We start from the raw sequence: 115343 nt of genomic DNA, 5'->3' as shown, positions 1-115343 counted from the left end.
GGCGCTGGCGGCCGTCGACACCGCGCTGTGGGACCGCAACGCCCGCGTGGCCGGCCTGCCGCTGTGGCGGCTGGCCGGCGGCGCCAAGCCCTGCGTGCCGGTCTACACGACCGAAGGCGGCTGGCTGCACCTGGAGCCCGCGCAATTGGTCGAGCAGACCCTGGCGGCGCGCGAGGAAGGCTTTCAGGGCGCCAAGATCAAGGTTGGCAAGCCGCGGCTGGCGCAGGACATGCAACGCCTGGGCGCCGTGCGCGCGGCCGTCGGCGACGACTTCGAGCTGATGGTCGACGCCAACCAGAGCTTCACGCTGGCCGAGGCGATCCGGCGTGCGCACGGCTACGCCACGCTCGACCTCGCATGGTTCGAGGAGCCGATGCCGGCCGAGCACGTGGCCGCCCATGCGCAATTGCTGGCCAGCACCAGCGTGCCGGTGGCGGTCGGCGAGTCGATGTACCACCCGGCGCAGTTCGCCGAGTACCTGCGCCAGGGCGCCTGCTCGATCGTCCAGGCCGACGTCGCGCGCGTTGGCGGCATCACGCCGTGGCTCAAGATCGCGCACCTGGCCGAAGCGCACGGCATCGCGATCTGCCCGCATTTCCTGATGGAGCTGCACGTCAGCCTGTGCGCCGCCGTGCCCAACTCGCGCTGGGTGGAATACATCCCGCAACTCGACGACCTGACGAGCAGCCGCCTGCTCATCCAGGATGGCTGCGCCCAAGCACCGCAAACCCCTGGCCTGGGCATCGAATGGGATGCGTCGCAACTGAAGGCACGGCGCAAGTTCGATCCGATCGTCGTCACCCGCTCTTGAAGCGCGCTCAACCATGTCACCCAACCCGCAAGCCGCCCCCTCCGATTCGAACAGCGAGCGCCTGTGCCGCTGCTACACCGGCGTCGTCCACGACGTCATGCGAGCGATGGGGCAGTCCAACTTCACACTGCCGCCGGAGATCCGGCCCATCATTCCCGAGGCCGCGATCGCCGGCCCCGCCTTCACCATCGACGGCGAGGTGCGGCCCGGCGCCGATGCCCACGAAACGCTGCTCGCGTGGACCGGCCTGCTGTCGCAATGTCCGGCCGGCCACATCTGGAGCGCGCAACCCAACGACCGCATCGTGGCCCACATGGGCGAGCTGTCGGCGGAGACGCTGAAGAACAAGGGTGTGCTCGGCTGCGTCGTGGACGGTTTCGTGCGCGACACGAATTTCCTGCTCGACATCGGCTTTCAGTCCTGGTGCCGCGGCTTCACCCCGCGCGACGTGGTCGGCCATTGGCTGCCGCGGGCGACCGGCATCGACATCCGCATCGGCGAGGTCGTGATCGAACCCGGCGACTATCTGGTCGGCGACCGCGACGGCATGATCCGCGTGCCCAAGGCGCTGCTTTCGGACGTGCTCGAGCAGTCCGAAGCCGCCATGGCCACCGAAAGCAAGGTGCGCCGCGCCATTCTCGACGGCGTCGACCCGCAGCAGGCCTATCTTCGCTACGGCAAGTTCTGAGAGGCGTCACCACCATGACAACCATCGACCCCCGGCTTCTCCAAATCGACCCGTCCGACAACATCCTGGTCGCGCGCGCACGCCTGGCCGCCGGCGAGGCGATCGAGATCGGCGCCGCGCGCGTCACGCTGGCTTCCGATCTGCCGATCGGCCACAAGCTGGCCGGCCGCCGCATCGCGGCGGGCGAAAAGATCCTGAAATACGGCGCGCCCATCGGGTCGGCAACCGCCGACATCGCACCCGGCGAGCATGTTCATGTGCACAACATGAAAAGCGAATACACGCCGACGTACCACCTGGGCGACGCCAAGACAAACCAGCACTGACATCCGAAGGAACACCATGAGCACGATGACGGGTTATTTGAGGAAGGACGGCCGCAAAGGCATTCGCAATGTCGCCATCGTGGCCTACCTGGTCGAATGCGCGCACCACGTCGCGCGCGAAATCGCGCAATCGTTTCACGACCGCGACGTGCAGGTGATCGGCTTTCCGGGCTGCTTTCCCAACAAGTACGCGCAGCAGATGATGGAGCGGCTGGCCACCCACCCCAACGTCGGCGCGGTGCTGCTGGTGTCGCTGGGCTGCGAAAGCTTCAACCGCTACGCGCTGGCACAAGCGGTTCGCGACAGCGGCCGTCCGGTGCACACGATCACGATCCAGGAAACGGGCGGAACCCGTTCATCGATTGCCGCGGGGCGCCAATGGATTGAAGAACAGCTGCCAGCACTGGCGGCCGTCCCCAGGGTGCCGATGGCGTTGTCCGAACTCGTGATCGGAACCATCTGCGGCGGCTCCGACGGCACTTCGGGCATCACCGGCAACCCGGCCGCCGGCCGCGCCTTCGACCAGTTCGTCAGCGAAGGTGCCGCCTGCATCTTCGAGGAGACCGGCGAGCTGATCGGCTGCGAACACATCATGGCCGCACGCGCCGTGACGCCTGAGCTGGGCGTGGAGCTCGAGGCCTCGGTCGCCAAGGCGGCGCGCTACTACGCGACGCTGGGCTATGGCTCGTTCGCCGCGGGCAACGCCGATGGCGGGCTGTCGACGATCGAGGAAAAATCGATGGGTGCCTACGCCAAGTCGGGCGCGTCGCCGATCTCGGGCCTCATCAAGCCCGGCGACGTGCCCCCGCACGGCGGGCTGTTCCTGCTCGACGTGGTGCCCGACGGCGAGGTGCGCTTCGGTTTTCCCAACATCAGCGACAACGCCGAAATCGCCGAATTGATCGCGTGCGGCAGCCATGCCGTGCTGTTCGTCACCGGCCGCGGATCGGTGGTTGGCTCGCCGATCTCGCCGGTCGTCAAGATCTGCGCGAATCCGGAGACCTATCGCCGGATGTCCGAAGACATGGACGTCAACGCCGGCGCCATCCTCGAAGGCAAGGCAACGCTGGACGAGGTGGGTCGGCAGATCCACGACCTGGTCGTCTCGCTGGCGGACGGTAAGCGCACGGTTTCGGAAGAACTGGGCCACCAGGAATTCATTCTGACCTACAAGACCTTCGAGCCGATCGGTCCAGCCTGCATGCCCGCAAACTGATGCCCTCGCCCAGGCGCGCCGGCCGGAATCGATCAAACCCATGAAGATCAGGTCGCTCCAGATCCGGGCCGCGCGGCTCGCCCGCGAGGTCGCCGGAGCGGACCAGTTGCAGGGCGCCAGGCGCCCGCGCGGCATCGAGTTTTTGGTCTACACGATCGCGACCGAATGCGGCCGCAGCGCGTCGATGTTCGGCTTTGCCGGCGCCAGCGCCATCGGGTCTGCGCACCTGGCGGCCTCGCTCGGGCCCTTTCTCGCCGGGCGTGACGTGCACGACCGCGAGTTGCTGTGGCACGACTTCCGCGTCCAGGACCGCTTCTGGAGTCTGCTTCCGATCTACATCTACGGCCCGATCGATGCCTGCCTGTGGCTGCTCGCCGCCGAGGCCGCGCAACTGCCGCTGTACAAGTACATCGGCGCCTGCCGCGACCGCGTGCCGGTCTACGTCAGCTCGATGTTCCATCAAGGCGCCGAAGCCTACGTCGCGGAAGCGCTGGCGGTGCAGGCGGCGGGCTATGCGGCCTACAAGCTCCATCCGCCGGGCAAGTCGGTCGACGAAGACCTCGACATTCACGCCGCCGTGCGCCAGGCCGTTGGCGCGCGCTATCCGCTGATGAGCGATCCCGTCGCGCGCCTGACGTTGCCCCAGGCCTTGCGTTACGGCCGCAGGCTCGAGGAGCTGGACTACCTCTGGCTCGAGGAGCCGATGGCCGATGAGAACATCACGGCGCTGCGCGAGCTGACGCGCCAGCTGGACATCGCCGTCGTGGGCACCGAGGTGATCGCCAAACACCCGTACAGCGTGGCCGACTGCATCGCCACCCAGGTCGTCGACGCCGTCCGCGCCGACGTGAGCTGGTCGGGCGGCATCACGGCCGTGCTCAAGACCGCGCATCTGGCCGAAGCGTTCAACGTGAACTGCGAGTTGCACTCGACCATCCTGCACCCGCTCGAGCTGGTCAACCTTCACCTGTGCGCGGCGATCCAGAACTGCAGCTACCTCGAGCTGCTCTGGCCCGTCGAGGATTTTGCGTTCGGCCTGAAGGGCGGGCTCCCGATCGCAGCCGGCGTGGCGACCCTCCCCGACGCTCCCGGCCTGGGCCGGGAACTCGACTGGGACCTGATCGACGACGCGACCACGCTGGTCATTTGACCGCCTCGCGCGCCCAGGTTTGGATCGTGCCGGGCCTTCGGCGGCCGTGCAGGTGGGCTGATCGACAGCCCTACCCCAGCAACGCCTGCCGCGTGATCAGCAGCACCTGATCGTCGCCCGCGCTGGTGGGCAGCCAGAACACCGGCAGGTGCGCAAAGGCGGCCTCGAAGTGCTCGCGCTCGTTGCCGATCTCCAGCACCAGCACGGCGTCTTCGCTCATGCGCTCGGGGGCATCGCGCAGCAGGCGGCGGATGAAGTCCATGCCATCGGGGCCGCCGGCCAGGGCCAGCGGGGGCTCGGCGCGGTATTCCGGCGGCAGGCGCGCCATGCTTTGCGCGTTGACGTAAGGCGGGTTGCACAGGATCAGGTCCCAGGGGCCGGGGCAGGCGGTGAGGCCGTCGGACTCGATCAGTTGCACGCGCTCCTGCAGGCCGTGCTTTTCGACGTTGATGCGCGCCACGGCCAGGGCGTCGGGCGAGAGGTCGGCGCCGGTTACGGCCACCTCGGGCCAGGCCATGGCGGCCAGGCAGGCCAGGCTGCCGTTGCCGGTGCACAGGTCCAGCACGCGGCGCGTGCGGTCGCTCAGCCAGGGGTCGATGCCGCCGTCGGCCAACAGTTCGGCGATGAAGCTGCGCGGCACGATGGCGCGCTCGTCCACGTAGAACGGCACGCCGGCCAGCCAGGCCTCGCGCGTGAGGTAGGCGGCGGGCTTGCGAGTGGCGATGCGTTCATCAAAAAGTGTAGCTACCTGGGCTTGAATGGCGGGGGCTACGGCCTGATTTTTTATGGAACCGGGCTCGTCGCCCAGCAGACTGTCCAGCGGCAGGCCCAGGCGCCACAGCACCAGCCAGGCGGCCTCGTCGTGGGCGTTGGTGGTGCCGTGGCCGAAAGCCACGCCGGCGGCCGCCAACTGCGCGGCGCCGCGAGCAATGAGCTGGCCGACGGTGGTGGTGGGAGGCGGCGGTGCGTTCATGACATCGACAAGACAAATGTTGGATTCTGATGGAAGCGCCGCGGCGCGTGCTTGCCCTACACTTGCCGGCCAACGCTCCCGCCCCACCCGCCCGGCATGTCCACCGTCTTCAACTTCACCTTCGTGCCCTGGTTCCGCTCGGTCGCGCCCTACATCCACATGCACCGCGGCAAGACCTTCGTGGTGGGGCTGGTGGGTGAGGCGATCGCGGCGGGCAAGCTGGCGGCCATTGCCACCGACCTGGCGCTGATCCAGAGCATGGGCGTCAAGCTGGTGCTGGTGCACGGCTTTCGCCCGCAGATCAACGAGCAGCTGGCCACCAAGGGCCACGCGCCGCAGTACTCGCACGGCCAGCGCATCACCGACGCGGTGGCGCTGGACTGCGCGCAGGAGGCCGCCGGGCAGCTGCGCTTCGAGATCGAGGCCGCCTTCAGCCAGGGGCTGCCCAACACGCCGATGGCGGGCTCCACGGTGCGCGTCATCTCGGGCAACTTCATCACCGCGCGGCCGCTGGGCATCATCGACGGGGTGGACTTCAAGAGCACGGGCGTGGTGCGCAAGGTGGACGTGGCGGGCATCCGCCGCTCGCTGGACGGCGGGGCCATGGTGCTGCTGTCGCCGTTCGGCTTTTCACCCACGGGCGAGGCTTTCAACCTGGCGATGGAGGAAGTGGCCACCTCGGTGGCCACCGCGCTGCAGGCCGACAAGCTGCTGTTTCTGACCGAAACGCCCGGCCTGCGCATGCGCCCCGGCGAGCCCGAGTCGGACGACAACCCGATCGACACCGAAATCCCGCTGGCCCAGGCGCGCGCCCTGCTGGCGCGCCTGCCCAAGCCCGACAAGCCCACCGACGAGGGCTTTTACCTGCGCCACTGCGTCAGCGCCTGCGAGCACGGCGTGGAGCGCAGCCACATCCTGCCCTACGCCCGCGACGGCGCGCTGCTGCTGGAGATTTACGTGCACGACGGCATCGGCACCATGGTGGTGGACGAAAAGCTGGAGAGCCTGCGCGAGGCCGACTCGGACGACGTGGGCGGCATCCTGCAGCTGATCGAGCCGTTCGAGAAGGACGGCACCCTGGTCAAGCGCAGCCGCACCGACATCGAGCGCGACATCGGCAACTACACGGTGCTGGAGCACGACGGCGTGATCTTTGCCTGCGCCGCGCTCTACCCCTACCCCGACGCCGGCACGGCCGAGATGGCCGCGCTCACCGTCTCGCCGCAAAGCCAGGGCCAGGGCGACGGCGAGAAGGTCCTGAAGCGCGTGGAGCAGCGCGCCCGCCTGATGGGCCTGAAAAGCATCTTCGTGCTGACCACGCGCACCATGCACTGGTTCATCAAGCGCGGCTTTCAGCCGGTGGACCCGGACTGGCTGCCCGACGCGCGCAAGCGCAAGTACAACTGGGACCGGCGCAGCCAGGTGCTGGTCAAGGAACTCTGAAATCCATAGCTGCTTGCGCAGATGGTATGCGGGCTGGAGGCTTTTTTGATTCATAAAATCCTCCGTCCGGTACTGGCGACCGCTCCATGAGCGCCCCGCTCGACCCTCCCGGCACCGAGGCCTTCGACCTGCTGGCCACCATGGTGGCGCTGGTGCGCCCCGATGGCCGCTGCGAGGCGGTCAACTCGGCGCTGGAAAACGCCCTGTGCCAGTCGCGCCGCAAGCTGGTGCAGGGCCAGGCGCCCGACTGGCTCGTCGATCCGGCGCCGCTGCACGACGCGCTGCAGCGCGCGGGCCAGATGATCGTCAGCCGCTTCGAGGCCACGCTGCGCGGCCCCGCGCCGGGCGCGCGCGAGGTGCCGGTGCACGTCATCGTCAGCCCGCTGGAGCGCGGCGGCGCGGGCGCCCGCGTGCTGCTGGAGATGATCGAGATCGAACAGCAGGCGCGCCAGGACCGCGAGGAGCGCACGCACCGGCTGGCGCGCGAGCAGAAGGAGCTGCTGCGCAACCTGGCGCACGAGGTCAAGAACCCGCTGGGCGGCATCCGCGGCGCGGCGCAGCTGCTGGCCATGGAGGCGTCCTCGCGCGGGTTTGTGGGCAGCGCCGAGTACACCGACGTCATCATCCACGAGGCCGACCGCCTGCAGGCGTTGGTCGACCGGCTGCTGGCGCCGCACCAGCACGCGCCGATGTTCGCCGAGGTCAACATCCACGAGATCTGCGAGCGCGTGCGCGCGGTGGTGCTGGCCGAGTTTCCCCGCGGGCTGGACATCCGGCGTGACTACGACGCCTCGCTGCCCGAGCTGCGCGGCGACCGCGAGCGGCTGATCCAGGCGCTGCTGAACGTGGTGCGCAACGCCGCGCAGGCGCTGGGCGCGCGCATCGCCGCCGGCGACGCGGTCATCACGCTGCGCACGCGCGTGGCGCGCCAGCGCACGCTGGGCCAGCGGCGCTTTCGGCTGGCCATCGAGCTGCAGGTGCAGGACAACGGCCCCGGCGTGCCGCCCGAGCTGCGCGAGCGCATCTTCCAGCCCCTGGTGTCGGGGCGCGAGGGCGGCACCGGGCTGGGGCTGGCGCTGGCACAAACCTTGCTGCAGCAGCACGAGGGCACGATCGAATACGAGAGCGCGCCCGGGGCGACGCGGTTCAGGCTGCTGATCCCCGTGCGCTGAAGGACCAGACATGAAACCCATCTGGGTCATCGACGACGACCAATCCATCCGCTTCGTGCTGCAGCGCGCGCTGGAGCGCGAGCAGTTGCCGGTGCGCCTGTTCACCGACCCGCGCGAGCTGCTGGCCGCGCTGGACGCCGGCGACACGCCGCAGGTGCTGGTCAGCGACATCCGCATGCCCGGCGGCAGTGGCATCGAGCTGCTGGCCGAGGTCAAGCGCCGCCAGCCGGCGCTGCCGGTCATCATCATGACGGCCTACACCGACCTGGACAGCGCCGTCGGCGCGTTCCAGGGCGGCGCCTTCGAATACCTGCCCAAGCCCTTCGACGTGGCACGGGCGGTCGAGCTGGTGCGCCGCGCCATCGGCGAGAGCCGGCGCGAGGACGTGGCCGAGGCCGGCACGCTGGCCATGCCGCAGATGCTGGGCCAGGCACCGGCCATGCAGGAGGTGTTTCGCGCCATCGGCCGGCTGGGCCAAAGCCAGGCCACGGTGCTGGTCACCGGCGCCAGCGGCACCGGCAAGGAGCTGGTGGCGCTGGCCCTGCACCGCCACAGCCGGCGTGCGGGCGGCCCCTTCGTGGCCATCAACACCGCGGCCGTGCCCCGGGACCTGCTGGAAAGCGAGCTGTTCGGCCACGAGAGGGGCGCCTTCACCGGCGCGCAGGCCATGCGGCGCGGGCGCTTCGAGCAGGCCGCCGGCGGCACGCTGTTTCTGGACGAGATCGGCGACATGCCGCTGGAGCTGCAGACGCGCCTGCTGCGCGTACTCAGCGACGGGCAGTTCTACCGCGTGGGCGGCCACCAGCCGCTGCGGGTGGATGCGCGCATCATCGCCGCCACGCACCAGGACCTGGAAGAGCGCGTGCGCCAGGGCAGCTTTCGCGAAGACCTGTACCACCGCCTGAACGTCATCCGCCTGCGCCTGCCGCCGCTGCGCGAGCGCCGCGAGGACATCCCCGAGCTGGCGCGCTTTTTTCTGGCCCGCAGCGCCCACGAGCTGGGCGTGGAAGCCAAGCGCATCGCCGACGCCGCGCTGGCACGGCTGACGAATTTCGACTTTCCGGGCAACGTGCGCCAGCTCGAGAACCTGTGCCGCTGGCTCACGGTGATGGCGCCCACGCAGGTCATCCAGCCCGAAGACCTGCCGGCCGACCTGTTCGGCACCGCAGCGCCTCCCGCAGTGCCGACGCGCGCCGAAAGCCCGATCACCCCATCCGCCGTGGCCGCCAGCGATGACGCCGCCGACGCGCCCGCCGACTGGGCCGCCGCCCTCGCCCACGAGGCGCGCGCGCGCCTGCAGGCCGGCGAGCCCGAGGTCTGGAAGCGCCTGGCCGACCGCTTCGAGGGCGAGCTGCTGCGCACCGCCCTGGCCCTCACAAACGGCCGCCGCGCCGAGGCGGCGCAAAAGCTCGGCATCGGGCGCAACACCATCACCCGCAAGATGCAGGAGCTGGGGCTGGACGACTGACGCTCCGCGCCATGCACGCAAACGTGCATGGCACGCCCATCGGCCTGCACGCATGTGGTGCAAAGGGGCGACATACCCGGCGGCGCACCCGCCTGAAAGGCACTGGCACGTCTTTTGCTTGATGTGATGAAACCGAATTCATCACACCAGGAAAGAGCATGCCCCGACCTCTGCCCTCCTCGATCCCGCATCTGTTGGCCACCAGCATGCTGGGCGCCAGTTTCGGTGCCTGGGCGCAGGCCAGCGATGCGCCCCCGGCAGCCGCCCCGCCCGAGCACAGCCTGAGCTTCAACGTCGGGCTGGCCAGCGACTACCGCTATCGCGGCATCTCGCAAAGCCGGCTCGATCCCGCCGTCAGCGCGGGGGTCGACTACAGCCACGCCAGCGGCCTGTATGTTGGCACCTGGCTGTCCTCCGTCCGCTGGATCAAGGACAGCGGCGGCAACGCCCCGGCCGAGTGGGACCTGTACGGCGGCTACAAGGGCAGCGCCGGCCCGGTGGCCTACGACGTGGGCCTGCTGCGCTACCAGTACCCCAACGCCCAGCTGGCCGTCAGCCCCAACACCACCGAAATCTACGGCGCGCTGACCTATGGCGTGGCGACGCTGAAGTACTCGCACGCGCTGACCAACCTGTTCGGGGTGGCCGACAGCAAGGGCAGCGGCTATCTCGACCTGAGCGCCAGCTTCGATCTGGGCGACGGCTGGTCCGTGGTGCCCCACGTCGGCCGCCAATGGGTGCGCCACAACGGCGCGCTGGCCTACACCGACTACGCCGTCACGCTGAACAAGGACTTCGGCCAGGGCTTGTCGGCCAGCGCCGCCCTGATCGGCACCAACGCCGACCGGGCGCTGTACGCCACGCCGGCGGGGCGCTTCACCGGCCGCACCGCGCTGGTCGTCGGCCTGAAATACACGTTTTGATCAAAAACCACGTCCAGCCCGCATGCAAAGAGCGCAAGTAGCTATCAAAAAGGAAGCATCATGAAATGGGTCACCACCATCATCAAACCCTTCAAGCTCGAGGAGGTGCGCGAGGCGCTGGCCGCGCTCGGCGTGGCGGGCCTCACGGTCACCGAGGTCAAGGGTTTTGGCCGCCAGAAGGGCCACACCGAGCTGTACCGCGGCGCCGAGTACGTGGTCGACTTTCTGCCCAAGATCAAGATCGAGACCGCCGTCACCGACGACGAGCTGGAGCGCGTGATCGAGGCCATCGAGCAAAGCGCCCGCACCGGCAAGATCGGCGACGGCAAGATCTTCGTCACCCCGCTCGAGCAGGCCATCCGCATCCGCACCGGCGAGACCGGCCCCGAAGCCCTTTGATGGCGCGCCCCAGGAGCCCAAGACCATGAAACGCACTGCCCTCCTCCTGCTGGCGTTGCTGCTGGCCGCCCCGGCCTTTGCCGCCGACGCTCCCGCGCCCGCCCTCAACAGCGGCGACACCGCCTGGATGCTGACCTCCACCCTGCTGGTGATCCTGATGACCATCCCCGGCCTGGCGCTGTTCTACGGTGGCCTGGCGCGCAGCAAGAACATGCTGAGCGTGCTGGTGCAGGTGTTCGTCATCTTCTCGCTCGTCACCCTGCTGTGGGCCGTGTACGGCTACAGCCTGGCCTTCAGCGGCGAGGGCAACTTCGTCGGCGGCCTGGACAAGCTGTTCCTCAGGGGCGTCACGCCCGACACCTTCGGCGCGCTGCCCACCATCCCCGAATACGTGTTCCTGGCTTTTCAGGGCACCTTCGCGGCCATCACCGTCGCACTGACGGTGGGCGCCTTTGCCGAGCGCGCGCGCTTTGCGGCCGTGCTGCTGTTTGCGGTGCTGTGGTTCACCCTCAGCTACGTGCCCATCGCCCACATGGTGTGGGGCGGCGGCCTGCTGGCCAAGGACGGCGCGCTGGACTTTGCCGGCGGCACCGTGGTGCACATCAACGCCGGCATCGCGGGCCTGGTGGGCGCGTACATGGTGGGCAAGCGCATCGGCTTCGGCCGCGAATCGATGGCGCCGCACAGCCTGACGCTGACCATGGTCGGCGCCTCGCTGCTGTGGGTGGGCTGGTTCGGCTTCAACGCCGGCTCGGCGGGCGCGGCCAACGGCCAGGCCGGCCTGGCCTTCGTCACCACCGTGCTGGCCACGGCGGCGGCCACGCTGTCGTGGAGCGCCGCCGAAGCGCTGCACAAGGGCAAGGCCTCGATGCTGGGCGCGGCCTCGGGCGCCGTCGCCGGCCTGGTGGCAGTCACGCCGGCCGCTGGCTTCGTCGGCCCCATGGGCGCCATCGTCATCGGCGCGGTGGCCGGCGTGGTGTGCCTGTGGGGCGTGGGCGGCCTCAAGCGCATGCTGAAGGTGGACGATGCGTTCGACGTGTTCGGCGTGCACGGCGTGGGCGGCATCGTCGGCGCGCTGCTGACCGGCGTGTTTGCCGCGCCCGGCCTGGGCGGCACGCAGGGCGCCGACTTTGCCATGGCGCACCAGGTGTGGGTGCAAACCAAGAGCGTGCTGATGACCGTGGCGTGGTCGGGCGTGACGGCCTTCATCGCCTTCAAGGTGGCTGACCTGGCGCTGGGCCTGCGCGTCAGCGAGGAAGACGAACGCCAGGGCCTGGACATCGCCAGCCACGGCGAGACGGCCTACGTGCGCTGATCCGGAGTGGGGAAAACCGCGGCTCGACGAAAGCCGCGGCCGCGCTACATTCAAGTCTCTCGAAATCAAGCACAAGGAGACGCCTCGATGCCCAACCCCCGCCCCCTCACCCGTCGCCACATCGCCCAGGCCGGCCTGGGCCTGCTGGCCGCCAGCGCCCTGGGCGCGCGCGCCCAGGGCGCGTGGCCGACCAGGCCGGTGCGCATCGTCGTCGGCTTTTCGGCCGGCGGCACCACCGACGTGGTGGCGCGCCTGATGGCCAAGGAGCTGACCGAGGCGCTGGGCCAGACCTTCGTGGTCGAGAACAAGGCCGGCGGCGGCAGCAACATCGCCACCGACCTGGTGCGCGTGGCCGAGCCCGACGGCTACACCCTGCTGATGATGGCCGTCACCAGCACCATCAACCAGACGCTGTACAAGAACATCAAGTTCAACCTGGACCGCGACTTCGACGGCGTGGCCCTGTGCGCCAAGATGCCCAACATCCTGGTGGTCAACCCCAGCGTGCCGGCCAGGACCGTGCCCGAGTTCATCGCCTGGCTGAAGACGCAGGGCGACAAGGTGTCCTACGCCTCCTCCGGCAGCGGCACCTCGATCCACATGGCGGGCGAGCTGTTCAAGGTGCGCACCGGCACCCACGCGGTGCACGTGCCCTACAAGGGCAGCGCGCCGGCGCTGACCGACCTGATGGGCGGGCAGGTGCAGTACATGTTCGACAACATGATCTCGTCCTGGCCCCACGTGCAAAACGGCAAGCTGCGCGCGCTGGCCGTCACCACCAAGAAGCGCTCGGCCTCGGCGCCCGACGTGCCGACGATGGAAGAAAGCGGCGTGGCCCCGTTCGACGTCACCTCCTGGTTCGGCCTGGTCGCGCCCAAGGGCACGCCCAAGGCGGTGCTGGACAAGGTGAACCAGGTGGTCAACGCCGCCTTCGACAAGCCCGAGATCGTGCAGGCCTACGCCAAGCTGGGCGCCGTGTCCGAGAAGAACAGCCCGCGCGACTTCAGCCGCTTCATCCACGACGAGGTGAACAACTGGGCGCCGGTGGTCAAGGCCTCGGGGGCGCAGGTGGATTGAGCCGCACCCGCTGCGACGACGGCCTGCGGCATGAACCCCATATGCCCAGGCCTATAGGGCCGCCCGCGTGGCGCCACACAATGCATGCATGACCACGACCTGCGCGCTGGACGACTGTCTGCAACGCCTGCCCCAGGCAGACGGCGTGCTGGTGCAGGTGGCCGAAACGAAGGGCTCGGCTCCGCGCGAGCCGGGCGCCTGGATGGTGGTGTGGCCTGACGCCCTGACGGGCACCATCGGCGGCGGCAACCTGGAGTTCGACGCCGTGGCCCAGGCCCGGGCCATGCTGCGGGGGCAGGCTGGCGCCCCCGCCCATGGTGAGATGCGGCGCTTTGCGCTGGGTCCCAGCCTGGGCCAGTGCTGCGGCGGCATCGTGATGCTGCGCTTCGAGCGCGTGGGAGCGGCCGACGCCCCGGCGCTGCGCCGGCGCCTGAGCCTGAACCTGGCACCGCTGGCCTTGTTCGGCGGCGGCCACGTGGGCCATGCCCTGGTGCGCGTGCTGTGCACCCTGCCCTACGCCGTGCGCTGGATCGACAGCCGCGACGAGGTGTTTCCGCCCGCCCTGCCGGCCCAGGTGCGCACCGAGCACAGCGACCCCATCCAGGCCGCGGTGCGCGAGCTGGCGCCCGACAGCCGCGTGCTGATCATGAGCTTCAGCCACGCCGAGGACCTGGACATCGTCATCGCCTGCCTGCAGCGCCTGCGCGAGCGCGACGACCTGCCCTACATCGGCCTGATCGGCAGCAAGACCAAGTGGGCCACCTTTCGCCACCGCCTGTCGGCGCGCGGCTTCAGCGAGGCCGAGCAGGCGCGCGTCACCTGCCCGATCGGCATTCCCGGCATCACCGGCAAGGAGCCGGAGGTCATTGCCGTCGCCACGGCGGCGCAGCTGCTGCTGCAGGCGCCGCCTGCGACCAGCACCACGTCCTGAGCGCGCCGGCGCGCCCTGTCGCTGGACCGGCTCGGGTTAACCCGCGTGTTATACGGCCTGCAACATACCGAGTATGAGAGGGTGGGTATCCACCTTGCAGCCAGACGCCGCATCATTGCGGCATCGGCACCCACGCCCCTTGGGCGCCCGCGCCACCGAACGAGAGACCCGTCATGACCGAACACACGCCCGCTCCCGCCATCCGCTTCTACCACCGTGGCGCCGTGGTCACGGTGACGGGCGAGCCCACCACGCGCACGGTGCTGGACTGGCTGCGCGAGCGCCAGCATGCCACCGGCACCAAGGAGGGCTGCAACGAGGGGGACTGCGGCGCCTGCACCGTGGTGCTGGGCGAGCTGGACGCACAGGGCCAGCTGCAGCTGGCCAGTGTCAACGCCTGCATCCAGTTTTTGCCCACGCTGGACGGCAAGGCGCTGTTCACGGTGGAAGACCTGCAGGGCATGGCTCATCCAACCGACGACACCGAGCTGCACCCCGTGCAGCAGGCCATGGTGGAGTGCCACGGCTCGCAATGCGGCTTTTGCACCCCCGGCTTCGTGATGTCGATGTGGTCCAGCTACGAGGCGCACCAGCAGGCCGGCACGCGCCCGTCGCGCCAGCAGCTGGCCGATGACTTGTCGGGCAACCTGTGCCGCTGCACCGGCTACCGCCCCATCCTGGACGCCGGCCAGCGCATGTTCGACCTGCCGGCGGTGCGGTTCGACCGCGCCGCCGTGACGCAGGCGCTGCAGGGCCTGCGGGCGGCCCCCGCCGCGCTCGACTACGCCGCCGCCACCGTCACGCCACAGGGCGAGCGGCTCGACCACTTCCACGCCCCGCGCAGCGCCGACGAGCTGGCCGCCCTGCGCCTGGCCAAGCCGCAGGCGCGCCTGCTGGCCGGCTCGACCGACGTGGGCCTGTGGGTCAACAAGCAGTTCCGCGACGTGGGCGATCTGATCTACACCGGCCGGGTGGCGGACCTGCAGTGCGTCGAGGAGCGCGAAGGCGAGCTGTGGATCGGCGCCGCTGCCTCGCTGGAAGACGCCTGGCGTGCCCTGGTGCGGCGCGCGCCCCAGCTCACCGACGTGTGGCTGCGCTTTGCCTCGCCGCCCATCCGCCACGCCGGCACCCTGGGTGGCAACGTGGCCAACGGCTCGCCCATCGGCGATTCGCCCCCCATCCTGATGGCGCTGGACGCGCAAATCGAGCTGCGCCGGGGCAGCGCGGTGCGCCGCCTGCCGTTGACCGACTTTTACCTGGACTACATGAAGAACGCCCTGCAGGAGGGCGAGTTCGTGCAGGCCGTGGCCGTGCCGCTGGCGGCCTTCAGTCGCCAGGTGCGCGGCTACAAGATCAGCAAGCGCTTCGACTGCGACATCTCGGCGCTGTGCGCGGGCATGGCCATCGAGCTGGCGGGCGGCGCGGTCAAGAGCATCCGCCTGGCCTATGGCGGCATGGCCGGCATCGTCAAGTGCGCCGCGCAGGCCGAGGCCGCCATCCTCGGCCAGCCCTGGACGCAGGCCACCGTGCGCGCCGCCCAGCAGGCCATGAAGCAGGACTTCTCGCCCCTGACCGACATGCGCGCCAGCGACGGCTACCGCCTGCAGGTGGCGCAGAACCTGATCGAACGCCTGTGGCTGGAAACCCGCCTTGAGGCGCCGCTGGCGCCCAGCGACACCAGCGTGTTCAGCGTCATGCCGCATGCCGTCGTTTGAGGAAATCGCCATGAACAAACTCGTTGCCGATCATCTGCTGCGCCCCGCCGAGCCCTTTGCCGACTACCACGCCAACCAGCGGCAGCGGCTGGACATCGCCGGCGAAGGCCGCGCGCAGGACGCCGGCGCGCGCGTGGGCATCAGCCTGCCGCACGAATCGGCCGTGCTGCACGTCACCGGCAGCGCCACCTACGCCGACGACATTCCCGAGCTGGCGGGCACGCTGCATTGCGCGCTGGGCACCTCGCCCGTGGCCGCCGGGCGCCTGCTGGGGATCGACCTGGACGCGGTGCGCGCCATGCCCGGCGTGGTGCGGGTCATCACCGCCGAGGATATCCCCGGCGTCAACGACTGCGGCTCGGCCGTGCCGGACGACCCCATCCTGTGCGACGGCGACATCCGCTTCCTGGGCCAGCCGGTGTTTGCCGTCATCGCCCACACGCGCGATGCGGCCCGCCGCGCCGCCGCGCTGGCCAAGAAGGTGCTGCGCGTCGAGGCCGCCGAGCCCGTGCTGACACCGCGCCAGGCTCACGCCAAGGGCCAGTACGTGGTGCCTCCCATGCACCTGCTGCGCAGCACCAGCGGCCGGGACGAGGCCGGCATCCGCGCCGCTATCGCGGCCGCGCCGCACCGCCTGACGGGCGAGCTGGACGTGGGCGGGCAGGAGCAGTTCTACCTGGAAGGCCAGATCAGCTACGCCATCCCCAGGGAAGGCCGCGGCATGCACGTGCACTGCTCCACCCAGCACCCCAGCGAGATGCAGCACCTGGTGGCCCACGCGCTGGGCGTATCCAGCAACGCGGTGCTGGTCGAGTGCCGGCGCATGGGCGGCGGCTTTGGCGGCAAGGAGTCGCAATCGGCCCAGTTCGCCTGCATCGCCGCCGTGGCTGCCCGCCTGTTGAACCGCCCGGTCAAGCTGCGGCTGGACCGCGACGACGACTTTCTCATCACCGGCCGCCGCCACGGTTTCTGGTACGAGTACGACGTGGGCTACGACGACGCGGGCCGCATCCTGGGCGTGACGCTGCAGATGGTGTCGCACTGCGGCCACTCGGCCGACCTGTCGGCGCCGGTGATGACGCGCGCCATCTGCCACTTCGACAACGCCTACTGGCTGCCCGAGGTGGCCATGCACGGCTACTGCGGCAAGACCCATACGCAAAGCAACACCGCGTTTCGCGGCTTCGGCGGCCCGCAGGGGGCCATTGCCATCGAAACCATCCTGGACAGCATCGCCCGCACGCTGGGGCGCGACGCGCTGGCGGTGCGGCGCGCCAACTTCTACGGCCGGGACAAGTGCAACGTCACGCCCTACCTGCAGCCGGTGCGCGACAACGTCATCCACGAACTGGTCGAGCAGCTGGAGGCCAGCAGCGACTACCAAGCCCGCCGCGCCGCCGTGGCCCAGTACAACGCCGACAGCCCCGTGCTCAAGCGCGGCCTGGCGCTCACCCCGATCAAGTTCGGCATCAGCTTCAACGTCAAGCACTTCAACCAGGCCGGCGCGCTGGTGCACATCTACACCGACGGTTCCATCCTGGTCAACCATGGCGGCACCGAAATGGGCCAGGGCCTGAACACCAAGGTGGCGCAGGTGGTGGCGCACGAGCTGGGCGTGGGCTTTGGCCGCGTGCGCTGCACGGCGACCGACACCAGCAAGGTGGCCAACACCTCGGCCACGGCGGCCTCCACCGGGGCCGATTTAAACGGCAAGGCCGCGCAGGACGCCGCGCGCCAGCTGCGCGAGCGCCTGGCCGCCTGCGTGGCCGCGCGCCATGGCGGCCAGGCCAGCGAGGTGCGCTTTGCCAACGACCAGGTGCACGTGGGCGGCAAGACGCTGGCCTTCAACACCGTCATTTCCGAGGCCTACCTGGACCGCGTGCAGCTGTGGTCCGACGGCTTCTACGCCACGCCCGGCCTGTCGTGGGACAAGGACCGGATGCAGGGGCACCCCTTCTACTATTTCGCCTACGGCGCCGCCGTGAGCGAGGTGGTGGTGGACACGCTGACCGGCGAGTGGAAGCTGCTGCGCGCCGACGTGCTGCACGATGCGGGCCGCTCGCTCAACCCGGCGGTGGACATCGGCCAGGTCGAGGGCGCCTTCATCCAGGGCATGGGCTGGCTGACCACCGAGGAGCTGGTGTGGCACCCCAAGACCGGGCTGCTCACCACGCACGCGCCCAGCACCTACAAGATCCCGACCGCCAACGACTGCCCGCCGGTGTTCAACGTGAAGCTGTTCGACGGCCCCAACGTGGAGGACTCGATCCATCGCAGCAAGGCCGTGGGCGAGCCGCCGCTGCTGCTGCCCTTCTCGGTGTTCTTCGCCATCCGCGACGCCATCTCGGCCGCGGGCGGGCACCGGGTCGATCCGCCGCTGTCGGCGCCCGCCACCAGCGAAGCCATCCTGCGCGCGCTGGGCGCCGTCCGGCAGTCCGTCTAAAGGCTCCCTGCCTTCACCCAGGCACGGCATGACATGACTGCACCTCCACCCGGCCCTTCGGGCGGCGATGCCGGCCCCGGCGGCATGGCCAGCGCGGTTTCCGAACGCCAGCTGTTCGACCGCATCGACTTGCACCTGATCCGAGTGCTGCACACCGTGCTGACCGAGCGCAGCGTCTCGCGCGCCGCGCTGCGCCTGGGCATGCATCAGCCGGCGGTGTCGGCGGCGCTCAAGCGCCTGCGCGAGCTGGCGGGCGATCCGCTGCTGGTGCGCCACGGCGCCCACATGGCGCCCACCGACGCCGGGCGCCGCATGGTCGAGCCGGCGGCCCACATCCTGCGCGCGGCCGAGTCGCTGTTCACCGAGGCGCGCCACTTCGACCCGCGCACCAGCACCGCCACCTTCCGCATCGCGGCCAGCGACTACCTGGACCCCTCCTTCCTGCCGCGCCTGGTGGCCGACGTCAAGCACCAGGCGCCGCTCACGCGCATCGAGATCCACGCCCTCACGCGCGAAAGCGACTACCGCGCCCAGCTGGCGCAGGGCGACATCGACCTGGTGATCGGCAACTGGCTGCAGCCGCCCGATGACCTGCACCTGGCGCGCCTGTTCAGCGACGAGGTGGTGTGCCTGGTCAGCCGCGACCATCCGGCGGTGCGCCGCGGCTGGGACGAGTCCGACTGGCTGCAGGCCGAACACATCGCCCCCATGCCCATGCACCCCGGCGCGCGCGGCATCATCGACCAGATCCTGGACGGCCAGGGCCTGCAGCGCAACATCGCCGCGCGCTGCGCCTACTTCAGCCTGGTGGCCGAGATGGTGGCCGGCACCCTGCTGGTGCTGACCACCGGCCGCCAGTACTGCGAGCGCGTGGCCGCCCAGCTGCCGCTGGTCATCCTGCCCTGCCCCATCGCCATGCCGCCGCTGCTGTACTACCAGCTGTGGCATCCGCGCAGCCACCAGTCCAGCAGCGCGCGCTGGCTGCGCGACCGCACCAAGGACGTGGTCGCCAGCCTGGCGCACGGCCACGCCCCTGGGCCTTCCCCCCAACTCTGATTCCCAAGCCCCAACCGGAGGAGACAACCCCATGAGCTGGACCGAACGCGTGTTCAAACTGCAAGACCACGGAACCACGGTGCGCACCGAAATCATCGCCGGCGTCACCACGTTCCTGACCATGGCCTACATCATCTTCGTCAACCCCGCGATCCTGGGTGACGCGGGCATGCCCAAGGACTCGGTGTTCGTGGCCACCTGCCTGATCGCCGCGCTGGGCACGGCGGTGATGGCGCTGTACGCCAACTACCCCATCGCGCTGGCGCCCGGCATGGGCCTGAACGCCTACTTCGCTTACACCGTGGTGCTGGGCATGGGCTTCAAGTGGCAGGCCGCGCTGGGCGCGGTGTTCATCTCGGGCTGCCTGTTCATGGCGGTCACCCTGTTCGGCCTGCGAGGACTGATCATCAAGGGCATCCCGCAGTCCCTGCGCAACGCCATCACGGTGGGCATCGGCCTGTTCCTGGCGCTGATCGCGCTCAAGAGCGCCGGCATCGTCGCGCCCTCCAAGGCCACCTACATCACGCTGGGCGACCTGCACTCGGCGCCGGTGGTGCTGGCCTCGCTGGGCTTTCTGCTGATCGTCGCGCTGGACAAGTTCCGCGTGCCGGGCGCCATCCTGATCGGCATCATCGCCGTCACCATCGCCTCCTTCTTCGTCGGCGGCAACCAGTTCCACGGCATCTTCGACACGCCGCCCTCGATCGAGCCGACCTTGTTCAAGCTCGACATCAAGTCGGCCATCTCGCACGGCTTTCTGAACGTGGTGCTGGTGTTCTTCCTGGTCGAGCTGTTCGACGCCACCGGCACCCTGATGGGCGTGGCCAAGCGCGCGGGCCTGCTGGTGCCCGGCCGCATGGAGCGCCTGAACAAGTCGCTGCTGGCCGACAGCGTGGCCATCTTCGCCGGCTCGCTGCTGGGCACCTCCAGCACCACCGCCTACGTCGAGAGCGCCGCCGGCGTGCAGGCGGGCGGCCGCACCGGCCTGACGGCCCTCACCGTGTCGGTGCTGTTCCTGGCGGCGTTGTTCATCGCCCCGCTGGCCGGCGCCGTGCCGGCCTACGCCACGGCGCCGGCGCTGTTCTTCGTCGCCTGCCTGATGCTGCGCGAGCTGACCGAGCTGGACTGGGACGACTCCACCGAGGTGGTGCCGGCGGCCATCACCGCGCTGATGATGCCCTTCACCTACTCCATCGCCAACGGCCTGGCCTTCGGCTTCATCAGCTACGCCGGCATCAAGCTGCTGACGGGCCGCGCCCGCGAGGCGCACTGGATGGTGTGGATCATCGCCGCCATCTTCCTGTTCAAGTTCGTCTACGTCGGCGGGGATTGACGCCATGCAGGCCTACCGCGCGCAGCTGCTGCGCTTTGATGCCCAGGGCCAGGCGCTGTACGACAGCGACGGCCTGCTGGTGGTCGACGGCGACGCCAGCGGCGTGCGACGGGTGCTCGACGCCGGCCCCTACCGGACGCTGGCCGGGCGCCACCCGCAGGTGCCCATCACGCACTGGCCCGAACGCATCGTCGCGCCCGGCTTCATCGACATGCACGTGCACTACGCGCAGACCGACATCATCGGCGCGCCGGCGGCGGGCCTGCTGCCCTGGCTGGAGAACTACACCTTCCCCGCCGAGTCGCGCTTCGTCGATCCGCAGTACGCGGCCGAGGTGGCCGGCGTGTTCTTCGACGAGCTGCTGCGCAACGGGGTGACCACCGCCGTGGTCTTTCCCACTTCGCACCCCGCGTCCACCGACGCCTTCTTCGCACGCGCCGAGCACCACGGCCTGCGCATGATCGGCGGCAAGGTCATGCAGGACCGCCACTCGCCCGACGGCGTGCGCGACGAGACCGAGCAAAGCCTGATCGACACCGAGGCGCTGATCCAGCGCTGGCACGGCAAAGGCCGCCTGGGCTACGCCATCACCCCGCGCTTCGCCCCCACCAGCAGCGAGGCGCAGCTGCGCGGCGCCGGCGAGCTGGCCGCCAGGTACCCCGACACCTGGATCCACTCGCACGTGGCCGAAAACCGCGACGAGGTGAAATGGGTGCGCGAGCTGTACCCGCAATCGCGCTCGTACCTGGGCGTGTACCAGGACTTCGGCCTGATGCGCCGGCGCGCCGTGTACGCGCACTGCATTTACCTGGACGACACCGACCGCCGGCTGATGCACGACACGCAAACGGCCGCCGCCGTCAGCCCCACCAGCAATCTGTTTCTGGGCAGCGGCTTCTTCGACTTCGAGGCCGCCCTGAAGCTGGGCGTGCCGCACGGCCTGGCCAGCGACGTGGGCGGCGGCACCAGCTTTTGCCCCTTCCACACCATGCTGGCGGCCTATTACGTGGGCCGCGAAGGCCAGAGCAAGCCGGGCCTGAGCCTGAGCCCCGCCCAGCTGTGGTGGATGCACACCGGCGCCGCCGCGCGCGCGCTGGGGCTGGAGGGCGTGATCGGCACCCTGCAGCCGGGCACCGAGGCCGACTTCGTGGTGCTCAACCCCAAGGCCACGCCCCTGCTGGCGCGCAAGACCGCGCGCGCGCAAAACCTGGACGAGCTGCTGTTCTCGCTGATCGTGCTGGGCGACGACCGCGTGGTCGAGAAGGTGGTGGTGGCCTGAAGGCGCGCCCTCAACGGCGGGCGTGGTACGGGCAGGTGCGCGCCAGGGTCGCCAGGACCACCACGATCCCGGCCACGAAAAACACGAAGGACCAGTTGGCCAAGCTGCCGCCCAGGAAGGTCCAGTCCACCGCGCTGCAGTCGCCGCTGCCGCGGAAGATCATCGGGATGACGCGCTGCAGCGGAAACGACTCGATCATGCCGTACAGGTCGCGCCCGCAGGTGGCCACCTCGGGCGGATACCACTGCAGCCAGCTCTGGCGCGCGGCGGTAAAGGCCCCGAAACCCGCCACCAGCACCGCCAGCAGGCCCCACACCCGCCGGGCCACGGGCTTGTCCGACAGGGCCGCCAGCGCGCAGAACACGGCAGCGATGATCAGGCAATACCGTTGCACGATGCACATCGGGCAGGGCACGAGCCCCACCACGTTCTGCAGGTACAGGATGCCGAAGGCCAGCATGGCGATGCTGATGACGGCCAGGGCCGCGAACACGCGGCGGGGGCGGGAAAACAGGGTCTGGATCACGGTGAATGGGGCTTGGTTGCTCGCGCCCGATGCGCGCATCACACGGAGTCGCCCGCACGGCCGGAGGTTCCCGGCCCGTGCAGGGCCATTTTCGAAAGCTATATTTTCAATAGCTGATTGCGCTTGTCCACCGGGGGCAAGAGCCCGATTTTATTCAAATCACGCCTGATGCTGGCGCACCCAGGCGACGAAGGCGTCGACGAACTTCTGCACATGCTCGCGGCTGGCCGCGCCGATGGCGCCGTTGTCCACCAGGCCGTCCTTCCACTGGATGTACATCTCCGGCTGGCCAATCTCGGGCATAGCCAGAAACGACAGCACGCTGCGCAGGTGCGCCTGTGCCACGGCGGTGCCCACAGCGCCGGTCGACACACCACACACCGCCGCCGGCTTGCCGGCCCACTTGCTCTGGCCCCAGGGGCGCGAGGCCAGGTCGATGGCGTTCTTGAGCACGCCGGGGATCGAGCGGTTGTACTCGGGCGTGACGAACAGCACGCCGTTGCACGCCGCAATCTCGCTGCGCAGGCGCTGCACGGGCGCGGCCGGCGGCTGGCTGTCGCTGTCCTGGTCGTACAGCGGCAGATCGTCGATGCGCACGAAATGCGCCTTCACGTCGGCCGGAAACTGCCTGACCAGCGCCTGGGCAAACTGGCGGTTGAACGAATCCTTGCGCAGGCTGCCGACGACGATGGCGATGTTGAGTTGGTTCACGTTTTACTCCGGATGAAGAACAGTCAAAGGTGTAATCATCGCTTTTTTCGCGTGGCCGCGCGCGATGGACGATGGAGCTTGGCAGCCACCCGAACAATCGGGCACTCGCTGGAACGCTTCAAAGCGACCACGACTTCGCCATGCTGGGCCTTTGCGAAAAAACCTCGTACCACTGCGCCATCGGATGGTGGCGCGCCCGCCAGCCGACGTCGGGAAAGCGCAGGTCCAGATACCACAGCGCGCAAGCGATGGCGAGGGCGCCCAGGTCCACACGGCCGGCCAGCAGTTCGGGGCGACGATCCAGGTAAGCCAGCGAGGTCTCGACCTTGTCGAGCTGGGCGGCGCGCCAGTCGGGCCACTTGCGCTCGTCGGGCCGCGCCACGTCCTCGTAGCGGGCAAGCAGCGCCGCGTCCAGCATGCCGTCGCCGAGCGACTGCAGCGTCAGGGTCTGCCAGCGCTCGGGCCCTGGCGCGGGGATCAGCGTGCCGCCAGCGAGGTGGTTCAGGTACTCGCAGATCACGCGGCTGTCGTAGAGCACCTGGCCGTCGTCGGTGAAGAAGGTCGGCACCTTGCCCAACGGGTTGCTGGCGATGATTTCCTTGTCGCGCTGCACCGGATGGGCGTTGGAAGGCAGCAGCTGCACCCGGTCGCCGAGGCCCAGTTCATGCGCCGTCACGAGGCACTTGCGGACGTAGGGGGAAAAGGGAGAAAAGAGAATCTTCATGATACTGCCACCTGTGGGGAAGAGGTGTTGCTGGAGCGCTCGCGCGCGATGTGCTGGCCAGCCACCCAGCCGAAGGTGAGCGCGGGACCGAGTGTGATGCCGGGTGCCGGGTACTGACCGCCCATCACCGACTGCATGTCGTTGCCGGTCACGTACAGGCCCCGGATGGGCCGGCCGCTGGCATCGAGCGCCTGCGCCTGCGCGTTGCAGCGGATGCCGCAGGCCGTGCCGATGTCGCCGGCGTAGACCTTGACGGCGTAGAACGGCGCCTTGCGCAGCGGCCCCAGGCAGGGGTTGGGGCGGTGGTCCGCATCGCCCAGGTAGCGGTTGTATTCGGTGCTGCCCTTGCCGAACTCCGGGTCCTCGCCCGTGGCGCCGTAGCAGTCGAAGCGGGCTGCCGATTCACGCAGCCCTACGGCGTCGATCTGCAGTTGCGCGGCCAGCGCCTCCAGCGAGTCGGCGCGGTGCAGGTAGCCGGCGCGCACCAGGTGCTCGCGCGGCCGGCCGCCCGGCAGCGCCAGGCCCAGGCCCCAGCGCTCTATGAAGTCACTGTCGCACACCAAGCAGGCCGGGATGGTGGGCACCGTTTCGTTCGATCGGTACATGGCCAGCACGAATTCGTGGTACGAGGTGGCCTCGTTGACGAAGCGGCGTCCGGCGGCGTTCACCGCCATCAGGCCCGGCTTGGCGCGGTCCCACACCAGGTGCGGGTAGCGCACCTGCGTGCCGTCGGGCCGCTGCAGCAGCGACACTGGCGCCCAGAAGGCGGGGCCGAAGTAGCCGCTGCCCAGGGCCGCGCCGGCGGCCTGCGCGATGCCGATGCCTTCGCCGGCGTTGCCGACGGGGGACATGGACCAGGGGCCGGTCGGATGCGGATAGAGCTGTTCGCGCAGTGCCGCATTCCACGGAAAGCCGCCGGTGGCGATCACCACGGCCTGGCGCGCGCGCACCCAGGCCGGCCGGCCTTCATGCTCGATGCAGGCGCCCGTCACGCGGCCGTCCTCCACCTGCAGCGTCTTCAGTGGTGCGTTCAGCCAGTAGTCGATGCCGCGCTCCAGTACCGACATGAACAGCCGCCCGGCCAGCGCATTGCCCAGCACCAGCCGCGTGCCGCGGTGGTAGCCGCGCAGCCGGTCGCCGAAGTAGCGCAGCACCAGCTTCATGCCCTCCTTCCAGGAAGCGAAGGACTTCGTCGCCGCCAGCAGGTGCTTGGCGTCGGTCAGCGTGACCATCATGCCGCCGAGCACCACGAACTCGGGCAGCGGATCCCGCAGCTCGCGGAAGTGCCGGCCGAGCAGCCGGCCGTCGAAAGCCAGCGGGTCCAGCGAGCGGCCGCCGAGCGCGGCGCCCTCGCGGTCGGGGTAGTAGTCGGGCGAGTAGGTGCGCGCGGCCAGCTTCACCTGCGTGTGTTGCTCCAGCGCGTCGATGGCGGGCCCGCAGGCTTCGAGAAAGGCGCGCTGCATCTCGGCCGGCGCCGCGTCGCCCACCGTGTTGCGCATGTAGGTCCACACCTTGTCGAAGCTGTCGGGATGGCCGGCGCCTTCGCTCTGGCGGTTCATCGGCGCCCAGACGGCGCCACCGGACACGGCGGTCGAGCCACCGACGCGGTCGGTCTTCTCCACCAGCAGCACCGAGCAGCCGCCCAGGTGCGCGCTCAGCGCGGCCGCCATGCCGCCGGCGCCGGCGCCCACCACCAGCACGTCGACCTCCCGCTCCCACGTCACTGTGCTCATGCGCCCGATCCTCCCAGCGACTTGCCGCCGTCGACGAAGAGCACCTGCCCGGTGATGAAGCCCATTTGCGGCGACACCAGGAAGGCCACCGCCTGCGCGATGTCCTCCGGCCGGCCGGCCTTGCCCGTCGGCTGCAGCGCGAGCTGCGCGGCCAGACGCTCGGGCGTCAGCGCGCGCAGGATGGGCGTGTCGATCAGCCCTGGCGCGATGGCGTTGACCAGGATGCCGCGCGGCGCCAGCTCCATCGCGCTGGCGCGCGTGTAGCCCACGAGGGCAGCCTTGGAAGCGACGTAGTGCGGGTGGTTGCGCGCGCCCAGGTAGGCGCGCGAGGCGATGTTGACGATCCGGCCGCCGTCGGGCATCCGGCGCGCCACCTCCTGGGAGAGCGTCGCCGCGGCGATCAGGTTCACTTCGTAGGCGCGGCGGAAGTCCTCGCTCGTCGCCTCCATGAAGCGGCGTTCGTCGAAAACGCCGGCGTTGTTGACCAGCGCGCTGATCGGCGGCAGCGCCTGCACCAGCGCGCGCACGGCGGCCTCGTCGGTGAGGTCCAGCACGCGAGCCTGCACGTCGAGGCCGGCCGCGCGCAGGCGAGTCTCCTCGCGCGCGGCCTGCTCGGCCGCGCGGTCGACCATCACCACCGAGAAGCCGTCACGCGCCAGCTTCTCCACCGTGGCCAGCCCCATGCCGCTGGCGCCGCCCGTCACGAGGGCGACCGGTTTGCCGTTGCTGCTGCTCATGTCCGATCCCATCTATGCGGAGAGAAAACCACCGTCCACCGGCAGCACCACGCCGTTGACGTAGCTGGCCAGGGATGAGGCGAGGAACACCACGGGTCCGACGATTTCGTCGGGCTCGCCGCCGCGCTTCATCGGCACGCGGCTCATGTACCAGTCGGTGCCGCCAGGCACCTGCAGCTGCGGCGTCACCATGTCGGTGAGCATCAGCCCCGGCGCCACCGCGTTGGCGCGCACGCCATGCGGCGCCAGATCGCGCGCCAGCGCCTGCGTGAAGGAGCGCACTGCGCCCTTCGACGCGATGTAGCCGGCCGACGAGATGCCGCTGACGAAGGCGACGATCGACGACAGGTTGACGATGCAGCCGTGCGACTGCTTGAGCGCCGGCACGAAGGCGTGCGTGACGTTGAACAGGCCCTGCAGGTTGACCTGGATCAGCCGGTCCCAGGTCTCGGCCGCGTGCGGGTCGTCGATGCGGGCGCGCGCCGAGATGCCGGCGTTGTTCACCAGCACGTCGATGGGGCCGAGCCGCTGCGTGAGCGAATCGGCCAGGGCTACCACGGCGGCGCGGTCGGTCACGTCGATCGATTCGGCCCAGGCGGTACCGCCGGCGCCGCGCACCTCGCCTGCAATGGCCTGCGCGCGGGCCGGGTCGATGTCGGCCACGATCACGCGCGCGCCCTGGCGGGCGAAGCCGCGCGCCATGGCCGAGCCCAGGCCGCCGCCGCCGCCCGTGATGAGGGCGAGCTTGTCCTTCAGAAGATCCATGGGGAGCGTTCCTTCATGCTGCCGCGGTGTCTTCACACGCCCAGGTAGGCACGCCGCACCGCGGGGTCGTTCATCAATTGGTCCGACGGACCTTCGAGCCTCATTTCGCCGTTCTCCAGGATGTAGGCGTAGCGGGCTACCCGCAGCGCCAGGCGCACGTCCTGCTCAACCACCAGGATGGTCAGACCCTGCTCCCGATTCAGACGCTGGATGGTCTCGAATATCTGCTCGACCAGCAGCGGCGACAGGCCCATGGAGGGCTCGTCCAGCAGGATCATGCGCGGGCGCGCCATCAGCGCGCGGCCGATGGCCAGCATCTGCTGCTCGCCGCCCGACAGCGTCGAGGCCTTCTGCTCGCTGCGTTCCTTGAGCCGCGGAAAGATCTCGAACACGCGCTCGAAGTCCTGCGCGACCTCGCCGCGCGAGCGGCGCAGGAACGCGCCCAGCTCCAGGTTCTCGCGTACGCTCATGTCCTTGAAGACCTCGCGGCCCTCGGGCACCTGCACCAACCCGCGCCGCACGATCTCGTCCGAGGGGCAGCGGCGGATCGGCTCGCCGTCGAAGAAGATCTCGCCCGCGGAGGGTTCGATCAGGTGCGACACCACGTTGAGCGTGGTGCTCTTGCCGGCGCCGTTGCTGCCCAGCAGTGCCACGATCGCGCCGCGCTCGACCTTCAGCGACACATCGTGTAAGGCCTGGATGGCGCCGTAGGATGCGCCGACGCCGCGCAACTCCAACATGGGTTCACTCATGGGCGGCTCCCTTGCCGAGATAGGCCTGGATCACTTTGGGATCATGGCTCACCTCGGTGGGCGTACCTTCCGAAATCTTCTCGCCGAAGGACATGACGGTCACGCGATCCGAAATCGCCATCACCAGCTGCATCACGTGCTCCACCAGCAGCACGGTGATGCCGTCGCTGCGGGCCAGCTCGGTCAGCAAGCGGTCCAGGCTCTCGATGTCGCGGTTGCGCAGGCCGGCGGCCGGCTCGTCCAGCAGCAGCAGGCGCGGCTTCAGCGCCAGCGCACGGGCCAGCTCCAGCAGCTTCTGATGGCCGAAGTCCAGTTCGCGGGCGGTGGTGTCGCGGTCGTGGGTGAGACCCACGCGCTCGATCAGGCTGTTCACCAGATCGCGCGTGGCCGCGTCGGGCCGGCGCAGCAGGCGGCCCAGCGGGTTGGCGCTGTGCGAGTAGCAGCCCAGCAGCACGTTCTCGTACACGCTGAGCTCGCCGAACAGCTCCAGGTTCTGGAAGGTGCGGGCCACGCCGAGGCCGGCCATCCGGTTCGGCCGGGCGTGGCTCACATCCACGCCGTCCAGCACGATGCTGCCTGCGGTGGGCTGGTAGTAGCGCGAGATGCAGTTGAAGGTGGTCGATTTGCCCGCGCCGTTGGGTCCGATCAGCGCGTGGATGGTGCCGCGCTGCACCTGGAAGGACAGGTTGTTCACGGCCGTCAGCCCACCGAAGCGCACCGTGATGCCGCGCACGTCGAGGAAGGGCGCGGCGCTCATGCGGAACCTTCCTGCCGTGCATGGATAGCCGGCGCCTTCGCCACCCGTTTCTTAGATCCAGCAAACAGGCCGCGCGGCTTGAACATCATGAAGCCCAGCAGGATGACGCCGTAAAGAATCTCCTGGATCGACAGCGCCTGGCGCAGCAACTCGGAGATGATGCCGAAGACCATGGCGCCGGCCACCGCGCCGCGCACCGAGCCGATGCCGCCGACCACCACCATCGTCAGGATCAGGATGGTGGTCTGGAAGCCCAGGCTCTCCGGGTGGATGAAGGAGATGAACAGGGTGTACATGCCGCCCGCGATGCCGGCGAAGGCTGCGGAGACGGCGAAGGCCGCCTGCTTCATGGCGCGCGCGTTGATGCCCATCGCCATGGCGGCGACGTCGCTCTCGCGCACGGCGCGCAGCGCGGAGCCGAACTGCGAGCGCGACAGCCACACCGTCACCCACAGCATCAGCGCCGCGATGGCGATGACGAAGGGATAGGCCTGCAGGTCGTTGGTCAGCGTCAGCCCGAACAGCTGCGCCGGCTGCATGCGCATGCCGTTGGAGCCGTTGGTGACCGACTCCCAGTTCAGGAACACCCACTGCATGGCCTCGCCGAAGGCGAAGGTGGCCAGCGCCAGGTAGATGTCGCGCATGCGCAACGCCAGGAAGCCGATCACGTAGCCCAGCACCGCCGACAGCAGGCCGCCGGCCAGGATCGAGACGACGAAGGGCGGGTGCCATGTCGTGTTGATGAGCCCGGCCGTGTAGATGCCGATGCCATAGAAGGCCGTGTGCGCCAGGGCGAACTGGCCGGCCTCGCCAATGACCACGTGCAGGCCCAGCGCGAGCACGACGAAGACCATCAGCAGGTTGACCACGTACAGCACGTAGCCCGTCACGGTGAACGGGAGCACGCACAGCACGGCCAGCAGCACGAGCAGCGCCAGATGATCCGCAGAAAAGCGCTTGCTCATACCTTCTTCACCTGCGTCTTTCCGCCCAGCAGACCCTGCGGCCGCACGATCAGCGTCACCAGGATCGCCAGGAAGGGTGCCACCACGATGGCGTTGGTGGAGATGAACAGGCCCACCATGTTCTCGACCACGCCGATCAGCAGGCCGCCGACCACGGCGCCGGGCAGGCTGGTGAAGCCACCCACGATGGCCGCCGCGTAGGCCAGGATGGCGATGTGCGCGATGTCGGGCGTGACCAGCACCTTGGGCGTGATGAGCAGCGCCGCGATGGCCGAGATCAGTCCGGCCAGCGCCCACACCATCATGCGGATGCGCGACAGGCGGATACCGACGATCTGCGCCGCGCGCGGGTTCATGCCGACGGCGCGCATCGCCTTGCCGATGCGTGTGTGGGTGAACATGAGGTAGATGAGCACCATCACCACGACGGCGACGACGAAGATCGCGATGTCCAGCTGGGTCAGGGCCGCGTCGCCAATCATCACCGTGTCGCTGGAGAACAGCGAGGGCAGCGAGCGCGGCGTGTCGCCCAGGCCGGTCTGCCGCACCAGGCCCTTGAGCACGTAGGCCAGGCCCAGCGTGGCGATCACGAGCTGCACGCCGACGCCGCGCGAGCCGGTCACGCGCTCCATCACGACACGCTGGAACAGCGCGCCGCCCAGCGCCATGACCGCCAGCGTGAGTGGGATCACCACCGCGTAGGGCAGATGCGCCAGCAGCAGCAGGCTCAGCGCCACGTAGCCGGCCATCATCAGCATCTCGCCCTGCGCGAAGTTGGGCACGTCGGTGGTCTTGAACACCGCCACGATGGCGAGCGCGAGCAGCGCATACACGCTGCCCGTCACCAGCCCCGACAGCAGGCCCTGCTGCAGGAACAGCCAGATTTCGTCAAGGCTCATGCGCTCACTTGGGCTGGTAGGTCCAGGCGCTGGCGTAGCTGCCCGGCACCCGAGTCTTGTTCTCGCCGTCGAACTTCAGGTAGATGGCCGCCTTCTGCGCCGCGTGGTCGGTGGGCGTGAAGGCGATCGGGCCAGCCATCACCTTGGAGTCGAAGTTGAGCTTCGACATCGCGTCGAGGAATTTCTCGCGCGTGGGCTGCGGGCCTGCGGCCTTGAGCGCGTTGACCACCGCCATCGCCGAGGGAATGCCGTAGGGCATGTAAGTCTGCGGGTAGCCCGGCTTGGCGGCCAAGTCCGGGTAGTACTGCTTGTACATATCGTAGACCCACTTGAGCTGCTCGCCGCCGGGCACGTCGAGCATGACCTCCTGCAGGTAGACGTTCTTGAACGCGTCCTTGTTGCCGACGTTCTCGACGAGCTGCTTCAGGTCGGCCGTGCCGTTGACGGCGATGACGATCGGCTTGTTCCAGCCCAGCTCGTGCGCCTTCTTGACCAGCAGGCTCACCGGACGGGCGTAGGTGGTGATCAGCAGCACGTCCGGGTTGGCGGCACGAATCTTCAGCATCGGCGCGGTGACGTCGGTGATGTTCGGGTTGATCGACTGCACCTGCAGCGTCGCACCGACCTTCTTGGCCTGGAATTCGGCGGCTTCCAGGTTCCATCCTCCGTAGGCGTCGTCATGGTTGATGTAGCCGATCTTCTTGGCCTTCAGGTGCTCGACGGCGAACTGGACCATCGAGCCGCCGACGGCGCGCTGCGAGATGGAGAAGGCGCCGTAGATGTACTTGGAGGGCGGGTACAGCGCGCCATCGCCCGAGGCGTTGAGCATGACCAGTGGGATCTTCTCGCGCTCCACGTACTCGCGGGCACCGACCACCGGGCCCGAGCAGGAGCCGCCGTTGAGCAGGAAGACCTTGTCCTGCTCGGTGAGCTTCTTCACCGCGGCCAGCAGATCATTGGCGTTGCAGCGGTCGTCCTCCAGGACGATCTCGATCTTGCGGCCGTTGATGCCGCCTTCCTTGTTGACCTTGTCGTAGTACATCTTCGCCGCGTTGACGACGTCGAAGCCGTAGGCCATCGAGTTGCCCGACAGCGGGCTGAACATGCCGATCTTGATGCTCTTGTCGGTCAGTCCGGGTTCGCTCTGGGCGGCAGCGGCCAGTGCGGTGGCGGCTGCTACGGCGGCGAGGGTGGTCTTGATGAGGGTTTTCAAGGGGATCTCCTTTGGTCGCGGTCGAAATCGTTGCGGGATCGCCGGGCTCACAGATCACTGGAGGTGGCCGATGCGGCCGCGTCTTCCTTTTGGAAGCCGGGGCGGGGGACGAGGCCGAGCCAGTTCTGGGTGAGGGCGCCGTCCACCAGGATGTCCTGGCCGCTGATGTAGCCGGCGCGCTCGCTGGCCAGGAAAAGTACGGCGCCGGCGATGTCGGCCGGCGTGCTGATGCGGCCCAGCGGCACCATGCGCTCGCGCTGGCGGCGCACGGCGTCCTGCGTGTAGATGCCCTCGCTCATGGGCGTGCGGACCATCGCGGGGCTTACCACGTTGCTGCGGATGCCGTGCTCGCCCAGTTCGGCCGCGAGCAGCTGCGACAGCATCTTCACGCCGGCCTTGCTGACGCTGTAGGCGCCGCTGTAGGGCTGCGGGATGGCGCCCGAGATCGAGGCGATGTGGACCATCGCCCCGCCGCCGCGCTCGCGCATCTGCCGGCCGAAGACCTGCGCGCACAGCAGGTAGCCGGTAAGGTTGACCGACAGCAGCCGGTTCCACTTGTCCACGGCGATGTCCATCAGCGCATCGGCGTACAGCGACGCGGCGTTGTTGACCAGCACCGCGGCCGGCCCCCAGGTGTTGCGAACCGCCTCGGCCGCCGCGTGAACGCTGTTCGCATCCGTGACGTCGCAAGCCAGAACCATCGTCCTGTCGGCGCCATCAGCGACCGCCGCGGCCCGGGCTCGATCCAAGTCGAGCAAGGCAACCCGCGCGCCGGACGCCAGGAGTTGTCGCACCACTTCGGCTCCAATCCCGCCGCCCGCACCCGTCACGACGCAGACAAGATTCTCAAAGCCTAGCCAGCTACCGCTCGCCGCGTGCGAGACGTCGTTCATGCAGTGTTCTCCGTCCAAGTAAATGACCTTGGCCATGAATTATGTATACATGCAAGCTTAAAAAATCATGGTATTTACCCTTAAAAAGGTATATTTGAACATTCATGTATACATGAAACCATGCTCAAATAAGCAGCGCAATGAAGACCTTGACTCAGGACGTGACGGAAACGCTCCGCGATTGGATACTTCACGGACAACTCAAGCCCGCCATGCGGCTCGAGGAGTTGCCACTGGCGGAGCAACTGAGCGTGTCACGGACACCGATCCGCGCGGCGCTGGCGACTCTCGCCAGCGAAGGGCTGCTCACCCACCAGCCGAAGCGGGGCTACCTGGTGCGGGGCTTCGACCTTGATGTGATTGCTGCGGCCTACGAGGTGCGGTCGGTGCTGGAAGGCCTCGCCTGCCGCAGCGCCGCGACGCACGGGCTGACCGATGCACAAATCCGGTCCCTGCAATCCCTGCTGGCCATCGGCGACCGGATCCTCGGCAAGGGATATCTCGACTCCGTGGATCATGAGCCGTACCAGCAGATGAACGTGGAAATCCACGATCTTCTTCTGGAGGCTTCCGGGAACCCTTGGGTGACGCGATTTGCCGAGCAGGCGCAGACCATTCCGTTTGCATCCGATCACATTGTTCTCTGGGACGATCATCCGATCATCCTGAGATCCCATGGAGACCACCATCGCATCGTGGAGGCCGTGGTCGCGCGCGACAGCACGCGCGCAGAGCAGTTGATGCGCGAACACGTCTACTATGCCGGCCTCATCTTCCGGCGCAACTACCAGAAGCTGCTGGACGCAGGCGATTCCGTCCCCGGAGTGCAGCCCCTGCCGTCCCACGGTGCGCCGCAGGACGCCGATGTCACAAACGACGCAAGTCTTCCGATACCACGCAGAATGCGCAGGCCATAAGTCCATGTCCAACTCAGCCGTTCCGCCACCCTCGGCGCACTTTCCTCCCGATGCAGGCGAGAACGCCGCGCCCGCCAAGCGCCAGCGCCGCATCCAGTCCATCGAGGTTGGCATGCGCGTGCTGCAGGCGCTGACCGAGCAGCGCCGCCCCTTGCCGCTGAAGGACCTGGCCCAGCTGGCCGACATGCCGCCGGGCCAGGCGCATCCGTACCTGGTCAGCTTCATGGCGGCGGGCATGGTCAAGCAGAGCCCGCTCACCGGCCACTACGAGCTGGGCCCGGCGGCGCTGCAGATGGGCCTGGCGGCGCTGCAGCAGCTCGACCCGCTGACCGAGGCCAGCCAGGAGGCCGCGCTGCTGTGCGACCAGGCCGACCTGAGCGTGGCGCTGTGCGTGTGGGGCCACCTGGGCCCCACCGTGGTGCGGCTGGACGAGCCGCGCTACCCGCTGCACGTCAACCTGCGCGTGGGCACGGTGATGTCGGTGTTCAACACCATCACCGGGCGCGTGTTTGCCGCCTACCTGCCCGAGAAGATGGTGCGCTCGATGCTGGAGGACGAGCACCGCCGCGTGGTGGGCGGCGCGTCCGGCGCCTTCGACAGCGCCGAGGTGCGGCAGATGCTGGCCGACATCCGCGCCGCCGGCATGGGGCGCGGGCTGTCCACGCCGCAGCCGGGCGTCAACACGCTCAGCGCACCGGTGTTCGACGCCCACGGCAAGATCGCGCTGGTGATCACCGTGTTCGGTCCGCAGGGCCAGTTCGACGCCGACATTGACGGCCCTGCGGGGCGCTTGCTGCGCGCCCATGCCGACGCCGTCTCCCACCGGCTGGGCTTCAACCCGGCCAAGTCTTGAATTAAACATTGTCGAATCAATTGACATACAACTAATTTCAGAAGACAATGCGGCCATCCCGAACCCGATGGAGACCGCCATGTCCGACAAGAAATTCGCCTCCCACGCCGACCTCGAAGAAAAGCAGATCAGCTGGGACAAGCTGAGTGACAACGCCTACGCCTACACCGCCGAGGGCGATCCGAACACCGGCGTCATCATCGGCGACGACGGCTGCATGATCATCGACGCCACCGCCACGCCCGTGGCCGCGCAGGGCGTGATCAAGAAGATCCGCGAGATCACCGACAAGCCGATCAAGTACGTGGTGCTGACCCACTACCACGCGGTGCGCGTGCTGGGCGCCAGCGGCTACAAAAGCGAAGGCCTGGAGCAAATCATCGCCAGCCAGGACACCTGGGACCTGATCGTCGAGCGCGGCCAGCAGGACATGGATTCGGAGATCGGCCGCTTTCCGCGCCTGTTCCAGGCGGTGGAGAGCGTGCCCGGCCTGACCTGGCCCACGCTCACCTTCCAGGGCGAGATGACGCTGTGGCTGGGCAAGCTGGAGGTCAAGATCCAGCAGATCGGCCGCGGCCACACCAAGGGCGACACCATCGTCCACCTGCCGGCGCAAAAAATCTGCTTCTCGGGTGACCTGGTCGAGGCCGATGCGGCCTGCTACACCGGCGACGCCTACCTGGCCGACTGGCCGCAAACGCTGGACCGGCTGGCCGCGATGAAGTTCGACAAGCTGGTGCCCGGCCGCGGCCCCACCCTGATGACGCCCGAGCAGGTGCAAAAAGGCCTGGCCTACACGCGTGACTTCACCGCCACGCTCTACAAGAGCGCGCAGGAGGCCGTGGCCCAGGGGATGGATCTGAAGGCCACGATGGCCCACACCCGCAAGGCGATGGACCCCAAGTTCGCCCAGGTCTTCATCTACGAGCACTGCCTGCCCTTCGACGTGACGCGCGCGCACGACGAGGCCAGCGGCATCCGCGACCCGCGCATCTGGACGGCCGAGCGCGACCAGCAGATGTGGCACGCGCTGCAACAGGACTGAAATACAAAACACCGGACGCAGAGAACGCAGAGGAGTCGCAGAGGGCGCAGAAGGAAAACCCAATTTTTTGGGCCATTCTTTTTCGTCCTCTGCGTCATTTTTGCGTCCTCTGCGTCCGGATGTTGGCTGTTCGGATAACGCGGAGACAACATGCAAAAAACCTTCACCTACACCAAGTTCGACTTCGTGCGCCCACCCGAGCTGGAGCGCGGCCAGGCCGGCCACTACCCGGTGGTCGTCATCGGCGCCGGCCCGGTGGGCCTGTCGGCCGCCATCGACCTGGCGCAGCAGGGCCAGCGCGTGCTGCTGCTGGACAACGACGACACCGTCTCCTTCGGCTCGCGCGCCGTGTGCTACGCCAAGCGCGCGCTGGAGGTGCTGGACCGCATGGGCTGCGGCGATCGGTTCGTCGACAAGGGCATCAGCTGGGACGTGGGCCGCACCTTCCTGCACGAGGGCGAGGTGTTCAGCTTCAACCTTCGCCCCGAGCCAGACCACCACCGCCCCGGCATGATCAACCTGCAGCAGTATTACCTGGAGCAGTACCTGATCGAGCGCGCGCGCCAGCTGCCCAACCTGGAGATCCGCTTCAAGAACGAGGTGATCTCGGTGGTGCCCGGTCAGGAGCAGGCCACGGTGCGCGTCGAAACGCCCGCAGGCCCCTACTCGCTCACAACCGACTGGCTGATCGTCGCCGACGGCGCCAGCAGCAAGGTGCGCTCGATGCTGGGGCTGGACATCGAGGGCAAGATCTTCATGGACCGCTTTCTCATCGCCGACGTGGTGATGAAGGCCGACTACCCCACCGAGCGCTGGTTCTGGTTCGACCCACCCTTTCACCGCAACCAGAGCGTGCTGCTGCACCGCCAGGCCGACAACGTCTGGCGCATCGACTTCCAGCTCGGCTGGGACGCCGACCCGGTGGAGGAGAAAAAGCCCGAGAACGTGATCCCGCGCATCAAGGCCATGCTGGGCGACGAGCGCGAGTTCGAGCTGGAATGGGTCAGCGTCTACACCTTCCAGTGCCGGCGCATGAACCGCTTCAACCACGGCCGCGTGCTGTTCGTCGGCGACGCGGCGCACCAGGTCTCGCCCTTCGGCGCGCGCGGCGCCAACAGCGGCATCCAGGACACCGACAACCTGGTGTGGAAGCTGAAGCTGGTGATGGACGGCAAGGCCCCGGCCACGCTGCTGGACACCTACAGCGAGGAGCGCGGCCATGCGGCCGACGAGAACATCCTCAACTCCACCCGCTCCACCGACTTCATCACGCCCAAGAGCGCCGTCAGCAAGACCTTCCGCAACGCCGTGCTGGAGCTGGCCGAGCACCACCCCTTCGCCCGCGCGCTGGTCAACTCGGGCCGCCTGTCGGTGCCCAGCTGGCTCGCCGACTCCAGTCTGAACACGCCCGACGAGAGCGCGTTTGCCGGCCGCATGATCCCCGGCGCCCCCATGGACGACGCGCCGCTGGCCGATGGCAGCTGGCTGCTGCAGCACCTGGGCAACCGCTTTCAGGCCCTGCACTATGTGGAGGACGCCGGCGCGCTGGACGCCGCCACGGCCAAGGCCCTCGGCGAGCTGGCGTTCAAGGGCATCGCCGTCGAGCCCATCGTCGTCGCCCAAAAGGGCCAGGCGCCCGCCGGCCTCAAGACCCTGATCGACGCCAAGGGCCGCGCGGCCGAGCGCTACGACCTGAAGCCCGGCACCACCTACCTGGCGCGCCCCGACCAGCACGTGGCCGCCCGCTGGCGCCAGCTTGACGCCACCAAGCTGCAAAGCGCCCTGGCCCGCGCCACCGGCAACGCCTGACAAGGAGACACCCCATGCCCCTGAACACCCAGCCCAACTTCAGCGAAGCCGGCCAGCGCTACTTCCAGGCCTACACGCCCGGCGACGACTTCTACCAGTTGCTGATCGACACGCACCGCGACCTGAGCGACGAACAGAGCGCGCGGCTCAACGCGCGCCTGATCCTGCTGCTGTCCAACCACATCGGCGACATCGCCGTGCTGCGCGAGGCCATGCAGCTGGCCCGCGACGGCATCTGAGCCGCCACTCCACCCCATTCTCACAACCAGGAAACCGCCATGGCCAACCTCAACGGCGTGCACCACGTCGCCTACCGCTGCAAGAACGCCAAGCAAACCGTCGAGTGGTATCAAAAATACCTGGACGCCCGCTTCATCCTCGCCATCGCCGAGAACGAGGTGCCCTCCACCAAGGAGCCGGACCCGTACATGCACATCTTCATCGACATCGGCGGCGGCAACATCCTGGCCTTTTTCGAGCTGCCCACCAAGGCCGACATGATCGCGCCCTCGGACGCCAACACCCCCGCGTGGACGCAGCACCTGGCGCTGAAGACCGACTCCATCGACACCATGCTGAAGGTCAAGGCCCGCATGCAGGCCGACGGCATCGAGGTCATCGGCCCCACCGACCACACCATCTTCAAGTCCATCTACTTCCGCGACCCCTCCGGCCACCGCCTGGAGCTGGCCGTCGACACCGCCACGCCCGAGATGGACCAGGCGCTCGACCGCGTCAAGTGGGACATGCTAAGCGAATGGGACCGCACCAAGAAGGCGCCCACCCACGCGCGCTGGATGCACGACGGCAGCGGCCGCGTGGGGTGACTGCTCCGCTCGTGGGTTCCGGTCCCAGTTGAGGCGGGTATGCTTTGACCGATACGAGACCGACCCATGAGCACAGACCTTCCCCCGGCCACCTCCACCCGCCACGACCAGCACGGCCAATGGCCGCAGGCCGAGTCGGTGGACGACTTTCGCCACAACCTGGCCGCCGTGCACGCGCGCATCGCGGCGGCCTGCCGGCGCGCCGGGCGCGACCCGGCCAGCGTGCGCCTGCTGCCCGTCAGCAAGACCAAGCCCGAGGCCGTGCTGCGCCAGGCCTACGCCGCGGGCTGCCGCATGCTGGGCGAGAACAAGCCGCAGGAGGCCCATCGCAAATGGGAGGCCATGGCCGACCTGGCCGACCTGCGCTGGTCGGTCATCGGCCACCTGCAGACCAACAAGGCCAAGTTGGTGGCGCAGTGCGCCAGCGAATTCCAGGCGCTGGACAGCCTGCGCGTGGCCGAGGCGCTGGAGCGGCGCCTGCAGGCCGAAGGGCGCGCGCTGGACGTGTTCGTGCAGGTCAACACCTCGGGCGAGGCCAGCAAGTACGGCCTGCATCCCGACGACGTGGCCGCCTTCCTGCGCGCGCTGCCGGCGTTTTCGGCGCTGCGCGTGCGCGGGCTGATGACGCTGGCGCTGTTCTCGGCCGAGGCCCAGCGCGTGCGCGAATGCTTCGTGCTGCTGCGCGGCCTGCGCGAGCGGCTGCGCCAGGATGCCCCCGCCGGCATCGACTTGAGCGAGCTGTCGATGGGCATGTCCGGCGACTACGAGATCGCCATCGAGGAAGGCGCCACCGTCGTGCGCGTCGGCCAGGCCATCTTCGGCGCGCGGCCCATGCCCGACTCGCACTACTGGCCGTCGGCCGCCGAGGGCGAGGCCAAGGCGGGCGAGGCGCCTTGACCGGGCCGTCCTCACGGGCTGGGTGAAGCCCGCCCGCCGCTCAAACCTTCCCCAGCGCCTGCTCCAGATCGGCCAGCAGGTCGTCGATGTGCTCGATGCCCACCGACAGGCGCACCATGCCTTCGGACACGCCCGCCTTGGCCAGCTCCCCGGCGTCGAGCTGGCGGTGTGTGGTACTGGCCGGGTGGCAGGCCAGCGACTTGGTGTCGCCGATGTTGACCAGGCGCAGGAACAGGCCCAGCGCGTCCTGAAAGCGCGCGCCGGCGGCGCGGCCGTCGGCGGCCTTCAGGGTGAAGCTGACGATGCCCGAGGCGCGCCCGCCCATCAGGCGCCGCACCACGGCGTGGTCGGGGTGATCGGGCAGGCCGGCGTAGTTGACCGCCGCCACCTTGGGGTGCTTTTGCAGGTACCTGGCAATGGCCAGCGCGTTGTCGCAGGTGCGGTCCATGCGCAGCGGCAGGGTCTGGATGCCCTGCAGCAGCAAGAAGGCGTTCATCGGGCTGATGGCGCCGCCCAGGTTGCGCAGCGGTACCACGCGCGCGCGGCCGATGTAGGCCGCCGCGCCCAGCGCCTCGGTGTAGACCACGCCGTGGTAGCTCACGTCGGGCTCGTTCAGGCGCGCAAAGCGCTGCTTGTGCTCGGCCCACGGGAACTTGCCCGAATCGACGATGACGCCGCCCATGCTGTTGCCGTGGCCGCCGATGTACTTGGTGGCGGCGTGCACCACGATGTCGGCGCCGTGCTCGAACGGGCGGCACAGGTAGGGGCTGGGCACCGTGTTGTCGACGATCAGCGGCACGCCGTGCGCGTGCGCCACCTGGGCCAGCGCGGCCAGGTCGGTGACGTTGCCCAGCGGGTTGCCGATGGATTCGCAGAACACCGCCTTGGTGCGCGCGTCGATCAGCTTGCCGAACGAGGCCGGGTCGCGGTAGTCGGCAAAGCGCACCTCCACGCCCATCTGCGGCAGGGTGTGGGCAAACAGGTTGTAGGTGCCGCCGTACAGCGTGGCGGTGGAGACGATGTTGTCGCCCGCGCTGGCGATGGTCTGGATGGCGTAGTGGATCGCCGTCATGCCCGAGGCCAGCGCCAGCGCGCCGACGCCGCCCTCGAGCGCGGCCAGGCGCTGCTCCAGCACGGCGGTGGTCGGGTTCATGATGCGGGTGTAGATGTTGCCCGGCACCTTCAAATCGAACAGGTCGGCCCCGTGCTGCGTGTCGTCGAAGGCGTAGGACACGGTCTGGTAGATCGGCACCGCCACCGACTTGGTGGTGGGGTCGGGCGTGTAGCCGGCGTGCACGGACTGGGTCTCGAACTTCCACGAATCGCTCATCGAATGCTCCTTGAAGATGCTTGAACTATCAAATCAATAGCTGCTTGCTCTTGATTGGCGCCGGCCAAAGCCCCAAATGGCTTGAAACGCCGGCGGCGGGCGCACGGGCCGCAGTCTAGTCCCGCCCGCGGGCCAGGCGCGGCCCCGCTCAGACACTTTGCGCATGAGCTTATGGGCGCAGCGCCACGTTGTTCAGCTTGTCCAGCCGCTCGGGCCACGTACCCGTCTGCGCGCCCTGGCGCAGGATGCGCGCCCAGGCCATCCAGGCGTCCCACTGCACGCGCTTGTCCCAGGCGTTGCCCCAGGCGCTGTAGCACTGCAGGGCGCCGGTGGCGGCGGCCTCGGCCTCGGCGTGGCGGCCGGCGATCAGGTACAGCTGGGCCAGCACCATCTGCGGCTCGCCCACCCAGGGGTTCAGGCGCGCGGCGTGCTCCAGCGCGGCAACGGCGCCGTCCATCTGCACCAGCGGCTGGCTCTGCGCGATGACCGACCAGTACAGCGACGCCGCGGCGGCCTCGTCGCCCGCGGCCAGCGTGCGCGTGCAGTGCTCGAACACCGGGGGCATGGGCAGCAGGCCTTTCAGCCCGGGGTGCTGCAGCGCGGCGCCCAGCTGGCTGATGTGGGCGTAGATGCGGCTGGGCGGGCGCATGGGGCCGGGCCACAGCGCGGCCATCCAGTGCGCGGCCTGCGGCAGCCTGGGCACGTCGGGAAAGCCGCTGTAGATGTCCTCCTGCCAGGCAAACCACTGCTCGCAGGTGTCGGCCATGCTGACGACGATGAAGGCGGCCACCACGTCGGCCGGCAGGTGGTGCTCGTCCACCTGCACGCTGCCGTCGGGCGCGATGCGCCCGGCCAGCACCTGGCGCACGAACTGCGCGCGCGAGGCGGTGCAAAACAGGTACACCAGGTGCTCGGCGCGCTCGCCCACGGCCTCGCGCAGGCGCGCGCGCTCGCGCGCCGGGTCGAACTTGACCAGGTCGACGAAGGCGTTGCCGTACACGCTGTGCAGCAGGCCCAGCAGGCGCACGTCGCGCGGCTGCTGCCACAGCGCCAGCGTGCGCGCCACGCCCACCAGGTGGTGGCGGAAGGTGCCGGCCTTGTGCCAGTCCTGCCCCACGCCGCGCGCCAGCACGATGGGCAGCACGGGCGCCAGGTCGGCGTCGTGGGCCAGCCATTCGTCGTCCAGCAGCGCGAGGGCGCGGGCGTGCAGGTCGGGGGCGAGCGGGGCGAAGGAGACGGCTGGGGTCATGGCGGCGGAAGGTGCGATGGGCTTGGGCGCAGTATCGGCCAAATCGGGCCCACGGCCACGCCGCGCGCGCAGGCAGCCGATAATCCAGGGCTTCACTCGCACCGCAACACGGCAAGGAAATCGGGATATGGCACGCATGGTCCACTGCATCAAGCTCGGCACCGAGGCCGAGGGCCTGGACTTTCCGCCCTACCCCGGCGAGCTGGGCAAGCGCCTGTGGGCCAGCGTCAGCAAGCAGGCCTGGGCCGACTGGCTCAAGCACCAGACCATGCTGGTCAACGAGAACCGCCTGAACCTGGCCGACGCCAACGCGCGCGCCTACCTGCGCCAGCAGATGGAGGCGCACTTCTTCGGCGACGGCGCCGAGCAGGCCGCGGGCTACGTGGCGCCCAAGGTTTGAGGGCCAGGTTTCAGGCCCAATCAGCCCCTGCAGCCGGCATCGCATCTGCGCAAGCAGCTTCTGATTTCATAGCTGACCGGATGCCGCCCTCCCCCGTCCACTGGCGCGACGACGGCACGCCCACCAGCCCGCGCTTCGGCGACATCTACCGCAGCCACGACGACGCGGGCGACGGCGGCCTGGCGCAGGCGCGGCACGTCTTTCTGCACGGCTGCGGCCTGCTGGCCGATGCCGGGCAAGCCGCGGCCTGGGCCGGCGCGCCGCGCTGGGCGGTGCTGGAAACCGGCTTCGGCCTGGGCCTGAACTTCCTGGCCACCTGGCAGGCCTGGCGCAGCGACCCGCGGCGGCCCGCGTGCCTGTTCTACAGCGCCGTCGAAGCCTGGGTGTGCAAGGCGGGCGACCTGGTCCGCAGCGCCGCGCCCTTTGCCGAGCTGGCGCCGCTGGCCGCCGAGCTGGCCGCCCAGTGGCACGGCCTGCTGCCCGGCGTGCACCGCCTGAGCCTGGACGGCGAGCGCGTGCAGCTGACCCTGGCCGTGGGCGCGGTGCAGCCCATGCTGGCCGAGCTGAGCGGCGCGCACGACAGCCTTTACCTGGACGGCTTCAGCCCCGAGCGCAACCCCGACATGTGGAGCGAGGCCACGCTGGCCGCCGCCGCCCGGCTGCTGCGGCCGGGCGCGCGGGCCGCCACCTGGTGCGTGGCCGGCCCGGTGCGCCAGCACCTGGCCGCCTGCGGCTTCGAGCTGGAGCGCGTGCCCGGCCTGCCGCCCAAGCGCCAGGCCCTGCGCGCGCGCTACGCCCCGCGCTGGGCGCCACGCACGAACACGCGCGCCGACGCCGAGCCGGGCTGGAACCAGCCGCCCGCGCGCTGCGCCGTCGTCGGCGGCGGCCTGGTGGGGGCCGCGGTGGCCTTCGGCCTGGCGCAGCGCGGCTGGCGCGTCGACGTGCTCGACGCCGCGCCCCAGCCCGCCGCCGGCGCCAGCGCGCTGCCGGCGGGCGTGGTGGCGCCGCACGTGTCGCCCGACGACCGGCCGCTGTCGCAGCTCACGCGCGCCGGCGTGCGTGCCACGCTCGCGCGCGCCGCGGGCCTGCTGCGCGCGGGCCGCGACTTTGCCGCCACCGGCGTGCTGGAGCGCCACGAACCCGGCAAGCGCCGCCGGCCTGCCGCCTGGCAGGCCCCCGACCTGCCCGATGCCGCCCAGGCCGAAAGCCTGGCCGGCGAGCACCCGCTGACCCGCGCCCAGGCCCAGGCCGCCCAGGTGCCGCTGGACGAAGCCCACCCGGCGCTGTGGCATGCGCGCGCCGGCTGGGTCCGGCCCGCCGCCCTGGTGCGCGCCATGCTGGGCGCGCCGGGCATCGCATGGCACGGCGGCCGCGCGGTGGCGCGCGTCGACCGGGCCGCCGGCCGCTGGTGCCTGCGCGATGCGCGTGGCGCCACGCTGGCCGAGGCCGAGCTGGTGGTCGTCGCCGCCGGCTTCGACTCACTGGCGCTGCTGGATGACGCCCTGCCCCTGCACGCGCTGCGCGGCCAGGTGGCATCCGGCCCCATGCCCGGCGGCGGCGCCGACGCGGCGCTGCCGCCCTTTCCGGTCAATGGCCACGGCAGCCTGGTCGCCCACCTGCCGGGCGACGCGGGGCCGCGCTGGGTCACCGGCTCCACCTTCGAGCGCGCCAAGGCCACGCCCGAGGTGCAGGCCGAAGACCACGCCGCCAACCTGCAGCGCCTGTCCGACCTGCTGCCGCACGCCGGCGCCGCGCTGGCCGCGCAGTGGCGCGACGGCCGCGCCCAGGCCTGGGCGGGCGTGCGCGCCACCCTGCCCGACCGGCTGCCGGCGGTGGGCGCCTGGCGCTGGCGGGCCAACGACAATTTCGAGCCGAATCGGGCTGCAGCCCCCGCCGAACAAGCCGAGGCAGCTATCGATTCGATATCCGACGAGCCGCTGCCGATCCACCTGTGCACCGGCCTGGGCGCGCGCGGCCTGACGCTGGCCGTGCTTGCCGGCGAGCTGCTGGTCGCCACCCTGCACGGCGAGCCGCTGCCCGTGGCCCGCTCGCTGGCGCGGCGGCTGCGCGCGCGCCGCTTTCAACCCCTGGCCAGCAAGGCACCATGACCCGCCGCACCACCCCGCTCACCTGGCACCACCTGCTTCTGATCCTGGCCGTGGTGGCCGTGTGGGGCACCAACTTCGTCATCATCAAGTTCGCGCTGGCGCACCTGCCGCCGCTGCTGCTGGCCGCGCTGCGCTTTGCGCTGGCGGCCTTTCCGCTGGTGCTGCTGGTGCGCCGCCCGGCCGCGTCCTGGGGCAACCTGGCGCTGTACGGGCTGGCCATCGGCGTGGGACAGTTCGCCCTGCTGTTCTACGGCATGCAGCGCGACATCACGCCGGGCCTGGCCTCGCTGGTGGTGCAGGCGCAGGTGTTCTTCACCGTGGGGCTGGCGGTGCTGATCGACAAGGAGCGGCTGCGGCCCTACCAGTGGGTGGCGGCGCTGATCGCGCTCACCGGCATCGTCATCATCGCCAGCCACACCGACGGCCACACCACGCTGGCGGGCCTGCTGCTGACGCTGGGCGCGGCCTTCTTCTGGGCGCTGGGCAACGTGGCCAGCCGCGCCGCCGGGCCGGTCGACGTGCTGGCCTACGTGGCCTGGTCCAGCCTGTTCGCCGTGCCGCCGCTGCTGCTGCTCAGCTGGGCGCTGGAAGGCTGGCCGCGCATCGCCAGCGGGCTGGCGCAGGCCGACGCGGCCACCTGGGCGGCAGTCGTCTGGCAGTCGCTGGGCAACACCATCTTCGGCTACGGCGTGTGGGCCTGGCTGCTGGCGCGCTACCCGGCGGCCACGGTGGCGCCGTTCTCGATCCTGGTGCCGGTGTTCGGCATCGGCGCCTCGGCCCTGCTGATGGGCGAGGCGCTGCCGCCCTGGAAGCTGCTGGCCGCCGGCCTGGTGATGGCCGGGCTGGCGCTGAACCTGCTGTGGCCGCGCCTGGTAGCGGCGGCGCGCGGGTAACTCGCGCAGGTAACTTTCAAGAGCCCCGATAGGTCGAGAAGCTCCAGGGGCTGACCAGCAGCGGCACGTGGTAGTGCTGGTCGACGTGGGCGATGCCGAAGTCCAGCGGCACCACGTCCAGAAACGGCGGCTGGGGCAAGGCCACCCCGCGCGCCCTGAAGTAGTCGGCCACCTCGAAGCTCAGCCGGTAGGTGCCCACCCGCAGGCTGGCGTTGTCGTACAGCGGGCCGTCGGGGTTGCGGCCGTCGCCGTTGAGGCGAAAGCGCTTGACCAGCCGGGGCTGGCCGCCCTGCATCTCGTACAGGCTGACCTGCATGCCGGCGGCCGGCGTGCCGTGCATGGTATCCAGGACGTGCGTGCTCAAACCCATGAGCTTGCTCCTTCAAAAAATTGTGCACGGCAGTGTATACAATTTTGAAATGGGCGTCTATCATTGACGGCACCATGCAAGCCACCAGCACCGACCAGATCGTCCTGGCGCTCACTGGCGCCATCGTCGAGCACCGCCTGCAGCCCGGCGCCCGGCTGGTGGAGCAGTCGCTGGCCGACCACTTCGGCGTCTCGCGCACGCTGGTGCGCCAGGCGCTGTTCCTGCTGTCGCAAAAGCGCCTGGTCACGCTGGCGCCGGCGCGCGGCGCCTTCGTCGCCAGCCCGTCGGCGGCCGAGGCGCGGCAGGTGTTTGCCGTGCGCCGCATGCTGGAGGTGGAGCTCACGCGCGCCTTCGTGCGCGCCGCCACGCCCGAGCGCATCCAGGCGCTGCGCGAGCACGTGGCGCGCGAGCAGGCCGCCGTGGCGCGCCAGGACGTGGCCGACCGCACCGAGCTGCTGGGCGACTTCCACGTGCGCATGGCCGAGCTGCTGGGCAACGACGTGCTGGCGCAGGTGCTGCGCGATCTGCTGGCGCGCTGCGCCATCGTCACCCTGATGTACCAGAGCACCACGGCGGCGCACGACTCCTCCAGCGAGCACGCCGCGCTGGTCGAGTGCTTTGCCGCCGGCGACGTGGCCCAGGCCGTGCGCCTGATGCGCGCCCACCTGGACCACGTGGAGGCCGGCCTGAACCTGGAGCAGCCCGTGCCCACCTTCGACGTTCAAAAGGCGCTGGCCCGCCCTGCGGCCCGCGCCACAAAAACCAGAATCGCGAGGCAGAAAACCGCATGACCACCCACACCCTTTACGACAGCACGGCGCCCTACCCGCGCGACCTGGCCGGCTACGGCGCCGACGTGCCCCACGCCCGCTGGCCGGGCGGCGCGCGCATCGCGGTGCAGTTCGTCCTCAACTACGAGGAAGGCGGCGAGAACTGCGTGCTGCACGGCGACGCCGCCAGCGAGACCTTCCTGTCCGAGATGTTCAACCCGGCGGCCTACCCCGAGCGCCACCTGAGCATGGAGAGCATCTACGAATACGGCTCGCGCGCCGGCGTGTGGCGCGTGCTGCGCGAGTTCAGGCAGCGCGGGCTGCCGCTGACGATCTTCTGCGTCGCCAGCGCGCTGGCGCGCTACCCCGAAATGGCCCGGGCCTTCCAGGACGGCGGGCACGAGATCGCCTGCCACGCGCTGCGCTGGATTCACTACCAGGGCATGGACGAGGCCAGCGAGCGCGCGCAGATGAAGCAGGCGCTCGACACCATCGAGGCCATCGCCGGCGAGCGCCCGCTGGGCTGGTACACCGGCCGCGACAGCGTCAACACGCGCCGCCTGGTGGTGGACGACGGCCGCCTGCTGTACGACAGCGACTACTACGGCGACGACCTGCCCTTCTGGATGAAGGTGCGCAAGACCGACGGCAGCGACGCGAACCACCTGGTGGTGCCCTACACGCTGGACTGCAACGACATGCGCTTCGGCCTGCCGCAGGGCTACAGCGACGCCGAGCCCTTCTACCGCTACATGCGCGACAGCTTCGACACCCTGTACGCCGAGGGCGACCCCCAGGGGCTGGACCGGCCCAAGATGCTCAGCATCGGCCTGCACAACCGCATGGTCGGGCGCCCGGGGCGCTTTGCCGCGCTGCAGCGCTTTCTCGACCACGTCGGGCGGCACCCCGACGTCTGGGTGTGCCGGCGCGTCGACATCGCCCGCCACTGGATCGCCACCCACCCCTGCAAGGACTGAGCCATGTCGCATACGCTGGACGAATTCAACCGCGCCTCGCCGGCCGAGGCCGAGCTGATGCTGGATGGCCTGTACGAGCACACGCCCTGGATCGCCGCCCGGGCCGTGCAGGCGCGGCCCTTCCGCTCGCTGGCCCAGCTCAAGCACGCCATGGCCGACGTGCTGGACAAGGCCGGCGTGGACGCCCAGCTGGCGCTGATCCGCGCCCACCCGGAGCTGGCGGGCAAGGCCATGCAGGCGGGCACGCTCACCCCCGAATCCACCGGCGAGCAAACCCGCGCGGGCCTGACCGCCTGCACGCCCGAGGAGCTGGCGCGCATCCAGCAGCTCAACCGCGATTACAACGCCCGCTTCGGCTTCCCCTTCGTGCTGTGCGTGCGCGGCCCGCGCGGCAGCGGCCTGGGCAAGCAGCAGATCATCGACACCTTCGCGCGGCGCCTGGCGGGCCACCCCGACTTCGAGCGCGCCGAGGCGCTGCGCCAAATCCACCGCATCGCCGAGATCCGCCTGGCCGACAAGTTCGCCGCCCCACCCGCGCTGGGCAACGAGGTGTGGGACTGGCACGAAAAGCTGGCCCAGCACAGCGACCCGGGCTTTGCCGAGGCCGGCCAGCTCACCGTCACCTACCTGACCGACGCGCACCGCGCCTGCGCCCAGCGCATCAGCCAGGTGATGCGCGACGCCGGCTTCGACAGCGTGCACGTCGACGCCGTGGGCAACGTGGTGGGCCGCTACGACGCCGACCCCGCCGTGGCCCGGCCCAAGACCCTGCTCACCGGCAGCCACTACGACACCGTGCGCAACGGCGGCAAGTACGACGGACGCCTGGGCATCTTCGTGCCCATCGCCTGCGTGCGCGAGCTGCACCGCGCCGGCCGGCGCCTGCCGTTTCACTTCGAGGTGGTGGGCTTTGCCGAGGAGGAAGGCCAGCGCTACAAGGCCACCTTCCTGGGCTCGGGCGCGCTGGTGGGCGACTTCAGGCGCGAGTGGCTGGAGCAGCAGGATGCCGACGGCATCACCCTGCGCCAGGCCATGCAGCACGCCGGCCTGTGCATCGACGACATCCCCAAGCTGCGCCGCGACCCGCAGGACTACCTGGGCTTCGTCGAGGTGCACATCGAGCAGGGCCCGGTGCTGAACGAGCTGAACCTGCCGCTGGGCATCGTCACCTCCATCAACGCCAGCGTGCGTTACGTGGGCGAATACGTGGGCCAGGCCAGCCACGCCGGCACCACGCCCATGAACCGCCGCCGCGACGCCGCCTGCGCCGCCGCCGAGCTGGCGCTGTTCATCGAGCAGCGCGCCGCGCGCGACGGCGACTCGGTGGCCACCATGGGCATGCTCCAGGTCCCCAACGGCTCGATCAACGTGGTGCCCGGGCGCTGCGGCTTCAGCCTAGACCTGCGCGCGCCGAGCGACGCCCAGCGCGACGCCCTGTCCGCCGACATCGTGGCCGAGGCCCGCGCCATTGCTGAGCGCCGCAGCCTGCAGTGCCAGCTGGCCGAGACCATGCGCGCCAGCGCCGCGCCCAGCGCGCCGGCCTGGCAAAAGCGCTGGGAAGCGGCCGTCGAATCATTGGGCCTGCCGGTGTTTCGCCTGCCCAGCGGCGCCGGCCACGACGCCATGAAGCTGCACGAGGTGATGCCCCAGGCCATGCTGTTCGTGCGTGGCGAGAACGCCGGCATCAGCCACAACCCGCTCGAATCGACCACCGCCGACGACATGGAGCTGGCGGTGCGCGCCATGCAGCACCTGCTGGACGCCGTGGCGGCCGGAAAACTTCAATAACGATAGCTGCCCGCTATTGATCCACGCGGGCCAGAACCACTTTTGATTAAAAAACCATGACCGACACCGCCACCCTCCACGCCCAGCTCGACGCCTGGATCGACCAGCACTTCGACGAGCAGGTCGAGTTTTTGCAGCAACTGGTGCGCGTGCCCACCGACACGCCGCCGGGCAACAACGCCCCGCACGCCGAGCGCACCGCCGAGCTGATCAAGGCCTGGGGCTTCGACGCCGAAAGGCACGCCGTGCCCGAGCAGGAGGTGCGCGACTACGGCATGCAGAGCATCACCAACCTGATCGTGCGCCGGCCCTACGGCAACGGCGGCAAAACCATCGCCCTCAACGCCCATGGCGACGTGGTGCCGCCCGGCGAAGGCTGGACGCACGACCCCTACGGCGCCGAGATCGAGAACGGCCAGCTGTTCGGCCGCGCCAGCGCCGTCAGCAAGAGCGACTTTTCCACCTTCAGCTTCGCCGTGCGCGCGCTGGAAGCGGTGGCCCGGCCCACGCGCGGCACGGTCGAGCTGCACTTCACCTACGACGAGGAATTTGGCGGCCTGCTGGGCCCCGGCTGGCTGCTGGAGAAGGGCCTGACCCGGCCCGACCTGATGATTGCCGCCGGCTTCAGCTACGAGGTGGTGACCGCGCACAACGGCTGCCTGCAGATGGAGGTGACCATCCAGGGCCGGATGGCGCACGCGGCGGTGCCCCGCACCGGCGTCGACGCGCTGCAGGCGGCGGTGTTCATCATGAACGCGCTGTACGCCGAGAACACCGTCTATCAGAAGGTCAGGTCCAAGGTGGCTGGCATCGAGCACCCGTACCTCAACATCGGCCGCATCGAGGGTGGCACCAACACCAACGTCATTCCCGGCAAGGTGGTGCTCAAGCTCGACCGCCGCATGATCCCCGAGGAAGACCCGGCCAAGGTCGAGGCGCGCATCCGCAAGGTGATCGAGGGCGCCACGCGCCACTTCAACCGCTGGCGCGGCGTGAAGGGCGAGGACGCGGTGCGCACCGACGTGCGGCGCATGCTGCTGGCCAACGCCATGACCCCGCTGCCCGGCAACCAGCCGCTGGTGGAGGCCATCCAGCGCAACGCCGAGGCCGTGTTCGGCGCCAAGCCGCCCGCCGTCGGCACCCCGCTGTACACCGACGTGCGCCTGTACGTGGAGCGCGGCATTCCCGGCGTCATCTACGGCGCCGGTCCGCGCACCGTGCTGGAGAGCCACGCCAAGCGCAACGACGAGCGCGTCGACCTGCAGGACCTGCGCCGCGCCACCAAGGTCGTCGCGCGCACGCTGGCCGACCTGTTGAACTGATTTCGCCCACCACCCACCGCCCGACAGAGGCAAAGACCAGGAGACAACATGAGCACCCCCGTCCATCCCGTCGATGAGCGCTTGCCCACCGGCAAGCTGACCGCGCTCGGTCTGCAACACGTGCTGGTGATGTACGCCGGCGCCATCGCCGTGCCGCTGATCGTCGGCCGCGCCCTCAAGCTGCCCGCGCACGAGGTGGCCATGCTGATCTCGGCCGACCTGTTCTGCTGCGGCCTGGCCACCCTGATCCAGGCCTTCGGCGTCACGCAGTGGTTCGGCGTCAAGCTGCCGGTGATGATGGGCGTGACCTTCGCCGCCGTCAGCCCCATGGTGGCCATCGCCAGCAGCAACCCCGGCACCGACGGCGCGCGGCTGCTGTTCGGCTCCATCATCGGCGCCGGCATCATCTCCATCGTCATCGCACCCGGCGTCAGCCGCATGCTGCGGTTTTTTCCGCCCGTGGTCACCGGCACCATCATCGCCGTGATCGGCATCGACCTGATGCGCGTGGGCATCAACTGGATCTTCGGCGTGCCCGTGGGCCCCACGGCGCCGCTGATCGTGCAGCCCGAGCACAGCGAGTGGCTGAGCACCCTGCGCAGCGCCGCGGCCACCGGCGCGTCCGGCGTGCCGGCCGTGCCGCAGGGGCTGGCGCTGGCGCCCACCCTGCCCAACCCGCGCTACGCGCCGCTGTCGGGCATCGGGGTGTCGGCCATCGTGCTGGTCACCATCCTGCTGGTGGCCAAGTTCGCCAAGGGCTTCCTGGCCAACATCTCGGTGCTGGTGGGCATCGTCGTGGGCGGCATCGTGGCCGCGGCCAGCGGCATGATGAACTTCGACAAGGTGGCCCAGGCCAAGTGGGTGGACGTCATCGTTCCCTTCCACTTCGGCATGCCGATCTTCGACCCGGTGTCCATCCTCACCATGTCGCTGATCATGCTGGTGGTGATGATCGAATCGACCGGCATGTTCCTGGCCCTGGGCGAGATGACCGACAAGAAGGTCACCCAGCCCATGCTCTCGCGCGGCCTGCGCACCGACGGCCTGGGCACCCTGCTGGGCGGCATCTTCAACACCTTCCCCTACACCAGCTTCTCGCAGAACGTGGGCCTGGTGGCCGTCACCGGCATCAAGAGCCGCTTCGTCTGCGTGGCCGGCGGCATCATCCTGATCCTGCTGGGCCTGCTGCCCAAGATGGCGGCGCTGGTCGAATCGCTGCCCACGGTGGTGCTGGGCGGCGCCGGCATCGTCATGTTCGGCATGGTGGCGGCCACCGGCATCCGCATCCTGGGCGGCGTGGACTTTGCCGGCAACCGCAACAACGCGCTGATCGTGGCCGTGTCCATCGGCGTGGGCATGATCCCCGTCATCGCGCCCCGCTACCTGCAGTGGATGCCCCACTCCATCCACATCCTGATCGAGTCCGGCATCGTGCTGGCCTCCATCGCCGCCGTGCTGCTGAACCTGATCTTCAACGGCGCCAAGGGCGACACCGAGGCCGTGGTGCGCGCGGCCAAGCAGGCCGAGGCGCATTGAGCTGGCATCTGCTGGTTCAAGGGATTCACGGTAAGGCCTTACCGTGAACCTGTTCCGCTGGCCAGCGGTAGCCACCAACAGCTTACGTAACGTATTGTTTCCAAACCAATACGTTACGTCTTATTTTCGATAACTGGCGATAGTCCTCGAAGGACCTCATCTGACTCCAGCAAGATCTACCTGGTGGGGGCGATCTGGCACCACCAGTCCGGCGTCTGGTGCAGAGGGCCTACGAGGCGATGTGCATTGCGACAAACCCATCGGCAGATAAAAGGGGCTGTATTGAATACTGTGTAAAAATACAGTATTCATCATGGCTGCCCTGTCCCGCTTTCTCAAGAGAAGTCCCGATACCGAGCCCCCTGCCGCTCTGGGCCTGGACCTGCCCGGTCTCTGGCTGGGCAGCGAGCTGAGCCGACAGGCCACGGCAGTACAGCCGACGGGGTGGGAGCAACTGGACGATGTTCTACCCGGCGGTGGCTGGCCCAGCCGTTCCCTGACCGAGGTTCTGGCACCCCAGCCGGGCATCCTGGAATGGCGCCTGCTGGGGCCGGCGCTGAAGCTCGTGACCGCGCAGGAGCGCCAGATCGTGGCGGTCGCGCCGCCCCGGCACCCCTATCTCCCCGGCCTGCAGCAGGCCGGCCTGGACGAACGCCGCTTTGTCTGGATCCAGGCAGAGCAACCCGCCGAACGGCTCTGGGTCACCGAGCAACTGATCAAGTCGAACGCCTGCGGCGCCGTCATCGCCTGGCTGCCCCAGGTACGCCACGAGCAGCTGCGCCGGCTGCAGGTCTGCGCCCAGTCCTGCGACGGGCTGGTGTTCCTGTGTCGCCCCGAATCCGCCCGGCACGCATCGTCGGCCGCGCCGCTGCGACTGCTCGCCCGCGTCGGCCTGGATTGGGAGCTGCAGGTGCAGGTCCTCAAGCGCCGCGGACCCACCATGGAGGAACCCATCAGGCTGCCCTCCCTGCCCGGCGCGCTGGGCCCCGTCATCACGCCGCGGCTGCGCATGCCCAGCCGTCTTTTCAGCCAGAAGGTGCCCGCCCATGCAGTGGGTCGCCCTGTCGCCATCACCGCCTTCCAGCCCAACGCCGCCCTCCAGTGATGCGCTCACCGGACTTGCCACCTGGGCCCTGCAATTCACGCCCCGCGTGGCATACGCCGACGAAGCCGTTGTGCTGGAGCTGGGGGCCAGCCTGCGCCTGTTCGGCGGGCGCCGGGCGCTGCACGAGCGCCTGCGCGAGGAGGCGCCCGAACTGGGCTGCACCGCCATCGCCTGGGCCCCGAACAGCCTGGCCGCGCTGGCCTGTGCGCGCGCCGGGATCGTGAACGGCCTGCGCCTGCCGCTGGCCCAGCTACTCGATGCCCTACCGCTGGACACGCTGTCAGCCACCGGGCCGCACCGCGTCACGCTGGCCCAGCTTGGCTGCCGGACCCTGGGGGATGTGCGGCGCCTGCCGCGCGGTGGGCTCAGCCGGCGCTTCGGCAAGGAGCTCCTGGGTGCCTTCGACATGGCCTATGGGCTGCGTCCCGAAGTGCATGCATGGGCCCAGATTCCGGAGACCTTCCGCGCGCGGCTGGAGCTGATGAGCCGCGTCGATACGGCGCCCGCCCTGCTGTTCGGTGCGCGCCGGCTGCTGATGCAGCTGTGCGGCTGGCTCGCGGCGCGCCATGCCGGCATCAGCACCTTCACCCTGCACTGGGCGCACGATGCCATGCGCTCACGGGACACTGACGACGGCGGCGAGCTGACGGTGCGGACGGCGCAGCCCATGCGCAACCTGGAGCACCTGTGCCGTCTGCTGGCCGAGCACCTGGCCCATGTCGAGCTGCAGGCCCCCGTCGGCGACCTGGTGCTGTCCGCCAATGAGGTGCTCCCCCTCGTGGAGATCAGCGCTTCGCTGCTGCCGGACCGCAAGAACGATGGCGAGTCGCTGGCGCTGGTGCTTGAACGCATTGCTGCCAGGCTGGGCCCTGAGCATGTGCTGCGCCCGGTCGTGGCCGAGGACCACCGCGTCGAATGGGCCCAGCATTGGCGGCCCGCGCCCCTGCCCCTGCCCCGGCAGCGGGTCTTGCCACCCGAGGTGCCGCAGCCGAGCTTCATCCTGCCTCAGCCCCTGCGCCTACTGGTGCGCGACCATCGGCCGCTGTACCAGGGCCCGTTGATGCTGCTGACCGGGCCGCACCGGATCGAGGGCGGCTGGTGGCACCCGGTCGACGAGGCAACGTCCCTCGACACCCACCACGTCATGCGCGACTACTGGGTGGCGCTGAGCGAGTGCGCCGGCCTGCTGTGGATCTTCCAGCAGCGGCTGGCGGGCGACGACATCGCCTGGTACCTGCATGGAAGCTTTGCCTGAGCGCGCCATGGCCACATCATCTTCACCGCCCTCCTCTGCCATTCCCGAATACGCCGAGCTTCGCTGCCTCAGCAATTTCTCGTTCCTGCGGGGCGCCAGCCATCCCGAGGAGCTGGTGGCGCGCGCCAGGCACCAGGGCTACGCCGCCCTGGCGATCACCGACGAGTGCTCCATGGCCGGCGTGGTGCGCGCGCATGTGGCGGCCAAGGAGCATGGACTGAAGCTGCTGATCGGCAGCCAGTTCCAGGTGGAGACGCCGCAGGATGGAGAGCTGTGCCCCTTCACGCTGGTGGTGCTGGCCTGCCATGCCGACGGCTACGGCAACCTGTGCGAGTTCATCACCCGGCTGCGCCGAGCCTCCGAGAAGAAGGGAACCTACCGGCTGCGGCTGAGCGACATCGACCCGCCGGCCCTGGCCGACTGCCTGGTGCTGGTCTCGCCCGAGCGGCGCGGCAGTTCAGCGCAGCTGCTGGCCGTCGCGCGCTGGATGCTGGGCAACTTCATGGGACGCTGCTGGATCGCGGTCGAACTGCTGCGCCAGTTCGACGACGAGATGTGGCTGCACCGCCTGCGCGAGGTCAGCGAACTCACGGCCATCCCGCTGGTGGCGGCCGGCGACGTGCACATGCACGTGCGCTCGCGCAAGCCATTGCAGGATGTGCTCACGGCCACGCGCATCGGCAAGCCCCTGGCCGAGTGCGGCCGGGCCCTGCAGCCCAATGCCGAGCGGCACCTGCGCTCGCGCCTGCGGCTGGCCCAGACCTATCCGGCCGGGCTGCTGGCCGAGACGCTGAGGGTAGCGGCGAGATGCGGCTTCAGCCTGGACGAGCTGCGCTACCAGTACCCGGACGAGGTGGTGCCGGCCGGCGAGACCCCGGCCGGCTATCTGCGCCGCATCACCTACGAGGGGGCCGGCCGGCGCTGGCCGGATGGCATCCCGGCCAAGGTGCAGCACCAGATCGAGCATGAGCTGGCCCTGATCGCCGAGCTGCGCTATGAGCACTACTTCTTGACGGTGGCCGATATCGTGGCCTTTGCGCGTTCGCGCAATATCCTGTGCCAGGGCCGCGGCAGCGCGGCCAATTCGGTGGTGTGCTACTGCACGGGCGTGACCGAGGTCGATCCGGCACGCATGGCGGTCTTGTTCGAGCGCTTCATCTCCAAGGAGCGCAACGAGCCGCCGGACATCGACATCGACTTCGAGCACGAGCGGCGCGAGGAAGTGATCCAGTACCTCTATGAGAAGTACGGCCGCGAGCGGGCCGCGCTGACGGCGGCGGTGATCAGCTACCGGCCGCGCAGCGCCATCCGGGATGTCGGCAAGGCGCTGGGCCTGGCGGACGAGGTGCTCGACGCCCTGGCCCAGGGCCGCCAGTGGTGGGATGGCAGGGGCATCGCACCCGAGCAGCTGCTCGAAGCGGGCCTGCAGCCCGAAGGCCTGAAAGCCCGGCAGATGATCCTGCTCACGGGCCAGTTGATCGGGTTTCCGCGCCACCTGAGCCAGCATGTGGGTGGCTTCGTGCTCACGCGTGGGCCGCTGTCGCGGATGGTGCCGATCGAGAACGCGGCCATGGAGGACCGCACGGTCATCGAGTGGGACAAGGACGACCTCGATGCCATGGGCCTGCTCAAGGTGGACGTGCTGGCGCTGGGCATGCTGACGGCACTGCGCAAGGCCCTGGTCTTCATTGGCGACCGCCAGGGCCAGGTCTTCGAAATGCAGAACATTCCACCGGAAGACCCCGAGACCTACGACATGGTCTGCAAGGCCGACACCATCGGCGTGTTCCAGATCGAGAGCCGCGCGCAGATGAGCATGCTGCCGCGCCTGCGACCCCGGTGCTTCTACGACCTGGTGATCGAGGTGGCGATCATCCGGCCGGGCCCCATCCAGGGCGGCATGATTGATCCCTACCTCAACCGGCGCCAGGGCAAGGAGCCGGTGAGCTACCCCAGCGCGGCCTTGGAGGAAGCCCTGGGCCGCACGCTGGGTGTGCCGATCTTCCAGGAGCAGGTGATGCAGGTGGCGGTGCTGGCCGCGGGCTTCACGCCTGGCGAGGCGGACCAGCTGCGCCGCTCCATGGCCGCCTGGAAGCGCAAGGGGGGCCTCGAAAAATACTACGTCAAGCTCGTCGACGGCATGACGGCGCGGGGCTATGAGGCATCGTTTGCCGAGTCCATCTTCGAGCAGATCAAGGGCTTCAGCGAATACGGGTTCCCCGAAAGCCATGCCGCCAGCTTCGCGCTGCTGGTCTATGCGAGCTGTTGGATCAAGCGCCACCACCCCTCGGAGTTCCTGGCGGCCCTGCTCAACAGCCAGCCGCTGGGCTTCTACTCGCCCAGCCAACTGGTCCAGGACGCGAAACGCCATGGCGTCGAGGTCCTGCCCGCCGACGTGCTGGCCAGCGACTGGGACTGCACGCTCGAAGGATCGCCCTCCTCTCACCGGCCTGCCGTGCGCCTCGGCCTGCGCATGGTGTCGGGCCTGCGGCGCGCTGCCGTCGAACGCCTGATGGAAGCACGGGCACTGGCGCTCTTCGACGATGCGGAGGACCTGGCCCGCCGGGCCGGGCTGGACGAATCCGAGATGCGCCGGCTGGCAGGCGCGGACGCGCTGGCCAGCCTGGCCGGCCACCGGCGCCAGCAGGTCTGGGAAGCGAGCGCGCTGAAGGCCGCACCCGAGCTGCTGCGCGATGCGCCGGTCGGCGAGGCGTTCCTGGAGTTGCCGCCGGCGCCGGAAGGCGAGGAAGTGGTCTTCGACTACGCGAGCATGGGCCTTACGTTGCGCCGGCATCCGCTGGCCCTGATCCGACCACTGCTGCGCAAACGTCGGCTGCAGACCGCGCAGGAGCTGCGCAACCTTCCCGACGGACGCTGGGCCCGCTACTGCGGCATCGTCACCGTACGCCAGCGGCCTGGCACGGCCAAGGGCGTGATCTTCGTGTCTCTGGAGGACGAGACGGGCTCGGTCCAGGTGGTGGTCTGGACCAGAGTCAGCGAGCGCCAGCGCAATAAGCTGCTGCACGCCAAGCTGCTGGCGGTGCACGGCCGCTGGCAGCGCGAAGGCGATGCCTGCAGCCTGGTGGCGAGCCGGCTGGAGGATTTGACGCCGCTGCTGGGAAAGCTTGCGGACGTGGTGGGCGGTAGCCGGGATTTCCACTGAGCGGCGGAATTTCGTCAATAGAGGATCGAGCTCGTTTGAGCCGGCCACATGCCCGCGCAGATCTCGTGGAAGTTCGGCGTCACGGCAGTATCCAGGCGGCCTTCACATGGATTGAAGGTTGATGCCACCCCAGGCGCCGTCACAACGGCCTGGGTGTTGATTCATCAGCACAACTGAGCCAGTGATCACGTTGAATATTGAGCCACTGGGTTGATGGATTCTTTGACTATTCGGTTGTGGATAAGTCTATCGGGTCTGCTGTTTTTCGATCTCCTTTCTGGCTCTTTGGGCGTTGCTTTGGGGGAGCCGCGCCAGCGGCACTGGAGTGCTTGAATCGCCAGCTCTCGTTGCCCGTCTCGACGATGTGGCAATGGTGCGTGAGCCGGTCAAGCAAGGCCGTGGTCATCTTGGCGTCTCCAAAGACGCTGCTCCACTCCGAGAAGGTGAGGTTGGTGGTGATCACCACGCTCGTTCGCTCATAGAGTTTGGAGAGCAGGTGGAACAGCATCGCGCCGCCCGACTGCGTGAATGGCAGGTAGCCCAGTTCATCCAGGATCACCAGATCGACGTACATCAGGCGGTGCGCCATTTGCCCGGCCTTGTTCTGCGCCTTCTCCAGCTCCAGGGCGTTGACCAGCTCCACCGTTGAGAAGAAGCGCACCCGCTTGCCATGCATGCGAATGGCCTCGATCCCCAGGCTCGTGGCCAGGTGGGTTTTACCCGTGCCGGGGCCACCAACCAGCACCACGTTGTGCGCCGACTCCACGAAGCGAAGGGTGTGCAACTGGCGCACCAGTGCTTCGTCGAGCTGCGCGTGGGCGAAGTCAAAGCCGGCGAGGTCACGGTGCGAAGGGAAGCGCGCCACGCGCATCTGGTAAGCCATGGAACGCACCTCACGCTGAGCGGTCTCGGCCTTGATGAGCTGGTGCAGCACGGCCTCATGATCCAGCGACTTCATGCGGGCGGTGCCCAGTACCTCCGGCCAGGCACTGGCCATGCCGTGCAGGCCCAGCGCTTTGAGGGCATCAATGACGTCATGCATGGTCGGACTCCGGTGATGCCTCATGAGGCTGGACGTTGCGCAGTGCGTCGTAGCGCTGCAGGTTGGCCAGTGGCGGCGTGTTGAGCTTGAGCATCGTGGCCACCGGTGGCTCGGGCACGCGCTGCTCCTTCAGACGCGAGAGCACGTTGAGCACGTGCTCGGCACTCACCCGCCCGGACTGCAGCGCCAGCTCTACCGCCACCACCACGGCCTCCAGTCCATGCAGGCTCACCCCCATGAGCACCTGCGCCATCACCCTGTCGCCACCGCTGTGGCGCAGCAACTGGCGCTGCATTTCCTGCAGTGGCTCGGGCATGGTCTTGAAGGGCGCGCCGTTGCGCAGCGCGCCGGGCTTTCGCTCGATGAGCGCGATGTAATGCATCCAGTCGTAGAGCGTCTGATCACGTTCGAAGCTGCGCGCCAGGCGCACCTGTCGCCCATCGGGCCCGACCACCAGCAGGCCATCCGCGTAGGCCCGCAGACTGACCACCGCATGAATCCATTCACACGGCACGCTGTAGCGGTTGCGCTGGAAGTGGATCAGTGCGGTCGCAGAGACCCGTACCGGCTGCTCCACGTAGCCATCAAACGCACGGGGGTTGGGCATGAGACGAGCACGTTCGTCCTGCCAGACATCGGCCACCGTGAGCTGAGTCCATTCCGGGTGACTCATCTCAGCCCAGGCCTTCACGCAGGCCTGCTGCAACCAGTCGTTGAGTTCACCAAGCGTCCCCCAGCGCCGCTCGCTGGCCTCACGCCAGATGTCCTTGCGCCGATCCTGAACGTTCTTCTCCACGACCCCCTTCTCCCAGCCGGCGGCCCGGTTGCAGAACTCCGGCTCGAACAGGTAGTGCCCGGTCATCGCCTCGAAGCGTGCATTGACGCTGCGCTGTTTGCCATGGCCGACCTTGTCCACAGCGGTCTTCATGTTGTCGTAGATGCCCCGCCGGGGCACGCCACCGAAGAGGGCGAACGCCCGTGCGTGCGCATCGAACAGCATCTCGTGCGCTTGGCTGTAGTACGCCACCAGGCAGAAGGCGCGACTGGCCGCCAGCTTGGTGTGTGCCACTTCCAGGCGGCGGCGCAGCCCGCCGATGAACAGGTACTCGCAGCTCCAGTCGAACTGGAACGCCTCGCCCAACTCGAAGCTCAGCGGCACGAACCCCGCACCACGCGCAGCGTTGCCTTGCTCTTGCTGCCAGCGCTGGGCAAAGGCGTAGACCGGCCCTCGGCTGCCGCTGTAGCCCTGCGCGCGCAGCGCCTCAAACATGGCCTTGATCCCGCGTCGATCGCGTTTGCTGCGATGGCTATCGGCCTTGAGCCATTGGCTCAACTGCTCCTTGTACGGATCCAGGATGCTGGGGCCCGACACCCGCTGCGGGTATCGGGGTTCGGCCATCTGCCCGTCTTTGAGCCACTTGGTGGCTGTGTTGCGCGAGATGCCCAGGCGCCGGCTGGCCTCGCGCACCGACACGTCCTGCCTCAGCACGAGGCGGCGTAACTTGCTCAATGTGCTCACGTTGATCACTCCTGCTCCCCCGTGCTGAAAAATTCAGCAGGATAGAGCGGCAACGTGGCTCAAATTTCAACGTGAATGCGTCCCGAAATGGCCCAGCTTTGGAAATGAATCAACAGCCGATGGTCAAGGTCTCGCGGCGGCCGTTGAGACGGTAGTCGTAGCGGAAGGTGACGGTATTTGCGGGCGATACCGTCACGTACATCCCATCTCGGTCAGAAACCTTATAAGTCAAGGACTTAGGCTTCAGATTGCGCAGCGCTGTGTCGGTCAGCATCGAGGTTTTCTCCTGTTTTTTTGACGGCTTTTACCGTCAGGGACCAGGAGACCCGCTGATGCCCGGAAAGCCGCATGAAACAAGCTTTCCCGAGAAGGCTTTTACCGTCAAAGACGGTAAAAGTCTCAATAGTGAACGAGAGTGTCTTAATTGCGCATCAATTCTTACCGTCAGCGCTACCGTCAACCGTTTTTGCTGGCCGGCGATAGCTACCGATAGATGCCGAGACGTATTTCCTTCTAAATCAACACGTTACGGCAGCCTTGTCGATAGCTGGCGATAGTCCTTGAAGGACCTAAATTCACTCCCACTCGATTATCTATAGTCACAAAACCATGTTAAATATCAATGACTTACAATACGGCAACCAACTAATGCCATGAATAATGCCATACTCAGATCAAGAGGATGAACACTGCCTTCGCTGTTGACGGGCAATGGCCTGCTCCAGAGTCTCCCCAGGCTGCCATCCGTACAGGTCGCGGACGCTCTTCGTTCTGGCATGGCCGGGAGGCTTGAACTCGTAGCCGGCAGCAGCCATCTCGGCGGCCATGTCCTCGGTGATGAAGAACGGTTCGTTTTCTTCGTTCAGTTTCATGCTGACACCATAGCGACGTTCTAAAAACCAGAAGTCTATCCACCTCCCTCCCAGCCGATCAGTCAAGGGGTCGCCTCAGAAAACGGAAAATAAAGCACGCTAAGCCGGTTGCAGCGGTCGTAGCGGCCTGAACTTGCCCGCGCCGATCTTGGCGCTGCTGCGCCAGAGGTAATCGCCGGTGAGGTTGATGTGCTCCCAACCGAGCGGCGACAGGTACTGCAACAGCGCGTCATCAACGGCATGGCCGTTGCCACGCAGCGCGTGCGCAGCCCGTTCCAGATAGACCGTGTTCCACAACACGACGGCAGCCGTTACCAGATTGAGGCCGCTAGCCCGGTAGGGGTCTCCTCGTTTTCAGTGCAATAAGTGACGGTACGAAAAGCTAGCACTGGCGCGGAGGTGGTGTTGGTAGATCGTTGATTTCATTGACTTTCCTGTTCACTTTCAAATCTGCGATTCGTGGCGTCAAACCGTGGTCGGTTTCATCCATTGGTGCCAGTTATCGATGCATTTGGCCGCGAAGGCAGGATTTGGTCAGCATAGCGGTCAACCGGGAAGCGAAACACACCCCGCAAGTTGATGCTCTCCAGCCTGGTGGGCGCAATCTTCCCGATCAGTTCCGGTGGAATGACCTGGCGGCGGTTCGACCAGCGATCCAGGACCGCCTGCATCTGTGAGGTATTCCACGCCATCACGATGTTGGCCATCAGGCTCAACGCATCGGCCACAGCCTGCATTTCATCGACACGTTTGGCCTGCGCCGGGCTGATCCGGCCGGTATAAATGGCGCGCTTGAGGGCGTTAACAGCCTCGCCCCGATTGAGCACCCGGCGCAACTCGTTCCTGAAAGCGTCCTTGACAAAGTAGTCAGCCAAAAACGCCGTACGCAGCAACCGCCCCAATTGCACGCCAGCCTCATAGATTGGATCGCCCTGGGCGGCAGAACCGAACCGCGCAAGAGCTGCCACCGCACTGGCATGTCCGCTCATGACCGAGGCTGCCAGGTGCACCAGACTATCCCAATGCTTTTCGATCAAAGCGACGTCGACATTGGCTTCGCACACCGCAGCGATTTCTGCGGGCACTTTGGTGCCGCGTGGCACAAAGAGGTGGCGCTGTTTGAGTTCCTTCAACCGCGGGCAAAGATCAAAACCAAGCAAACGGGCATGTGACATGGCAAAGTCGGTGTAGCCATGGGTATCCACAGCAAGCTGGCTGGTCTCCAGCTTTTCTTGGCGGATGACACCTTCAATGGCCACGCCCGCCTGGCGCTCATTGAGCACAAAGGGCTGCGCATGGAAGATGCCCCACCGGTCTTTTACATGGGAGTAGATTCCAATGGAAGGTGTGTTGCGCCGAGGATCAAGCCGGGCTTGCCACACCCGTTTGGTGGTCTCCATGCTCATCATGTCAGAAGATGCCAAATCGGACCGCCCCCAGGTGGCGGCAATCGGGTGTCGCTGCATGAATTCCAGCACAGCCTGGCAGGCCTGGCTCAGACGCCGTTCGTCCCGCGCCCAGCGCATGGCCTGGCGAATGCTGGTGGCAGACAATTGCGGAATCATGCGCGCGCATTCGACCGCAGTCAGACTGGTGCCGTGGGCCATGATGCCGGCATAGACCATCAGCAGCTCGTCGGTAGAGCGCGGCTCACGTCCGAGCATGATCCAGCTAAAGCGCACCTGGGCGTCAACGGCCAGAATCACTTCCGGCAATTGAACCTCACCGATGCGGTGATCCAAAGCCGCGCGCAGCTTGGTCACTTCTGGGTCTTCGTCCTCTGCGGGCAATGGCGACAAATGGAGTTCATCATCCACGCGCAGTACGCCACTGCGGGCTGCAGCGGCCACCGCATCGACACCGGCAGTTACTCTGGCCAGCAAAGGCTTCAAGAAAGTGGCAGCCTTGCTGGGTAACGATAGACGGGCATAGTGTTTCTTGGACTCTGCCTGCCAACGCTCGTCCGTGAAGAACAAGCGCGCACGACCCCGAAAGCTCAGGCTGTGCTCAATCCAGACCGAGCCATTGCGCACCGCGCGGCGCAGGGCAAACAGGGTGGCCACCTCCAACGCCTGAAACGCCCGTTCCCGGTCTGGGCTGGAGATCGAAACCTGCCAGATCATTCCCAGACTTGGTGCCACCACTTCAACTGGCAGCTTTCTGGATCCTTTGAGATATAAAGCTTGCAGCTTGGCAAGGTACTCGATGGCAGGATGCTCGCCGGTGGCCTGCCAGGGCAGCTTTGCAATGGCGACGAGCAACGACCGCACGGGGCGAATTCCATCAATCAATCCCTCGCGGACCAGGGAGGCCCTGCTCGGTGGTTTGCGTTTCTGGGTTTCGGTGATCAAGGCTTCAAGACGGGCACGCAACTCAGCATCTGGCACCGCACCTTGCGCGCTCAAGGCAACAAGTTCGCCGAGCAGCGTTTTGTACATTGCGGCCCAATTGACGGTAGCGGGGACATCGGCGGCAGCCTGACGCCACAGATCGGCGATCCGGCGCTGCACCATAAGGATCAACTGGTCTGTGGTGGTGAACAGGCAATACCGAAGAAAGCATGCGACCTCCACGGTGCGCGCTGGCTCTTTGATCTTGGCTCCGGCTGAGGGCGGCCTGGAGACAAGTCGGCGCGCGTAGCGGCGCAAGATGAGATCGGGGATGTCTGCCAGGTGCTTATGAACGTCCAGCGTGTAAAGCAGGTCGATGCGCTCCAGTACCTCGCTGATTTGGCGGGTTGAGTGTTTCGCCGGTGCAGCCCATAGCCAACTCTGCTGGGTTTGTCCATCTGGGCGCAGCTCTGAAACTGAGGCTCGCCAGCGATCAAGTGTTGCTGGATCAACGCTGGCGGCGATGGCGGTGCCTGTTTCAACTTCAAGCTGGGCAAGTGCCGCCGCAATCAGTGTCCGAATTGCCCGCTCGTGCACGATCACCAGCTTGTTCTTGTACAGCCATTGACGCGCCCGCACGAGTAGCTGATCGCGGTCGGCGCAGCGCGCCACTTCGTCGCGCAGTTCACGTACCAGTGAGCGGCGCTGGTGCTCGCTCATCCACTGGAATCCAAGGACCGTGCAGGCTACTTGTTGGTGATCGAATAGCGTGCGCCCGCGTTCATACATGGCTCTCAGCGAGGCGACTTCTGGTGCTGCAATGCCAAGCTCGTTGCCAAGGTGGCGCCACAAGGCTACTGGAATTACCCGAAAGGCACCGAGCAAACGCCCACTCATGCGCAGGAAACCAATATGGAGCGCCAGACCAAGCTTGTGGGAATCACCTCGGCGTGCATTGATTGCGTCGCGCTCGGCACCATCGAAGGTGAAAAATGCCTTCATCTCGAAGTCGCTGATATCGCGGGGGAGCCCACGCATCCCCAAAAACGTTGTGTGCCAACCCTGCATCGTGAACCTCAAAAGTGGGAGGCCACCATACCCGTTTACAAAGCGAACAGGAAAGTCAATGAAATCAACGGTCTACCCAGACCACCCCCGCGCCAGTGCTAGCTTTGCGTACCGTCACTTATTGCACTGAAAACGAGGAGACCCCCCGTCCAGACGCAACCTTCGGCATCGACGGTGGCGCCGTCCGGGCCGGAGCCCAGCGCTTCGGTCAGGGCAAAGGCACGGCGGTGGCGCAGCGGCCCTTGCGGCGCATAGTCGTAGGCCCAGATCGTCCGCACCACTGTGTCCGCCACGTAGAGCGTGGTGCCGTCGGGGCTGAAGCAGGGGCCGTTGGTGAAGGCGATGTCGTCCGCCAGCCGTTCGACCGTGCGGTCCGGGCGCAGCCGGTAGAGGCCACCCAACAGGGGCTCGCCGGGCTGGCGGTGGATGTGCATGGTGCCCGCCAGGAAGTTGCCCCAGGGATCGCACTTCCCGTCGTTGAGGCGCACGTTCGGGTGGTCCACCGGGATGCGGGCGAGCGGCTCCACGGCACCGGTCGTGAAGTCGTAGCGCACGAAGCTGTTCCTCAGCGCGGCGACCACCGCGCCGCTGGCGCACGGCGCAATGGAGCCGACCGGCGGTGGCAGCGCGTGCGCTTCTTCGCGGCCTGTGGCCGGCCAGGCGCGCCGCAGGGTGCCGGCCAGGGAATCCACCCAGCACAGGGCCTGGGCCCGTGCGTCCCAGCAGGGGCTTTCGCCCAGCAGGTCGGTCGTGTGTCCCAGCCGCCGTATGTCCATGCCCCGAGTGTCGCGACGCCGCGGAGGCCGGCGGCTGCGCGGGACGCAAAGCTGCTTTGCAGCGCTGCGCGCGCCGCGCCGGGCAGCCACTCCTAGAGTCCCGCAGATGAACACACAGTCCACCCCCTTGCCGCCCCTGCAGGGCCTGCGCGTCGTCGAACTCGGCAACTACATCGCCGGTCCGGGCACCGCCATGACACTGGGCGACCTGGGCGCCGAGGTGGTGAAGATCGAGTCGCTGGAAGGCGATGCCGCCCGCCACACCGGGCACTTCGGCCACGCCATGCTGCGTGCCTACAACCGCGGCAAGAAATCCATCGCGCTGGATTTGCGCCAGCCGCGCGGGCTGGAGATCGCCCGGCGCCTGGTCGCGCGCGCCGACGTGCTGGTGCAGAACCTTCGACCGGGCGCCGCCGAGGCCCTGGGCCTGGGTGCGGACACGCTGCGCGCCGTGCAACCCGGCCTGGTCTATGTCGCGATCACCGGTTTTCCGGCTGCCGCTGCCTCGCGCGACCGGCCCGGCTACGACATCGCCGCCCAGGCCGAGAGCGGCCTCATGTCCGTCACCGGCGAGCCGGAGGGACTGCCGCAGAAGGTCGGCGTGACCATCGTCGACACGGCAACCGTGCAGGTGGCGGCCCAGGCGGTGCTGGCCGCGCTGTTCCGGCGCGAGCGCACCGGTCTCGGCGAGACCATCCGCATCTCGCTGCTGGAAGTGGCGCTGAACCTGCAGCTGCCGAACTTCAGCGACTACCTGGTGCGCGGCGTGGAGCCGACGCGCAGCGGCGACGGCCAGCCGATGGCGGCGCCGGCGGCGGACATCTTCCGCACGCGCGACGGCATGGTGGTGGTGTCGGCTTACGTGCAGGCGCACTGGCTGCGGCTGTGCGAGACCATAGGCGCACCGGAGCTGGGTGGCGACCCGCGCTTTGCCACGAACGAACTGCGGGTGGCCAATCGTCCGGCGATGAAGGAGGCGGTGGGCGCGCAGCTGGCTCGGCTAGGCACGCGCGAGTGCGTGGAGCTGCTGACGCGCAACAACATCGTGGTGGGCGTGGTGCGCAGCTACGCCGACGTGCTCGCGGGCGAAGACTTCCGCGCCAGCGGCATGGTGGTGGAGGCCGCGACCAACGGCAGCCAGGCGGGCTACACCACCTTCGGCCTGCCGTACGCGCTGTGCGACACACCGCGGCAGGCGACGCAGGCGGCGCCGGGACATGGCGCGCATACCGCGGAGGTGCTGCGCGAGGCAGGCTTCAGCAGCGAGGAGATCGCGATGCTGCGCGAGCAGGGAGTGGTGAAGATGGAAGCGACCAGGGCGGTGCCAGCGTAGGGGCTCTTCAGTCCAGCCGTTCCACCGCGGGAAAAGCGTAGCGGCCTTCCAGCAGGCGCGCTTGCGGGTGGTACAGGCGCAGCACCAGGTAGAACGGGGCGTCGGGCGCCGGCAGCCAGTTGGACTGGGGTCCTCCCGCCGGTGGCCGCTGGCCCATGTGCAGGCTCAGGCTGCCGTCGGCGTCCTTCACCAGGCCGCTGCGGCTGCCGAGCGCATGGCGCTGCGGCGCAACGGCAGGCAGGAAGCGATCTTCGCCGTACAGCGTGATGGACCAGAAGGCATCCGCCGGCAGGTCGCCGCCGTCGGTGAAGCGGATGCGGAACGTGTGCTGTCCATGCAGCAGGTCGCCGTGCTGGTCGTAGTCGGCGGCGGCATAGATCGCCTCGTCGGCGGCCAGCGCGCCTATGCCCTTCCAGGCGGTGGCTGCGCGCAGCATGTGGTCCTGGCCGAAGCGCCCGAGCCGGGTCGAGAAGCGCCAAGGGGCGCGCGATGCCGCATGCGTATGGGCTTCGATCAATGCCATGGCTTCGCGCCAGGCGCCCCGCAGCCCGTCCACGACCAGGGGGCGCAGCCCGGACGGAGACGCGCCCGGCGGCAGCAGGCCCGAGAGCATTTCAAGGGGTGCGCGCAGCGCAGCCGGCGGCGGGAAATCCTGCAGGGCGCGGCTGAGGTTGGCGAAGAAGTCGAGCGCAGCATCGCCCGTGTCGGTCCATTGCCCCAGGCAAGGGAAAGGGCTCCCCACGGCGGTCCCGTGCAGCACGAAACCCTCCTGCACCGCGCGGGCCGCCGACAGGTCCATCGCGCCATCGACGATCACCCGCCCGAGCAGCCAGACCAGGGCGGAGGGACATGGCACGGCCTGCGTTCCCGCGGGCGCCAGCGAGGCGGGCGCGCCCGGCGGCAGCAGCGCGTAGCGGGCCCCCCCGGCAGGGACATTGCGCGTGCCGAGGTTGAAGAAGTTCTCGGTGTGGACATCCAGCAGTTGTACGACGAAGAAGCGGCTGCGCGCCGGAATCTCCAGCACGACCGGGCCCTGCCGCAGGTCGATCCAGGCGTTGCTGTACAGAAGGTCGACGGTGGGCGTGTTGAAATCGCGGTCGCCGTGCATCCAGGTGCGGGTGCTGTGCGCGATCCGGTTGAACGGCGCGCGACCGGGGCCGGGCTCGGCGGCCATGGCCTGGCGCCGGCAGGCCTGCAAAGCCTCGAGCAAGGGATAACCCGCAACCACGGCCGGGACCGCGGTGTACATGGCCCAGAGGGCCTGGCGCGAAGAAGGGGTTTCGGGTGCGGTGTGCATGGGGCGGGATCGCTGCAATCAGGCCGTCCATCGTGGCCCCGCCTCGCCCGCGTGCCCGTGCACGGCATGGAAACCAGCTTTTCATACCTTGCAGGTCGCGTCGCCGGGGCCGCTACTAGACTGACTTCCACACGCCGATCATCCGCCGCGTTCGGCGCATCACTTCCACAGGCACAGGCCCACCAGAGGGCAAGGAGACAAAGGTGATTTCTCGCAGGATCTTTTCAGGAATGCTGCTCGGCCTCTGTGCCGCCCTCGGCAGTGCCCAGGCGCAGCAGGCAACCCGCATCGTCGTTCCCTTCAACGCCGGTGGCGGTACTGACCAGTACGTGCGCCTGCTCGCGGCGGAGCTGACCAAGCGCGGCATGCAGACCATCGTGGAGAACAGGCCCGGCGCCAGCGGCATCGTCGCCGCCGACTACGTGGCGCGCTCGCAGCCTGACGGGCTGACGGTGCTGGTGTCCTCGCTGGGCACGCTGGCGAACAACACGGTGCTGTATGACAAGCTGCCCTACGACCCGCAGAAGGACTTCGCGCCGGTGTCGCAGATCGCCTACCAGCCGGCGATCATCGTCGGCCGCACCGACCTGCCGTACAAGAACATCAAGGAGATGGTGGAGTACGCCAAGAAGAACCCGGGCAAGATCAACCGGGGTTCCCCCGGCGCGGCCATCCTGACCAACCTGGCACCCATGAGCTTCGAAAAGTCGCTGGGCATCAGCACCACGCACATCCCCTTCAGCGGCGACTCGCCGGCGGTGCAGGCCCTGCTGGGCGGCAACATCGACATCCACGGCACCTCGATCACCGGCTCGCTGCCGCACATCCGCAGCGGCAGGCTGCGCGTGCTGGGCGTGATGGACAGCAAGCGCATGCCGCAGGTGCCGGAAGCGCTCACCTTCAAGGAGCAGGGCTTCGACCTCGAGGCCACCCTGTGGTATTCGCTGTCAGTCCCCGCGGCCACGCCAAAGGATGTAATCCAGCGGCTGAACCGGGCCGTGAACGACGTGATCGCCGACCCCCAGTTCGTGGAGAAGGCCCAGGCCATCGGCATGGAGCCGCGGGGTGGAACGCCGGAACAGTTGGCGAAATTCATCCAGGTCGAGGCGGATCGCTGGCTGCCGGTGCTGCAGAGCCTGAACCTGCCGAAGCAGGGGCGGTAGGGCCCGCGGACGCAAGCAGGTAAAAGCGCCGCATTTGCGGCGCTTTTACCTTGAGAAAGCTCGCAGGTCGAGACTGCTGGACTTGTCGCGGCGGAACGTTTTTCGTGAGCTTCCGCGTGGGCAAGAACGCAGACCAGTTCCAAGTCTCCATCCTTGAAACCAACTTTGCACGGACCGATAGTGCGCAGGCTCGACGGCTCGATATCGTCCGGATCTGCCTTCATGCGGCCTGGCGCGTTGCTGGTGTGCATGAAGGCAAGAAGCCAATCCAACAGGAGACAACATGCGCATCCCTCGCCCCTTCCCCGACTCCAACGCAGGCCGTTTCCCGCGGTCCGCAGCTTTCCTCTCGGCGCTGGCCGCATGTTCGGTTCTCGCCGTCGGGTGCTCCGGCGGCGAGGAGCTTTCGGACGTGAGCGTCCAGCTCAGTACCTCCAGCGTGGACGCTACGCCGTTCCCGTCGGACCGCTTCACCGTCTCCGACACCACCCAGTACACGGCTCGGCGGATTGCGCTGCCGCTTCCTGACTGCAGTGTGCGCGTGAGCGACTGCGCGGACCTGAGCCTGATCAACACGCTCGACGGGTTCAATACGCAACCGCGCATCTCGATCCCCTTCACCGGCGACATCGATCCCGCCACGATCACAACCGACACCGTTTACCTGCTGCAGGTGGGTGATGCGCAAACCGGCGCCGCGCGTGGTCAGCGAGTAGGAATCAACCAGGCGACGTGGGATTCTGCGACGAAAACCATCTTCGTAGAGAGCGACCAACTGCTGGCGGAGCACGCCCGCTACCTGCTCGTGGTGACCGATGGGATCCGCGACCTGCAAGGGCGTCGCCTTTCCCGGGGCGCTTGGCACAATGCGGCGACGGGTAAGGCCTCGGGTCCCGATGGCACCGCCTACGCCACCGCGCTGGCCGAAGCAATGAACGTCGTTCCACCCGGCGAGAACTGTTGATTCATTTCCAAAGCTGGGCCATTTCGGGACGCATTCACGTTGAAATTTGAGCCACGTTGCCGCTCTATCCTGCTGAATTTTTCAGCACGGGGGAGCAGGAGTGATCAACGTGAGCACATTGAGCAAGTTACGCCGCCTCGTGCTGAGGCAGGACGTGTCGGTGCGCGAGGCCAGCCGGCGCCTGGGCATCTCGCGCAACACAGCCACCAAGTGGCTCAAAGACGGGCAGATGGCCGAACCCCGATACCCGCAGCGGGTGTCGGGCCCCAGCATCCTGGATCCGTACAAGGAGCAGTTGAGCCAATGGCTCAAGGCCGATAGCCATCGCAGCAAACGCGATCGACGCGGGATCAAGGCCATGTTTGAGGCGCTGCGCGCGCAGGGCTACAGCGGCAGCCGAGGGCCGGTCTACGCCTTTGCCCAGCGCTGGCAGCAAGAGCAAGGCAACGCTGCGCGTGGTGCGGGGTTCGTGCCGCTGAGCTTCGAGTTGGGCGAGGCGTTCCAGTTCGACTGGAGCTGCGAGTACCTGTTCATCGGCGGGCTGCGCCGCCGCCTGGAAGTGGCACACACCAAGCTGGCGGCCAGTCGCGCCTTCTGCCTGGTGGCGTACTACAGCCAAGCGCACGAGATGCTGTTCGATGCGCACGCACGGGCGTTCGCCCTCTTCGGTGGCGTGCCCCGGCGGGGCATCTACGACAACATGAAGACCGCTGTGGACAAGGTCGGCCATGGCAAACAGCGCAGCGTCAATGCACGCTTCGAGGCGATGACCGGGCACTACCTGTTCGAGCCGGAGTTCTGCAACCGGGCCGCCGGCTGGGAGAAGGGGGTCGTGGAGAAGAACGTTCAGGATCGGCGCAAGGACATCTGGCGTGAGGCCAGCGAGCGGCGCTGGGGGACGCTTGGTGAACTCAACGACTGGTTGCAGCAGGCCTGCGTGAAGGCCTGGGCTGAGATGAGTCACCCGGAATGGACTCAGCTCACGGTGGCCGATGTCTGGCAGGACGAACGTGCTCGTCTCATGCCCAACCCCCGTGCGTTTGATGGCTACGTGGAGCAGCCGGTACGGGTCTCTGCGACCGCACTGATCCACTTCCAGCGCAACCGCTACAGCGTGCCGTGTGAATGGATTCATGCGGTGGTCAGTCTGCGGGCCTACGCGGATGGCCTGCTGGTGGTCGGGCCCGATGGGCGACAGGTGCGCCTGGCGCGCAGCTTCGAACGTGATCAGACGCTCTACGACTGGATGCATTACATCGCGCTCATCGAGCGAAAGCCCGGCGCGCTGCGCAACGGCGCGCCCTTCAAGACCATGCCCGAGCCACTGCAGGAAATGCAGCGCCAGTTGCTGCGCCACAGCGGTGGCGACAGGGTGATGGCGCAGGTGCTCATGGGGGTGAGCCTGCATGGACTGGAGGCCGTGGTGGTGGCGGTAGAGCTGGCGCTGCAGTCCGGGCGGGTGAGTGCCGAGCACGTGCTCAACGTGCTCTCGCGTCTGAAGGAGCAGCGCGTGCCCGAGCCACCGGTGGCCACGATGCTCAAGCTCAACACGCCGCCACTGGCCAACCTGCAGCGCTACGACGCACTGCGCAACGTCCAGCCTCATGAGGCATCACCGGAGTCCGACCATGCATGACGTCATTGATGCCCTCAAAGCGCTGGGCCTGCACGGCATGGCCAGTGCCTGGCCGGAGGTACTGGGCACCGCCCGCATGAAGTCGCTGGATCATGAGGCCGTGCTGCACCAGCTCATCAAGGCCGAGACCGCTCAGCGTGAGGTGCGTTCCATGGCTTACCAGATGCGCGTGGCGCGCTTCCCTTCGCACCGTGACCTCGCCGGCTTTGACTTCGCCCACGCGCAGCTCGACGAAGCACTGGTGCGCCAGTTGCACACCCTTCGCTTCGTGGAGTCGGCGCACAACGTGGTGCTGGTTGGTGGCCCCGGCACGGGTAAAACCCACCTGGCCACGAGCCTGGGGATCGAGGCCATTCGCATGCATGGCAAGCGGGTGCGCTTCTTCTCAACGGTGGAGCTGGTCAACGCCCTGGAGCTGGAGAAGGCGCAGAACAAGGCCGGGCAAATGGCGCACCGCCTGATGTACGTCGATCTGGTGATCCTGGATGAACTGGGCTACCTGCCATTCACGCAGTCGGGCGGCGCGATGCTGTTCCACCTGCTCTCCAAACTCTATGAGCGAACGAGCGTGGTGATCACCACCAACCTCACCTTCTCGGAGTGGAGCAGCGTCTTTGGAGACGCCAAGATGACCACGGCCTTGCTTGACCGGCTCACGCACCATTGCCACATCGTCGAGACGGGCAACGAGAGCTGGCGATTCAAGCACTCCAGTGCCGCTGGCGCGGCTCCCCCAAAGCAACGCCCAAAGAGCCAGAAAGGAGATCGAAAAACAGCAGACCCGATAGACTTATCCACAACCGAATAGTCAAAGAATCCATCAACCCAGTGGCTCAATATTCAACGTGATCACTGGCTCAGTTGTGCTGATGAATCAACAGAGAACCTCATCGCGGCCAGCCTGTTCACCACGCGCAGTTCCACGATCGAGCTGACCCGCATCCAACAAGCGGTGCAGGCGAGCACGCCAGCGGCTGCCGTGGATTTCATGATCGGCACGCAAGCGGGCGCGCCAGTCCGTGCCCTGTTCGATCGCGCTTCGCTGGCAAGCATTCGGCTGCAGCGGCAGACCACCGGGCTGCCGACGTTTGCCGCGTCGACCCTCTCGCTCGCGGACCTCGACTTGCGAGGCGCCGTGGTTGGCCAAGTCGCCTACGGACGCTACCAGGCGCAGCGCTATCTCAACACCGACTATTACATCCCGGGCGTGGCGACGCTCGAAGGCGTGCCGCAGCCTTTCTCGACCCATGACGTGGTCGTGCAGGTCTTCCTCCCGACCGGCCCGCGCCCGGCGGGCGGATGGCCGGTGATGATTTTCGGCCACGGCTTCGGCGGATCCATGAACAACGGTGCGTGGAATGTCGCATCCAGCCTCGCGGCCAAGGGCATCGCGACGGTCGCCATCAACGGTATGGGCCATGGCGGCGGTCCGCTGGGAACCCTGGAGGTCACCAACGCGGCCGGTCGGACCGTGGTGGTCCCGGCGGGCGGGCGTTCCGAAGACGTCAACGGCGACGGAACTTTCGGCGGGACGGAGGGGGCCTCGGCCAAACCGCCCTACCTCTCGATGATCGGCTCGCGCGACGGCATCCGGCAGACGGTGGCCGACCTGTTCCATCTCGTGCGGCAGATCCGGGCGGGCGTGGACGTGGACGGCGACGGAAGCGCGGACCTCGACGCCCGGCGCATCTACTACGCCGGACAGTCCTGGGGCGGAATCTACGGGGGCTCGTTCGTCGCGCTGGAGCCCGCTATCCAGGCATCGGTGCTGAACGTGGCCGGCGGCTCGCTGTTCGAGACCACGCGCCTCGGCGGGTTCCGCATCGCGTCCCGCGGCACAGACCTCGCCGCGCGCACGCCTTCGCTCATCAATCTTCCGCCCGCGCCAGGGGTTGCACCGCCGAACAACCTCCGCTTCGAGGAGAGCATCCCCTTGCGCAACCAACCGGTCCTCGTGAACAACGTGCCCGGTGCAACTGCCATCGCGCAGATGTTCGACCGCGGCGAGTGGGTCGGCCAGTCCGGCAATAACGTCAGCTACGCGCCGCTGCTGCGCAAGCAGCCGTTGCCGGGCGTCCGCGTGCGGCCGGTGATCCTGCAGAACGCCAAGGGTGACCAGCAATCGCCCAACCCGACGTCGACCGCCATCCTGCGCGCCGGCGACCTGGCCGATCGGCAAACCTTCTATCAATATGACCTGGTGTATGCGCAGGACGCTAGCCTTCCCAAGGATCCGCATGGCTTCCTGACGGCGATCGGTGGCGCCAACACCCGGAATTTTGCGATTGCGGCGCAAGACCAGCTCGCCACCTTTTTTGCCAGCCAGGGTTCGACCGTCGTCGATCCGGATGGCGCCGGGCCCTTGTTCGAGACGCCGATCGATCTGCCGTTGCCGGAGACGCTGAACTACATTCCCTGAGACGTACGCCCGCCAGGGCAAAGGTTGTGGGGACACACTGGGGGAACTTTGCCGTTCTTCAGCCCGATTCGCTACATGGTGGCTATACGGCCGCAGAGAACAAGAAAGCCCGCTATGACTTACATAGCGGGCTTTTTCTTTCGGATCTGGTGCCGGAGAGAGGAGTCGAACCCCCGACCTTCTCATTACGAATTAGCAGGTATACATAGACCCACTAATTAATGCACCTGAATAAATCTATACTTTCCCAATGAACTCGGCATAATAGACTTAACGGGCTAGCACGAAGTTTTACGAAATCATCCCCTGTTTGCTAGCCCGGTGCTAGCCCGGTGCTAGCCCAAAAATGGAAAGGTGGACACCGTGGCTACTGCGAATCATCAAAAGCTCACCAAGACCCTCCTGGCCGGTCTGGTTGCCCCCGCTGCGGGTAAGCGCCAGGTGATCTATGACACCGAAACACCAAAGTTGGCAATGCGTATGACGCACACCGGAGTGCGCGCCTTCTACGTGGTCAAGCGATTGGGGGTGGCCATGGTTTGGGTCAAACTTGGCACTTTCCCTGACATGACATGCGAGCAAGCCCGCAATGAAGAATAGCTTCGGGACGAGGAACAGCGAGATTCCACGTACACCCGGTGGTGCTCCCTGTATACGAGCGAGCACCATATGAACAATGTTCTCGGTCAGATCCTGATCGCCGCCGGATATGAACATCTTCTGTCCGAAGAGACGGTAGCTGCCATCGGCCTGCGGCACGGCCTTGGTGGTGATGTCCGCAAGGCCAGAGCCTTGTGCCGGTTCGGTCAACGCCATCGTGCCTGCACACCGGCCATCCCCCATGGACGCGAGATACCTTGACTTGAGTTCGGCACTGCCAAATGCCCGCAACAAGTTGGCGGCGGCTATGGTCAGCATCGGATACGACGCCGTGCTGACATTCGCCGCATAGAACGAACTCATGGCAGCGCGCAGCACCACCTCAGGCAGCTGGAGACCACCCTCCGCCTCGTTCCAGTGGGCATTTAGAAAGCCCGCGCGAGCGATGGCTCGCCATGCTCCACGGGTGGGAGGGATGAGTTGAGCCTTGCCATGAACGAAGAGCGGTTCGTTCTCATCGCCCTCTCGAAAGTGGGGTGCCAGGAAGTCTTCTGCGATCTTGCGCGCGGTGTCCAGCGTTGCGTTGAAGACTTCCCGCGAATGCTCGGCATAACGATCACGCTGGAGCAGAGCGTCTGTATCCAGAAATTCGTAGAGAAGAAATGCGAGCTCCCGCTCACTGATGGTGCTTGACATAATTTCAGGGGGCTAGGCACACGGAGTCCGTAGGGGCCCGCGTGGGAGCCCCAGAAACTCCGTTCTGGTTATGGCGCGTTGCGTGCGATTGGATCCGTCAGGAGGGCAAAGGCAACTTGTAGTCCTGCAGTTGTTCTCTCAACTTGGACTTGAGCATCTTTCCTGTGGCACCCAAGGGAATCGTCTCAACAAACACGACGTCATCGGGGATCTGCCACTTCGCGAGCCTGCCCTCGTAGAACTGCAGCAGCGCCTGTTTCGTCATGTCAGCACCGGGCTTCTTGACAACGACAACGATCGGCCGCTCGTCCCACTTGGGATGCCGAACGCCAATGCATGCCGCCATTGCCACGTCGGGGTGGGCCACGGCGATGTTCTCGACATCGATGGAGCTGATCCACTCGCCGCCGGACTTGATCACGTCTTTGCTCCGGTCGGTGATCTGCATGAACCCATCCGCATCGATGACCGCAACATCCCCGGTAGGAAACCAGCCATCAACAAGGGGGCTGTCCACGTTCTCTCTGAAATAACCCTTGACGACCCAGCCCCCCTTCACCAGCAGGTCACCACAGCTGCGGCCATCCCAGGGCAACTCATGGCCGGCGTCGTCCACAATCTTCATGTCGACGCCAGGAACCGCGCGCCCCTGCTTGAGCCGTACCGCTGTTTGCTCCTCCTTGGGCAAGGCGATCTGCTTGTTCTTGAGCGTGCCAACAGTGCCGACCGGGCTCATTTCTGTCATGCCCCAGGCATGCAGCACCTCCACGCCATGGCGCTCACGGAAGGCATCCATCATCGAGGGAGGGCATGCGGATCCGCCGATGATGGTGCGCCGCAAATGGTTGAGCTTGAAGCCGTTGGCTTCGACGTATCCCAACAGCATCTGCCAGACCGTGGGCACCCCCGCAGCGAAGCTCACCTGTTCCGCTTCGAGCAACTCATAAACCGACTTGCCATCCAAAGCAGGCCCTGGAAACACCAGCTTGCATCCCACAAGCGCCGCCGAATATGGGATACCCCAAGCATTTACGTGAAACATCGGCACAACAGGCAACACCGAATCACGCGCCGACAGGTTCATGACGTCCGGCCATGCCGCTGCGTAAGCGTGCAAGAGCGTGGAGCGGTGGCTATAGAGCACCCCTTTGGGGTTCCCCGTCGTCCCACTCGTGTAGCACAAGCTGGACGCAACGTTCTCATCCAGATCCGGCCACGGGTACTCGGCCAGATGGCCATCAATCCAATCTTCATAGCTCAACAGTCCCGGAATCCCCGAATCGACCGGAAGTTGATCCTTTTCGCAAAGCGCGATCCAGAGCCTTACCCCTGGGCACTTGCCCGCAATGGACTGCACCATGGGCAAGAAGGATGTGTCGAAAGCCAGCACCTGGTCCTCAGCGTGGCTGACGATCCAGGCCACCTGCTCCGGATGAAGCCGTGGATTGATGGTGTGCAGCACCCGACCCGATCCGCTCACACCGTAATAGAGTTCCAGATGCCGATAGCCATTCCAAGCCAGCGTGGCCACCCGCTGCCCTGTCGATATGCCACCCTTTTCCAAAGCGTGAGCTACCTGCATCGAACGCTGCCGCACGTCCTTCCATGTGTATCGGTGCACATCGCCTTCTACTCGGCGCGAAACAATTTCTCGGCGATCTCAATTTTGAAGTGCAACACCCTCACATGAGGTAAGTTGCACCGATGGGAACACGATACAAACAACTGCAGGCTGAAGAGCGCATGACGCTGAGCTCGCTGCACCAGCAAGGCTGGAGCCTTCGGGCCATGGGGCGACTGATGGGGCGCAGCCCCAGCACCCTGTGTCGCGAACTGCGGCGCAACAGCAGCGATAGCGGCTACGCCAGCAGCAGCGCCCACCACGCATATCTGAAGCGCCGCATCGATGCCCGACCCTTGCCCAAGCTGCATGCCGATGGCGCTTTGTGGCAGACGGTTTGCACGCTGCTCAGCTGGTGCTGGTCGCCACAGCAAATTGCCAGCACACTCAGGCGCATGCATCCCGATGAGCCCGCCTGGCACGTCTCGCACGAGACGATCTACGACACCATCTACGCCTACCCACGCGGGGAGCTGCGCCGCCAGCTCATCGCCTTGCTGCGCCAAGGCAAGAGCACGCGCAGGCCCCGCTCTGCGGGCCAGGATCGACGAGGGAAGATCCCTGACATGGTGAGCATCCATGTGCGCCCGCCCGAGATCGAAGACCGCCTGATGCCCGGGCACTGGGAGGGCGATCTGATCAAGGGTGCGGGCAACCAGTCTGCGGTCGGTGTGCTGGTGGAGCGTACAACGCGTCTTGTGCTGCTGTGCAAGATGCAGAGCAGCACGGCAGAAAGTGCGCTGGCGGCGTTCTCGGCCAAGCTCAATGCGGTGGCTGCGCCGCTGCGCAAAACGCTCACCTACGACCAGGGTCGGGAGATGGCGCGGCACAAGGCGCTCAGTGAGGCCACGGGCGTGAAGGTGTACTTTTGCGATCCGCACAGTCCTTGGCAAAAGGGCAGTTGCGAGAACACCAACGGATTGCTGCGCCAGTTCCTGCCCAAGGGCACCGATCTGTCGGTGCATGACCAAGATGCGCTGGACTCGATTGCCGACTTGATGAACAACCGACCCAGGCAGACGCTGGGATGGGACAGTCCCTACCAAGCTTTCAAGCGCATCATGACGGCCATCAGCGAGAAAGATTCGGCTACGATTCATTGATTCTCAACCACTGGTGTTGCACTTCAGAGTTGAGATCGCCCTCCGTCACCATGATGTCTCGCTGCGAAATCAATCAACGAGGAGATCAACAATGGTTGGCGCTGCATCAAACCCAACATACATTTTCCTTATCTCTTTTAGGCCACGCGAAATAGCTCGGATGTTGCTCGCCGCAACCAAATAATCGCGGAATCTCGATGGAATCGGGTATGCCAATATTGGTATCCAGCCAACAATGGCAGCTCAACAGGAAGTCGATACATCTGAAGGTCGCCGGCGGCGCAAAATCTTTCAGCCAAGGGCTGGGGTATCGTGGCCAATAAATCGCTGTTTTCGATGATCGAAGGAATATTCAATGCATGAGGCACCGTGATCTTGCATTTCCGTTGAATTCCACGCTGCTTCAGCTCTCTGTCGAGCCAAGTGGATTCATGCGGGCTGCGCCTCACCACCGCATGCTCCTCCAAAAGGTATTGTTCACGCGTCAACACTCCACGCAGGCGAGGGTGAGATCGCCTCGCAATGCAAACGAAAGGGTTGCGAAACAGCAGTTGCCGGTGAAGGTTCATCTCCTGAATGCCAGACAGAAATCCACATGCAAGGTCCACCTTTCCAGACTCCATCAAATGATGGAGCTGGTCAGCAGGATGGTCCACGATGTTGATCGTGATGTTGCGTGCCGTCGCAATGTGCTCGAGGATTGGTGGCACAAAAATGACGGCGCCAGCCGCCGTGATATTGATGGAGAATGTACGAGTTTCATCACGCGCCTGAAAACTGATTTCGGGCTCCAGCAATATCTCATCTTGAATGGTCCGCAATGCCTTGGAAATGGCCGGCGCCAGTTTCAAAGCCAACGGCGTCGGGTGCAAGCCGGCATGAGTGCGGATGAATAACGGATCGTTGAAGAGCTTCCGCAGTTTGGCAAGCGCATAGCTGCTTGCCGGCTGACTCATGCCTAGCGCTCTCGCTGCTGCTGAAACCTTGCGGGTTCTGATGAGTTCATCAAACAGGGGCAGCAGATTTAAATCAACGTCCGATATCTTCATTCAACCATAGTACCCCATAGGTAATCATCGACTTCTGTAGTCAAGCAGTGGCTTCAGTCATTCGTGGAACAAACTGAACCAACTGCTTTGCCATCAATTTGATCTGCTTTCGAATAGATTCATCCGAGCACTCATCACCGGTGAATCGAACCTCAAGGGAGTTGATGCCCACGCCAATGGGGGTAGGCCAACCGCGAAGGGCATGCACAATTTGGCGCAACTGGTTCAGTACAGTCCCCACCCCTTGGTTGCCATAGGCGCAGGCGATCACGCCAACGACCCTGCCATCAAGATAGACACGCGGATCATTTCGCATATCCTCCACGTAATCCAGAGCGTTCTTGATCAGACCTGACACGCCGCCGTGGTAGCAAGGCGAAGAAATCACCACGCCATCAGCCTCTCTCAATGCCTTGATGAAAGATTCACGCAGGTCGTCGTGAGCGTCGACCTCGTCTCCATAGATGGGCAGTTTGCTCAGTGCATGGCCCGTGAACAACTCAACCTGAGCGCCCATGCCCTCCAGGTCCTGCAGCACCTGCCTCAAGGCGAGCTCCGACGAGGAGTTCGGCCTGGAAGTACCCCCGATGCCAACGATATAAGGCTTGCGATTCACTGCGTAGCTCCTTCGGTCGTTCACTTCAAGTGCGGCATCACTTCAGAGGCATACATCTGCATGTTTCGGCGGGCGAGTTCATCACCCATGACACCGATCTGAAGCAGCGCCACGAAGATGCCGATATTGGTCGCGTCGCGCATTTTCTGGATCTTGTCCCGAACCATGGTCGGAGTGCCCACCACCACCGTGCCCAACTCGATCATCTCTTCAATGGTCTGGCGCTTCAAACCAATGCCCGCTCGCGCGGCCATGGTCTTCTTCATCGAAGACAAGGACGTGTAGCCGGGCGGCATCAGCATTTCCATGGGCAGCGTCAAGTAGTTGTTGAACAACGACTCGACACCGGCCCGAGCTTCCTCGATGGCGCGCTCATAGGTATCCGCCACGTAGACCGGTGCGGCCCATCCCAGCTGCTCGGAGCTTGCTTCATAACCATACTCACGTGCCTTCTCACGGTACGCGTTCAGGTTTCTGATGACATTGGACTCCTGCGCAAACGTGATCAGAAACGGATACTTCCGATCGGGATGCGCGGCCCAGTCGATCGTTTCGGCTGAGCCTTGCGATGGAATCCAGATCGGCGGGCGGGGGCTCTGGTAAGGCCTTGGCCAGAGGTTGACATAGTTGTGGTTGTAGTACTCGCCTTCCCATGCGAACGGACCCGGGGTCGTCCAGGCTTTCACAATCAGGTCGTGGGCCTCGTGAAAACGGCCATGCGAGAAAGCGGGATTGATAGGGGCCGCATGGTACTCAGCACCGATACCACGCACGAAACCACAAATCAGACGGCCTCTGGACAGGTTGTCCAACATGGCAAACTCTTCGGCGATATAGATGGGATTGCTCACCAAAGGCAACGCCCGGCCAAGAATGGCAATTTTCGCGCGCTTCGTCCGCTGGATGATCGCACTCGCAATCAGATTCGGCGCTGGCATCATTCCATAGGCGGTCTGGTGATGTTCGTTGACGCCCAACCCGTCGAAGCCCAGCGCATCAGCCTCCTCCAGCAGGTTCATGTGGCTTTCGTAGTCGTCTGCGCCTTTCTTGGGGTCATACAGGCTGTTGGGCAACACGACCCAAGCAGATCTCTGTTTTGCCGCCGCCTCCATGTCAAGCGGGCGGTAGGGCATCAAGGTAAAGTAAATATGCTGCATGTTATGCGCTCGTTTTAATGTCTTCGATAAGTCGACCAACGACTTCGTCCAGCTTTTCAATGTGGGGCATATGCCCACATTGCTCGATCATCTGAAAGTACTTCACGGAGGGTAGTTTCTCGACCCACTCTGATGACACTGCACTCGGGATCACCGCATCGTCCTTGCCCCAGATCAACCGCACAGGGTTTTTGATCCGGTGCAGCCAGTTCGGCAATACCAGGCTGAATCCACGGGGTTCCCACGCAAGCTTTGCCGACGCAAACCAGTTCTTCAACAGCTTGTCGCGGTCCTCCTCTGAAAGAGGCTTGGCCAATTGGGCCTCAACAAAGCGCTTGTCGGCATACAACGCATTGACGCGCTCCAAGGGCGTTTGAATGAAAAGGTCTGCATACTGCAGCCCCTTTTTCCGCAGGCCGGCGGGTGCCATCAAGGTGATGTCACGGATGCGGGTCCTGTTGCGCACAGCCATTTCGGCAGCGATCCAGCCTCCCAGCGAATGCCCAATCACATGAACATCATGAAGATCAAGCTCCTCAAGCATCTCCAGGTAGAACATGGCCATGTCCGGAATGGCCTTGATCCAACTGGGATCGTCAGAGTCGCCGAAACCAGGATGATCTGGCACCAGCAGATGACCCGCCTCTGCAAGGCGGTCAAAGAAAGGAAGCCATTCCATGACACCGCTGCCTGCACCGTGCAGGAACAGAATGGGCCGCCCCTTGCCAGCTTCGCGCAAATGAAGCTTGCAACCGTTAATGCTTGGGTATGTAGACTTGTATGACATTGTTCTTAAAATTCAATTGTTTGATCCGACGAGGGAGTGACTTCTGACCAGTCGCCCAGGCAGCAGGCCTGTGGGTTTGCCTTCGCGGACGACACACTTACCCGAGAGGAACGTAGCCAGATATCCATCTGAGTCCTGCGTGAATCGCGTTCCACCGGCCGGAAGATCTGAAACCACGTAGGGGAAACAGATCTCAAGGCGGTCCAGGTCGATAATGTTCAAATCGGCTTTCATACCTTGCTTGATGACCCCGCGGTCTTTCAATCCCATCATCTCCGCCGGCAGGCTGGTGAGCTTCTGTACAGCCCATTCCAATGGCAGTCCTTGCTGCTTCACCCAGTGCGTGAGCATGAATGTGGTGGAACTGGAATCGGTGATCAGGCCTACGTGCGCACCACCGTCACCCAAAGACAGGAGTGAATGCGGGTGTTGAACCATTTCCTGGCAGGCATCCAAATTGGCATGCGCATAGTTCGCAAAAGGCGAGTAAAGAAGGGTTTTCCCATCATTCGCCAGTTGCAGGTCATATGCAAATTCAACTTCGTCCATCCCTTGACTCGCAGCCAATGCTGAAATGGACTGACCGGATCCGGGATCGTAGATTAGCCTTTAGACAATCACTACTGTTCATTTTGTCTCCTATGATTTTTTAGAAATTCGGGAGATGCGCAGTATAGGTCGCGGGTCTCATTTGCTGTTCAATTTCTTATGGATAAGCAAAATCCAAAAATCAGATGCACATCTTCGTCGAATCTTCGGGTTTACCCTCTGGTCAGACGTTTCGAAGGATCAGTGCCAAATTGATGCTGCTTACCCGGAATGGAGCCCCCCGTAGGAAGATCTGAACGAAGAGATTCAGATTCAGTTAAGCGCAGATGGCGGGGCCTTCTCAGGGAGCTTGAACTTGCGGCAAAATCGAAAAGACTTGCGCGAGGAACGACACCGGCGAACCAACGAGCTACAAGTTCAAGAGCCTGTTTCAAGCCTTCACGTCCGAACAGGCATGCGCGCGCGACCTTAGAGCGAAGCAAGACGCGGCAGCCAGCACGCGTCAAACAGCGGTGGCAGGCAACAGTTCAGCCCAACCAGGGAGGGAAGGTGTGTGGTCCAGCCTGCACCTCGAAGCCTCAATGTCCAGCAAGCTCTACCGCAGCGCTGAAAGCTATCGATCTGGCTATCGATTGAGACAACGAAGTCACGCAAATCTTTGAGGTGCTACGGATCATGAGCGCGATGACCTGGCACAACAGGACACATCAAATGGCCTGCACCGCTGGAACCGCGACCTCGTGCGTCCAACATTCGTCGGCGGATGCATAACAGACGCGGGATGACGAGACCAATTCTGCGTTCCACGAGCGTTCTGCGGCGGCCACTACTCAGGCTGAATGCCTGCAAGCTTTGCGGCGTCACCCCAGGGCGGACACCCCGTGCGCAAGGCCAAAGCCATGTCAGTGCTCCATGGCGCTGAGCGCCTTCCGCGACGGATGAAACGGAGCTGTAATAGCGGTTGCGGCGTCCGGCAAAGAGGTCGGCTCAAACCTGGTGCAGCCAGCCCGTATGTCAGTGGGACCCGCGGCCTCACGAGCACCCCGTACTGTCGCCCTGGGCCTTGCGCCCTGGAGCACGCATCCTAGATTTCGATGACGTGGGCCGCCCGCCGATGTCGCCGCGACATGGAGGCGATCATGGAAGTCATTCATCCCCGCTGTGCGGGACTGGACGTGCACAAGCAGACCGTGGTGGCCTGCGCACGCATCGTTGGCAATGGCCCTCCTGTGCAGGAGGTTCGCACCTTTGCCACCACCACCTCGGGCCTGTTGGCATTGGCCGACTGGTTGGAGTCCTTCGGCGTTGAGCACGTCGCCATGGAGGCCACCGGCGTGTACTGGAAGCCCGTATGGCACATCCTCGAAGGCCACGTCGAACTGGTGCTGGCCAATGCCGCGCACGTCAAGAACGTGCCCGGACGCAAGACCGACGTCAACGACGCGACGTGGCTGGCCGACCTGCTGGCCCACGGCCTGATTCGCGCCAGTTTCGTGCCGCCGGTGGCCGTGCAGGAACTGCGCACGCTCACCCGCACGCGCAAGCAGTTCGTGCGCGAGCGCGCCGCGCACGCCCAGCGCCTGGAGAAAGTGCTCGAAGACGCCAACCTGAAGCTGGGCGTGGTACTCAGCGACATCCTGGGCCAGAGCGGGCGCGCCGTGCTCAACGCCATCGTGGCCGGCCAGAGCGATCCCCAGGCGCTTGCTGCGCACATCAGCACGCGTGTCAAAGCCAGCCGAGGTGAACTGCTCGAAGCCCTGCGCGGGCACATCCGGCCCCACCATCGCTTCATGTTCCGGCTGCACCTGGGCCACATCGATGCGCTGGAGCAGGCCATTGCCGACATCGAAAAGGAGGTGGGCCTGGGGCTCGAACCCTTTCGACAAGCCGCCAGGCTCTTGAGCACCATGCCCGGCTTGAAGTTGATGCCGGCTTCCAGAGCGACGGCGGCCACCGACGCACCGGGCACCAGGCTGCGCGCGACCAGCTCGCGTTTGAACATCGGGCTGTGCTCGCGCCGACGGCGCTTGCTCGGGGTGTCTTGATCGTTCATTGATGTGCATTAACGGTTCTTCATGCACACCATCGCAGCGTGCACGGATCACCTATCCTGCACACCAGCCTTCAGCAAAAATAGAGGGTACTAAGAAGACGCTTACACCATAACCCTAGCGCACACTGGACTTAGCAGGCCGTTGAAAAATCCCCTGCGAGCGTCCGCGTCGGCCGCTACGATCTGAAGCCATCCCGCAACAACTGCGACAAGAAAGATGAGAGGCAACCAAGACTTCCAGGGGGCGATGTTCAGCTACATCAGCCTTGAAGAAAGAGTGCCAGCGGCACACCCGCTGCGCAAGTTGCGCGCCGTGGTGGATGCGCTGCTGGCGAGCATGAACAGCGAGTTCGAAGCGGTGTACGCCCGCCGTGGCCGACCGTCGGTGCCGCCGGAGATGCTGCTCAAGGCCTTGCTGCTGCAAATCCTGTTCTCCATCCGCAGCGAACGCCAGCTGGTCGAGGCGGTCAACTACAACCTGCTGTACCGCTGGTTCGTCGGCCTGAACATCGAGGACAAAGTTTGGGACCACTCCACCTTCAGCGCCAACCGCGAACGCCTCTTCAACGAAGACCTGGCGCGCGCCTTCTTCGAGCGCGTCAAGCTCAGCGCCCAGTGGGGCCGGCTTGCCAGCGACGAACACTTCAGCGTGGACGGCACGCTGATTGAGGCCTGGGCCTCGCACAAGAGTTTCAAACGCAAAGACGACGACAGCGGCACGCCACCCGGACGCAACCCCGAGGTGAACTTCAAAGGGCAGGAGCGCTGCAACGGCACCCATGCCAGCACCACCGATGCCGATGCCCGGCTGTTCAAGAAGAGCGCGGGCGACAAGTCCCGCCTGTGCCACATGGGGCACATCCTCATGGAGAACCGCAACGGTCTGATCGTGGATGTGGAGATCACACATGCCAGTGGCACCGCCGAGCGCGAGGCGGCGCTGGCGATGCTCAAACGCCGGGGCAACAGGAACAAGCGGGCCACGGTCGGCGCCGACAAGGGCTACGACAGCAAGGCCTTCATCAAGGGCTGTCGCCGGCTCTTGGTCACGCCGCACGTGGCGGCCAAGGACAAGCACTCTGCAGTCGATGGGCGCATCAAGCGCCACGAGGGCTACAAAACCAGCCTCAAAGTGCGCAAGCGAATCGAGGAGGCCTTTGGCTGGATCAAGACAGTGGGCGGTCTGGCCAAGACCAAATTGATCGGTCAGGCCAAGCTCGCGGGCCAGGCGCTGCTGTGCTTTGCCACCTACAACCTGGTGCGCATGGGCAGTCTGGGCGGTTGGTGGGACGCGCATCATGCGTGAACCATGGGATACGTGCGCCCGGAACGGGCAAAACGGCCTGCAAACAGGCCGAAATGGCCGCTCCAATCGCTGCGCAGGCCAGTTTGCGCGATCCGTTTCTTCGAAATCCACGACCCTGGCGCGTTCGATGAGCATTTTTTCAACGGCCTGTTAGTTAACAGTCACTCCTGAACCGCCCCGGTTTTTGAGGAGGCTCAAATCTCTGAGAGGATTGAGCCATGAAGAAGTCAAACAAGTTCTCACCCGAGGTGCGTGAGCGTGCGGTGAGGATGGTGCAAGAGCACCGAGGGGAGTACCCGTCGTTGTGGGCAGCTATCGAGTCCATCGCGCCGAAGATCGGCTGTGTGCCGCAGACCTTGAACGAATGGGTCAAGCGCGCCGAGGTCGATTCTGGTGTGCGAGAAGGCGTCACGTCCAGTGAAGCCCAACGGGTCAAGGATCTGGAACGAGAGGTCAAGGAGCTGCGCCGAGCCAACGAGATACTGAAGCTGGCCAGCGCGTTTTTCGCCCAGGCGGAGCTCGACCGCCGTCTGAAGTCCTGAAGGGCTTCATCGATCAGCATCGACAGGCCTACGGGGTCGAGTCGATCTGCAAGGTGCTGCAGATCGCCCCGTCTGGCTATTGGCGCCACGCCGCCCAACAACGCAACCCGACCCTGCGATGTCAGCGCGCACAGCGTGACGGTGCATTGGCTCCTCACATCGAACGTGTGTGGCGAGCCAACATGGGGTCTCCTCGTTTTCAGTGCAATAAGTGACGGTACGCAAAGCTAGCACTGGCGCGGGGGTGGTCTGGGTAGACCGTTGATTTCATTGACTTTCCTGTTCGCTTTGTAAACGGGTATGGTGGCCTCCCACTTTTGAGGTTCACGATGCAGGGTTGGCACACAACGTTTTTGGGGATGCGTGGGCTCCCCCGCGATATCAGCGACTTCGAGATGAAGGCATTTTTCACCTTCGATGGTGCCGAGCGCGACGCAATCAATGCACGCCGAGGTGATTCCCACAAGCTTGGTCTGGCGCTCCATATTGGTTTCCTGCGCATGAGTGGGCGTTTGCTCGGTGCCTTTCGGGTAATTCCAGTAGCCTTGTGGCGCCACCTTGGCAACGAGCTTGGCATTGCAGCACCAGAAGTCGCCTCGCTGAGAGCCATGTATGAACGCGGGCGCACGCTATTCGATCACCAACAAGTAGCCTGCACGGTCCTTGGATTCCAGTGGATGAGCGAGCACCAGCGCCGCTCACTGGTACGTGAACTGCGCGACGAAGTGGCGCGCTGCGCCGACCGCGATCAGCTACTCGTGCGGGCGCGTCAATGGCTGTACAAGAACAAGCTGGTGATCGTGCACGAGCGGGCAATTCGGACACTGATTGCGGCGGCACTTGCCCAGCTTGAAGTTGAAACAGGCACCGCCATCGCCGCCAGCGTTGATCCAGCAACACTTGATCGCTGGCGAGCCTCAGTTTCAGAGCTGCGCCCAGATGGACAAACCCAGCAGAGTTGGCTATGGGCTGCACCGGCGAAACACTCAACCCGCCAAATCAGCGAGGTACTGGAGCGCATCGACCTGCTTTACACGCTGGACGTTCATAAGCACCTGGCAGACATCCCCGATCTCATCTTGCGCCGCTACGCGCGCCGACTTGTCTCCAGGCCGCCCTCAGCCGGAGCCAAGATCAAAGAGCCAGCGCGCACCGTGGAGGTCGCATGCTTTCTTCGGTATTGCCTGTTCACCACCACAGACCAGTTGATCCTTATGGTGCAGCGCCGGATCGCCGATCTGTGGCGTCAGGCTGCCGCCGATGTCCCCGCTACCGTCAATTGGGCCGCAATGTACAAAACGCTGCTCGGCGAACTTGTTGCCTTGAGCGCGCAAGGTGCGGTGCCAGATGCTGAGTTGCGTGCCCGTCTTGAAGCCTTGATCACCGAAACCCAGAAACGCAAACCACCGAGCAGGGCCTCCCTGGTCCGCGAGGGATTGATTGATGGAATTCGCCCCGTGCGGTCGTTGCTCGTCGCCATTGCAAAGCTGCCCTGGCAGGCCACCGGCGAGCATCCTGCCATCGAGTACCTTGCCAAGCTGCAAGCTTTATATCTCAAAGGATCCAGAAAGCTGCCAGTTGAAGTGGTGGCACCAAGTCTGGGAATGATCTGGCAGGTTTCGATCTCCAGCCCAGACCGGGAACGGGCGTTTCAGGCGTTGGAGGTGGCCACCCTGTTTGCCCTGCGCCGCGCGGTGCGCAATGGCTCGGTCTGGATTGAGCACAGCCTGAGCTTTCGGGGTCGTGCGCGCTTGTTCTTCACGGACGAGCGTTGGCAGGCAGAGTCCAAGAAACACTATGCCCGTCTATCGTTACCCAGCAAGGCTGCCACTTTCTTGAAGCCTTTGCTGGCCAGAGTAACTGCCGGTGTCGATGCGGTGGCCGCTGCAGCCCGCAGTGGCGTACTGCGCGTGGATGATGAACTCCATTTGTCGCCATTGCCCGCAGAGGACGAAGACCCAGAAGTGACCAAGCTGCGCGCGGCTTTGGATCACCGCATCGGTGAGGTTCAATTGCCGGAAGTGATTCTGGCCGTTGACGCCCAGGTGCGCTTTAGCTGGATCATGCTCGGACGTGAGCCGCGCTCTACCGACGAGCTGCTGATGGTCTATGCCGGCATCATGGCCCACGGCACCAGTCTGACTGCGGTCGAATGCGCGCGCATGATTCCGCAATTGTCTGCCACCAGCATTCGCCAGGCCATGCGCTGGGCGCGGGACGAACGGCGTCTGAGCCAGGCCTGCCAGGCTGTGCTGGAATTCATGCAGCGACACCCGATTGCCGCCACCTGGGGGCGGTCCGATTTGGCATCTTCTGACATGATGAGCATGGAGACCACCAAACGGGTGTGGCAAGCCCGGCTTGATCCTCGGCGCAACACACCTTCCATTGGAATCTACTCCCATGTAAAAGACCGGTGGGGCATCTTCCATGCGCAGCCCTTTGTGCTCAATGAGCGCCAGGCGGGCGTGGCCATTGAAGGTGTCATCCGCCAAGAAAAGCTGGAGACCAGCCAGCTTGCTGTGGATACCCATGGCTACACCGACTTTGCCATGTCACATGCCCGTTTGCTTGGTTTTGATCTTTGCCCGCGGTTGAAGGAACTCAAACAGCGCCACCTCTTTGTGCCACGCGGCACCAAAGTGCCCGCAGAAATCGCTGCGGTGTGCGAAGCCAATGTCGACGTCGCTTTGATCGAAAAGCATTGGGATAGTCTGGTGCACCTGGCAGCCTCGGTCATGAGCGGACATGCCAGTGCGGTGGCAGCTCTTGCGCGGTTCGGTTCTGCCGCCCAGGGCGATCCAATCTATGAGGCTGGCGTGCAATTGGGGCGGTTGCTGCGTACGGCGTTTTTGGCTGACTACTTTGTCAAGGACGCTTTCAGGAACGAGTTGCGCCGGGTGCTCAATCGGGGCGAGGCTGTTAACGCCCTCAAGCGCGCCATTTATACCGGCCGGATCAGCCCGGCGCAGGCCAAACGTGTCGATGAAATGCAGGCTGTGGCCGATGCGTTGAGCCTGATGGCCAACATCGTGATGGCGTGGAATACCTCACAGATGCAGGCGGTCCTGGATCGCTGGTCGAACCGCCGCCAGGTCATTCCACCGGAACTGATCGGGAAGATTGCGCCCACCAGGCTGGAGAGCATCAACTTGCGGGGTGTGTTTCGCTTCCCGGTTGACCGCTATGCTGACCAAATCCTGCCTTCGCGGCCAAATGCATCGATAACTGGCACCAATGGATGAAACCGACCACGGTTTGACGCCACGAATCGCAGATTTGAAAGTGAACAGGAAAGTCAATGAAATCAACGATCTACCAACACCACCTCCGCGCCAGTGCTAGCTTTTCGTACCGTCACTTATTGCACTGAAAACGAGGAGACCCCTGCAGGCCGTGGCCCGCACCATCGTCGGCGCTGTGCGGCAGGTGGACACCGTCGCCCGACTGGCCGGAGACGAGTTCACAGTGCTGTGCGAAAACGTGGATTCCGAAGAGGCCGCGCTGCAGATCGTGACCAAGCTGCAGCATGCGTTCGAGCCGCCGCTGGACATTGACGGCGAGCCGCTGGCCGTGCGCGCCAGCATCGGCCTGAGCCTGTTTCCCCGCGACGCGCAGGATGCGCGTACACTCATGGCAAGCGCCGACGCGGCCATGTACCGCATCAAGCAAGGCCACAAGCGCAGGTTGTGAGACTGCGCGCTGCCGCGAACCTTGCCCATGCGCCGGCCCGTGTTGCTTTCGTGTCAGCCTGCGGCGCTAGGCTGTGTGTCGTTCACCTTCTTGCACTGACCCATGACCTCCATCTTTGACCAGCACCTGCCCCGCAACGAAGCCAACTTTGCCGCCCTGTCGCCCCTGTCGTTCATCGAACGCACGGCCGAGGTCTACCCCGACCGCCTGGCCATCGTCCATGGCGAGCTGCGCCAGACCTGGGCCCAGACCTATGCGCGCTGCCGCCAGCTGGCCAGCGCGCTGACGAACGCGGGCATCGGCAAGAACGACACCGTGGCGGTGATGCTGCCCAACACGCCCCCGATGGTGGAGGCGCACTTTGGCGTGCCCATGGCCGGCGCCGTGCTCAACACCCTCAACACCCGGCTGGACCCCGAAGCCATCGCCTTCATGCTGGACCACGGCGAGGCCAAGGCCGTGATCGTGGACCCGGAATTCAGCGGCACCATGGCCAAGGCGCTGGCCCTGCGCACCGCCGCCACGCCCCTCCCCGTGATCGAGGTGCAGGACGCCCTCTACGGCCCCGCCGTGCAAAGCCTGGGCGGCACCGACTACGACGCCTTTGTGGCCAGCGGCGACGCGGCCTTTGCCTGGAGCCTGCCCGCTGACGAGTGGGATGCGATTGCGCTCAACTACACATCCGGCACCACCGGCAACCCCAAGGGCGTGGTCTACCACCACCGGGGCGCCGCCACCAACGCCATCAGCAACGTGCTGGAGTGGGACATGCCCAAGCACGCGGTGTACCTGTGGACCTTGCCGATGTTCCACTGCAACGGCTGGTGCTTTCCGTGGACCATTGCAGCGCGTGCGGGCGTCAACGTGTGCCTGCGCCGCGTGGACGCGCAGGCCATCTTCGACGCCATCCGCCATCACGGCGTCACGCACTACTGCGGCGCGCCCATCGTGCATGGGCTGCTGGTGAACGCTCCCGAGGCCATGAAGGCGGGCGTGCCCGCAGGCGTCAAGGCCATGGTGGCAGGCGCTGCGCCACCGGCCTCAATGATCGAGGGCATGGAAAAGATGGGGTTCGATTTGACCCATGTGTACGGCCTGACCGAGGTGTACGGCCCCGCCACTGTCTGTGCCAAACACGAGGCCTGGGATGCGCTCGACATCGGCGAGCGCGCCCGCCTCAACGCTCGCCAGGGCGTGCGCTACCACCTGGAGCGCGACGTGCGCGTGCTGGACCCCGAGACGATGAAACCCGTGCCGCAAGACGGCGAAACCATGGGCGAGATCATGTTCAAGGGCAACATCGCCATGAAGGGCTACCTCAAGAACCCCAAAGCCACTGACGAAGCCTTTGCGGGCGGCTGGTTCCACAGCGGCGACCTTGCGGTGCAGTACCCCGACGGCTACATCAAGATCAAGGACCGCAGCAAGGACATCATCATCTCGGGTGGCGAGAACATCTCGTCCATCGAGGTGGAAGACGTGCTCTACCGCCACCCCGATGTGCTGGCCGCCGCCGTGGTGGCCAAGCCCGACCCCAAGTGGGGCGAGACGCCCTGCGCGTTTGTGGAGCTGAAGGCCGGTGCGCAGACCACGCCCGAAGACATCGTGGCGCACTGCAAGAAGCACTTGGCGGGCTTCAAGGTGCCGCGCGCCGTGGTGTTTGGCGAGCTGCCCAAGACCAGCACCGGCAAGATCCAGAAGTTCGAGCTGCGCAAGCAGGCCGGGTCGGCAGCGGCCATCAACGTCTGAGAGGCGCGAGGCTCCTTTCAGGAAGAGACCGCGTGCAGTGGGTTATCAAAATGCTATTTAATTGATAGCTGGTAGCGCATATTCCACTAGCGCATCCACCGCTTTTGGTTTGAAAACCAGTGCCAGGGGCTCCTGGGCGACCCGGCGGCGCTGCCAGGGCTGCGTGTCAACGTCCTTCGTCCACCGCCTCGCGCCAGTCCCGCGCTGACATCCCCAGCTTTTGCGCAAACACGCGCGACAGCGCTGAGGGGTTGGCATAGCCCAGTTCGTGGGCGATGGACTTGAGCGACCGGCCCGCGCGCAGGTGGGCCTGCGCCAGTGTCAGCCGCCAGTGCGCCAGGTAGTCGGCGGGGGTGTCCCCCACCACGGCCTTGAAGCGGGCGGCAAACGCGCTGCGCGACATGGCCGCCTGCTGGGCCATCTGCGCCAGGCTCCACGGCTCGCCGGGCGCCTCGTGCAGGGCCGTGAGGGTGCGCGAGAGTTGCGGGTCGGCCAGGCCCGTCAGCAGGCCCGGCGGCATCTGCGCCTGCTGCGGGTGGTCCAGCAGCCAGCGCAGCAACTGCAGCAGCACTACTTCAAACAGCCGGTCGGCCAGCACGCGGTGGCCGCAGCGCAGGCGGTCGGTTTCGACAAACAGCAAGTCCAGCGACTGCTGCAGCCCGTCCACCGCGCCCAGCGGCAGCACCACCAGCGGGGGCAGGGCGCGGGCCAGCGGGTGGCTGGCGCCGCCGTCAAAGTCCAGTGCGGCGCAGGTGAAGTCTGAGCCCTCGGTGGGCGCGTTGTGAAAGAAGTGCTCCAGCGGCCGGGCATAGAACAACAGGCTGGGCTCGCACACCTGAAGCCGTTCGGGCGGGCCCGCCTGGGGCTGGTGCGTCACCACCATCTCGCCCCGGCGCAGCACATGCAAAAAGCCCCGGCCCGGCGCCGCCGCAAAGTGCGTCACACCACACAGCGGCCCGTTGTGGAACAGGTGCGCCCGCACCCGAAACCGCTCCAGCAGCGGCGACAACCGGTCGAGCGGGGTGGAGGCCTGCGCAGGTGTGGTGATGGGTGTTGGCATGGTTTTGGATGATTTGGTATGAATTTTGGATTTTATGTGCCAAATGGTACGAGCTGACACTGGAAACTGCAGGGGTGCCGAGAACAGGCACAAGTTCTCAATCACCTTCATGACCTTCAAGGAACACACCATGTCCGCTACTTCTTCCTCCATCGCCCGCGTCCCCCTCGTTGACCGTACCGCCGCCACCGGCACTGTGCGCGCCGTGCTCGACCAGGTCCACGGTGCCTTTGGCGCCACGCCCAACATGTTCCGCGCCGTGGCCAATTCGCCCGCCGCGCTGCAAAGCATGTGGGGCGCGTTTGGTGCGCTGGGCGGGGGCGTGATCGGCGCCGCCCTGGGTGAGCAGATCGCCGTGGCCGTGGCCAACCGCAATGCCTGCGACTACTGCCTGGCCGCCCACACGGCCCTCGGCCGCAAGGCGGGCGTGAGTGGCGAGGCCCTGGCCGCCGCGCAGACGGGCGAATCGGCCGACCCGCGCACTGCCGCCGTGCTGCGCTTTGTGCTGCAACTGGTCAACGAACGTGGCCAGGTTGATGCGGCCGATGTGCAGGCTCTGCGCGACCAGGGCGTGAACGACGAGCAGATCGTCGAGATCGTGGCTCACGTGGCGCTCAACCTGTTCACCAACTATGTCAATGTGGCACTGGGCGTGCCGGTGGATTTCCCCGGCGTCAAGCTGCGCCCGGCTCGTTAAAGGGCGTAGCGGCGCGTGTCTGGCCCGTAGGCCGGATGCGCGCCGCTTCTGGTGCCGCTGCTCGCTCGGTCCTGCGGCGGCGCAATCGCAGTCAGTTATGCGCGACGACGATGCGTGCGTTTTCCGCACGCATCACCGGCGGCAAAGTCGTTTGTCAGCGCGGCAGGCCTGCTGCACCATGGCCGCTCCCTTGCCACCCCACCCGAAGGAAGTCGCCCCATGACCCCCGACCGCGACGCGCACGCCATCGACACCCTGCCACGCCTGGAGGCCCTGCTGGGCCCGCTGAGCGATGCCTCCGTCCACAAAGAGCTGCCGTATGTGCACCCTGCCTACCGCGCCATGATCGCGGCGTCGCCCTTTGCCGTGCTGGCCACCACCGGCCCCGGCGGGCTGGATGCCTCGCCGCGCGGCGACCCCGCCGGCTTTGTGCAACTGCTGGACGACAAGACCCTGCTGCTGCCCGAGCGCCGTGGCAATAACCGCGCCGACAGCCTGCGCAACATCGTGGCCGACCCGCGCGTGGCACTGCTGTTCCTCATCCCCGGCGTGGGCGAAACGCTGCGCGTCAACGGCCACGCCCGCATCAGCGTCGCGCCCGACCTGCTGGCGCGGTTTGTGGTCAACGGCCAGCCCCCCAAATGTGTGATCGTGGTCGATGTGCAGGCGGTGTACTTCCAGTGCGCGCGCGCCATCCAGCGCTCGCGCCTGTGGGATGCCGTGCCGCCCGGCACCCCGCGCCCCGTGCCTACCCCGGGCGCCATCCTGGCGTCCATCACGCAAGGCGCGTTTGACGGCGCCGCCTACGACCGCGAGCTGCCAGCGCGCCAGCAAGCCACGTTGTATTGAACTGGCACCGTGATCCACCGCCACAGTGCTGCCCCCGCCGCCAGCGCACACAATGGCGGTTGGGTGCGCAGGGCTTGCGCTTCATGGACTCACCGGCCGAGCACGCAGATGTGTTGAGGCTCTGTGGGGCGTGCAGTGAGCCCCCCGCGCACGTTCACACCCAGTGAGGGGGAGACATGGATTCCGTGCTGTTGATCGTGGCCCTGGGCGCAGTGGCCGCCGGGTTTGTGCAGGGCCTGTCGGGCTTTGGTTTTGGCATGGTAGCCATGTCGTTCTGGGCCTGGACGCTGGAGCCCCGCCTGGCCGCGCTGCTGGCCGTGTGCGGCGCGCTCACCGGCCAGCTGGTGGCAGCGGCCACCGTGCGCCGGGGTTTTGACCGGGTGCGCCTGCTGCCCTTTGTGCTGGGTGGTCTGGTGGGCATCCCCATCGGCGTGGCCGTGCTGCCCCGTCTGGACATGGACGCGTTCAAGGTCATCCTGGGCACGCTGCTGGTGCTGTGGTGCCCGGCGATGCTGATGGCCAAGAATCTGCCCCGCATCACCCGTGGCGGCCGCGTGGCCGACGCGCTGGTGGGCATGGCGGGCGGCGTGATGGGCGGGCTGGGCGGCTTCACCGGCGTGCTGCCCACCCTGTGGTGCACCCTGCGCGGGCTGGACAAGGACGTGCAGCGCGCCATCATCCAGAACTTCAACCTCGCCATGCTGCTGGTGACCTTCATCACCTACCTGGCCACCGGCCTGGTCACCCGCGAGGCGCTGCCGCTGCTGGCCATCGTGGTGCCCGCCATGCTGGTGCCGGTGCTGCTGGGCGCGCGGCTGTACCACGGCATCAGCGACGCACGGTTCCGGCAGATCGTGCTGGGCATGTTGACCCTGTCGGGTGTGGCGATGCTGGTGGCCAGCCTGCCCAAAGTGCTGGCGCGGCTGGGCTAGGTTCTCTCGATCAATTTGCAGGAGCGCCCGTCGGTGGCCATCCTGTTGTCGACTTGTCGCACATGCCCCGCTACATTGGGAGGGGCATGCACCAAAAAGATGACACCACGCGGCCACCGGACGCGGACGACCGTCTTGGGGCCGGGGCCTCGCGGCGCCGCTATCGCCTGGCCACGCCGCTGAGCCTGGCGATAGCGCTGGGCTGCATGGTGGCCATTGCGGGCTTCTGGCTGGTCACACTGCAGCGCGTGGCGTTCGAGCGCGAGCAGGCCGCTGCATCGGCCATGCAGTCCAACGCCAACCTGGCGATTGCCTTCGAACAGCAGGTGTTCCGCACCCTCAAGGCGGCCGAGCAGGTGGCGGCCTTTGTGCGCGAGCAATACCTGCAGCAGGGCACCGACATCGACCTGCGCGACTGGGTGGCGCGGGGGGTGATCCGCGAGCCCATGTTCACCATCATCAGTGTGGTCAACGAGCAGGGCGACATCGTCAGCAGCAGCCAGGAGACGGGCGCCGTCAACTACAGCGACCGCGCCTTTTTCAAGGCGCTGCGTGCCAGCGATCGCGATGACCTGTTTGTGAGCGAGCCTGTGCTGGGCCGTGTGTCGGGGCAGTGGCGCATACCGATGGCGCTGCGCATCGTGAGCGAGGGTGGCCGCTTTGGGGGCGTGGTGGTGATGTCGGTGGACCCCACGAACTTCACCGACTTTTACCGCCAGGCCGACCTGGGCGCCCAGGGGCTGTTGGAGCTGGCGGGGCTGGACGGCGTGGTGCGCGGCCGCAAGGCGGGGGGGCAAATCAGCTTTGGCGCTGATGCGCGGGGCCTGCCCTGGTTTCAGCAACGCGCGCAGGACCCCGAAGGCGAACTGATCGATGACACCGGCGCGGTGGACGGTGTGCCGCGCATTCTCAGCTACCGCAGCATGGCGGGCTACCCGTTGATGGTGACGGTGGGTTCGGCCTCCGACGAGGTGCTGGCGCCGGTGATGCAGCGGCGTATTGAATATCTGGCCCTGGCGGCGGGTGCCAGTGTGGCGCTGCTGTGTTTTGGCGCGTTGCTCATCGTGGTGCTGGCGCGTCAGCGGGCCGTGGCCGATGCGCTCGCGTCCAGCGAAGGGCTGTTCCGCGCCACCTTCCACCAGGCGGCCACCGGCATTGCCCACATCACGCCCGAGGGCCGCATCCTGCGCGCCAATGACAAGTTCTGGGGTCTCCTCGTTTTCAGTGCAATAAGTGACGGTACGCAAAGCTAGCACTGGCGCGGGGGTGGTCTGGGTAGACCGTTGATTTCATTGACTTTCCTGTTCGCTTTGTAAACGGGTATGGTGGCCTCCCACTTTTGAGGTTCACGATGCAGGGTTGGCACACAACGTTTTTGGGGATGCGTGGGCTCCCCCGCGATATCAGCGACTTCGAGATGAAGGCATTTTTCACCTTCGATGGTGCCGAGCGCGACGCAATCAATGCACGCCGAGGTGATTCCCACAAGCTTGGTCTGGCGCTCCATATTGGTTTCCTGCGCATGAGTGGGCGTTTGCTCGGTGCCTTTCGGGTAATTCCAGTAGCCTTGTGGCGCCACCTTGGCAACGAGCTTGGCATTGCAGCACCAGAAGTCGCCTCGCTGAGAGCCATGTATGAACGCGGGCGCACGCTATTCGATCACCAACAAGTAGCCTGCACGGTCCTTGGATTCCAGTGGATGAGCGAGCACCAGCGCCGCTCACTGGTACGTGAACTGCGCGACGAAGTGGCGCGCTGCGCCGACCGCGATCAGCTACTCGTGCGGGCGCGTCAATGGCTGTACAAGAACAAGCTGGTGATCGTGCACGAGCGGGCAATTCGGACACTGATTGCGGCGGCACTTGCCCAGCTTGAAGTTGAAACAGGCACCGCCATCGCCGCCAGCGTTGATCCAGCAACACTTGATCGCTGGCGAGCCTCAGTTTCAGAGCTGCGCCCAGATGGACAAACCCAGCAGAGTTGGCTATGGGCTGCACCGGCGAAACACTCAACCCGCCAAATCAGCGAGGTACTGGAGCGCATCGACCTGCTTTACACGCTGGACGTTCATAAGCACCTGGCAGACATCCCCGATCTCATCTTGCGCCGCTACGCGCGCCGACTTGTCTCCAGGCCGCCCTCAGCCGGAGCCAAGATCAAAGAGCCAGCGCGCACCGTGGAGGTCGCATGCTTTCTTCGGTATTGCCTGTTCACCACCACAGACCAGTTGATCCTTATGGTGCAGCGCCGGATCGCCGATCTGTGGCGTCAGGCTGCCGCCGATGTCCCCGCTACCGTCAATTGGGCCGCAATGTACAAAACGCTGCTCGGCGAACTTGTTGCCTTGAGCGCGCAAGGTGCGGTGCCAGATGCTGAGTTGCGTGCCCGTCTTGAAGCCTTGATCACCGAAACCCAGAAACGCAAACCACCGAGCAGGGCCTCCCTGGTCCGCGAGGGATTGATTGATGGAATTCGCCCCGTGCGGTCGTTGCTCGTCGCCATTGCAAAGCTGCCCTGGCAGGCCACCGGCGAGCATCCTGCCATCGAGTACCTTGCCAAGCTGCAAGCTTTATATCTCAAAGGATCCAGAAAGCTGCCAGTTGAAGTGGTGGCACCAAGTCTGGGAATGATCTGGCAGGTTTCGATCTCCAGCCCAGACCGGGAACGGGCGTTTCAGGCGTTGGAGGTGGCCACCCTGTTTGCCCTGCGCCGCGCGGTGCGCAATGGCTCGGTCTGGATTGAGCACAGCCTGAGCTTTCGGGGTCGTGCGCGCTTGTTCTTCACGGACGAGCGTTGGCAGGCAGAGTCCAAGAAACACTATGCCCGTCTATCGTTACCCAGCAAGGCTGCCACTTTCTTGAAGCCTTTGCTGGCCAGAGTAACTGCCGGTGTCGATGCGGTGGCCGCTGCAGCCCGCAGTGGCGTACTGCGCGTGGATGATGAACTCCATTTGTCGCCATTGCCCGCAGAGGACGAAGACCCAGAAGTGACCAAGCTGCGCGCGGCTTTGGATCACCGCATCGGTGAGGTTCAATTGCCGGAAGTGATTCTGGCCGTTGACGCCCAGGTGCGCTTTAGCTGGATCATGCTCGGACGTGAGCCGCGCTCTACCGACGAGCTGCTGATGGTCTATGCCGGCATCATGGCCCACGGCACCAGTCTGACTGCGGTCGAATGCGCGCGCATGATTCCGCAATTGTCTGCCACCAGCATTCGCCAGGCCATGCGCTGGGCGCGGGACGAACGGCGTCTGAGCCAGGCCTGCCAGGCTGTGCTGGAATTCATGCAGCGACACCCGATTGCCGCCACCTGGGGGCGGTCCGATTTGGCATCTTCTGACATGATGAGCATGGAGACCACCAAACGGGTGTGGCAAGCCCGGCTTGATCCTCGGCGCAACACACCTTCCATTGGAATCTACTCCCATGTAAAAGACCGGTGGGGCATCTTCCATGCGCAGCCCTTTGTGCTCAATGAGCGCCAGGCGGGCGTGGCCATTGAAGGTGTCATCCGCCAAGAAAAGCTGGAGACCAGCCAGCTTGCTGTGGATACCCATGGCTACACCGACTTTGCCATGTCACATGCCCGTTTGCTTGGTTTTGATCTTTGCCCGCGGTTGAAGGAACTCAAACAGCGCCACCTCTTTGTGCCACGCGGCACCAAAGTGCCCGCAGAAATCGCTGCGGTGTGCGAAGCCAATGTCGACGTCGCTTTGATCGAAAAGCATTGGGATAGTCTGGTGCACCTGGCAGCCTCGGTCATGAGCGGACATGCCAGTGCGGTGGCAGCTCTTGCGCGGTTCGGTTCTGCCGCCCAGGGCGATCCAATCTATGAGGCTGGCGTGCAATTGGGGCGGTTGCTGCGTACGGCGTTTTTGGCTGACTACTTTGTCAAGGACGCTTTCAGGAACGAGTTGCGCCGGGTGCTCAATCGGGGCGAGGCTGTTAACGCCCTCAAGCGCGCCATTTATACCGGCCGGATCAGCCCGGCGCAGGCCAAACGTGTCGATGAAATGCAGGCTGTGGCCGATGCGTTGAGCCTGATGGCCAACATCGTGATGGCGTGGAATACCTCACAGATGCAGGCGGTCCTGGATCGCTGGTCGAACCGCCGCCAGGTCATTCCACCGGAACTGATCGGGAAGATTGCGCCCACCAGGCTGGAGAGCATCAACTTGCGGGGTGTGTTTCGCTTCCCGGTTGACCGCTATGCTGACCAAATCCTGCCTTCGCGGCCAAATGCATCGATAACTGGCACCAATGGATGAAACCGACCACGGTTTGACGCCACGAATCGCAGATTTGAAAGTGAACAGGAAAGTCAATGAAATCAACGATCTACCAACACCACCTCCGCGCCAGTGCTAGCTTTTCGTACCGTCACTTATTGCACTGAAAACGAGGAGACCCCGCTTACGCCGCTGGTGGAGGCGGTGAGCGAATTCGCGGGCCGCGCCGCCGAGAAGCTGAGGAAACAGAACTGCCTTGCCACCGAGCTGCTGGTATTCATGCACACCTCGCCGTACCGGCCGGGGGCGCAATGCTCGCGCAGCGTGGTGGTGCCCCTGCGAAGACCGACCGACGACACGCTGGCACTCGCCAATGCGGCGGCGGACGGCATGCGCTACATGTATGTGCCGGGCTTCCGCTTCATCAAAGCCGGCGTGATCTTGGTGGACCTACAGCCGGCAAGCCTTCTGCAGCGGGAACTGGACCTGGAGCCAGAAGAGACCCTTGAAGTCCCGCGAGACCGCTCCCGGCTGATGGTAGCCATGGACGCCATCAACGGGCGCTATGGCAAGGGCACGGTGCATCCGGCGGCCACGGGAAAGGCAGGGCCACAGCGGGTGTGGGGCATGAAGCAGGAGCGGCGCACGCCGCAGTACACGACGCGGCTGGAGGATGTGCCGATGGTGCGGGCGTGAAACGACTGGTCAGACCCACCCAGGGCATGAACCTGGTACTTTGCGCTCGCCAGCGGCTTCAGGCTGCTTGCTGTCGGTGACCTGGCACGCTTGAATGTCGGTAGCCGAGGTCACCAGTCCTTCCAGGATGGAAGGGTCGAACGACCGCTGCACCTCCGTCACCAGCCTCTCAACACATGCCGGCCTGGTCGCGCTTCGAGAATGACCCCTCGCGTCCGAGGTTAGCGGCTGTGCCCGACCCTGAGATGACATCCGGGTCAATACCTCAATCCGGCCAGTCCAGTCACGACAGATCAGGGGCGTAACCTCTGAGGAATCGGGGAAGCTGGAGTTACAGAGTGCAGCCGCCGTAGACCGCCGGCTGCTCGAAGCTGCCAGTTCTCCAAAGTGAACTCACCGGGCGTTGCGGCGCTTGCCGATGGCTCGATCGTCACATTCACAGGTCGATCGGCCGAACTGGAACAGCCAATCCCGAACAGATGTTGCACAGCTCGCCCCTGACAGCAGACATTCAACTGAAGTTCACTCCACCATACGACCCCGTCAATGCCAGTCCGGCCTGTATCCAAATCTGACACGCATTCCGAGATCTGGTGATCTTTCAACCTATTGAAGTCTGTGACGGCAACATGGACGCATGCATCTCACTTTTCACGACCAACTTGCTGTACGGCGTCAAGGTTGCCGAGCATGCGCTTGAGCAGGTCAATCAGCATTTCTCGCTCGGTCGCGCTGATGCCTTTAAGTAGTGCTTCTTCGCGAGCCATAGCGTATCGGTAAATGGCGTTGTGCCATTTGCTGCCTTCACCGGTCACTTGGTACTCGATCTTGCGCAACCCCTGCGGCCTCGAATCCAGCCATCCGTTGCCCACAAGCGTGGCGATTGCCCGGCTCACTGCTCCCTTGTCGAGACCCATGAGCTCAGAGGCCTTGGATGCTGTGGACCAAGGATAGATATTGAAATAGGCAAGTACGCGCCATTCCGTTACCCCTACGCCGAATTTCTCGTTGTAGAGAAGGGATGCGCTGCTGGACACCTTGTTGGAGAGCCACAGCAGCAAGCCGGGTACGTACCTTTCCAGTTCGAGTTGCATCGTGGTCTCTGAGCGGTCTGTCGATTCGCGAAATCTAGCCATTGATGACACCTCCATCAACCGTGATGACCTGCCCTGTGACGTAGGAAGCTGCGCCACCACACAGGAAGCCGACAACGCCCGCCACATCCTCTGGCTCGCCGAAGCGCCCAAGTGGTATCTCGGCCAAGCGTTCCGGTCCCATGGCCGCAACCAGATCGGATGTCATTCTGGTTCGGATCAGTCCGGGTGAAACGGCATTGACCAGCGTCCTAGGTGCCAGATCGCGCGAGAAAGACCGCACCAGGCCTACGATGCCGCCCTTGGCTGCGGCATAAGCCGCGCGCCCAGGCGTGCCACGCTGGAACGCGCGAGACGTGCACAACACCACACGGGTCGTCTCTCCAGGATCGCGAACTTCGCGAAATGCCAACACCGCCTCATAGGCTGTCGTGAGGTTGCTGGCGATGGCCCGATCCCAGACCGACCGGTCTTCTGCGTCGAGTGGATCCTGTTCGAACAACCCGGCCATATGCACCAACGCATAAAGCGGCTCTCCAGCCGCTTGCGCGGCCAGCGCGCATTCATGGGCGTTAGACAAGTAAGAAACCTGAGTGCCGGTTCGTTCAGGAAAACCCAAGGCTATACGGGTCTGCTGCAACCGTTGGGCATCCACATCCACCAACGTCACCTTAGCGCCTCGCTCCAGGAAGTGGCGCGCACACGCGCTGCCAATGCCCCCGGCACCACCCGTCACAAGCACGTGCCTGTCTTGAAATTCATGTGTTTCCATTCGTCGGATTGTGAAGATAGCATGTTGACATGCCAACCTAAATTGCGAGATACTTCGATTAGGTTGATTCAACAACCTAATCGAAGTATCGTTACGACGTGTGACTCAAGTCGATGAAGGAGACAAGATGCAACTGGATATGTTGGTGGTGGGTGCCGGATTTGCCGGTATCTACCAACTGTACAAAGCGCGCGAAGCAGGCATGACGGTGCGCGTGCTCGAAGCTGGTGAAGGCGTGGGTGGGGTCTGGTTCTGGAACCGTTACCCAGGTGCGCGATGCGACGTTGAAAGCCTGGACTACTCCTACTCATTTTGCCGCGAGCTGGAAGAGGAATGGGAATGGACTGAACGCTACGCATCCCAGAGTGAGATCCTGAGCTACATCAACCATGTGGTCGACCGATTCGACCTGCGTCGAGACATTCAGCTCAACACGCGGGTGGCTTCTGCTCACTTCGATGAGGATCGCGCGCTCTGGTCGGTTCGAAGTGAAGACGGCGAACACTTAGAGGCCAAATTTCTGGTGATGGCGACAGGGCAATTGTCTGTTCCGCAAAAACCCGACCTTCATGGATTGGATGACTTTAAGGGCCAGTGGTACCACAGCGCGCGCTGGCCCATGGAAGGTGTCGACTTCACCGGACAGCGCGTCGTGCTCATAGGTACCGGCTCCAGTGGTGTGCAGATGACGCCGATCATTGCGGCCCAGGCTAGCCAACTGACCGTGCTGCAACGAACTGCCAACTTCAGTGTGCCCGCGCACAACATGCCCTTCACACCCGAATCGCTGAAGGCCGCCAAGGCCCGTTACCCGGAGCGTCGCGCCATGGGGCGCGAAGCCATCACGGGAGTGTTCCTCAACGCCAACACCAAGACGGCGGCCGAGATGACAGAGGATGAGCGCATCGCGGAACTTGAGTACCGCTGGAAAGGCGCCGGTGGCGGGTTTCGCATGCTCCGCGCCTTTGCCGACCTGATGTCGAATCCGCAGACCAATCACCTGGTGGCCGAGTTCGCGCGAAACAAGATCCACGCTGTCGTCAAAGATCCTCGGAAAGCCGAAATTCTTTCTCCCAAGGGTGATCTGCCCTTCGGCGCCAAGCGATTGTGCGTGGACTCGAACTACTACGACACGTTCAACCAGAACCACGTCGACATCGTTGATGTCGCGATCGACCCCATCGTCGAAGCAACGCCCAGCGGCATCCGCACCCAGACGCGCGAGTTTGCATGCGATGCGATTGTGTTTGCCACCGGCTTCGACGCCATGACCGGCGCGCTCAAGTCCATCGACATACGCGGCGAACGAGGCATTTCCCTGCGCGACAAGTGGAAGGACGGCCCAACTTCGTATCTGGGTATCAGCATTGCTGGATTCCCCAACCTGTTTGTGATTGCGGGGCCTGGAAGCCCCTCGGCTTTGAGCAACGTGGTGCACTCGATCGAGACCCACGTGGACTGGATCATGCGCCTGCTGCGCACCGCGCAGACCAGACAAGTGCGTCGCATCGCGGCCCTGCAGGAGGCCGAAGACGGCTGGGTACATCGTTGTGTCGAAGAGGCCAACAAGACCCTCTACCCCAAGGCCAAGAGCTGGTACATGGGTTCCAACATCGAGGGCAAGCCGCGCGTCTTCATGGCATTCGTGTCGGGTGTACCGCTCTACCGAGCGCTCATTGAGGAAGTTGCATCGAACAACTATCAGGGATTCGAACTCGCCTGAAGCCTGCCGGCTCAGGGCACCATTTCATCAATTCAAAGGAGACATACCCATGGACCGCCGAACCCTCATCAAATCCGCCGCCGTACTGGCGGCCCCCGCTATCGTCACCAACGCCAGGGCACAGAGTGTCACCACACTGCGTTTCCACACTTTCATGCCCGCTATGTCCAACGTGTACAGCCGCATAATCACCCCCTGGATGGCGAAGATCGAACAGGAATCGGGAGGACGTCTCAAGTTTCAAGCATTCCCGTCTATGCAAATGGGTGGTGCTCCCGCTCAGCTCTACGATCAGGCTCGTGATGGTGTCGTCGATGTCGTTTGGTCCTTGGCGGGCTACACCCCGGGCCGATTTCCGCGCTCAGAAGTCTTTGAACTGCCCTTCTTCACCTACGACGCTGAAGGGTCCTCACGCGCGGCCTGGGATTACATCGCCAACTACGCTCCTGACGAATTTCGCGAGGTCAAGCTGCTTGCTTGTCACACCCATGGGCTGAACATCTTGCACATGAAGAGCAAGCTTGTCACCAAGGCCAGCGACATGCGCGGGCTCAAGATCAGGGGCGGGACCCGCAAGAATACCCAGATCCTCTCGGCTGTTGGTGCGATCGCGGTAGGCATGCCGCTACCGGAGGTTCCGAATGCCCTGTCTAAAGGCCTGATTGAGGGCGCCATCATGCCCTGGGACACCGTACCGGCGGCCAAACTCGACGAGCTTACGAAGTTCCATACCGAATTCCCCAAGGGCATGCAGGGCTTCAACAACAGCATCCAGTTCTTGGCCATGAACAAGGCCCGCTATGACAGTCTACCTGCAGACTTGAAAAAGGTCATAGATCAGAACAGTGGCGCGGACGTGTCGGCCATGTACGGTCGTAAGGCTGAGGTCAAGGACCAAGTGGTCCGCCAAGCCACGGTGGCGCGTGGCAACACCGTCCATGTGATGGGCAAAGCAGAGGCCGAGGAATTCAGGCGCCTCGTCACCAACCCTATCGTGGAAGAGTGGGTGAAGGAGATGAATGCCAAGGGATTCGATGGTGCCAAGCTGCTCGCCGGTGGGCGCGAACTTGTCGAGCGCTATCGCCCCAAGGCTTGACGACCAGCAGATAGCCACATGGCCGGCGCCCTGTGCCGATCAGGCGCGCCGAGCCCCACCATCTCAGGAGCAGTTTTTTGGAACACATGGAATGTGATGTGCTGGTCGCCGGCTCAGGCGCAGGGGGCTTGTCGGCGGCGATTGTCATGGCAAAGGCCGGGTTGGATGTGCTGGTCGTTGAAAAGGCGGATCTGTTCGGTGGCACGACCGCACTCAGCGGTGGGGTTCTCTGGATTCCTGGCAACCGCTGGGACCCACAGAAGGGTGAAGAAGCCCGTGTCATGGCGAGGCGCTACCTCAACGCTGAAGCGGGTGAAACACTCGATTCCGAGTCGGTCGAGCAATTCCTGAAGAACGCGCCACACATGGTGGAGTGGTTCGAGCGTGAGACCTGCGTTCGTTTTGTGCCCACGCAGTACCCGGACTACCACCCGGATCAACCGGGCGGCGCCGTCGTGGGGCGTTCCATCCTGGCTCAGCCGTTCGACATCCGGGCACTCGGTGATGACATGGCTCGATTGCGCCCGCCGCTCAAGACAATCACCTTCATGGGCATGATGTTCAACTCCTCGAACGCGGACCTCAAGCACTTCTTCAACGCCACCCGCTCGCTGCGTTCATTCACCTATGTGGTGCGTCGTCTGGTCGCGCACCTGTGGGACTTGCTTCGCTACCGCCGTGCCGTCCAGTCCACCAGCGGCAATGCCCTTGCAGCACGACTGGCCCGAGCGGCGCTGGATGCGGGCGTGCCTATCTGGACGTCCGCCCCCATCAAGCACTTGCTTGTGCAGGCGGGCAGTGTCGTCGGAGCGGGCATCGAGCGGGAGGGCACGGTCGTGCGTGTGAACGCTAGACGTGGTGTGGTCCTTGCCTGCGGTGGGTTCCCGCACGATCCAGCGCGCATGAAGCAGGCCTATCCGCACATGCGGCGGGGCGCCCAGCACATGTCGCCAACACCGGAGGAAAACACGGGCGATGGCATCCGCCTGGCAGAGCAGGTGGGCGGCGCATGCCAGACCGGTCTGCCGCACGCCGCGGCCTGGATGCCCGTGTCGCGAGTGCCATTCTCAAACGGAAGCTATGGCCTGTTCCCCCACCTGCTCGACCGGTACAAACCTGGCGTGATCGGGGTCAACCGTGCCGGACGCCGCTTCTGCAACGAGTCTGACTCTTACCACGACGTGGGCGCTGCCATGATCCGAGACGGCTCCTCCTCCCCGGACACCTCGATATGGCTGCTTTGCGATCGACGCGCGCTGCGCAAGTACGGGCTGGGCGTGGTCAAGCCCGCGCCGGTGCCCATCGGAACTTACCTGCGCAACGGCTACTTGATCGAAGGCAGCACGCTGGTGCAACTCGCGCAAAAGACAGGCATCGATCCCGACGCACTGCAGCGCACGGTCGCCGAGTTCAATGCAGATGCGGCGCAAGGTCAGGACAGCCGTTTCGGTCGTGGCCATTCGGCGTTCAACCGCTACCTGGCTGATCCCGAAAACCGCCCCAATCCTTGCGTTGCGCCCATCTTGCAAGCGCCGTTCTATGCGGTGCAGTTGCACGTGGGCGACCTGGGCACCTTTGAAGGACTGGAGACCACGCCATGGGGCGCGGTGCGCACAGATGATGGCGCGGTGATCCCGGGGCTTTACGCGGTGGGCAATGACCGGGTCAGCGTCATGGGCGGCCACTACCCGGCTGCTGGCATCACCCTCGGGCCGGCCATGACTTTTGGCTGGATGACCGGCCAGCACATCGCGCAGGTGGCGCGAGCGCAAACCCGTTCGGAATCGCTGGCGTCCGCTTCAACGATGTATCGCGGGGCGGTTCCAGCCCATGAATGAGAAAGGACAAAGAATGAACACCGATCAACCTGATACGGCGCGAGTGGCCGTGGTGACGGGCGCGGGAGACGGAATTGGACTGGCCACAGCGCAGAGGCTCGCGCGCGACTTCGAGCACGTGGTGATCGCTGATGTGCGTCCCGCCGCAGCGTTCGCACGCGCCGCCGAACTCGGGCAGCGCCATCTTGGGGTTGCCTGCGATGTGACGAATGAGTCCGATGTCGTGGGCCTGTTCGACGCTGTGCTTCAGCGTTTTGGCCGACTGGATGTCCTGGTCAACAACGCCGGGATCGGCGAGCAGTCCGTGATGACCCTGGAGCAGACCGTGGAGGGCTTCGACCGCATTCTCGCGGTGCACCTGCGCGGCACTTTTCTGGCCAGCCGTGAGGCAGCGCGCCATTTCGTGGCGCAGCAATCTGGCGCCATCGTGAACTTGGGCTCCATTGCCGGCCTGGCTGGGCACCCTGGCCGAAACGCCTATGGGGCCGCAAAGGCCGGCATTGTCGCCATGACCGAGGCGATGGCCAGCGAATGGGCGCGTGATGGCATCCGCGTCAATGCGGTGGCGCCGGGCTACGTGATGACCGATCTTGTGCGAGATCTGATTGCGCGCGGCGCGCTCAACCCATCAGACATTGAAGACCGCACGCCGATGGCGCGCTTCGCACGACCCGAGGAGATCGCCGAAGCCATCGCCTTCCTCGCCTCACCGAGCGCCAGTTACATCACGGGTGTGACCCTACCTGTGGACGGAGGCTGGCAGGCCTTTGGCGCGCCTCCAGCGCGACTGGGGCGTGTCGCCGACAAACGCGAGTCCCATTAAATTTCATAGAAGGACAAAGTACATGGACGCAGAAATCACCGCCTTGCTGCAAAAGGTCAAGGACGCCAAGCGCACGCCTTTCTGGCAAAGCACGCCTGCACAAGCTCGCGAAGGTCCCATGCTGATGGACCTGCTGTTTGGTGCAGCGCCTGATGTGGCTCGGGTAGAAGATTTCAGCATCACCTCTTCCGATGGACACGCGCTTCCGGTGCGTCTGTACGTGCCACAGAAACAGCCGCGCGGATTGATCGTCTACTTCCACGGGGGCGGATGGGTCATCGGCTCCGTCGCGGCCTACCACCCTTTGACGGCCACGTTGGCGGTGCGCACCGGCTGTGCTGTACTGTCTGTGGACTATCGGTTGGCTCCTGAGCATCCCTTTCCGCTTCCCCTGGAAGATGCCATATCGGCTTTGAAGTGGAGTGCCGAGCACGCAGATGCAAGGCTCGGTTCAAGCTTCGAGCGCCTCATCGTCATGGGAGACAGCGCGGGCGGCAACCTGGCCACCGTGGCAGCGCGACTACACAACGGGACCGTTGCTGCCCGGCCCGTCGATCTTCAGATCTTGGCCTACCCAGTGACGGCGCATGACTTCAGTACCGAAAGCTATGAATCGTTTGCCGAGGACCACCTGCTGACGCGTCGCGACATGATGTGGTTTTGGGATCAGTACTTGCCAGATCCCGCCAAGCGCGATGACCCGTTGGCGTCACCACTGGCCACACCTGATCTGGCGGGCTCGCCTGCAGCATTGATTTTGTCTGCTGGCTGTGATCCGCTGCGCGACGAGGGTGAGGCTTACGGACGGCGTCTGCTTGAGTCCGGGGTGTACGCGGACATCGTCCGTTGCGATGGCCTGTTGCATGGATTCCTGTCGATGATCAACTATGCGCCGAGCGCATCCCAGGCGTTTGATCGCATCCTTGCGGCAGTGAAACAGTCACTGACCGATAGCAGCACTTGAAGTTCATTCTCCCAATAGCCACGCGTTGACATCCCGCAGCGTAGAACTCAAGTAGTTTCGTGAGCGAACGGGAATTGCCCTAAGCATAGGGATGGAGTTGAACCGACGTCGGCTGTGCACCTGAAGCCGGCCGCCGGGTCCTCGAGGATCGTTGCCTCTCGAATAACAGCTGCTGGCCACATACTGTGAGGTCGCGGTGAGCTCTTCGCCGACAACACCCGCAGTAAACTTGCCGGTCACCGGTGAGCACCCGCTTGAGGCTGGCTGCCGTCGTTCACCTCTGAAGTACCAATGACCGCTGCTACCGAAAGCAGTCATTGCACTAGGACTTTCGAGAAGGTCAGCTCTACACCTTAAAGCTGCCAGTGGAATCTCACGATCACCAAGTGTGGAGTTGACCCACTTTCGTGGACGGGTATTGGTTTGATTCTCAAACCGTTTCGGGTGTTGTCTCGATATGCACGACGGCATCTTCGACAACATCAAACAGGGCTTCGTTGTTCCTTTCAAAGTTCAGGGGTGAGAGGTAGCCCAGGCCGCTGTGACGGCGCCGGGGGTTGTACCAGCCTTCAATCCAGGTGAAGACCGCCATGCGGGCCTGCGCCTTGCTCTGGAAGCTGTTGCGCTCGATGAGCTCGCCCTCCAGGCTGGCGAAGAAGCTCTCAGCCATGGCGTTGTCGTAGGCATCCCCTACCGTTCCCATCGAAGGGCGCACGCTCATCTGTCTGCACCGTTCACCAAAGGCCAGGCTGGTGTACTGGCTTCCTTGGTCCGAGTGGTGAATGACGCCCTTGGCTTTGCGCTGCTCCAGCGCCATGTTCAACGCTGCGAGCACGAGGTCTGCAGTCATGCGCTCGCCCATGGCCCAACCCACGACGCGGCGACTCCAGACGTCGATGACCACGGCCAGGTAGAGGAACCCCATCCAGGTAGGCACGTAGGTCATGTCCGCTACCCACAGCTGGTTCGGGCCACTGGCATGGAAACGCCGGTTGACCAGGTCACGGGCCGGCGTCTGGCGCTTGTCGCGATGGGTGGTCACGGTGAACCCTCGTCGCTTGCTGATGCCTTGAATGCCGGCCGCTCGCATGAGACGCGCCACACGTTGGCGGCTGATGCACACGCCTTGTTCGATGAGCTCGAAGCGCACCCTGGGCATGCCGTAGGACTCGTAGGATTCCTTGTGAATCTGGCGGATACGCTCGGTCATCACGGCATTGGCAATGCTGCGTTGTGAAGGAGCTCGCTCACGCCAGGCATAGAAACCGCTGGCGGAGACGCCGAGCACGCGGCACATGGTGCGAACAGGGAGGTCGGCCTGGTTTGCCATCACGAGTCCGAAGACTTCGTTGAAGTCGCATCGCTGCGACCCGCAAACCAGGCCGTAGCCTTTGCCAAGATGTCGCGCTCCGTCTGGACCTGGCGCAACTGCCGGCGCAAGCGCACCAGCTCTTCCCGCTCGGCAGTGGTCAGGCCTTCCTTGCCGGGCAAAGGCTTGCCCTCGTCAATGGCAGCCTGGCCGACCCAGTTGGTGATGGATTGGGCGGTGACGCCGAACTCGCGCGAGAGCTGCGCGGGTGCGCGGCCGGCTCGAACCAGCTCGACCATCTGCTGGCGGAATTCCGCCGGGTACGGCGGTCGTACTTTGGACATTTGCGACTCCTTGAACACAAAGAATGATGTGTCCACGGATTCGGGTCAACTCCAAGTGACTGCTTTGGCGTGTGCTGAGCTGGCGCTATCGACCCTAAGCAGTCATGCGACCCTATAGGCCGACCTGTGATCGGGGTCCGTTTCTTCCACCTCACTATCGTTTTCAGGTTGATTTCATGGCGCGCAGAAAGGGGTCTCCTCGTTTTCAGTGCAATAAGTGACGGTACGCAAAGCTAGCACTGGCGCGGGGGTGGTCTGGGTAGACCGTTGATTTCATTGACTTTCCTGTTCGCTTTGTAAACGGGTATGGTGGCCTCCCACTTTTGAGGTTCACGATGCAGGGTTGGCACACAACGTTTTTGGGGATGCGTGGGCTCCCCCGCGATATCAGCGACTTCGAGATGAAGGCATTTTTCACCTTCGATGGTGCCGAGCGCGACGCAATCAATGCACGCCGAGGTGATTCCCACAAGCTTGGTCTGGCGCTCCATATTGGTTTCCTGCGCATGAGTGGGCGTTTGCTCGGTGCCTTTCGGGTAATTCCAGTAGCCTTGTGGCGCCACCTTGGCAACGAGCTTGGCATTGCAGCACCAGAAGTCGCCTCGCTGAGAGCCATGTATGAACGCGGGCGCACGCTATTCGATCACCAACAAGTAGCCTGCACGGTCCTTGGATTCCAGTGGATGAGCGAGCACCAGCGCCGCTCACTGGTACGTGAACTGCGCGACGAAGTGGCGCGCTGCGCCGACCGCGATCAGCTACTCGTGCGGGCGCGTCAATGGCTGTACAAGAACAAGCTGGTGATCGTGCACGAGCGGGCAATTCGGACACTGATTGCGGCGGCACTTGCCCAGCTTGAAGTTGAAACAGGCACCGCCATCGCCGCCAGCGTTGATCCAGCAACACTTGATCGCTGGCGAGCCTCAGTTTCAGAGCTGCGCCCAGATGGACAAACCCAGCAGAGTTGGCTATGGGCTGCACCGGCGAAACACTCAACCCGCCAAATCAGCGAGGTACTGGAGCGCATCGACCTGCTTTACACGCTGGACGTTCATAAGCACCTGGCAGACATCCCCGATCTCATCTTGCGCCGCTACGCGCGCCGACTTGTCTCCAGGCCGCCCTCAGCCGGAGCCAAGATCAAAGAGCCAGCGCGCACCGTGGAGGTCGCATGCTTTCTTCGGTATTGCCTGTTCGGCGTTATACCGATCGTACTCGTGTTCCTCGTCGTGATCATCGGCATTTACGGTGGATGGGCCAATCCTACTGAAGCAGCGTCGATCGGCGCTGCATGTTGCGGGATACTGGCAGTCATCACAGGCGGCATGCGCATGGAAGGCCTGGTCAAAAGCCTGCTCGGCACCGCCGAAGTCACAGCGCTTATTCTCCTGGTGCTGCTGGGCGCCGACATGCTCAACTCCGGTCTGGTCGTCACGCAGATGCCGGCCGAACTCGCCAATTGGGTCAAGGAAAGTGGTCTGCCGCCCCTGTCGGTGATGTTTGCCATCCTGCTGATCTATATTTTTCTCGGCTGCGTGATGGACTCGCTGGCAATGATCCTGCTGACCATCCCAATCTTCTACCCAGTTGTTATGGGCCTTGACTTCTGGGGTATGTCGCAGGGCGACAAGTCGATCTGGTTCGGTATCCTTGCATTGATGGTGGTCGAGATCGGGCTGGTGCATCCGCCGGTCGGGATGAATATTTACATCATTAACAGCCTGGCCAAGGATGTGCCACTGAAGGAGACTTTCAAGGGCGTGATGCCATTCCTAGTCTCCGACCTTCTGCGCATCCTGCTTTTGGTGTTCTTTCCGATTATTACGCTGTACCTTGTGCGCACTTTCGGTAACTAACCGGAGGCGCTTCTTCGATCTTATAACTAAAAACCAAACTTCTGGAGATGAATATGAATCTGACCCTGGCTTCCATATTTAAAGCGGTGCTGCAGATCTCGTTGCTTGCCCTCACGGCAGGTACGGCCATTGCTCAAGACGTGGTGACGTTGAAAGTGCATCACTTCCTGCCGCCCAGCTCCACTGCGCATGCGAAGTTCATCGTTCCATGGTGCGACAAGATCGCCAAGGAATCGAACAACAGGATGAAGTGTCAGATTTACCCAGCGATGCAGCTCGGTGGCACACCTGCACAGTTATTTGACCAGGCCAAGGATGGCGTAGCCGACATCATCTGGACGGTGCCGGGCTACCAGGCGGGGCGCTTCACGGTATCCGAAGCATTCGAGTTGCCGTTCATCGTGACGTCAACCGAAAAAGGCAGCCGGGCATTGTGGCATTACGCAACGAAGAATGCGATGCAGGAATTCAAGGGCGTGAAGCCGATCCTGTTCCATCTGCACGACGGCAATTTGCTGCATACAGCCAGGAAACAAATCAAATCACTCGAAGACTTCAGGGGCGCCAAGGTGCGTGCGGCGACACGCCAGTCGACCAAGATGCTCACAGCGCTCGGGGCGACACCAGTGCCAATGCCGCTGCCGCAGACCCCCGAATCACTGGCCAAAGGAGTGATTGATGGCGCGTTGATCCCATGGGAAGTTTCGCCCGCGTTGAAGTTGGAGGAAATCGCACAGTTCCACACCGAACTGGATCCATCGTCGGGCCAGATCTCAAACTCGGTATTCATCTTTGCAATGAACCCGGCCAAGTATAACAGCCTGCCGCCCGACTTGAAAAAGGTTATCGACGCAAACAGCGGGCCCGAGGCGTCGGCTTGGGTAGGAAGGGTGTTCGCCGAGTCCGGGCTGCCCGGACGCAAGATCGCCGCGGATCGCAAGAATATCTTCTACACAGTGCCGGCTGCGGAAGTTCAACGCTGGCAAGCGGCTTCTGAAGGTGTCGTGGCCGAATGGGTGAAGGACGTGACTGCTAAAGGCTATGACGGGAAAAAACTGCTCGAAGAAGCTAAAGCCTTAATGAAATAAACAGAATGCCGGTAGTCACGACACTCACGCGCGGCTGCCGGCGCAATCCCCGGCATCTCCAGCGAAACGGGACTGATGCAAGTCGCCGCCATCAATCGCGTGGTCTGACTCTGCCGGTGACGCAGGTCCTGTCCGAGATCCGCTTTCAAGCGTCTTTATACGGTTTATGGCCAAGGCTACGGGAAATCGATTCTGCTGTTCGCAAGGTGAGTGGCACAAGCGCTTCGATCTGCCCTTCTGTAATCCGTGCGGACGGTCCGACGACGGCAATTGCCGCAATAACCGTGCCGTTGAAGTCGAAGACCGGCGCCGCGATGCCCCGGATGTCGGCAATGAATTCTTCCCGTTCGATGCAGTAGCCGGCTTGTCGGATCTCGGCAAGCTGACTGCGAAGCACGGCCGGGTCGACGATCGTATTTTCCGTGTATCGGGCTCGGGGCGCGCGCAGCGCTTCTTCGATCACTTCATTAGGCTGAAAGGCGAGCAGGACCTTTCCGTTTGCCGTGCAATGCAGCGGCGCCCTTCCTCCTATGCGCGCCGCCACGCGCACCGGCTGGCTGCTCTCGATCTTTTCGAGGTAGAGCAGTTCGTTGCGATGGAGGATCGCCAAATGGGTTGTTTCGTTTGTCTCATGGGAAAGCCGGGCCAGATGAGGTCTTGCCACATGGGACAGCTCGCTTTGGGCCAGTTTGGTGCCCGCAAGCACGATGATGCCGTGACCAAGGGTATATTTCTTGGTGTCGGAAAGCTGCTCGACCAGGCTGTGTGCTTCAAGTGTCTTGAGCATATTGAAAACGGTCGCTTTGTTGAGGCCGAGCCTTGTCGCGAGCTCCGTGATCCCGAATGCCGGCGCCTCGGGGGTAAATTGCTCAAGAAGCGTCAATGCATTGTCAAGCGACTTCATGAGGGCGCCCTTTGCCTGGCCCTTGCTGTCCTGTTCCATATGCTTGTCCCATCATCTGATCCGTGAGGATTAAGCGAATTTGTCGAAGCGAATCTGGGATCGCTTAACCCGTGACTTGAGCAGCAAACGTACCATGGCATCAATCATGGCGGGCGGCCCCCCCATATAGACCTGGCGCGCAGAAAGGTCTCCCGCACTGCGGGCGACCACCTCATGTACATAGCCGCGTTCGCCTTTCCAATCCGCGAACTCGCCCGCTTCCGAAATGGCCCAGGTAACTCGCACCGCCCCTCCAGCCGCCTCAATGAGCTCTTGGAGGGACGCGGTCGCGAAAATGTCGGCGGGCGTCCTTACTCCGATAAAAATATCCAGACGCTGCTTGCGAAGCAGGCCGCGGGATAGCGCATCGCGCGCAATCGACAGGATAGGCGCGAGGCCGGTACCGCCGGCGACGCAGAGTATATCGCGCTGTGCGGTCGCATCGATGAATGCGTGACCCACCGGCACCACCAGGCGCAAGGGGATGTCGCGCGCCCCGAGCAGAATTGGCGATGACACGCCACCCGGGACGCGGCGGATATAGAACTCGAGAGTGGAGGTCAGCGTATTGCCGGTGTTTGCCATCGAGTAGGCGCGATATCCTGTGACGCCGGGCACTTCAAACAATGCGTATTGGCCGGCGAGGAAAGTAATCGGCTCGTCGAGTTGAACCATCACGCGTGCGATATCGCTCGTCTCAGTTTCCGCGCTTGCCCGGCCCTTCACGATGCGGACCGGGGGTAGACTCGCGTCCCGCGATTTACATAACGCGTCCGGCAATCTACAGTCACTCTGTGGTAATGCCTGGCACAGGAGCACATGGCCCTCTTGGCGCTTTGTCTCGGGCAGCCCGGGCGCATCCGGCCAGCGGACGACGACAGCACCTTCAATGATCTGGGTACGGCATGAGCCACAAGTTCCTGTCGCGCATTCATACGGAAGCGCATAGCCTGCCCGCAGGCCTGAAATCAGGAGCGGTTCGTCCGTTGCAGCGTCGAAGCCGTTGGCGGCGTCAAAATGGATTCGATGAGGCATGGTCATTAGTCGAGAGTCCGGCAGTTGGTGATGAGGATTCCACTAGTGCGGAAAGAAATGGGCGATATCCGCCTTTATTGCCTGGTCTTGCTGGTTCTATCCGGCAAGACCAGGCAATTACTCGGCCGCTTCCGGGAGTTCGACGAACACCTCGTCGCCGATGACGCTCACAGGATACTGTTGCAGTTTTGCGTCCTCGGGTTCAATCCCGGCGCCCGTCTGTGCGTCGAACTGCCAAAGATGTTCTGTACAAGTGATTACTTCACCATCAAAGGCGCCTTGGCAAAGCGGGATGTCCATATGTGGACACTTGTTCTGGAAGGCACGGATTGCTCCTTTGGTAGAGACCAAGAGCAGGCTGTTGTCAGTGCCCGGGACGGACATTTCGATCATCTCACCCTCCGGAATGTCGGTCCTGGCACATAGCTTGATCGGTTGCGTATTCATCAGTTATCTCGTTAAAGCGGCAAGGGGGTTGGCACTGTGAACATGCGCGTATGGAGCCGTACTGTCCGGCTGTCGATGAGCCAGGTGTCTCCGTTTTTCACGAGCCGATCCTCATAGTGGCCCACGGCGAACAGGTCGCTCTGTCCCTTCATGTCAGTACGGAACACTGAAAAGGTCGACCGCGCCAATGCCTCGCCTTTTTCGAGGCTGATTTGATCCACAGTGATCTGATGCGTCCGGTCGGCCAGGTCATGCACATGTTCCGCCGACTCCTTCAACAGGCGTAGAAGCTCGGCGCGTTTAACCGACATCCAAATCATTTCCTTGCCAATCTCGGGACTGTATGCGCGCAACACATAGCTCCCCGGTTCTGCAAAGGAAGCGATGACGGCAGCAAAATCCTTAGTGTCAAGCAGCCGCCCCACGCGCGCAATCAGCTCGCGTATCGCTTCACGCTCGAAGAGTTGGCTTGCGACGTCAGACATTGGTGATCTCCTTTATTGAATGAGAAACATCGGTATCCACATTACCGTGCCTGAACGGATCATTCGGCGCGCGTCCAAGGCACCGACCCCATTCCTGATAGAAGGCGCGGAGGTTGG

97 protein-coding genes, 5 pseudogenes and 1 other annotated feature (2 of these 103 cut by a window edge) are annotated in these 115343 nt (G+C 65.3%); of the genes and pseudogenes, 62 read left to right on the top strand and 40 right to left on the bottom strand.

Annotation, left to right across the window (positions count from 1 at the left end; translation table 11 throughout):
• The 5 genes in view from H6927_11840 to H6927_11820 are tightly spaced (at most 40 nt apart) and all read left to right on the top strand, a layout consistent with a single transcriptional unit that may run on beyond the window.
• Positions 1 to 811 carry the 3' portion of a mandelate racemase/muconate lactonizing enzyme family protein gene (locus tag H6927_11840; GenBank protein MCP5218788.1) on the top strand. Its footprint begins 308 nt before the window's first position, so the window shows 811 of its 1119 coding nt (coding positions 309-1119); the start codon falls outside the window, past its left edge; it ends in the stop codon at positions 809 to 811.
• 13 nt (positions 812 to 824) lie between these two features.
• Entirely contained in the window at positions 825 to 1499 is a 675-nt protein-coding gene (locus H6927_11835; protein MCP5218787.1) for an RraA family protein, read from the top strand.
• Positions 1500 to 1513: 14 nt separating this feature from the next.
• Complete coding sequence (locus H6927_11830) at positions 1514 to 1825, top strand: UxaA family hydrolase (protein ID MCP5218786.1); 312 nt, start codon at positions 1514 to 1516, stop codon at positions 1823 to 1825.
• A gap of 25 nt (positions 1826 to 1850) precedes the next feature.
• Positions 1851 to 3041, top strand: a complete 1191-nt coding sequence (locus H6927_11825; GenBank protein MCP5218785.1) for a UxaA family hydrolase — start codon at positions 1851 to 1853, stop codon at positions 3039 to 3041.
• Positions 3042 to 3081: 40 nt separating this feature from the next.
• Positions 3082 to 4191 carry a mandelate racemase gene (locus H6927_11820; protein ID MCP5218784.1) on the top strand — a complete coding sequence of 370 codons (1110 nt, stop codon included), beginning with the start codon at positions 3082 to 3084 and terminating at the stop codon, positions 4189 to 4191.
• Positions 4192 to 4261: 70 nt separating this feature from the next.
• Here H6927_11820 and prmB read toward each other — a convergent pair whose 3' ends face one another.
• Positions 4262 to 5164: a 50S ribosomal protein L3 N(5)-glutamine methyltransferase gene (gene prmB, locus H6927_11815; protein MCP5218783.1), complete on the bottom strand. Its 903-nt coding sequence runs from the start codon at positions 5162 to 5164 to the stop codon at positions 4262 to 4264.
• Between the two features lie 96 nt (positions 5165 to 5260).
• Between prmB and argA the strand changes: the two genes are divergently transcribed.
• The 13 genes from argA to guaD all read left to right on the top strand — a co-directional run bounded on the left by argA (position 5261) and on the right by guaD (position 21718).
• Positions 5261 to 6607 (top strand): amino-acid N-acetyltransferase, encoded by a 1347-nt coding sequence (gene argA / locus H6927_11810; protein ID MCP5218782.1) that lies wholly within the window; start codon positions 5261 to 5263, stop codon positions 6605 to 6607.
• 86 nt (positions 6608 to 6693) lie between these two features.
• Positions 6694 to 7779: a PAS domain-containing sensor histidine kinase gene (locus H6927_11805; protein ID MCP5218781.1), complete on the top strand. Its 1086-nt coding sequence runs from the start codon at positions 6694 to 6696 to the stop codon at positions 7777 to 7779.
• Between the two features lie 10 nt (positions 7780 to 7789).
• Positions 7790 to 9247 (top strand): nitrogen regulation protein NR(I), encoded by a 1458-nt coding sequence (gene ntrC / locus H6927_11800; GenBank protein MCP5218780.1) that lies wholly within the window; start codon positions 7790 to 7792, stop codon positions 9245 to 9247.
• 158 nt (positions 9248 to 9405) lie between these two features.
• Positions 9406 to 10170: a hypothetical protein gene (locus H6927_11795; GenBank protein MCP5218779.1), complete on the top strand. Its 765-nt coding sequence runs from the start codon at positions 9406 to 9408 to the stop codon at positions 10168 to 10170.
• A gap of 60 nt (positions 10171 to 10230) precedes the next feature.
• Entirely contained in the window at positions 10231 to 10569 is a 339-nt protein-coding gene (gene glnK / locus H6927_11790) for a P-II family nitrogen regulator (protein MCP5218778.1), read from the top strand.
• Positions 10570 to 10594: 25 nt separating this feature from the next.
• On the top strand, positions 10595 to 11884 hold the full coding sequence (amt, locus tag H6927_11785) for an ammonium transporter (protein ID MCP5218777.1): 1290 nt from the start codon (positions 10595 to 10597) through the stop codon (positions 11882 to 11884).
• An 87-nt stretch (positions 11885 to 11971) separates the two neighbouring features.
• Positions 11972 to 12961 (top strand): tripartite tricarboxylate transporter substrate binding protein, encoded by a 990-nt coding sequence (locus tag H6927_11780; GenBank protein MCP5218776.1) that lies wholly within the window; start codon positions 11972 to 11974, stop codon positions 12959 to 12961.
• Positions 12962 to 13049: 88 nt separating this feature from the next.
• Entirely contained in the window at positions 13050 to 13892 is an 843-nt protein-coding gene (gene xdhC, locus H6927_11775) for a xanthine dehydrogenase accessory protein XdhC (protein MCP5218775.1), read from the top strand.
• Positions 13893 to 14065: 173 nt separating this feature from the next.
• Positions 14066 to 15607 (top strand): xanthine dehydrogenase small subunit, encoded by a 1542-nt coding sequence (xdhA, locus tag H6927_11770; GenBank protein ID MCP5218774.1) that lies wholly within the window; start codon positions 14066 to 14068, stop codon positions 15605 to 15607.
• A gap of 10 nt (positions 15608 to 15617) precedes the next feature.
• Positions 15618 to 18050: a xanthine dehydrogenase molybdopterin binding subunit gene (gene xdhB / locus H6927_11765; protein ID MCP5218773.1), complete on the top strand. Its 2433-nt coding sequence runs from the start codon at positions 15618 to 15620 to the stop codon at positions 18048 to 18050.
• Positions 18051 to 18134: 84 nt separating this feature from the next.
• Positions 18135 to 19106: a LysR family transcriptional regulator gene (locus H6927_11760; GenBank protein ID MCP5218772.1), complete on the top strand. Its 972-nt coding sequence runs from the start codon at positions 18135 to 18137 to the stop codon at positions 19104 to 19106.
• A gap of 31 nt (positions 19107 to 19137) precedes the next feature.
• Positions 19138 to 20439: an NCS2 family permease gene (locus tag H6927_11755; GenBank protein MCP5218771.1), complete on the top strand. Its 1302-nt coding sequence runs from the start codon at positions 19138 to 19140 to the stop codon at positions 20437 to 20439.
• Between the two features lie 4 nt (positions 20440 to 20443).
• Positions 20444 to 21718, top strand: coding sequence for a guanine deaminase (guaD, locus tag H6927_11750; protein ID MCP5218770.1), 1275 nt, complete (start codon positions 20444 to 20446; stop codon positions 21716 to 21718).
• Positions 21719 to 21728: 10 nt separating this feature from the next.
• On the opposite strand, the gene H6927_11745 is transcribed toward guaD, so the two are convergent.
• The 12 genes from H6927_11745 to H6927_11690 all read right to left on the bottom strand — a co-directional run bounded on the left by H6927_11745 (position 21729) and on the right by H6927_11690 (position 32393).
• On the bottom strand, positions 21729 to 22283 hold the full coding sequence (locus H6927_11745) for a disulfide bond formation protein B (GenBank protein ID MCP5218769.1): 555 nt from the start codon (positions 22281 to 22283) through the stop codon (positions 21729 to 21731).
• Between the two features lie 120 nt (positions 22284 to 22403).
• The gene (locus tag H6927_11740) at positions 22404 to 22955 is read right to left on the bottom strand and encodes an NAD(P)H-dependent oxidoreductase (GenBank protein ID MCP5218768.1); all 552 of its coding nucleotides are present in this window, start codon (positions 22953 to 22955) and stop codon (positions 22404 to 22406) included.
• A 118-nt stretch (positions 22956 to 23073) separates the two neighbouring features.
• Entirely contained in the window at positions 23074 to 23679 is a 606-nt protein-coding gene (locus tag H6927_11735) for a glutathione S-transferase (protein ID MCP5218767.1), read from the bottom strand.
• Positions 23676 to 25412, bottom strand: coding sequence for an FAD-dependent oxidoreductase (locus tag H6927_11730; protein MCP5218766.1), 1737 nt, complete (start codon positions 25410 to 25412; stop codon positions 23676 to 23678). Before H6927_11730 ends, H6927_11735 begins: the two co-directional genes overlap by 4 nt.
• Entirely contained in the window at positions 25409 to 26149 is a 741-nt protein-coding gene (locus H6927_11725) for an SDR family oxidoreductase (protein ID MCP5218765.1), read from the bottom strand. Before H6927_11725 ends, H6927_11730 begins: the two co-directional genes overlap by 4 nt.
• 12 nt (positions 26150 to 26161) lie before the next feature.
• Entirely contained in the window at positions 26162 to 26914 is a 753-nt protein-coding gene (locus tag H6927_11720) for an SDR family oxidoreductase (GenBank protein ID MCP5218764.1), read from the bottom strand.
• A 32-nt stretch (positions 26915 to 26946) separates the two neighbouring features.
• Positions 26947 to 27666, bottom strand: coding sequence for an ABC transporter ATP-binding protein (locus H6927_11715; GenBank protein MCP5218763.1), 720 nt, complete (start codon positions 27664 to 27666; stop codon positions 26947 to 26949).
• Positions 27659 to 28423, bottom strand: coding sequence for an ABC transporter ATP-binding protein (locus tag H6927_11710; protein ID MCP5218762.1), 765 nt, complete (start codon positions 28421 to 28423; stop codon positions 27659 to 27661). The genes H6927_11715 and H6927_11710 overlap by 8 nt, the downstream gene beginning before the upstream one ends.
• Entirely contained in the window at positions 28420 to 29388 is a 969-nt protein-coding gene (locus H6927_11705; protein MCP5218761.1) for a branched-chain amino acid ABC transporter permease, read from the bottom strand. The genes H6927_11710 and H6927_11705 overlap by 4 nt, the downstream gene beginning before the upstream one ends.
• The gene (locus H6927_11700) at positions 29385 to 30287 is read right to left on the bottom strand and encodes a branched-chain amino acid ABC transporter permease (GenBank protein MCP5218760.1); all 903 of its coding nucleotides are present in this window, start codon (positions 30285 to 30287) and stop codon (positions 29385 to 29387) included. The genes H6927_11705 and H6927_11700 overlap by 4 nt, the downstream gene beginning before the upstream one ends.
• 4 nt (positions 30288 to 30291) lie before the next feature.
• Positions 30292 to 31500 (bottom strand): ABC transporter substrate-binding protein, encoded by a 1209-nt coding sequence (locus H6927_11695; GenBank protein MCP5218759.1) that lies wholly within the window; start codon positions 31498 to 31500, stop codon positions 30292 to 30294.
• A 47-nt stretch (positions 31501 to 31547) separates the two neighbouring features.
• Entirely contained in the window at positions 31548 to 32393 is an 846-nt protein-coding gene (locus tag H6927_11690) for an SDR family oxidoreductase (protein MCP5218758.1), read from the bottom strand.
• Between the two features lie 140 nt (positions 32394 to 32533).
• Between H6927_11690 and H6927_11685 the strand changes: the two genes are divergently transcribed.
• The 7 genes from H6927_11685 (at position 32534) to H6927_11655 (ending at position 38741) form a co-directional block, all read left to right on the top strand.
• Positions 32534 to 33310 carry a GntR family transcriptional regulator gene (locus tag H6927_11685; GenBank protein ID MCP5218757.1) on the top strand — a complete coding sequence of 259 codons (777 nt, stop codon included), beginning with the start codon at positions 32534 to 32536 and terminating at the stop codon, positions 33308 to 33310.
• A 4-nt stretch (positions 33311 to 33314) separates the two neighbouring features.
• Positions 33315 to 34163: an IclR family transcriptional regulator gene (locus H6927_11680; GenBank protein MCP5218756.1), complete on the top strand. Its 849-nt coding sequence runs from the start codon at positions 33315 to 33317 to the stop codon at positions 34161 to 34163.
• A gap of 79 nt (positions 34164 to 34242) precedes the next feature.
• The gene (locus H6927_11675; protein ID MCP5218755.1) at positions 34243 to 35208 is read left to right on the top strand and encodes an MBL fold metallo-hydrolase; all 966 of its coding nucleotides are present in this window, start codon (positions 34243 to 34245) and stop codon (positions 35206 to 35208) included.
• 150 nt (positions 35209 to 35358) lie between these two features.
• On the top strand, positions 35359 to 37017 hold the full coding sequence (locus tag H6927_11670) for an FAD-dependent oxidoreductase (GenBank protein ID MCP5218754.1): 1659 nt from the start codon (positions 35359 to 35361) through the stop codon (positions 37015 to 37017).
• A 14-nt stretch (positions 37018 to 37031) separates the two neighbouring features.
• A complete protein-coding gene (locus H6927_11665; protein ID MCP5218753.1) occupies positions 37032 to 37256 on the top strand; it encodes a DUF2783 domain-containing protein in 225 nt (74 codons plus the stop codon).
• A 39-nt stretch (positions 37257 to 37295) separates the two neighbouring features.
• Positions 37296 to 37844 carry a VOC family protein gene (locus H6927_11660; GenBank protein MCP5218752.1) on the top strand — a complete coding sequence of 183 codons (549 nt, stop codon included), beginning with the start codon at positions 37296 to 37298 and terminating at the stop codon, positions 37842 to 37844.
• Between the two features lie 66 nt (positions 37845 to 37910).
• Positions 37911 to 38741, top strand: coding sequence for a YggS family pyridoxal phosphate-dependent enzyme (locus H6927_11655; GenBank protein MCP5218751.1), 831 nt, complete (start codon positions 37911 to 37913; stop codon positions 38739 to 38741).
• Positions 38742 to 38781: 40 nt separating this feature from the next.
• Here the strand turns inward: H6927_11655 and H6927_11650 are convergent, their stop codons facing one another.
• Positions 38782 to 40071, bottom strand: coding sequence for an aminotransferase class I/II-fold pyridoxal phosphate-dependent enzyme (locus H6927_11650; GenBank protein ID MCP5218750.1), 1290 nt, complete (start codon positions 40069 to 40071; stop codon positions 38782 to 38784).
• Between the two features lie 169 nt (positions 40072 to 40240).
• Positions 40241 to 41320 carry a tetratricopeptide repeat protein gene (locus tag H6927_11645; GenBank protein MCP5218749.1) on the bottom strand — a complete coding sequence of 360 codons (1080 nt, stop codon included), beginning with the start codon at positions 41318 to 41320 and terminating at the stop codon, positions 40241 to 40243.
• 127 nt (positions 41321 to 41447) lie between these two features.
• On the opposite strand from H6927_11645, the gene H6927_11640 reads away from it, so the two are divergent.
• The 3 genes from H6927_11640 to H6927_11630 all read left to right on the top strand — a co-directional run bounded on the left by H6927_11640 (position 41448) and on the right by H6927_11630 (position 44721).
• Positions 41448 to 41720 carry an oxidative damage protection protein gene (locus H6927_11640; GenBank protein MCP5218748.1) on the top strand — a complete coding sequence of 91 codons (273 nt, stop codon included), beginning with the start codon at positions 41448 to 41450 and terminating at the stop codon, positions 41718 to 41720.
• Between the two features lie 80 nt (positions 41721 to 41800).
• Entirely contained in the window at positions 41801 to 43828 is a 2028-nt protein-coding gene (gene mnmC, locus H6927_11635) for an FAD-dependent 5-carboxymethylaminomethyl-2-thiouridine(34) oxidoreductase MnmC (protein ID MCP5218747.1), read from the top strand.
• Positions 43825 to 44721 (top strand): EamA family transporter, encoded by an 897-nt coding sequence (locus H6927_11630; GenBank protein ID MCP5218746.1) that lies wholly within the window; start codon positions 43825 to 43827, stop codon positions 44719 to 44721. The genes mnmC and H6927_11630 overlap by 4 nt, the downstream gene beginning before the upstream one ends.
• A 16-nt stretch (positions 44722 to 44737) precedes the next feature.
• Here the strand turns inward: H6927_11630 and uraH are convergent, their stop codons facing one another.
• A complete protein-coding gene (gene uraH / locus H6927_11625; protein ID MCP5218745.1) occupies positions 44738 to 45091 on the bottom strand; it encodes a hydroxyisourate hydrolase in 354 nt (117 codons plus the stop codon).
• A gap of 74 nt (positions 45092 to 45165) precedes the next feature.
• Between uraH and H6927_11620 the strand changes: the two genes are divergently transcribed.
• The 8 genes from H6927_11620 (at position 45166) to H6927_11585 (ending at position 57007) form a co-directional block, all read left to right on the top strand.
• A complete protein-coding gene (locus H6927_11620; GenBank protein ID MCP5218744.1) occupies positions 45166 to 45882 on the top strand; it encodes a GntR family transcriptional regulator in 717 nt (238 codons plus the stop codon).
• Positions 45879 to 46838, top strand: a complete 960-nt coding sequence (gene puuE, locus H6927_11615) for an allantoinase PuuE (GenBank protein ID MCP5218743.1) — start codon at positions 45879 to 45881, stop codon at positions 46836 to 46838. The genes H6927_11620 and puuE overlap by 4 nt, the downstream gene beginning before the upstream one ends.
• 3 nt (positions 46839 to 46841) lie before the next feature.
• Positions 46842 to 48626, top strand: coding sequence for a 2-oxo-4-hydroxy-4-carboxy-5-ureidoimidazoline decarboxylase (uraD, locus tag H6927_11610; protein MCP5218742.1), 1785 nt, complete (start codon positions 46842 to 46844; stop codon positions 48624 to 48626).
• 56 nt (positions 48627 to 48682) lie between these two features.
• Entirely contained in the window at positions 48683 to 49948 is a 1266-nt protein-coding gene (locus H6927_11605; GenBank protein ID MCP5218741.1) for a M20/M25/M40 family metallo-hydrolase, read from the top strand.
• 48 nt (positions 49949 to 49996) lie between these two features.
• Positions 49997 to 51484: a purine permease gene (locus H6927_11600; protein ID MCP5218740.1), complete on the top strand. Its 1488-nt coding sequence runs from the start codon at positions 49997 to 49999 to the stop codon at positions 51482 to 51484.
• Between the two features lie 313 nt (positions 51485 to 51797).
• Positions 51798 to 52589, top strand: coding sequence for a translesion DNA synthesis-associated protein ImuA (gene imuA, locus H6927_11595; protein MCP5218739.1), 792 nt, complete (start codon positions 51798 to 51800; stop codon positions 52587 to 52589).
• A complete protein-coding gene (locus H6927_11590) occupies positions 52531 to 53844 on the top strand; it encodes a DNA polymerase Y family protein (protein MCP5218738.1) in 1314 nt (437 codons plus the stop codon). Before imuA ends, H6927_11590 begins: the two co-directional genes overlap by 59 nt.
• A gap of 7 nt (positions 53845 to 53851) precedes the next feature.
• Positions 53852 to 57007 carry an error-prone DNA polymerase gene (locus tag H6927_11585; GenBank protein MCP5218737.1) on the top strand — a complete coding sequence of 1052 codons (3156 nt, stop codon included), beginning with the start codon at positions 53852 to 53854 and terminating at the stop codon, positions 57005 to 57007.
• Between the two features lie 226 nt (positions 57008 to 57233).
• On the opposite strand, the gene H6927_11580 is transcribed toward H6927_11585, so the two are convergent.
• The 7 genes and pseudogenes from H6927_11580 to H6927_11550 all read right to left on the bottom strand — a co-directional run bounded on the left by H6927_11580 (position 57234) and on the right by H6927_11550 (position 64614).
• Positions 57234 to 58073 carry an ATP-binding protein gene (locus tag H6927_11580; protein MCP5218736.1) on the bottom strand — a complete coding sequence of 280 codons (840 nt, stop codon included), beginning with the start codon at positions 58071 to 58073 and terminating at the stop codon, positions 57234 to 57236.
• On the bottom strand, positions 58042 to 59568 hold the full coding sequence (locus H6927_11575; protein ID MCP5218735.1) for an IS21 family transposase: 1527 nt from the start codon (positions 59566 to 59568) through the stop codon (positions 58042 to 58044). The genes H6927_11580 and H6927_11575 overlap by 32 nt, the downstream gene beginning before the upstream one ends.
• A gap of 115 nt (positions 59569 to 59683) precedes the next feature.
• A pseudogene (locus H6927_11570) lies at positions 59684 to 59842 on the bottom strand (DUF4102 domain-containing protein).
• 400 nt (positions 59843 to 60242) lie between these two features.
• Positions 60243 to 60440 (bottom strand): transcriptional regulator, encoded by a 198-nt coding sequence (locus H6927_11565; GenBank protein ID MCP5218734.1) that lies wholly within the window; start codon positions 60438 to 60440, stop codon positions 60243 to 60245.
• A 99-nt stretch (positions 60441 to 60539) separates the two neighbouring features.
• Positions 60540 to 60740 carry a Tn3 family transposase gene (locus tag H6927_11560; GenBank protein ID MCP5218733.1) on the bottom strand — a complete coding sequence of 67 codons (201 nt, stop codon included), beginning with the start codon at positions 60738 to 60740 and terminating at the stop codon, positions 60540 to 60542.
• A gap of 182 nt (positions 60741 to 60922) precedes the next feature.
• Positions 60923 to 63838: a Tn3-like element IS1071 family transposase gene (locus H6927_11555; protein ID MCP5218732.1), complete on the bottom strand. Its 2916-nt coding sequence runs from the start codon at positions 63836 to 63838 to the stop codon at positions 60923 to 60925.
• 98 nt (positions 63839 to 63936) lie between these two features.
• On the bottom strand, positions 63937 to 64614 hold the full coding sequence (locus H6927_11550) for an SMP-30/gluconolactonase/LRE family protein (GenBank protein MCP5218731.1): 678 nt from the start codon (positions 64612 to 64614) through the stop codon (positions 63937 to 63939).
• Positions 64615 to 64720: 106 nt separating this feature from the next.
• Here H6927_11550 and H6927_11545 point away from each other — a divergent pair, with 106 nt between their 5' ends.
• On the top strand, positions 64721 to 65947 hold the full coding sequence (locus H6927_11545) for a CoA transferase (GenBank protein ID MCP5218730.1): 1227 nt from the start codon (positions 64721 to 64723) through the stop codon (positions 65945 to 65947).
• 7 nt (positions 65948 to 65954) lie between these two features.
• Here the strand turns inward: H6927_11545 and H6927_11540 are convergent, their stop codons facing one another.
• Positions 65955 to 67244: a DUF1254 domain-containing protein gene (locus H6927_11540; GenBank protein ID MCP5218729.1), complete on the bottom strand. Its 1290-nt coding sequence runs from the start codon at positions 67242 to 67244 to the stop codon at positions 65955 to 65957.
• 203 nt (positions 67245 to 67447) lie between these two features.
• Here H6927_11540 and H6927_11535 point away from each other — a divergent pair, with 203 nt between their 5' ends.
• The 5 genes from H6927_11535 (at position 67448) to H6927_11515 (ending at position 73426) form a co-directional block, all read left to right on the top strand.
• A complete protein-coding gene (locus tag H6927_11535) occupies positions 67448 to 68407 on the top strand; it encodes a tripartite tricarboxylate transporter substrate binding protein (GenBank protein MCP5218728.1) in 960 nt (319 codons plus the stop codon).
• Positions 68408 to 68690: 283 nt separating this feature from the next.
• Complete coding sequence (locus H6927_11530) at positions 68691 to 69371, top strand: Ig-like domain-containing protein (protein MCP5218727.1); 681 nt, start codon at positions 68691 to 68693, stop codon at positions 69369 to 69371.
• Between the two features lie 109 nt (positions 69372 to 69480).
• Positions 69481 to 71007, top strand: coding sequence for an IS21 family transposase (locus H6927_11525; GenBank protein MCP5218726.1), 1527 nt, complete (start codon positions 69481 to 69483; stop codon positions 71005 to 71007).
• Positions 70976 to 71815: an ATP-binding protein gene (locus H6927_11520; protein MCP5218725.1), complete on the top strand. Its 840-nt coding sequence runs from the start codon at positions 70976 to 70978 to the stop codon at positions 71813 to 71815. Before H6927_11525 ends, H6927_11520 begins: the two co-directional genes overlap by 32 nt.
• 144 nt (positions 71816 to 71959) lie before the next feature.
• A complete protein-coding gene (locus H6927_11515) occupies positions 71960 to 73426 on the top strand; it encodes a hypothetical protein (GenBank protein MCP5218724.1) in 1467 nt (488 codons plus the stop codon).
• 600 nt (positions 73427 to 74026) lie between these two features.
• On the opposite strand, the pseudogene H6927_11510 reads toward H6927_11515, so the two are convergent.
• Together H6927_11510 and H6927_11505 are read right to left on the bottom strand one after the other, a co-directional pair.
• Positions 74027 to 74722, bottom strand: a pseudogene (locus tag H6927_11510) (acyl-CoA dehydrogenase).
• A 97-nt stretch (positions 74723 to 74819) separates the two neighbouring features.
• Entirely contained in the window at positions 74820 to 76370 is a 1551-nt protein-coding gene (locus H6927_11505; protein MCP5218723.1) for a long-chain-fatty-acid--CoA ligase, read from the bottom strand.
• A 56-nt stretch (positions 76371 to 76426) separates the two neighbouring features.
• Between H6927_11505 and H6927_11500 the strand changes: the two genes are divergently transcribed.
• Positions 76427 to 77446, top strand: a complete 1020-nt coding sequence (locus H6927_11500) for an IS30 family transposase (GenBank protein ID MCP5218722.1) — start codon at positions 76427 to 76429, stop codon at positions 77444 to 77446.
• A 137-nt stretch (positions 77447 to 77583) separates the two neighbouring features.
• Here the strand turns inward: H6927_11500 and H6927_11495 are convergent, their stop codons facing one another.
• From H6927_11495 to H6927_11475, 5 genes are read right to left on the bottom strand one after another with little or no spacing between them, the layout of a single operon-like run.
• A complete protein-coding gene (locus H6927_11495) occupies positions 77584 to 78495 on the bottom strand; it encodes a LysR family transcriptional regulator (GenBank protein ID MCP5218721.1) in 912 nt (303 codons plus the stop codon).
• 40 nt (positions 78496 to 78535) lie between these two features.
• Positions 78536 to 79111, bottom strand: coding sequence for an NAD(P)H-dependent oxidoreductase (locus H6927_11490; GenBank protein ID MCP5218720.1), 576 nt, complete (start codon positions 79109 to 79111; stop codon positions 78536 to 78538).
• A gap of 20 nt (positions 79112 to 79131) precedes the next feature.
• Positions 79132 to 80268 (bottom strand): LLM class flavin-dependent oxidoreductase, encoded by a 1137-nt coding sequence (locus H6927_11485; GenBank protein ID MCP5218719.1) that lies wholly within the window; start codon positions 80266 to 80268, stop codon positions 79132 to 79134.
• Position 80269: 1 nt separating this feature from the next.
• Positions 80270 to 81055 (bottom strand): alpha/beta fold hydrolase, encoded by a 786-nt coding sequence (locus H6927_11480; protein MCP5218718.1) that lies wholly within the window; start codon positions 81053 to 81055, stop codon positions 80270 to 80272.
• Positions 81056 to 81067: 12 nt separating this feature from the next.
• Entirely contained in the window at positions 81068 to 81604 is a 537-nt protein-coding gene (locus tag H6927_11475) for an amidohydrolase family protein (protein ID MCP5218717.1), read from the bottom strand.
• Positions 81605 to 82743: 1139 nt separating this feature from the next.
• Here H6927_11475 and H6927_11470 point away from each other — a divergent pair.
• From H6927_11470 to H6927_11445, 6 genes and pseudogenes are all read left to right on the top strand, one after another.
• Positions 82744 to 83523, top strand: a pseudogene (locus H6927_11470) (IS110 family transposase).
• A gap of 351 nt (positions 83524 to 83874) precedes the next feature.
• Positions 83875 to 84963, top strand: coding sequence for an IS5-like element ISCte5 family transposase (locus H6927_11465; GenBank protein MCP5218716.1), 1089 nt, complete (start codon positions 83875 to 83877; stop codon positions 84961 to 84963).
• A gap of 218 nt (positions 84964 to 85181) precedes the next feature.
• Positions 85182 to 85690: pseudogene (locus H6927_11460) on the top strand (transposase).
• Positions 85460 to 85576 (top strand) — a sequence feature (AL1L pseudoknot). Its footprint overlaps the pseudogene before it by 117 nt.
• 144 nt (positions 85691 to 85834) lie before the next feature.
• Positions 85835 to 88750 carry a Tn3-like element IS1071 family transposase gene (locus H6927_11455; GenBank protein ID MCP5218715.1) on the top strand — a complete coding sequence of 972 codons (2916 nt, stop codon included), beginning with the start codon at positions 85835 to 85837 and terminating at the stop codon, positions 88748 to 88750.
• Between the two features lie 142 nt (positions 88751 to 88892).
• Positions 88893 to 89198 (top strand): annotated as a pseudogene (locus tag H6927_11450) (GGDEF domain-containing protein).
• Positions 89199 to 89300: 102 nt separating this feature from the next.
• Entirely contained in the window at positions 89301 to 90947 is a 1647-nt protein-coding gene (locus tag H6927_11445; protein MCP5218714.1) for an acyl-CoA synthetase, read from the top strand.
• Positions 90948 to 91113: 166 nt separating this feature from the next.
• Here H6927_11445 and H6927_11440 read toward each other — a convergent pair whose 3' ends face one another.
• Entirely contained in the window at positions 91114 to 92007 is an 894-nt protein-coding gene (locus H6927_11440) for an AraC family transcriptional regulator (protein MCP5218713.1), read from the bottom strand.
• Positions 92008 to 92158: 151 nt separating this feature from the next.
• On the opposite strand from H6927_11440, the gene H6927_11435 reads away from it, so the two are divergent.
• From H6927_11435 to H6927_11410, 6 genes are all read left to right on the top strand, one after another.
• The gene (locus H6927_11435; protein ID MCP5218712.1) at positions 92159 to 92704 is read left to right on the top strand and encodes a peroxidase-related enzyme; all 546 of its coding nucleotides are present in this window, start codon (positions 92159 to 92161) and stop codon (positions 92702 to 92704) included.
• Between the two features lie 219 nt (positions 92705 to 92923).
• Positions 92924 to 93553 (top strand): pyridoxamine 5'-phosphate oxidase family protein, encoded by a 630-nt coding sequence (locus H6927_11430; GenBank protein MCP5218711.1) that lies wholly within the window; start codon positions 92924 to 92926, stop codon positions 93551 to 93553.
• 176 nt (positions 93554 to 93729) lie between these two features.
• Positions 93730 to 94485: a sulfite exporter TauE/SafE family protein gene (locus tag H6927_11425; protein ID MCP5218710.1), complete on the top strand. Its 756-nt coding sequence runs from the start codon at positions 93730 to 93732 to the stop codon at positions 94483 to 94485.
• 86 nt (positions 94486 to 94571) lie between these two features.
• Positions 94572 to 95738, top strand: coding sequence for a hypothetical protein (locus H6927_11420; protein ID MCP5218709.1), 1167 nt, complete (start codon positions 94572 to 94574; stop codon positions 95736 to 95738).
• Positions 95739 to 95836: 98 nt separating this feature from the next.
• Positions 95837 to 98752 carry a Tn3-like element IS1071 family transposase gene (locus tag H6927_11415; GenBank protein MCP5218708.1) on the top strand — a complete coding sequence of 972 codons (2916 nt, stop codon included), beginning with the start codon at positions 95837 to 95839 and terminating at the stop codon, positions 98750 to 98752.
• Positions 98753 to 98845: 93 nt separating this feature from the next.
• Positions 98846 to 99409, top strand: a complete 564-nt coding sequence (locus tag H6927_11410; protein ID MCP5218707.1) for a DUF4113 domain-containing protein — start codon at positions 98846 to 98848, stop codon at positions 99407 to 99409.
• 644 nt (positions 99410 to 100053) lie between these two features.
• Here the strand turns inward: H6927_11410 and H6927_11405 are convergent.
• Together H6927_11405 and H6927_11400 are read right to left on the bottom strand one after the other, a co-directional pair.
• The gene (locus tag H6927_11405) at positions 100054 to 100503 is read right to left on the bottom strand and encodes a MarR family transcriptional regulator (GenBank protein MCP5218706.1); all 450 of its coding nucleotides are present in this window, start codon (positions 100501 to 100503) and stop codon (positions 100054 to 100056) included.
• A gap of 34 nt (positions 100504 to 100537) precedes the next feature.
• Positions 100538 to 101275, bottom strand: a complete 738-nt coding sequence (locus H6927_11400) for an SDR family oxidoreductase (GenBank protein ID MCP5218705.1) — start codon at positions 101273 to 101275, stop codon at positions 100538 to 100540.
• Between the two features lie 127 nt (positions 101276 to 101402).
• On the opposite strand from H6927_11400, the gene H6927_11395 reads away from it, so the two are divergent.
• From H6927_11395 to H6927_11375, 5 genes are all read left to right on the top strand, one after another.
• Positions 101403 to 102998: an NAD(P)/FAD-dependent oxidoreductase gene (locus H6927_11395; GenBank protein ID MCP5218704.1), complete on the top strand. Its 1596-nt coding sequence runs from the start codon at positions 101403 to 101405 to the stop codon at positions 102996 to 102998.
• Positions 102999 to 103047: 49 nt separating this feature from the next.
• On the top strand, positions 103048 to 104094 hold the full coding sequence (locus H6927_11390) for a TRAP transporter substrate-binding protein (protein ID MCP5218703.1): 1047 nt from the start codon (positions 103048 to 103050) through the stop codon (positions 104092 to 104094).
• 86 nt (positions 104095 to 104180) lie between these two features.
• Positions 104181 to 105932 (top strand): FAD-dependent oxidoreductase, encoded by a 1752-nt coding sequence (locus H6927_11385; protein MCP5218702.1) that lies wholly within the window; start codon positions 104181 to 104183, stop codon positions 105930 to 105932.
• Positions 105933 to 105945: 13 nt separating this feature from the next.
• Positions 105946 to 106755 carry an SDR family oxidoreductase gene (locus H6927_11380; GenBank protein MCP5218701.1) on the top strand — a complete coding sequence of 270 codons (810 nt, stop codon included), beginning with the start codon at positions 105946 to 105948 and terminating at the stop codon, positions 106753 to 106755.
• A gap of 22 nt (positions 106756 to 106777) precedes the next feature.
• On the top strand, positions 106778 to 107719 hold the full coding sequence (locus H6927_11375) for an alpha/beta hydrolase (protein ID MCP5218700.1): 942 nt from the start codon (positions 106778 to 106780) through the stop codon (positions 107717 to 107719).
• Between the two features lie 430 nt (positions 107720 to 108149).
• Here the strand turns inward: H6927_11375 and H6927_11370 are convergent.
• Positions 108150 to 109372 (bottom strand): IS3 family transposase gene (locus H6927_11370; GenBank protein ID MCP5218699.1). Its coding sequence is split into 2 segments (ribosomal slippage): positions 108150 to 109105 and positions 109105 to 109372, totalling 1224 coding nucleotides; the frame shifts between segments, so codons are not numbered across the junction.
• Positions 109373 to 109707: 335 nt separating this feature from the next.
• Between H6927_11370 and H6927_11365 the strand changes: the two genes are divergently transcribed.
• On the top strand, positions 109708 to 111228 hold the full coding sequence (locus H6927_11365; GenBank protein MCP5218698.1) for a TRAP transporter large permease subunit: 1521 nt from the start codon (positions 109708 to 109710) through the stop codon (positions 111226 to 111228).
• 53 nt (positions 111229 to 111281) lie between these two features.
• A complete protein-coding gene (locus H6927_11360) occupies positions 111282 to 112316 on the top strand; it encodes a TRAP transporter substrate-binding protein (protein MCP5218697.1) in 1035 nt (344 codons plus the stop codon).
• Positions 112317 to 112461: 145 nt separating this feature from the next.
• On the opposite strand, the gene H6927_11355 is transcribed toward H6927_11360, so the two are convergent.
• The 5 genes from H6927_11355 to H6927_11335 form a co-directional block, all read right to left on the bottom strand.
• A complete protein-coding gene (locus H6927_11355; GenBank protein ID MCP5218696.1) occupies positions 112462 to 113259 on the bottom strand; it encodes an IclR family transcriptional regulator in 798 nt (265 codons plus the stop codon).
• Positions 113260 to 113289: 30 nt separating this feature from the next.
• A complete protein-coding gene (locus tag H6927_11350; protein MCP5218695.1) occupies positions 113290 to 114300 on the bottom strand; it encodes a 2Fe-2S iron-sulfur cluster binding domain-containing protein in 1011 nt (336 codons plus the stop codon).
• A gap of 111 nt (positions 114301 to 114411) precedes the next feature.
• Entirely contained in the window at positions 114412 to 114741 is a 330-nt protein-coding gene (locus H6927_11345; protein MCP5218694.1) for a Rieske 2Fe-2S domain-containing protein, read from the bottom strand.
• 11 nt (positions 114742 to 114752) lie between these two features.
• On the bottom strand, positions 114753 to 115226 hold the full coding sequence (locus H6927_11340) for a nuclear transport factor 2 family protein (protein MCP5218693.1): 474 nt from the start codon (positions 115224 to 115226) through the stop codon (positions 114753 to 114755).
• Positions 115219 to 115343: the 3' portion of an aromatic ring-hydroxylating dioxygenase subunit alpha gene (locus H6927_11335; GenBank protein ID MCP5218692.1), read on the bottom strand. It continues 1108 nt past the right edge of the window; only the last 125 of its 1233 coding nucleotides appear in the window; its start codon lies beyond the right edge, outside the window — the gene reads right to left on this strand; the stop codon is at positions 115219 to 115221. Before H6927_11335 ends, H6927_11340 begins: the two co-directional genes overlap by 8 nt.

This window comes from Burkholderiaceae bacterium, from assembly GCA_024235995.1.
GTDB lineage: Bacteria > Pseudomonadota > Gammaproteobacteria > Burkholderiales > Burkholderiaceae_C > Ottowia.
Note: the sequence above shows the minus strand (reverse complement) of the source record. Positions and strands in the feature narration are given on the sequence as shown.

Bases quoted from the DNA above. Each gene is read 5' to 3' on its own strand.
- H6927_11835 (MCP5218787.1), top strand. From the start codon at position 825: ATGTCACCCAACCCGCAAGCCGCCCCCTCCGATTCGAACAGCGAGCGC.
- H6927_11830 (MCP5218786.1), top strand. From the start codon at position 1,514: ATGACAACCATCGACCCCCGGCTTCTCCAAATCGACCCGTCCGACAAC.
- H6927_11825 (MCP5218785.1), top strand. From the start codon at position 1,851: ATGACGGGTTATTTGAGGAAGGACGGCCGCAAAGGCATTCGCAATGTC.
- H6927_11820 (MCP5218784.1), top strand. From the start codon at position 3,082: ATGAAGATCAGGTCGCTCCAGATCCGGGCCGCGCGGCTCGCCCGCGAG.
- prmB (MCP5218783.1), bottom strand. From the start codon at position 5,164: ATGAACGCACCGCCGCCTCCCACCACCACCGTCGGCCAGCTCATTGCT.
- argA (MCP5218782.1), top strand. From the start codon at position 5,261: ATGTCCACCGTCTTCAACTTCACCTTCGTGCCCTGGTTCCGCTCGGTC.
- H6927_11805 (MCP5218781.1), top strand. From the start codon at position 6,694: ATGAGCGCCCCGCTCGACCCTCCCGGCACCGAGGCCTTCGACCTGCTG.
- ntrC (MCP5218780.1), top strand. From the start codon at position 7,790: ATGAAACCCATCTGGGTCATCGACGACGACCAATCCATCCGCTTCGTG.
- H6927_11795 (MCP5218779.1), top strand. From the start codon at position 9,406: ATGCCCCGACCTCTGCCCTCCTCGATCCCGCATCTGTTGGCCACCAGC.
- glnK (MCP5218778.1), top strand. From the start codon at position 10,231: ATGAAATGGGTCACCACCATCATCAAACCCTTCAAGCTCGAGGAGGTG.
- amt (MCP5218777.1), top strand. From the start codon at position 10,595: ATGAAACGCACTGCCCTCCTCCTGCTGGCGTTGCTGCTGGCCGCCCCG.
- H6927_11780 (MCP5218776.1), top strand. From the start codon at position 11,972: ATGCCCAACCCCCGCCCCCTCACCCGTCGCCACATCGCCCAGGCCGGC.
- xdhC (MCP5218775.1), top strand. From the start codon at position 13,050: ATGACCACGACCTGCGCGCTGGACGACTGTCTGCAACGCCTGCCCCAG.
- xdhA (MCP5218774.1), top strand. From the start codon at position 14,066: ATGACCGAACACACGCCCGCTCCCGCCATCCGCTTCTACCACCGTGGC.
- xdhB (MCP5218773.1), top strand. From the start codon at position 15,618: ATGAACAAACTCGTTGCCGATCATCTGCTGCGCCCCGCCGAGCCCTTT.
- H6927_11760 (MCP5218772.1), top strand. From the start codon at position 18,135: ATGGCCAGCGCGGTTTCCGAACGCCAGCTGTTCGACCGCATCGACTTG.
- H6927_11755 (MCP5218771.1), top strand. From the start codon at position 19,138: ATGAGCTGGACCGAACGCGTGTTCAAACTGCAAGACCACGGAACCACG.
- guaD (MCP5218770.1), top strand. From the start codon at position 20,444: ATGCAGGCCTACCGCGCGCAGCTGCTGCGCTTTGATGCCCAGGGCCAG.
- H6927_11745 (MCP5218769.1), bottom strand. From the start codon at position 22,283: ATGCGCGCATCGGGCGCGAGCAACCAAGCCCCATTCACCGTGATCCAG.
- H6927_11735 (MCP5218767.1), bottom strand. From the start codon at position 23,679: ATGAAGATTCTCTTTTCTCCCTTTTCCCCCTACGTCCGCAAGTGCCTC.
- H6927_11730 (MCP5218766.1), bottom strand. From the start codon at position 25,412: ATGAGCACAGTGACGTGGGAGCGGGAGGTCGACGTGCTGGTGGTGGGC.
- H6927_11725 (MCP5218765.1), bottom strand. From the start codon at position 26,149: ATGAGCAGCAGCAACGGCAAACCGGTCGCCCTCGTGACGGGCGGCGCC.
- H6927_11720 (MCP5218764.1), bottom strand. From the start codon at position 26,914: ATGGATCTTCTGAAGGACAAGCTCGCCCTCATCACGGGCGGCGGCGGC.
- H6927_11715 (MCP5218763.1), bottom strand. From the start codon at position 27,666: ATGAGTGAACCCATGTTGGAGTTGCGCGGCGTCGGCGCATCCTACGGC.
- H6927_11710 (MCP5218762.1), bottom strand. From the start codon at position 28,423: ATGAGCGCCGCGCCCTTCCTCGACGTGCGCGGCATCACGGTGCGCTTC.
- H6927_11705 (MCP5218761.1), bottom strand. From the start codon at position 29,388: ATGAGCAAGCGCTTTTCTGCGGATCATCTGGCGCTGCTCGTGCTGCTG.
- H6927_11700 (MCP5218760.1), bottom strand. From the start codon at position 30,287: ATGAGCCTTGACGAAATCTGGCTGTTCCTGCAGCAGGGCCTGCTGTCG.
- H6927_11690 (MCP5218758.1), bottom strand. From the start codon at position 32,393: ATGAACGACGTCTCGCACGCGGCGAGCGGTAGCTGGCTAGGCTTTGAG.
- H6927_11685 (MCP5218757.1), top strand. From the start codon at position 32,534: ATGAAGACCTTGACTCAGGACGTGACGGAAACGCTCCGCGATTGGATA.
- H6927_11680 (MCP5218756.1), top strand. From the start codon at position 33,315: ATGTCCAACTCAGCCGTTCCGCCACCCTCGGCGCACTTTCCTCCCGAT.
- H6927_11675 (MCP5218755.1), top strand. From the start codon at position 34,243: ATGTCCGACAAGAAATTCGCCTCCCACGCCGACCTCGAAGAAAAGCAG.
- H6927_11670 (MCP5218754.1), top strand. From the start codon at position 35,359: ATGCAAAAAACCTTCACCTACACCAAGTTCGACTTCGTGCGCCCACCC.
- H6927_11665 (MCP5218753.1), top strand. From the start codon at position 37,032: ATGCCCCTGAACACCCAGCCCAACTTCAGCGAAGCCGGCCAGCGCTAC.
- H6927_11660 (MCP5218752.1), top strand. From the start codon at position 37,296: ATGGCCAACCTCAACGGCGTGCACCACGTCGCCTACCGCTGCAAGAAC.
- H6927_11655 (MCP5218751.1), top strand. From the start codon at position 37,911: ATGAGCACAGACCTTCCCCCGGCCACCTCCACCCGCCACGACCAGCAC.
- H6927_11650 (MCP5218750.1), bottom strand. From the start codon at position 40,071: ATGAGCGATTCGTGGAAGTTCGAGACCCAGTCCGTGCACGCCGGCTAC.
- H6927_11645 (MCP5218749.1), bottom strand. From the start codon at position 41,320: ATGACCCCAGCCGTCTCCTTCGCCCCGCTCGCCCCCGACCTGCACGCC.
- H6927_11640 (MCP5218748.1), top strand. From the start codon at position 41,448: ATGGCACGCATGGTCCACTGCATCAAGCTCGGCACCGAGGCCGAGGGC.
- mnmC (MCP5218747.1), top strand. From the start codon at position 41,801: ATGCCGCCCTCCCCCGTCCACTGGCGCGACGACGGCACGCCCACCAGC.
- H6927_11630 (MCP5218746.1), top strand. From the start codon at position 43,825: ATGACCCGCCGCACCACCCCGCTCACCTGGCACCACCTGCTTCTGATC.
- uraH (MCP5218745.1), bottom strand. From the start codon at position 45,091: ATGGGTTTGAGCACGCACGTCCTGGATACCATGCACGGCACGCCGGCC.
- H6927_11620 (MCP5218744.1), top strand. From the start codon at position 45,166: ATGCAAGCCACCAGCACCGACCAGATCGTCCTGGCGCTCACTGGCGCC.
- puuE (MCP5218743.1), top strand. From the start codon at position 45,879: ATGACCACCCACACCCTTTACGACAGCACGGCGCCCTACCCGCGCGAC.
- uraD (MCP5218742.1), top strand. From the start codon at position 46,842: ATGTCGCATACGCTGGACGAATTCAACCGCGCCTCGCCGGCCGAGGCC.
- H6927_11605 (MCP5218741.1), top strand. From the start codon at position 48,683: ATGACCGACACCGCCACCCTCCACGCCCAGCTCGACGCCTGGATCGAC.
- H6927_11600 (MCP5218740.1), top strand. From the start codon at position 49,997: ATGAGCACCCCCGTCCATCCCGTCGATGAGCGCTTGCCCACCGGCAAG.
- imuA (MCP5218739.1), top strand. From the start codon at position 51,798: ATGGCTGCCCTGTCCCGCTTTCTCAAGAGAAGTCCCGATACCGAGCCC.
- H6927_11590 (MCP5218738.1), top strand. From the start codon at position 52,531: ATGCAGTGGGTCGCCCTGTCGCCATCACCGCCTTCCAGCCCAACGCCG.
- H6927_11585 (MCP5218737.1), top strand. From the start codon at position 53,852: ATGGCCACATCATCTTCACCGCCCTCCTCTGCCATTCCCGAATACGCC.
- H6927_11580 (MCP5218736.1), bottom strand. From the start codon at position 58,073: ATGAGGCATCACCGGAGTCCGACCATGCATGACGTCATTGATGCCCTC.
- H6927_11565 (MCP5218734.1), bottom strand. From the start codon at position 60,440: ATGAAACTGAACGAAGAAAACGAACCGTTCTTCATCACCGAGGACATG.
- H6927_11555 (MCP5218732.1), bottom strand. From the start codon at position 63,838: ATGCAGGGTTGGCACACAACGTTTTTGGGGATGCGTGGGCTCCCCCGC.
- H6927_11550 (MCP5218731.1), bottom strand. From the start codon at position 64,614: ATGGACATACGGCGGCTGGGACACACGACCGACCTGCTGGGCGAAAGC.
- H6927_11545 (MCP5218730.1), top strand. From the start codon at position 64,721: ATGAACACACAGTCCACCCCCTTGCCGCCCCTGCAGGGCCTGCGCGTC.
- H6927_11540 (MCP5218729.1), bottom strand. From the start codon at position 67,244: ATGCACACCGCACCCGAAACCCCTTCTTCGCGCCAGGCCCTCTGGGCC.
- H6927_11530 (MCP5218727.1), top strand. From the start codon at position 68,691: ATGCGCATCCCTCGCCCCTTCCCCGACTCCAACGCAGGCCGTTTCCCG.
- H6927_11520 (MCP5218725.1), top strand. From the start codon at position 70,976: ATGAGGCATCACCGGAGTCCGACCATGCATGACGTCATTGATGCCCTC.
- H6927_11500 (MCP5218722.1), top strand. From the start codon at position 76,427: ATGGGAACACGATACAAACAACTGCAGGCTGAAGAGCGCATGACGCTG.
- H6927_11495 (MCP5218721.1), bottom strand. From the start codon at position 78,495: ATGAAGATATCGGACGTTGATTTAAATCTGCTGCCCCTGTTTGATGAA.
- H6927_11485 (MCP5218719.1), bottom strand. From the start codon at position 80,268: ATGCAGCATATTTACTTTACCTTGATGCCCTACCGCCCGCTTGACATG.
- H6927_11480 (MCP5218718.1), bottom strand. From the start codon at position 81,055: ATGTCATACAAGTCTACATACCCAAGCATTAACGGTTGCAAGCTTCAT.
- H6927_11475 (MCP5218717.1), bottom strand. From the start codon at position 81,604: ATGGACGAAGTTGAATTTGCATATGACCTGCAACTGGCGAATGATGGG.
- H6927_11465 (MCP5218716.1), top strand. From the start codon at position 83,875: ATGAGAGGCAACCAAGACTTCCAGGGGGCGATGTTCAGCTACATCAGC.
- H6927_11455 (MCP5218715.1), top strand. From the start codon at position 85,835: ATGCAGGGTTGGCACACAACGTTTTTGGGGATGCGTGGGCTCCCCCGC.
- H6927_11445 (MCP5218714.1), top strand. From the start codon at position 89,301: ATGACCTCCATCTTTGACCAGCACCTGCCCCGCAACGAAGCCAACTTT.
- H6927_11440 (MCP5218713.1), bottom strand. From the start codon at position 92,007: ATGCCAACACCCATCACCACACCTGCGCAGGCCTCCACCCCGCTCGAC.
- H6927_11430 (MCP5218711.1), top strand. From the start codon at position 92,924: ATGACCCCCGACCGCGACGCGCACGCCATCGACACCCTGCCACGCCTG.
- H6927_11425 (MCP5218710.1), top strand. From the start codon at position 93,730: ATGGATTCCGTGCTGTTGATCGTGGCCCTGGGCGCAGTGGCCGCCGGG.
- H6927_11420 (MCP5218709.1), top strand. From the start codon at position 94,572: ATGCACCAAAAAGATGACACCACGCGGCCACCGGACGCGGACGACCGT.
- H6927_11415 (MCP5218708.1), top strand. From the start codon at position 95,837: ATGCAGGGTTGGCACACAACGTTTTTGGGGATGCGTGGGCTCCCCCGC.
- H6927_11405 (MCP5218706.1), bottom strand. From the start codon at position 100,503: ATGCAACTCGAACTGGAAAGGTACGTACCCGGCTTGCTGCTGTGGCTC.
- H6927_11400 (MCP5218705.1), bottom strand. From the start codon at position 101,275: ATGGAAACACATGAATTTCAAGACAGGCACGTGCTTGTGACGGGTGGT.
- H6927_11395 (MCP5218704.1), top strand. From the start codon at position 101,403: ATGCAACTGGATATGTTGGTGGTGGGTGCCGGATTTGCCGGTATCTAC.
- H6927_11390 (MCP5218703.1), top strand. From the start codon at position 103,048: ATGGACCGCCGAACCCTCATCAAATCCGCCGCCGTACTGGCGGCCCCC.
- H6927_11385 (MCP5218702.1), top strand. From the start codon at position 104,181: ATGGAATGTGATGTGCTGGTCGCCGGCTCAGGCGCAGGGGGCTTGTCG.
- H6927_11380 (MCP5218701.1), top strand. From the start codon at position 105,946: ATGAACACCGATCAACCTGATACGGCGCGAGTGGCCGTGGTGACGGGC.
- H6927_11375 (MCP5218700.1), top strand. From the start codon at position 106,778: ATGGACGCAGAAATCACCGCCTTGCTGCAAAAGGTCAAGGACGCCAAG.
- H6927_11365 (MCP5218698.1), top strand. From the start codon at position 109,708: ATGCAGGGTTGGCACACAACGTTTTTGGGGATGCGTGGGCTCCCCCGC.
- H6927_11360 (MCP5218697.1), top strand. From the start codon at position 111,282: ATGAATCTGACCCTGGCTTCCATATTTAAAGCGGTGCTGCAGATCTCG.
- H6927_11355 (MCP5218696.1), bottom strand. From the start codon at position 113,259: ATGGAACAGGACAGCAAGGGCCAGGCAAAGGGCGCCCTCATGAAGTCG.
- H6927_11350 (MCP5218695.1), bottom strand. From the start codon at position 114,300: ATGACCATGCCTCATCGAATCCATTTTGACGCCGCCAACGGCTTCGAC.
- H6927_11345 (MCP5218694.1), bottom strand. From the start codon at position 114,741: ATGAATACGCAACCGATCAAGCTATGTGCCAGGACCGACATTCCGGAG.
- H6927_11340 (MCP5218693.1), bottom strand. From the start codon at position 115,226: ATGTCTGACGTCGCAAGCCAACTCTTCGAGCGTGAAGCGATACGCGAG.